Consider the following 115343-nt stretch of genomic DNA (forward strand, 5'->3'; position numbering starts at 1 on the left):
AGGTTCTGGCCCTTGAACACCTCGGCGTAGCTGGACTTGACCTTCTCGGGGATGTCGGCTGCGGTGACGAATTCCTTCGTGATGCCGGGCTTGCGCAGCGCGGAGATGGATCCGCTGGCCAACCGGGTCAGGCTCTGGTTGGCGTCCTCGACGCGGCCCTTGGACAGCAGGAAGCGTGGCGACTCGGGCAGATAGCGCCGGAAGAAGACCACCAGCACGGCGGGCACGGCGAGTAGTACGTAGGTCCACCGCCATGCGGTGTCGTTGCCGCCGAGGACTCCGTTGAGCGGTCCGAGCACCAGCCAGAAGAAGCCGAAGGAGGCGATGTTGCCGATGCCGCCGGAGGAGATGTTCAGCGTCGCGAGCAGTGAGCCGCGGTGCCGGGTGGCGACGATCTCGGCCAAGATGGCAAGACCCACGGTGAACTCGCCGCCGAGCCCGATGCCGACGATGAACCGGCTGGCCAGCAGCATCTCGTAGTTGACGGCGACGGCGCTGATCAGCCCGCCGAGGGTGTAGACGAGCAGGTTGAGGCTCAGCGCGGCACGCCGTCCCCAGCGGTCGGCGATGTAGCCACCGATGAGGCGTCCGGCTAGTCCGCCGAGCACCGTCGCCGTGTTGATCATGGTCAGTTCGCCGTTGCCGATGCCGAAGGACTCCTTGAGCAGCGGGCCCATCGCGCCCGTCGAGTTCTGCTCGAGCGAGTCGAAGAACAGACCGGCCATCAGCAGCAGGATCAGGGCAGCCTGGACCCGGCCGAAGCCGATGCGGTCCAAGGCGGCGGTCAGCCCGGGCGACGCGGCGGGGTCTTCGGTGGTGCCGGGGGGAAGTGAATCGGTCTTCGTGCGGGTGAGGGACATCTCTTGCTCCGGGTGGGTGAGTCGACACCGACAGCGGTTGCGTCGGTGAGCCGACCCCTAGTCGTCCCCGACTGAAATCGTGCTGAGCAAGTTGTATACGAAATCTGTTACACAACGGTTTCCCACCAGGCATATTACGTTACGAACACGAAAACTCAGCCTCGATTGTAATACAATTGGCGAACCACTGGCTCGGTGGCGACTTCTACTCGTGGTCGAACTTGTCGGCGAAGTAGCGCTCGTCTCGCTGCAGATGCTCATCCATCAGATACCCGGCCTGCATGACCGATCCGTTCACGATCGCGATGGCCAGCACACGGTGATCACTGGTCGACGCTTCCGGATTGTGGCCGAGCCCCCACTGCACTCGACGGTTGACTCCGGCCAGCATCTCCTCGAGCTGCCGGTTGCCCGACGCGGCGGCGACCAGTTCGTGGAACGACGGCCCGTCGTTCCCGTGCTCGTGGTGCTGGTCCTCGGCGAACGCGGCCAATTCGCCTGCGACCGCCCCGCCGCGATTCTCGGCCGCCAACTGGGCGGCGAGAATCTCCAGACCGCGGCGGATCTGCAGCAGTTCCCGACTGTCCTGGATCAGCGTCTCCGACACCGCGGCGCCGCGATAGCGGACAATCGTCACGAAGCCCTCGGACTGCAGCCGGGTCAGCGCCTCCCGCACCGGGACACGCGACACCCCGTAGCGCTTGGCGATCGCTTCCTCGACCAGGCGTTCGCCGGCCGCCAACCGGCCCGCGAGGATTTCCTCCCGCAGCGCATGGGCGATCGAGTCGCCAGTCGACTCGACTCGGGACAACGGCTCGGCCACGAAACGCAGCCTAAACCCGGGGGGACGGCTAGCTGGGTAGGCCGATTCGCCGGTAGCGGCGGAGCCTGGCCGCCAGCCGGTCGGCGTCGGGAACCGATCGCAGCTGGTGGAGTTCGTCGGCGATCGTCGCCGACAACCGTGCGGTGAAGTCCGCCGGGGTGTCCGCGGCGTCCGAGTGCTCGGGCACGATGACGTCGACGATCCCGTTGCGCATTAGATCAACCGAGCGAATGCCTTGTGCCGCAGCAAGTTCCGGGGCATGAGCGACGTCGCGGTAGACGATCGCACTGGCCCCCTCCGGCGGCAGCGGGGCCAGCCAGCCGTGCAACGCGGCCAGCACCCGGTCGGCGGGCACCATCGCCAGCGCGGGTCCGCCGCTGCCCTGCCCGAGCAGCACCGACACCGTCGGGGTGTCGAGCGTGACGAGTTCGGCCAGACAGCGCGCGATCTCGCCCGCCAGCCCGTCCTGCTCGGCCTCCACCGACAACGCGGGCCCCACGGTGTCGATGACCAGCACCAGCGGCAGCCGCAGCCCCGCGGCCAGCACCATCCCGCGGCGGGCTTCCCGCAGGGCCGCCGGACCGACCAACCCGCCGACGGTGCGCTGCTGGCCGACCACCACCGTGGGCTGGCCGCCAAAGCGAGCCAGCGCAAGCACCGTCGTCGCGGCCTCTCCGCGCTCGGTGCCCGACAGCAACACCCGCTCCGTCGTCCCATGCCGCAGCACGTACCCGATGCCCGGCCGGTCGGGCCTCCGCGACGCGACGACGGAGTCCCAGGCGGGCACGTCGGGCACGGGCTCGACGGCAGGCGGCTCGGGCGGCAATCCAGGTGCGTCCGAGACCACCTTCAAGGCGCGGTCCAGGGTGGCGCGCAGCAGCTCGAGCGGGACGACGCCGTCGATGACGCCGTGGCGGTGCAGGTTCTCCGCGGTCTGGATGCCCGGCGGGAACGGCTCGCCGTACAGATGCTCGTACACGCGCGGCCCGAGGAAGCCGATCAGTGCGCCGGGCTCGGCCGCCGTGACGTGTCCCAGCGAGCCCCACGACGCGAACACCCCGCCGGTCGTCGGATGGCGCAGATAGACGAGGTATGGCAGGTGGGCCTGCTTGTGCAGTTCGACGGCGGCCGCGATCTTGACCATCTGAAGGAAGGCGACGGTGCCCTCCTGCATGCGGGTGCCTCCTGAGCTCGGCGACGCCACCAGCGGCAAACCCTCGGCCGTCGCCCGCTCCACCGCTGCGGTGATGCGCTCGGCGGCGGCCACGCCGATCGATCCCGCCAGGAAGTCGAACTCACACGCCACCACGGCGACCCGGCGCCCGAACACCCGGCCCTCGCCCGTCAGCACCGATTCGTCGAAGCCCGTCGCCGCCCGGGCTTGCGCCAGTTCGCGGCGGTATTCGGCCTCGGGATGCACGTCGAGCGGCGCGGTGTCCCAGCTGACGAACGATCCTTCGTCCAGCACGGCATCACGCAGCGCAACGGCACCGATTCGGCTCACAGAGAGAGGCTATCGGGACGGTCGATAGGCTGGCCCAATGATTGGTGTCACCCGGGAGGGTCATGTCACGACCCTCGAACTGCAGCGGCCGGAGCGCCGCAACGCGCTCAACAGCGAACTCGTCGACGGGCTGCGCGTCGCCATCGAGGAGGCGGCCGCCGAGGACGTCCACGCGATCGTGTTGACCGGCCAGGGCACGGTGTTCTGCGCCGGCGCCGATCTGTCCGGTGACGTGCTGGCGGCCGACTACCCCGACCGGCTGATCGCGCTGAACCTCGCGATCGACAAAGCGCCGATGCCCGTCATCGGGGCGATCAACGGCCCTGCGATCGGCGCGGGCCTGCAGCTGGCCATGATCTGCGACCTGCGCGTCGTCGCCCCCACGGCGTTCTTTCAGTTCCCCATCGCGAAATACGGCCTGGCGCTGGACAACTGGAGTATTCGACGGCTGACGTCACTGGTCGGATACGGCCGGGCCCGCGCGATGCTCATCGCGGCCGAGAAGTTGCCGGCCGACGTCGCGCTGCAGACCGGCATGGCCAACCGAATCGGGACACTCGAAGACGCACAGGCCTGGGCCGCCGAGATCGCCGGGCTGGTGCCGATCTCGGTGCAGCACTCCAAGCGCGTGCTCAACGACGACGGTGCCTACGAAGACCAGTGGCCCGCGCACAAGGAACTGTTCGACGAGGCGTGGGCCGTCGTGCGCGGCGAGGGCTAGGCGATCGCATGCTGAAAGAGGCGGCGCGCCTGGTCGGGGGGACGGCGGCACTGGTCACCGGCGGTTGGGCGCTGCGCGCGCTGCAGGGGGCGCCCGCGGCACTGGGTGCCTCCCCAGTCGAGATCAACCCGGTGGCCAAGGGCTCGCCGAACTATCACGACGGCGTCTTCCGGAACCTCGAACCGGCCTCGGAGACCAGCATGACGCGCCAGGACCAGTGGCGCCTCGTCCACCAGGTTCTGTCGGGCGGCGCCGACCAACGTCCCGCCGGGCCGATCCCGCTGGTGACACCCGATGCGGGCCGGCCCACCGCCGACCTCGCCGTGACCTGGTACGGCCATTCGTCGGCGATAATCGAACTGGACGGCTACCGCGTGCTCGCCGACCCGGTATGGGGTGAGCGGTGTTCACCGTCGCGCGTCGTTGGCCCGCAGCGGCTTCATGAGCCGCCCTCGGCACTGGATGCGCTGCCCGCGATCGACGCCGTCATCATCAGCCACGACCACTACGACCACCTCGACGTCGACACGGTCAAGCAGCTCGCGCGCACCCAGCGGGCGAAGTTCTTCGTCCCGCTCGGCATCGGCGCGCACCTGCGCGCGTGGCACATCCCGGCCGACCGCATCGTCGAACTCGACTGGAACGAGGCCGCACAACTCGGCGACCTGACGCTGGTGTGCACGCCAGCGCGGCACTTCTCGGGCCGCTTCCTGTCGCGCAACGTCACGCTGTGGTCGTCGTGGGCGCTGATCGGACCGTCGCACCGGGCGTTCTTCGGCGGCGACACGGGATACACGAAGAGCTTCACCGACATCGGGGCGGATCACGGTCCGTTCGACGTCACGCTGATGCCCATCGGGGCCTACCACCCGGGTTGGCCCGACATCCACATGAACCCCGAGGACGCCGTGCGCGCCCACCGCGACGTCACCGACGCGGGCCTGCTGGTGCCCATCCACTGGGCGACGTTCCGGCTCGCCCCCCACCCGTGGTCCGAACCGGTCGAGCGTGTGCTCACCGCCGCGGATCGCGAGGGCGTGCGCGTCGCGACGCCCAAACCGGGCGAGCGCGTCGAACCGGGGGTCGCGGCATTGGCGACGTTAGGCGCGTGGTGGCGGCCCTGAACGGCTAGCGTGCTGGTGTGAAACCGTGGATGCGGATCCGGCCCGTGCTCGTCGTGGCCGCCGCCGCGTTGTTGTTGTCGTCCTGTGACGCTCCGCCCAAGCAGGAGCCGCCACCGTCGGCCGCCCCGGCGAGCTCGAACGTCCCGCCGCCTCTGGTTCCGGCAATGCCGTTGCCGGACAACGCCGTCGAGCACGCCGTGGGCAAGCTCGACGGACTGATCGACGACCTGATGAAGAAGTCGGGCCTGCCCGGCATGGCGGTTGCCGTGGTGCACGGGGGAAAGACCGTGTACGCAAAGGGCTTCGGCGTCAAGGACGTTCGCAACGGTGACGGTGCCGACAACAAGGTCGATCCCGACACCGTCTTCCAGTTGGCGTCGCTGTCCAAGCCATTGGGTTCCACCGTGGTCGCGCACCAGGTTGGGGTGAACGCCGTCAGCTGGGACACCCCGATCGTCGAGAAGCTGCCGTGGTTCGCGCTCGCCGACCCCGCCGTCACGAAGATGGTCACGGTCGGGGACATGTACTCGCACCGGTCTGGGCTGCCGGATCACGCGGGAGACCTGCTGGAGGACATCGGGTATGACCGCCGCCAGGTACTGGACAAGTTGCGCGACTATCCGCTCGATCCGTTCCGAATCTCCTACGCCTACACCAACTTCGGGTTGACAACCGCGGCTGAGGCGGTGGCGGTCGGCGCGGGTAAGTCGTGGGAAGACCTCAGCCAGGACGTGCTGTACAAGCCGCTCGGGATGACGTCGACCAGCTCGCGGTTCGACGAGTACGTGGCCCGGCCCAACCGCGCCGTCGGGCACATCCACCTCGGCGACCGCTACGAGCCGGACTACGTGCGCGACCCGCAGCCCCAGGCGCCCGCCGGTGGGGTCAGCAGTTCGCTCAACGACATGACGCACTGGATGACGATGATGCTCGCGAACGGAACCTACGAAGGCCAGAAGATCGTCGACCCCAACGCGCTGCTGCCCGCACTCACCCCGCAGAGCGTGTCGGACCGCGCGAGCGAGCCCGCCATGCGCTCCGGGTTCTACGGCTATGGGTTCAACGTGAGCACGACGTCGGCGGGCCGCCAGCAGCTGAGCCACTCGGGCGCGTTCGAGTTGGGGTCGGGGACCAACTTCCTGATGTTGCCGTCGGCCGACGTGGCCATCGTCGTGCTGACCAACGCCACGCCGTCGGGCGTACCGGAGACGCTGTCGGCCGAATTCGCCGACCTGGTTCAGTTCGGCGAGGTGCGCGAGGACTGGTGGACGCCGTACCACAACGCCTTCGAGCACATGGAGCAGCCGGTCGGATCGCTCGTCGGCCAGCAGCCGCCCGCCAACCCCGCACCGCCCGCGCCATTGGCGAGCTACGTCGGTGAGTACCAGAACCCCTTCTGGGGGCCGGCGCGCGTGACGGAGAAGGACGACGGGCTGGAATTGGCGATCGGGCCGAAACTGGTGGTGCCGCTGAAGCATTGGGACGGAAACGTCTTCAGGGTCAGCTTCGTCACCGAGAACTCGCCGCCCGGCAGCGCCTCGAAGGCGACGTTCGACGGGAACACGCTGAAGCTGGAGTACTGGGACGAGTTCGGCAAAGGAACGTTTACCCGATGACTAGTGCACTCGCCGTTGGCCTTTCCGATGCGGAGGTGGCGCAGCGCGTCACCGACGGCCATACCAACGACGTCCCGAGCCGGGCCGCGCGAAGCGTCTCCGAGATCGTCCGCGCCAACGTGTTCACCCGCATCAACGCGATCCTCGGCGTGCTGTTGATCATCGTGCTGTCCACGGGATCGGTGATCAACGGGCTGTTCGGGTTGCTCATCATCGCCAACAGTGGGATCGGCATCATCCAGGAGCTCCGGGCCAAGCAGACGCTCGACAAGCTGGCCATCGTCGGGCAGGCAAAGCCGTTGGTGCGCAGGGAGTCCGGAACCGTCGCACTGTCGCCAAACGAAGTGGTGCTCGACGACGTCATCGAGTTGGGGCCCGGCGACCAGATCGTCGTCGACGGCGTGGTGCTCGAGGAGACCAACCTGGAGGTCGACGAGTCCCTGCTGACGGGCGAGGCCGACCCGATCGACAAGGACGCGGGCGACCCCATCATGTCGGGCAGCTTCGTCGTCGCGGGCAGTGGCGCGTACCGGGCCACCAAGGTGGGGCGCGAGGCCTACGCGGCACAGCTGGCCGAGGAGGCCAGCAAGTTCACCCTGGTGAAGTCCGAATTGCGCAGTGGCATCAACACGATCCTGCGGGTCATCACCTACCTGCTGGTCCCCGCCGGCCTGCTCACCATCTACACGCAGCTGTTCACCACCGACGTGGGCTGGCGAGAGTCTGTGCTGCGCATGGTGGGTGCGCTGGTGCCGATGGTGCCCGAGGGCCTGGTGCTGATGACGTCGATCGCCTTCGCCGTCGGCGTGGTCCGGTTGGGCAGGCGCCAGTGTCTGGTGCAGGAACTGCCCGCCATCGAGGGGCTCGCCCGCGTCGACGTGGTGTGCGCCGACAAGACCGGCACGTTGACCGAGAACGGCATGCGGGTAAGCGATCTCAAGTCGCTTACAGCAGATGACGTGGGGAACGTGCTGGCGCAGCTCGCCGCGGACGATCCCCGCCCGAACGCCAGCATGGCCGCCATCGGCGAGGCCTACAAGATGCCGCCGGGCTGGGTGGCGACGGCGAGCGCACCGTTCAAGTCGGCGACCAAGTGGAGTGGCACTTCCTATGGCGAGCACGGCAACTGGGTCATCGGGGCGCCCGACGTGCTGCTCGATCCCGCCACGCCCGACGCCGAGGAGGCGGAGCGGATCGGCGCGAAGGGGCTGCGGGTGCTGTTGCTCGGATCCTCCGACCGGTCCGTCGACGCCGCCGACGCACCAGGGGTGGTCACCCCGGTGGCGCTGGTGGTGCTCGAGCAGCGAGTCCGACCCGACGCCCGCGACACGCTGGATTACTTTGCGTCGCAGAAGGTCACGGTCAAGGTGATCTCCGGCGACAACGCGGTGTCCGTCGGCGCGGTGGCGGGCTCGCTGGGGCTGGAGGGCGAGACGATGGACGCCCGCAACCTGCCCGAGCAACCAGACGCGCTCGCCGACGCGCTGCAGGAGTACACGACCTTCGGCCGGGTGCGGCCCGACCAGAAGCGCGCGATGGTGCACGCGCTGCAGTCCCGCGGCCACACCGTCGCGATGACCGGCGACGGCGTCAACGACGTGCTCGCGCTCAAGGACGCCGACATCGGCGTGGCCATGGGGTCGGGCAGCTCCGCGTCGCGTGCGGTGGCGCAGATCGTGTTGCTGGACAACAAGTTCGCCACGCTGCCCTACGTGGTGGGCGAGGGCAGGCGCGTCATCGGCAACATCGAACGCGTCTCCAACCTGTTCCTGACCAAGACCGTGTACTCGGTGCTGCTGGCGATGCTGGTGGGGTTGGCGGGGCTGGCGTCGAAGTTCTTCGGCACCGACCCGCTGCTGTTCCCGTTCCAGCCGATCCACGTCACGATCGCCGCCTGGTTCACCATCGGCATCCCGGCGTTCGTGCTGTCGCTGGCCCCGAACCACGAACGCGCCCACACGGGGTTCGTGCGCCGCGTGATGATGTCGGCGATGCCGTCGGGCCTCGTCGTCGGCGTCGCGACGTTCACCTCGTATCTGCTCGCCTACCAGGGCCGCGCGTCGACCCTGACCGAACAGACGCAGGCGTCCACGGCAGCGCTGATCACGCTTCTGGTCAGCGCGGTGTGGGTGCTCGCGGTGGTGGCGCGGCCGTACGAGTGGTGGCGGGTAGCGCTCGTTGCGGTCTCGGGGATGGCGTACGTCGTCATCTTCTCGATCCCCGTGGCGCGCCAAGCGTTCATGCTCGATCCGTCCAACGTCAAGGTCACCGCCACGGCGCTCGTCATAGGGTTGGTCGGAGCCGCGCTGATCGAGGTGATCTGGTGGGTTCAAGGACGCACTCTCGGGGAACGCAGACAGCTGTGGCGTTCGTCGTGAGCGCCCAATGACGAAGGAATAGGGTCGGACCATGGGATTTATCGACACGCTGAAGAACCTGGTGAGCAAGAACGCCGACAAGGTCGACACCGCGATCGACAAGGTCGGCGACGTCGTGGACTCGAAGACGGGCGGCAAGTACGCCCAGCACGTCGACAAGGTGCAGGACGCGGCGAAGAAGGCCGTTGACGGCACCGAAGAGAAGGCGCCGACGCCGCCGGAGGCCCAGCCTTCGCCCGAGCCCAAGCAGCCGCCGGCGGCACCGCCCACCTCGTAGGCGATGGCGAAGCTGTCCGTTTCGGTCGACGTACCGCTGTCGCCCGAGCAGGCCTGGGCGGCGGCGTCGGACCTGTCGCGGTACAAGGAGTGGCTGTCCATCCACCGGGTGTGGCGCAGCAAGCTGCCCGAGACGGTGGAGAAGGGCACCGAGCTCGTCTCCATCGTGGAGGTCAAGGGCATGCCCAACCGCATCAAGTGGACCATCGTCAACTACCAGCCGCCGGAGTCGATGACGCTGAACGGCGACGGCAAAGGCGGCGTCAAGGTCAAGCTGATTGGCAAGGTCAGGCCGTCCGAGCAGGGTTCGACGGTGCAGTTCGACGTGCACCTCGGTGGGCCTGCGCTGTTCGGGCCCATCGGGATGGTCGTCGCGGGCGCGCTGAAGGGCGACATCCGCGCTTCGCTCGACAAGTTCAAGTCAGTCTTCGCGTGACCGCTTCCGCCGTCGACCAGATCCTGGGCCGAAAGTCGTGACCTACGAATACGGCATCGACTTCGACGCCATCGAGGCCATCGACATCCACACACACGTCGAGGTCGACTGTCACGGGCACAACGCCTACGACGACGAGTTGGTCGACGCGACGCGGGCGTACTTCAAGATGGGTGACACCGCCGCCGCCACCGTCGACGAACTGGCCGCGCACTACCGCGAACGCAATGCCGCCGCAGTGGTATTCACCATCGACGCCGAGACGGCGACCGGCCACGCCCCGAACTCCGTTGAGGACCTGATCGCAGGCACCGCCCGCAACAATGACGTGCTGATCCCGTTTGGGACCGTCGATCCGCTTGCGGTCGAGCGCGCCGTCGCCCGAGTGGGTGAGCAGGTCGCGCTCGGGGTGAAGGGCTTCAAGTTCCATCCGAGCGTGCAGGCGTTCGAGCCCAACGACCGTCGCTTCTACCCGATCTACGAGGCGATTGCGGAGGCCGGTGTGCCCGCGCTGTTCCACACCGGACAGACCGGGCTCGGCTCGGGGTTGCCCGGCGGGCACGGCATCAAGATGCGCTACAGCGATCCGATGCTGCTCGACGACGTCGCGGCCGACTTCCCGAGCCTGACCATCGTGATGGCCCACCCGGCGGTGCCGTGGGTGGACGCGCAGATCGCGATCGTCGCGCACAAGGCCAACGTCTACCTGGATCTGTCCGGCTACTCGCCGAAGTACTTTCCGCCGCAATTGATCCGTGCGCTCGGCAGGCAGCTGCGCACCAAGGCGCTGTTCGGCACGGACTACCCGTATGTCCAGCTGGACCGGTGGAAGAAGGACTTCGCGGCGCTGGACCTCGACCCGGAGCTCGGGCCGCTGATCTTCAAGCAGAACGCGCTACGGGTGCTCGGCCTCTAGACGCAGGTTGCGATGAGTTTTCCGAGGGCCGCGGGTCGGTATGGATGACCGATTCACCCACCCATGGAGGCCACCGTGACCACCCGCAACAGCGCCCCGCTAGGCGCGCCCACCTGGATCGACCTCGCGACGTCTGACTTGACGCAGGCCAAGGACTTCTACGGCGAGATATTCGGCTGGACGTTCGAGTCGTCCGGCGAGGAGTACGGCGGCTACGTCACCGCGTCGTGCGACGGACGCACGGTCGCCGGATTGATGCCCGTCGACCCGCAGTGGAACGCACCGGACGGGTGGACCACCTACCTCCATACCGCTGACGTCGACGCCACGTTGCGGGCCGCGGTGGACGCGGGCGCCAACTCCTGCGGCGGCGCGATGGACATTCCCGCCAAGGGCCGGATGGCGATGCTCATCGACCCGGCGGGCGCGACGTTCGGGTTGGGCAGCCGACCGGCCACCTGGGCTTCCAGGTGGTCGGCGAGGCCGGCTCACCCGTCTGGCATCATTTGGCCACCCACGACTTCCGCGCCGCGGCAGACTTCTATGGCACGGTCTTCGGTTGGCAGCTGCAAGTCGAGTCAGATACCGACGAATTCCGCTACAGCAACGCCATTTTCGACGCTGAGCCATTGCTCGGCGTCATGGACGGGTCGGCCTTTCTCGGCGATGCGCCGTCGACGTGGTCGGTCTTCCTTGGCGCCGAGGACGTCGACAAGACCATCGCTCTGATCACCGACCACGGCGGCACTGTCGTCCGCGCCGCGGAGGACACCCCGTACGGCAGGTTGGCCGCAGTCGCCGACCCGACGGGCGCGGCGTTCAACCTGTCGTCGCTGCGGGACTGACGCTGGTCTGGACACGCTACTTCGGAAACCTTCGCCATGACGGGCGAAGCATGGCGGGCCAAGATGGACCCATGGCGACCACTCCGAAGATCTACGTCAAGGCCTGCATCAACGGTGCCCGCACGCCCGACCAGCATCCGAACCTGCCGGTCACGCCGGCGCAGCTGGCCGCGGCGGCGGTGCAGGCCCACCAGGCCGGAGCCCAGGCGGTGCACATGCACCCCAAGACCGCCGACGGCAAGGACTCCCTGGAACCCGACGCCGTCGCCGCGGCCGTCGACGCCGTCCGAGAGGCGCTGCCAGGACTTGCACTGGGGGTAACGACGGGCTTTTGGGCGCTACCCGACGTCGACGCCCGCCGACGCGCAGTCGAGCGTTGGACGGTGCTGCCCGACTTCGCGTCGCTGAACTGGCACGAGCCGGGCAGTCCAGAGCTTGCCGAGATCCTGCTCGGCAAGGGGCTGGGCGTCGAGGTCGGGCTGTTCCATGCCGAAGCGGCCGCTTCTTGGGCGGAGTCCGACATGGCCCGGCACTGCATGCGGGTGATGATCGAGCTCCAGGGCCACGACGACGTCGCCGTCGCCGACGACATGCTCGCCAGGGTGCGTGCGGCGGACTCGCCCGCGCCGGTGCTGTTGCACGGGTTCGACGAAAGCTGTTGGCCGCTGCTGGAACACGCGGGGGTGGCGGGCGTGCAGACCCGCATCGGCCTGGAGGACACGTTGCGGCTGCCCGACGGGTCGACCGCGCCCGACAACGCCGCGCTGGTGTCAGCCGCGCTGGCGCTGCTCAGTCGGTAGGGGCGGCCAGTGCGAAGTCGGCGAAGTCGAAGCCGGGCACCACGATGCAGCTCACCAGGGTGGGCTCGTCGTCGCGAGGGCGCGCCCGCTGCCAGTGTCCCGGCGGAACCAGCAGCTGCGGACGCTCGCCGGCGTCGACGTCGCTGCCGAGCAAAAGCGTTGTCGCGTTGGCCTGTTCGGGACCGACCTCGAGCAACAGCGGGCTGCCGCGGTGATACAGCCACAGTTCGGCGCTGCGCACGGTGTGCCACGCCGACCGCTGGCCCGGCATGAGTAGGAACAGGATTGCGGTGCCCGCACTGCGTGGGCCTTGATATTCCGGCGGGAGTGACGACGGCCCGATGGTGACGCCACTGCGCCAGGTTTCGCGGAACCAGCCGCCCTCGGGATGCGGGGCCAGGTCGAGCCGCTGCGCCCAGCCGGGTAGCTCCGTCATGGGTCAAGCCTACGTCTGTCCGGGCCGCTCACCCGATACTCTCATCGCATGGCTCGCCTGCGCCCCGGATGGCTCGTCGTGCTGTGCGCGACGGTGGTCCTGGTCAGCGCGTGGCTGCCGTGGCTCACCACCAGCGCCGACGGTGGAGGCCGGGCGTCTGCGATCGGCGGCAAGGCCGGACACATCGCCTATCCGCCCGCCGGCTTCGGGGTGGGGCAGCTGATCGTGTTATTGACGTCGACGCTCATCGTGGCTGCGGCGATGTCGGCGCGAAGCCTCTCGCCCCGGGTCACTTCGACTGTGGCACTAGCTATTTCGGTGCTAATGACGGTGATGGCCCTGTGGTACTACCGGCTGTACGTCGCGTCGCCGATCGCCGCGGGCTACGGGTTCTACATCGGCGCCGTCGCGTCCATCGTCGCCGTGGTGCTGTCGGTGCTCGCGATGGTGGTGGCGTGGGCCGAGGCAAGCCGGAGCAGTAGGCCGTGAGGGTCGAACCCGTCGGGCTCGAGGGCGTCCGCTGGGTGTCGCTCGAGCCGCTGACCCCCGCGCACGTACCCGAGGTCGCGGCGGCGTCGGCCGATGGCGACGTGGGCAGCCTATGGTTCACCAGCGCGCCGTCGCCGGACACCGCGGAGGAGTGGGTGGACGTGCGACTGTCGCTGCAGCGCCCCGACACCGGGCTGACGTTCGTTGCGCGGACCCGTGACGGCAAGGTCGTGGGTTCGTCGAGCTACCTGCACGTCGACGGGCCGAACCGGCGGCTCGAGATCGGCAACACCTGGTTCTCGGCGTCGGTGCGCAGGACGGGCGTCAACACCGAGAGCAAGCTGCTGATGCTCGGTCACGCCTTCGACGAGTTGGGCTGCGTCGCAGTCGAATTCCGGACACACTTCTTCAACTCCACCAGCCGAGCAGCCATCGAGCGAGTCGGCGCCAAGCTCGACGGGGTGCTGCGCAGCCATCAGATCCTGCCCGACGGATCCCGTCGCGACACGGTGGTGTACTCGATCCTCGACGTGGAATGGCCTGCGGTGCGCAACAATCTGAACTTCCGGCTGGCCCGCTAGCGCGTCGCCACCTCGGCACCGCGCAGCGGGCTCGCGCACTGGTCGCACGCCAGGGTGGCCTCGAACGCCGCGCCGCAGTCCGTGTGCACCAGTTCGACGGCGGGTCCCTCCGGCGCGCGGAAGCACCGCTGCGCCCACTGCAGTGCGGTGATGAGGATGGGGAACACCGCGCGGCCCTTCTCGGTCAACCGGTAGCGCCCGTCGCCCGCGGCGAGCACGCCGTTGGCCGTAAAGATCTGCAAGCGGTCGGCCAGGGAACCGGGTGGCGCACCGAGTTGGTCCTGGAAGTCGCCGAACCGGCTGGCGCCGACGAACGCCGCCACTAACAAGGCGAACGCCCATCGATTGCCGAGGATGCTCATGGTCTCCGGGAACAGGTCCGCCCGACCGTCGACACGGTCGGCGCTCGATCGGCGCCGAGTCGAGAGCACCGGCATCGACCGCGACCAGCCACCGCTAGGACCCCATTGCGCACCAATGTCCTTCTCCGTCACCGAGTCCGCGCACGCGGCGCACCGCAGCACGGGTGCGAAGTCTGCTCCGCAGACGGTGTGGTGCATCGCGGGCAGTCGTTGGGCGTGGTCGGGGACCCAGTGTCGTTCCCACTCCCAGATCGACACGAGTACCGGCCACAGCGCGCGTCCCCGCGGCGTGAGCACGTAGTCGGCCCGCGACGGGTTGGCCTGATAGGTGCGCTTGGCCAACAGTCCGTCGGCCGTCATGGCCGCCAACCGCCGGGTCAGCACCGCGTGCGAGATCGGCAGGCGCGCCGTGAATTGCCCGTATCGCGTCGCACCCAGCGTCGCCTGCTGCAGGATCAGCAGCGTCCACTCGTCGCCGAGCACCCCGAGCATCCGGCCGACGGCGTTGGTTCCGCCTGCAGGCAACTCGGTGGGCACTACAGCCCGATCGCCTCGGCCGCGTGGTCGGTCACCCGCCAGCGGCGCAACTCCGAGCCGTCGGCCCACGTCGCGTGGGTGCCACTCGAAACCCGTTCCGGCAGCGCGAGTTTGCACACCGGTCCGTCGGACATCCGGGCCGCGTCGAACACCAGACAGAACGACGCGTCGGCGTTCATGTCGGTGGTGATGGTGACCAGGTAGCCGTCGTCCTCGCTCTTGCTGCCGACTCGCGGTGCCATGGCCGTCTCGCTGCCGTAGACGCCGTCGTCGAAGCCGAACCGTTCCTCGGAGCCGGACTTCAGGTCGTGCTTGACCAGCCCGTCGAACATGAACCAGCCCGGCTTGCCCGTCGCCGCGTAGGTGTAGCGGTAGTCGCGGCCGGCATGGCCAGGATTGATCATCCCGAACTCGGTGATGCTGTCCGACAACCGTTCCTCGCGCACTGCGCCGGTGACGAGGTTGAACCGCCACCGGTGCAGGCGGGTCTGCATCCGGTCCATGGCAAGGAACCGGAACATGCGCTGCCACGTGTCGCCGACGTGATTGTCGAGGGGTTCCGGGTCGCCCTGGAAGAAGCCGTCGAGCACGATCTCGTCGCCGTCCTCGTAGGCGTTCGGGAAGTGCAGCACGTAGGTGGGGTCGGCTTCGAACCACCTGATCTGCGAGGTGTCCCCGCGCCGGGGAATGACGGCGAAGCGCGACGGTACGTCCCGGTGGAAGCGGGGCAGATGCACGTTGCGTTCCAGCAGTCTCGGCTTCCAGAACAACGGAAAGTCGTTGAGTATCACGTAGTTCTCGGTGAACGCCATGTCATGCGGCAGCCGAGGTCCTGGCAGCGGCACGTCGACGTAGTGGACGAGTTCGTTGTTGGCGTCGACGACGCCGTAGTGCATGTACGGCGCCTGCTTGCTGTAGTTGAAGAACAGCAGCTCGCCGGTGGCGTCGTCGACCTTGGGATGCGCCGACACGCCCCAGTCGAACGGGAACGCCCCGCGCCAGTCCTCCTTGCCCAGCGTGTCGCCGGAGAACGGGTCGATGCGGTACAGGTCGCCACATTGGTAGTGACTGCTCAGTGCGGTGCCGCGGTGCACGATGACGTCCGTGGACGAGGCGTCCTTCATCAACGTCCTTGCGCCCCAGCCGTAGTCACGCTTGGAAAGTTCGATCGGTTCGGCGATGCCAGGCCACAGCGGGCCGTTCGCGTCCAACTCCTCGGCGAAGCCGTCGGTGCGCACGAACCTGTTGCGGTAGAACGCCTTTCCGTCCCGGAAGCCGACGACGTGCATCATGCCGTCGCCGTCGAACGGGTGGTAGGCCTTCATTGCCGGATGCAGCGGGTTCTCGGTGTTGCGTAGGTACACACCGTCGAGGTCGTGCGGGAGCTCACCCTCGACGACGGTCAGGTCGTCGGCGTCCCACTCGGTGGTCTGGGGACGCCACGGCCCGGTGCGGTAGGGGTGGTCGTCGTCCTCCGGCAGCGTGGACAGATACTTGCCGACGACTTCTACGTGCATGTCCTACTCCCTTGCCGCTTCTGCTAAATTGCCGGCTCGCCGGCGGTGACGACGAAACTGACTGTGGTGGAGGTACTTCCACCGAAGTTGAGCGTGCCGAACGTCGTCGCACCCTCGACCTGGTAGTCGCCCGCGGTGCCGCTGACCTGCTTGGCCGCATCCAGCAGCATCCGTACACCCGAGGCGCCGACGGGATGGCCGCCGCCGATGAGCCCGCCGCTGGGGTTCATCGGTAGCCGCCCGCCGACTTCGAGCTCGCCGTTCTCTATCGCCTTCCACGACTCCCCGGGGTCGGTGAGCCCGATGTGGTCGATGGCCAGGTACTCGCTGGGGGTGAAGCAATCGTGCACCTCGATGCCGTCGAGGTCGTCGAGCGTGGCGTGGGCGCGGGTGAACGCGTCCTGCACGGCGCGGCGGACGTGGGGCATGACGTACGGGTCGTCGGCCGAGTGGTCGAACTTCTGCTGGATGCCGAGGCCGACGGTGCGATGCCCCCAGCCGTCGATGCGACCGATGGGTTCGGCGTCGGGATGGTCGCGCAGGTAGTCGTCGGTGACGAGCACGACCCCTGCGCCGCCGTCGGTCATCTGGCTGCAGTCGAACCGCCGGATGCGGCCCTCGACGACGGGGTTGGTCTCGTCGTCGTCGCGGGCGGCCACCAGGTCGGGCACGGTCCACTGGCGGGTCTGGGCGTTGGGGTTCTTTCGGGCGTTGGCGAAGTTGAGCTGCGCGATCGCCCGAAGGTGCATCACGTCGACGCCGTAGCGCTTGTCGTACTCGTCGATGACGGAGGAGAACATGTGCGGCCACATGAACGTCGCGGCCTGGCCTTCGTGCCCGATCCACGCGGCCGCGCCGAGGTGTTGGGCGGCGGTATCGCCCGGCACGGTCTTCTCGAGCTCGACGCCGACGACGAGCGCCGTCTCGTACGCCCCGGACCGGAGGTCGGCGATGGCCGCGAGCGTGGCGACGCTGCCCGACGCGCACGCCGCTTCGTGCCGCGTGGCTGGGGCGTTCCACAGCCCGTCGACGACGGTGGCGGGCATGGCGCCGAGGTGGCCCTGTGCGGCGAACAGTTCGCCGAACGCATTCGCGACGTGGACGACGCCGACGTCGGTGGCGTCGACCTTGGCCGCCTCGAGCGTCGCGGTGACCACCTCGGCGGTCAGACCAGCGAAATCGAGGCCCTCGCGGTGCAGGTTGCGGGCGAAGTCGCTCTGATATCCGCCGAGAATCCAGACGCCTGCTCCGGTCATGACCGCACGGTACTACAACTAACAGAGTGACTGGAGAAATTGGCCGAGAAAACCTGTCGCATTCTGCTGACCTGCGGGCTCTCACCTACATGAGGAAGAACACCACCTACGAGATCGTCGATCTCCTGCACGTCGGCCGCGCCGCTCGCGTCCACGGCGACCGAATCGCCGCCGTCGTCTCGTCGTGGCTCGCCGAACTCGGAGCCGACAGCACGATGACCGAGGACCTCGCCCGCGCCGTCTGCGCCCACGACTGGCCGAAGGCGCACGCGATCGGGGAATGCCTGTCCGTCGACGTGATGGTCGCGGCCTAAGGGGAGTGACCGGCCACTTCGAGAAAAGATGTTTGGCGACCCGCCGCGGCGGGCATTGGGTGTCGCGAGCCGTGAGACCGACGTCTCCGGCCCAGACACCAATTCCCCGATCCGGCCCGTCGTGACAACCCGACGGGCCGGATCTGACTTCATGTCCGGTGTACGACGACGATTTCGCTACGACGCGTAGCGGATAGGCGTAGCTTCGGGATACGGGGCTGAGCCCGCCCCGAACAATCTGCTGCCCCAGGACGAGGGGGACACCTCATGTTCGACTTGAAGATCACCGGCGGAACCGTCGTCGACGGAACCGGCGCGGATCGCTATCGCGCCGACGTCGGCATCAAGGACGGCCGCATCGTCGAGGTGCGCCGCCGCGACGGCGACGGTCCCGGACTCGAGGGCGAGGCGGCCACCACCGTCGATGCCACCGGTCGCGTGGTGACGCCCGGCTTCGTCGACGTGCACACCCACTACGACGGCCAGGTCAGCTGGGACGAGACGTTGGAGCCGTCGAGCCTGCACGGCGTGACGACCGTCGTCAGCGGCAACTGCGGCGTCGGGTTCGCCCCGGTGCGCCCCGGACGTGAGCAGTGGCTGATCGAATTGATGGAGGGCGTCGAGGACATTCCCGGCACCGCGCTGGCCGAGGGCATCACGTGGGAGTGGGAGAGCTTCCCCGAGTACCTCGACGCCATCGAGAAGCGCCACCTGGCAATCGATTTCGGTACCCAGATCGCCCACGGCGCGGTACGCGGATACGCGATGGGGGAACGCGGCGCGCGCAACGAGGACGCCACCGACGACGACATCGCCGCGATGGCGCGCATCGTGCAGGAGGCCGTGGAGGCGGGCGCGCTGGGCTTCTCGACGTCGCGCACCGAGGGCCATCGCGCCATCGACGGCGAACCCGTGCCCGGCACGTATGCCGCCGAACGGGAACTGTTCGGGCTGGGCCGGGCGATGGCCGCGGGCGGGCAGGCGGTGTTCGAACTGGCTCCTGCGGGCGCGGTCGGTGAGGACGACGTCGCGGCGATGCGCGAGCTCGACTGGATGACGCGGCTGGCCGCGGAGACGCAACGGCCGGTGTCGTTCACCATGATTCAGACGCAGTCGGCGCCCGACCTGTGGCGCAAGCAGCTCGACCTCGCCGGCGACGCGGTGGCCAAAGGCATCCCTGTGTACGCGCAGTTCGCCGCGCGGCCGTTCGGAATGTTGTTCGGATTCCCCGGCTATCACGGCTTCGATCACCGTCCGACCTTCCAGAAGCTGAAGGCCGAACTCGACCGCGATGAGCTCGCAGCCCGGCTCGCCGATCCCGACGTGCGTGCGACGATCCTGGGCGAGGCGGACCTGCCGCCGGATCCGGCCAAGCAGTTCGACGCGATGTTCGCGATGATCCAGCACGGGTTGGGCAATCTGTACGCCATCGGGAACCCGCCGGACTACGAGCCGACGCCCGACCGAACGGTGGCGGCCATCGCAGAGGCGCGCGGAGCGGATCCGCTTGCGACGCTGTACGACCTGATGTTGGAGGACAACGCCGGGGCGATGCTGATGATGCCGTTCTTCAACTACGCAGAGGGCAATCACGACGCGATCTACGACATGATCTCGCACCCGGCAGCGGTGTCGGGCCTGTCGGACGGCGGCGCGCACTGCGGGTTGATCTGTGACGCGTCGTATCCGACGTACCTGCTGACGCACTGGGCGCGGGACCGTCACCGCGGGCCGCGGTTCTCGCTGGAACATATGGTGCGCAAGCAAACACTAGAGACCGCAACGCTTTTCGGGCTCACCGACCGCGGCGTCATCCAGGTTGGCAAGAAGGCCGACTTCAACGTGATCGACATGGACGCGTTGGCGCTCGGCACCCCGCAGATGGTCTACGACCTGCCTGCCGGCGGGCGACGCCTGGTACAGGGCGCGAGCGGCTACGACGCCACCGTGGTCAATGGTGTGGTGACCAGGCGGCATGGCGTCGACACCGGCGCGCGGCCGGGCCGGCTGCTTCGAGGCGTGCGCTAGAGCGAAGACGGACACGCCGAAACTGCAGACAGATCACGATCTTTCGCGGATTCGCGATCTGCCCGCAGTCTCGGCGAGAGTAATTCAGCGGACGGGCTCGAGCACCGCGGTGGGAAGCTGGCCGACCGGAAGGCGGTACTTCGGAGGCTTCGGCGTGGTGGGCGTCTGCTCGAGGGCCGCGAGCGTGCCGTCGACGTAGATGCTGCACTTGCCGCCCGAGATCTCGCCGGGCTTGTCGGAGGGGCAGCACGTCGAGACGCGTACGCCATCGGCGCGCACGATGGTGCCGTAGGTTCCGCCGGCGGTCTTGCAGTTCGACTCGATCGTCGATTCGGACAGTGCATTGGCGGGGGCGGCGAGGCCGATGAGGCCAGCGACGGCGCTGGCGGTGAACAACGAGCCTACGAGGAGGCTGCGCAGACGGGTCGAACGGGTGGTGTTGGACATGGCGGTTCCTTTCCTGTGGTGGCCGGTTGGCCATTCGGCCCGGGGTGGGCTTCACAGGTAGGAGCGCGACCCAGGCGTGGGCCGGACACTTTTCTGTGGAGAGTGTCGGCGCAAGGTGATTAGGGTGGGTCGATGACCCGCAACGCACGGACCGGCGCACGGCGTCGGCGTGCGGTGGCCGCAGCCCTTGCCCTGGTGGCGGTCGGCGCGACCGGTGGGGTCGCGCACGCTTCGCCGAATTTCGACGACTTCGGCTACTCCACCTGTACCGCGACCACGGTTCCCGGTCCCGACCAGACCTTCGACGACGTTGCTACCGCATGCTGTGTCAACCACGCGGGAGTGCCCGCGGCCACCACCTACGGGATCGGATGCGTCGCGCAGGTGGACAACCCGCCGCCGGATTACCGGCCGACGATCTTCATGCCCACCCGGCCGGGGCCGCCGGGGGAGGGCGACGCCACGCTCGACGAGTTGGACAAGCTGCCCCCGCTCCCGCCGCTTCCGTAGTTGGTGAACCAGCGCGGCTCGAAGTCCATGGTCAACGGGGACGCCGCAATTCCTCCTTCGTGTGACATAGTTGACTCGGAGGCGATGGCTTCTGATACATGAATTGCGTGGGGAGGGCGAGCGCCATGCGACCACGCTCGATCGTCTTCGATCTGTATGGCGAATACTTCCGGTACCGCGGAGGGGCTGCCAAGCTCGGCGTCCTGACCGAGCTGCTCGGTGCCTTCGGCGTGGAACCGGCCACGGTCCGCGTCGTGATGACGCGGCTGCGCCGGGACGGCTGGTTCGAATCGGAACGGTCGGGCCGCGAGGTCACCTACGTACTTAATGACAAGAGCTGGCGCCTGCTCGATGACGGCCGCGCGCGCATCTTCGAGCGCCATCATGGCGACTGGGATCGCACCTGGACACAGGCGCTGGTCGACGAACAGACAAGCGAACGCGAACAGCGGCAACGCGTCGAGAAGGCGTTGACCTGGTGGGGTTTCGGCCACGGCGGCGGCAATAGCTGGTTCTCGCCCCACGATCATCGCAAGAACGTCTCGGAGTCCCTCGAAGGTGACGACGAGCTTCGGGTGATCTTCCTGCGCAGTACGTCGGCGGCCATCACCACCGATCGAATGCTCGCTCGACGCTGCTGGGACCTCCGTGGCCTCGACGTGGACTACCAGGCGTTCATCGAGGAGTATCAGCCCAGGCTGGCCGGCTACCGGCGCGGCCTGCCCGGCCCGGACGCGCTCGTCGAGCGGACGACGCTCATCCAGAAGTACCGGCACTACCCGTTCCGGGATCCCGACCTGCCCGAGGAGTTGCTCCCCGCGGGCTGGCGGGGCCAGGTAGCGCACCAAACGTTCCTCGAGTGTCACGAGATCCTGCGCACGTCAGCGGAGGAATTGATCGAAGCGGTCACCAACGGCTCGAGCACTCGCAACATCGTGTGACATTTATGTTGACTTATTGATGATTAGTGTTACATGATGTGGTGACGAGCCACTGAAGATTCGGTGGCACAGCCATTGGGGGCCGCCTTGACGACGATCCGAGCCGGGCAATCCCCGGCCTCAGCCCCGGCTCTGCGCGTCGCCTGCATCGGTGGCGGCCCCGGCGGATTGTTCACCGCGATCGCACTGTCCCGGACCTTGCCCGGGTGCCACGTCGATGTCTTCGAACGCAACTCCGAGTCCGACGTATTCGGGTTCGGCGTGGTGTTCTCCGACACGACCTTGGACAACGTCGACGCCGTAGATCCGGTGTTGCGCGAGACGTTGGCGGCCCACGGACGGCGTTGGGACACCATCGCGGTCCACAGCAATCACGTGACCGTGACGGCGGGCGGCAACGGGATGTCGGCGGTGCATCGCCGCGTTCTGCTCGAATCGCTGCGTCGCCGGGCAGCCGAGCTGGGCGCCCACTTGCACTACGACTGCCCCGTCACGGTCGACGAACTGGACCACGACGGCTATGACCTCATCGTGGCCGCCGACGGCACGAATTCCGCTGTGCGCCTACAGTTCATCGACGACCTCGGCCACACGGTGGACGAGGCTCGGGTGAAGTTCATCTGGTTCGGCACCACGCACCAGTTCGACGGGCTGACGTTCCTGCACGAGCGTACGGAGCATGGGAACTTCGCCGTGCACGGCTACCCGATCGGGTCGGGTTTGAGCACCTTCATCGTCGAGACCGACGAGCCCACCTGGCGTCGGGCGGGCCTCGACGGGTTCGACGTAGCGCAACCGCCAGGCCCGTCAGACCTCGCGAGTCAGCACTACCTCGAGAAGCTATTCGGTCATCCGTTGGTCGCCAACAACTCACGATGGGCAAACTTCAGGACCCGGCGCACGAGCCACTGGCACACCCGGTCCGCACAGGGCACCCCGGTGGTGCTGTTGGGCGACGCCGTGCACACCGCGCATTTCTCGGTCGGCTCGGGCACCAAGATGGCGATGGAAGACGCTGCCGCGCTGGCCCAGTCGATAGCAGATCAGCCAACCGACATTCCCGCCGCGTTGGACCGGTTCGAACACACTCGACGCCCGCAGGTTGCCAAGGTCCAGAACTCCGCGATGCCCAGCCTGTCCTGGTGGGACCACTTCGGCGAGTACCAGCGCGCGCTGGACCCTTGGCAGTTCGGATTCCACTTCTTCAGCCGCGCCATCTCCGCCGAGAAGATCCGCCAACGGGATCCCGGCTTCGTCGCAGACAGTGAGGAGGCTTGGCGGAGTCTGCACGGGACCGCGCCGCTGGATACCCCGCTACACGTCGGACCCCGCACCCTCGAGCGTCGCTTGCTGACGCTGGACGCCTCAGCGGACGAAGGCGTGTGCCTCGGCGACGGCCGCACGACGCTGCGGGCAGTTGCCGACGGCACGGGTGAAGCGGCGTTGGTCACCGCACCCGACACCGTCGGCACCGCGCTGGACGACCGAACGACGACGGCGCTCGACGCCGTATGCGCCCGCCAGCCCGCAGCGGTCGTGATACGGGGCGGTAGCGAGTTGTCGAGGGTGCTGTGCTCCGAACACGTCCGCTTGACCTTCGGGATCCCGACGATCATCGTCGACCAGCACGCCTCGGTGCGCACGCGACGGGCGGTCGACGAAATCGATAGCGCGGCAACGTTGATTCTGTCGGGCCGCGCCGATGCGGTCACCTACGAGCCCGAACCCGCCGTCGCGGAACACGAACTCACCTCCCACGTCGAGGCGGCCCGATGACTATCGCCAGGCTTTTCGACCCAAGCTCGATCGCGGTCGTTGGAGCGTCGACCACACCCGGCAAGCTCGGCGCGGTGATGTTCGATGCCGTCAGACGAGGCAGCGACAACGGCTTGACGGTGGTCGGAATCAACCCGAAGCCCAGTGCCCACAGCTCATTTCACGAATCGCTCACCGCGGCCACCCGCGCCCGCGGCGGCGCGTTCGACTTGGCCGTGCTGTGCGTACCGGCCGCGACGACGCCGGAGGCGCTGCAGGAGGCCGCACTTTGTGGTGTCGGCGCCGCCGTCATCTGCTCGGGCGGATTCGCGGAAGCCGGCGTCGACGGCATCGCACTGCAGCAGCGGCTCAGCGACATCGTCACGACCACCGGCATCCGCCTGCTCGGGCCGAACACCTCCGGGTTCTTCCGACCAGCAGGCGCCACGGTGTCCTTCGTCCCCACCGTGGACCAGATCGCCGCCGGATCGGTAGCCGTCGTCGCCGCCAGCGGCGGGATGAATCACGCCCTGTCGTTCCTACTCTCGGAAGCCGGGGTCGGTGTCGGGCTCGGCGTGGGCCTCGGCAACTGCGTCGACATCCGCAGTGCCGACGTGCTGGAGTACCTGCGCGGCGACCCCCAAATCAGCGCCATCGCACTGCATGTCGAATCGGTCGACGACGGCGCGGCCCTATTGACGTCGGTCCGCCGCGTCAGCACCGAAAAACCGATCGTCGCCATCGTGGTCGGACGCAGTGACGTGTCAGCCTTTTCGGCGTCGCACACCGGCGCGCTGGCCACGTCCTGGCGCACGACCCGCGCATTGCTGAAAGAGGCCGGCGCCGTCGTGGTCGACTCGGAGCAGCAGCTCGTCGACGCGCTTGCGGTGCTGAGCCGCACCCGCCTGCCCGCCTGCGCGGACCCGGGCATCGGCATCGTCACCGCCCAGGCCGGACCGGGGCTCATGGTGCTCGATCAACTGCAGGCTGGCCGCGTTCGGGTGCCCGCCCTCGCCGCGCAGACCCAAGCCGCGCTCGCAGAGTTGTTGCCGCCGATGACCTTTCAGGCCAACCCCGTCGACACCGGCCGCCCGGCGGAAACCTTCGCCGACGTGCTCACCACCACTGCTGGCGATCCGGAGATCGACGCACTGGCGGTGTACGCGCTGGCCGAGCCCGACGTCGTCGACCTGGCCGACACGATTACCCGGTCCGGGCTGCCCCGTCGGCTGCCCGTCGTCGTCGGTACCGGTGGGCCGGCCGATGTGGTCGCCAAGACCCGCAACGCGGCCGCCGACATGGGGGTGCCGGTGCTGAACTCGGCCACCGCGCTGGCCAACGGCATTCGCGCGCTAGCGGACGACGCCAGGGCCCGACACCTCAACGTCGCACGTACTGAGCGTCGCGCCGGGCCCAGCCCCGCTGTCGAGTTGCCTGCCGACGAAGCCCACGCCAAGGACATGTTGGACGCGCTGGGGATCGCGACGCCACCGCGGCGGGTATGCGGCGATCGCGAGGCCGCCCACCGCGCGCTCGACGAACTCCGCCACCCGGTCGCGGTCAAGATCCTCGACGCCACCGTGCTGCACAAGACGGAACTCGGCGGCGTACACCTCGGCGTCGGCTCCCACGGGCAGCTCGCCGACGCCCTTGACGCACTTGACGCCATCCCCGCTCCGGCCTACCTGATCGAAAGCATGGCCGACCCCGGGGTGGACATGTTCCTCGGTGCCCGCCGCGACCCGGTGTTCGGGCCGATCGTCGTCGCGGGTCTTGGCGGCACCGCCGCAGAGGCCATCGGTGACGTGACGATCCGTAGCCATCGTGTCACCAGTGCGGCCGCCGCCGCGATGCTCGACGACCTCCAGTGCGCTGCCCTGCTCGACGGGTGGCGCGGTGGTCCCCGGATCGACCGCGCAGAGTTCGCCCGCATCGTCGTCGCGCTCGCGATGTTCATCGACGACCACGCCGAAGTCAGCGATGTCGAGATCAACCCGCTGCGCCTCACTGCTACCGGGTTGATCGCGCTCGACGCAGTAATCGTGGAGGTGCCATGACAACTCGAACGCCCATTGCCATCGACGGTGTGGTGCCCTGGCCCGACGACGTCGCCGCGCACTACCGCAAGGCCGGCTACTGGCATGGCCGATCCGTGGCGTCCTACCTTGCCGAGCAAGTCGAGCGCCGGCCGCTCGACGAGGCGATCGTGGACGGCACCACGCGGCTGACCTATCGGGACCTATGGGACCGTTCCGCAGCGTGCGCGCAAGCCCTGCTCGACCTGGGCATTCGACCCGGTGACCGCATCGTGGTGCAGTTGCCAAACTGCTGGGAATTCGTCGCATTGGCGCTGGGCTGCTTTCGGAGTGGAATCGTCCCGGTCATGGCGCTGCCGGCCCATCGCCGACACGAGATCACCCACCTCGCGGCACAGTCGGAGGCCCGTGCGCTAGTCATCACCGACGTCACCTCCGACGAGGATCCACGTGAGACTGCGCAGCAGGTCGCCGCTGAAGTGCCCACTGTGCGTGCCATTTTGGTGCACGGTGCGCTGTCGCAAGGCATCACCGAGCAGGCACCGGAATACCGGCTCCGTGCGGCCGCGAACGGCACAGCACGATTCGCCGCCGCGGATTACGAGCCCGCCGGTGCCGACGTGGTTTGCATGCTGTTGTCCGGCGGCACCACGGGCGTTCCCAAACTGATCGTGCGCACCAATGATGACTACGTCTGCAACATCCTGATGTGCAACGAGGTCGCGGAGTTCGGTCCCGACACCGTGTATTTGGCTGCGCTGCCGGTCAGCCACAACTTCGCGTTGGCGTGCCCGGGCATCCTCGGCGCGTTGTTCGCCGGCGCTCGGGTGGTGATGCTACCGTCACCGTCCCCCGAGCGGGCACTGAAAACCATTGACGCGGAACGGGTCACGGCCACTGCGTTGGTGCCCGCGGTCGCTCAGCGGTGGATCGAACACCAGCGGGACAACGGGACGCTGCGAGGCCACACCTTGCGCGTGCTGCAGGTCGGCGGGGCACGCATGCCCGACGAACTCGCCGCCCGGGTCGAGCCGGTGTTGGGCGCACGCCTGCAGCAGGTCTTCGGCATGGCCGAGGGACTGATCAACATGACCCGCTTGGACGACGACCTGGAGGTCGTGCTGACCACCCAGGGTCGGCCGGTGTGCGACGCCGACGAGATCGCCATCGTCGGCGAAGACGGCACGCCGTTGCCCGACGGCACACCGGGCGCCTTGCTGACCCGCGGCCCGTACACACCGCGCGGCTACTTCCGCGCGGCCGCCCACAACGCCCGCGCGTTCACCGCCGACGGGTGGTACGCCAGCGGCGACGTGGTGCTGCGCCGCCCTGACGGAAACCTGGTGGTGGAGGGTCGCGACAAGGACATGATCAACCGTGGCGGGGAAAAGGTTTCGGCCGAAGAGGTGGAGAACTTCGCCTACCAGCTCGTCGGCGTCGACCTGGCAGCCGCGGTCGCCATGCCGGATGCCGTCCTTGGCGAGCGGGTGTGCCTGTACGTCACCCTCGCCCATGGCGATCCGATCACGCTGACCGACGTCACCGACCTGATGAATGCCGCTGGTGTCGCACGGTTCAAGCTTCCCGAGCGGTTGGTCGTCGTCGACCAGCTGCCCACCACCAAGGTCGGCAAGCTCGACAAGAAGGCGATTCGTGAGGACATCTGCAGTCGCCTCGCCGAGGAGGGCCACAAGTGATGACCACGCCACTGCACGATGACCAATTGGACCGGCTCTACACCGATTTCGACCGCGAACACCTCCTGCCGTTGTGGACTCAGCGCGGAGATCTGATGCCGTCCGCTCCGATGTCGAAAGCGGTGCCGTTCGTGTGGAAGTGGGCGACGCTGTACCCGCTGGCCCAACGGGCAGGCGAGCTCGTGCTTGTTGGCCGCGGCGGGGAGCGGCGCGCGATCGCACTGGCCAACCCGGGTCTGGGTGGCCTCCCATACGCGACCCCCACGCTGTGGGCGGCCATCCAATACCTCGGGCCGAAGGAGACAGCGCCCGAACATCGGCACTCCCAGAACGCCTTTCGGTTCATCGTCGAAGGGGACGGGGTCTGGACCGTCGTCAACGGCGACCCGGTCGCGATGCGTCGCGGCGACTTCCTGCTCACTCCTGGCTGGCACTTTCATGGCCACCACAACGAGACACAGCAGCCGATGGCCTGGATCGACGGGCTCGACATTCCGTTCGTGCACTACACCGACACTGGGTTCTTCGAGTTCGGCTCCGACGGAGTCACCGACGAGTCGACACCCGAGGTGTCCCGGTCCGAACGGCTCTGGGCACACCCGGGTCTTCGCCCGTTGGTCGGGTTGGGCGCCAAGGTCAGTTCGCCGATCGCCGCGTACCGGTGGCAACACACCGATGCCGCGTTGCGCGCGCAACTGGAGTTGGAGGACGAGGGCCATCCCGCGACCACTGAACCCGGACATGCCGCCGTTCGGTACACCAACCCCACCACCGGTGGTGACGTCATGCCGACCATCCGCGCCGAGTTTCATCGGTTGCGCGCCGGCGCGCACACGCGGACTCGTCGCGACGTCGGTTCGGCCGTCTACCAGATCTTCCAGGGCACCGGCAGATTCCACCTCGACACGGGCATCACCGAGGTCGGCAAAGGCGACCTCGTCGTCGTACCGTCCTGGACCGAATGGGCCATCGAGGCCGACACCGAGCTTGACCTCTTCACGTTCTCCGACGCCCCCATCGTCGAGCGCCTGCACTTCGATCGCACCTACATCCCCGAAGGACCCTGATGAGACTGGCCACCCTACGCATCGACGGCACCACCGCGGCCGCTCGCGTCGACGACGACACTGCCACCCTCGTTGGCGACTACGCAGACTTGTCGGCCCTGCTCGCCGAACCGGATTGGAGGCGCATCGCTGAAGACGCAACGGGCCAAGCCATCCCGCTGTCCGGCGCTGACTACGCCCCGGTGGTCCCGCGGCCCGGCAAGATCGTCTGCGTCGGCCTCAACTATGCCTCCCACATCACCGAGATGGGACGCGAACTGCCTCAGTACCCAACACTTTTCGGCAAGTGGGCCGAGGCGTTGACCGGGCCATACGACGATGTCGTCGTACCGGAATACGCTGCCTCGGAACTGGATTGGGAAGCCGAACTGGCCGTGGTCATCGGCCGGGCGGCCTATCAGGTGCCCGAAGCGGCCGCCGATGGTTACATCGCCGGCTATTCGGTGATCAACGACTATACGATGCGCGACTACCAGTACCGCACGCTGCAGTGGGACCAGGGCAAGACCTTCGAGAAGACAAGCGGTTTCGGCCCCTACCTCGACACCGACTACGCGCTGGGCACCCGGATCGAGACCCGCCTCGACGGTGAGGTGATGCAAAGCGCAAACACCGACGACTTGGTGTTCACCCCGGCCAAGCTCGTCGAATACATCTCTCATATCCTCACCCTGCAGCCCGGCGACGTCATCATCACCGGTACGACGGGCGGCGTGGGTCATGCGCGCAAACCACCGCGTTACATCCAGCACGGCGAGGTGGTGGAGGTCAGCATCGACGGCCTGGGAACCGTCCGCAACAAGACGATCATCAAGTAGCGGATCCCTCTGGTGTTCAACGACCTTGACCCCGCGGACCGGCTACTGAGCGCCAGGCGCGGCACGGCGTACTTCGCACAGCGGCTGGCGGAGCTCAGTGACCGCGACCTGGACGCCGACTCGCTGCTGCCCGGGTGGTCGCGCCGGCACCTGCTCGCTCACGTGGGCTACAACGCGGCAGCGTTGTGCCGGTTGATGGACTGGGCGAGCACGGGTACCGAGACTCCGATGTACGCCTCCGCCGACCAGCGTGCTCGCGAGATCGACGAGGGCTCGACGCTGAGTGCCGGTGCGCTGCGAAATCTGTTCGACCACACCGTGGCCCGGCTGGACGCGAAGTGGCGCGACCTGCCGTCCGCAGCGTGGTCGGCGCAGGTCCGCACCGCTCAGGGCCGCCTCGTCCCCGCATCTGAAGCGGTGTGGATGCGTACTCGCGAAGTGTGGATCCACGCCGTGGACCTCGGCAACGGCGGACGGTTCGGTGACTTCCCCCCGGTGGTGTTGCAGTCATTGCTGGCCGACATCGTGGATGCGTGGCGCCGCAACGAGCGCGGCGGCGGGCTGGTGCTCGCCGTCGAAGGTTGTACCCCGATTGCCATGGTTCCGGCAGAGCGCACGACGACGGTCGCGGGTCCGCTTGCGGCCGTGGTGCGGTGGGCGGCGGGGCGGGGCGCGGTCGGCGTCGACATCGACGGCGACTCCGACGGACCACCGCGCTGGCTATGAGAAAAGGCCCAGCCCAGCCCAGACAACCAAACCGTCCTCTTCTGAGCGGCCCGCCGCCTTCATCGCGCCGCCACCATCGGCGTGTCGACTCCGATCGCACCAGTGGTTTGTGACCCCCCGGGCGCTCCGATCGGCTCGTCGCGACCGGCTAGCACGTCGGTGAAGAATCGGCGGTTGTCCTCAACGAATTCCAGCTCGGCGTCACCGACCCGGCGGTCCTGGCTGATCGCCTCGACCGGACACACCGGTTCGCAAGCACCGCAGTCGATGCATTCCTTGGGGTTGATGTATAGCTTGCGGTCGCCCTCGTAGATGCAGTCCACCGGGCATTCCTCCATGCAGGACTTGTCCATCACATCGATACACGGCCCTGCGATCACATACGGCACGTCGTTTCTCCTTCCCGTCAGTGGCGCTCACGCGGGGGTGAGCGTCGGCGCTGGCTGCTCGTCGGTGGAGTGACCGGGGAACAGCTGCGCTTGGGGGTCGATGTGCACCGCGGCATTGTTGACTGCTGTCGCCACTTCACCGAAGCCGACGGAGATCAACCGCACCTTGCCGTCGTAGTCGACGACGTCTCCGGCGGCGAAAACACCCGTGCGTCCAGTACGCATCGCCGAATCCACGACGATGTGCCGGTTGTCGCGTAGTTCGACACCCCACTCGCGCAGCGGGCCAAGGTTGGCGACGAAACCCAGCGCCGCAACCACCCGCTGACACTCGACGCGACGCATGTCGTCCGTCCCCTTGATCGCGATATCGGCGTGTGCGACGGCGCCGTTGCCACCAAGGGCGCCGACCTCGGCGTCAGTGATCAATTCGACCGTGGACCGTTCGACTTGGGCAACGGTGGCGGCGTGCGCCCGGAACGCTTTTCGCCGATGTACGACCGTTACCGAAGCGGCGATCGGCTCCAACATGAGCGCCCAGTCCAAGGCCGAGTCACCACCACCGACGATCACCACGTCGGTCGCGGCATACGGCGTGGGGTTTGGAACGAAGTACTCCAGTCCCCGGCCAAGATAGTCTTCTCCGGCGGACAGCTTGCGAGGTGTGAATGTACCGATGCCAGCGGTGATAATGATTGCACCGCAGCGGAGTTCATCGCCTCTAGTGGTCGTGATGGTGTGTGTGCCCGACGAATCCGTAGAGAGCTGCTGCGCCTCCTGGCCAAGGATGTAGAACGGGCTCGCGGACGCTGCCTGCTCGGCCAGCGCGTCAACGAGGTCGCGACCCTTCACGGCTGGGTAGCCGGCAATGTCGAATATCTGCTTCTCCGGATACATCGCGGTGATTTGGCCGCCGAGCTGCGACAGCGAATCGATGACGGCGACGCGCAAGCCGCGCACGCCCGCGTAGTAGGCGCCGTAGAGGCCGACCGGCCCCGCTCCCACAATTAGCACATCGGCGGAGTAGACAGTCATTGCAGCACTTCCGTTTTCGTCTGCTCGAGCATCATTTCGCGGACGCGGAACCGCTGAAGCTTGCCGGTCGCCGTCTTTGGCAGCTCGGCGGTGAAATCCACCGACCGCGGTCGCTTGAAGGCCGCCAGGCCTTCCCGGCACCAGGCGATCAGGTCGTCGGCGCAGACATCGTCATGACCGGGCGACCGAACGACGAGGGCGGCGGGTTTATCGATACCATCGCCGTCCGGCAGGCCGACCACGGCGGCTTCGGCGACGCCCTCGTGTTCGAGCAGGCGCTCCTCAACCTCGGTGGGGGCCACCCAGATCCCGCCGGCCTTGAGGAGATCGTTGGACCGGCCCAGACAGTGGTAGTAGCCCTCGTCGTCGAGCACATACGTGTCGCCGGTACGCAGCCACTCTCCCTGGAAGACAGTGCGATTAGCCTCCGCGCGACGCCAGTATCCAAGCGCAATCGATTCACCGCTCACGTAAAGATCCCCAGCCGTCCCGGGTGTCACCACCACGTGACCATCGGTGTCGCGCAGTTCCACCTTGTAGCCGGGCACGGGTTTTCCGGTGGTGCCGGGCCGAATGTCGTCAGGGCCGTTGGACAAGAAGATGTGCAGCGCTTCAGTGGAACCGATGCCATCGAGGATGTCTACACCGAACCGGTCCTTGAACCTGTTCTGCACCACCTCGGGCAACGTCTCGCCGGCCGATACGCACAACCGCACTGAGGCGAAGACTTCGGCAGGCAGGTCGGAGGCCAGCAGGGCCGAGTAGAAGGTGGGCACCGCGAAGAAAAGGCTGGGTGACTCGGCCATCAACCTTTCACCGATGGACTCTGGCGTCGGGCGAAGCGACTGCAGGATCGCCGTCGCCCCCGCGCCGAGGGGAAAGAACAAGCTGTTCCCGATCCCGTAGGCGAAGAACAACTTCGCGACGGACAGGCACCGGTCGTCGTCACGAATTCCCAGGGTCTGTTGGCCGTAAGTCTCATACACGTGGCGAATGTTGGCGTGGCGATGCATCGCGGCCTTCGGCGTGCCGGTCGTTCCGGACGTATAGAGCCAGAGTGCCCACGAATCGGGGTCGGTGGCCGCCGGCGGCTCGCCTTGGCCCACCAGTTCCGTCCAACGCGTAACGGTCACGTCCTGGCGGATCGGCGTGGGCAAGGCTTGGTATTCGCCCGCGATCACGAGCTGGGCGACGTCGGGTGACGAGTCGACCGCCGCTGCAACGGAGCCGAGATACTCCGGTGTTGCGATCACGACGCACGCACCGGAGTCCTGGATGATCTTGGCCAGTTCATCGCCGTTGAGCATCGTCGACACCGGGACCGCGACGAATCCCCCGTGGAATGCCGCCAGAATGCTGGTGGCCATCTCCACGTCGTCGGCCATCACCAGCACGATGCGATCGTCACGGCGCAGCCCGAGGCTGCGTAAACCGCTCGCCAGGCTTGCCACATCCTGCGAGAGCTCGCCGTAAGTCCGCGCCCGCGAACCGATCAGGGCGATCTTGTCTTGCGCTTCGCTCCCCACATGGCGGTGCACGAGGAAGTCGGCGGCGTTGAACCCGTCCATCACTACACCCGCTTGGTGTCGAAGCTCGCACGCTGACCGGTACCGTACCGGCGCAGCGCGCCTTCGGGTCCGGCTGCGTTGGGCCGCACGAAGATCCAGTTCTGCCAGGCGGTCAGCCGCCCGAAGATCTTGGTTTCCACCGTTTCCGGCCCGACGAATCGGTGATTGGCTTCCATTCCGGTCAACGAATCCGGTGACAGGGACGCACGCTCTTCGAGTGTGATGCGAAGCTCGTCGGCGAAATCGATGTCGTCAAGGGCGGACGTGACCATCCCGAGTTCGTTAGCCTGCGCCGCCAGCAACGGGGTATCAATGCGGTCGGCCACGGCCGCGAGTTGCTCGGGATGACCGTAGAAGCGGGACTCGATCCGGGAGAGTCCATTACCCATCAAATAGTCGCCAAAGTTGGATTCGGTGACCTCGATCGTTGCCGGTGACGCGTCCGGGTCGACGTCCTCATATGCGCCGTCCAACATGTATTGGCGATCGCTGGCCAGCGCCAGCTCGAGCAGGAGGCCAACGAAGGCGCTGCCCGGTTCGATGACCGCGAACAGGCTGCGGCTCGTGACGTCGAGGCGCTTCAACGTCCGCTTGTAGTAAAGGCGGACCTCGTTGATGAACCAGTTGTCGGTGTTGGCTTGCAGCTGACCGTCGTAGGCACGTACGAGATCGGCATCGCCGACCACGCGGAAGACCCATGTTCCGAGCTCCGGCTCGTTGGTGCGCAGCCGCAGGATCAGGTCATCGAGCTCCCGGGTCATGGCCAGCGGCCAGTAATCGGCGCCTCGGGCCACGGCGCCGTCGGCATCCGCCGGCGGTGCGGAGCTGGGTCCGGCCACCACGATCTCGACGCGCCGTTCGGCGCGGTGCAGTGTCGCATGCACGTGGCGGTAATGGATCTCGTCGCCGTCACTTTGCCGAGACAGCGGCGGGAGAGCGACACCCGCTGCATCGGCCGGCCGTGACGACCGGGCGACGGCGTCCTCCGCGCGGGCGCGAACCCGTTCATCGAACCGGGCCCGTGATACGGCCTCGTCGACGAGCCCCCACTCGACGGCGGTCGCGCCACGCACGCCCTCGGCCCGTGTCGCGAAGACGTCGGCGCGGTCCTTGCGTACCTTGCGCTTGTCGACGACCCGGGTCAGGCCACCCGTTCCGGGCAGCACGCCGAGCAGGGGCACCTCCGGTAGCGACACCGCCGACGAGCCATCGTCGAGCAGCACGATCTGGTCACACGCCGCGGCCAGCTCGTAACCACCACCGGCCGACGTGCCGTTGAGCGCCGCGATGTATGTCTGGCCAGAGTTCTCCGTCGCGTCCTCCATGCCGTTGCGCGTTTCATTGGTGAACTTGCAGAAGTTGACCTTCCACGCGTGGGTCGACTGTGCGAGCATGCGAATGTTGGCGCCTGCACAGAACATCCGCTCCAGACCACCCGTCACGACGACGGCCTTGACCTCCGGATGTTCGAACCGCAGGCGCTGTACGGCGTCATAGAGTTCGATGTCGACGCCGAGGTCGTAGGAGTTCATCTTCAGCTCGTAGCCGGGCACCAACCCACCATGCGGATCGACAGCCAGCGTAAGCGTCGCCACGGCTCCGTCGAATTCCAGTTTCCAGTGCCGGTACGCCGACGGCTCGGTGTCGAATTCGACCACCGGAGCATCCGTCGCGGCCATCGGCTCGGAAGTTAGCGTTGCTGTCATCGGTCCACTCTTTCGTCTAATGCGGTGTCAGAGCTCGAGGCGATCAGGCCAGTGCTTCTTCGGCCAGGTGTACGTAGTCGAATTCGACCGGCTGATCGTTGATCCCGGTCTTCGGCGGTGCGATCCAACCCGCGAAATCACCGGGCTCGTATTGGGGCACCATCAGTTCGGCGACCCGTGCGCGGTCCTCGTCGCTGGGAAGCCATTGCCCCGCGTGGCGATTCCATTCGTCCTCGGTGAGCACCTCGCCGCTCGGTGAGACGAAGTGACCGGCGAAGTTGCCGACCTTGCGGTTGAAGCCTTCGTGCGGAAGGTACAAGCGCTGCTCGATACCGGCGTCCTCGAGTGCCTGGTTCCAGCGCCGAACACCGTTGCGGCAGTCGGCGACATACTCGTCGCGCAGGTCGAGATTGAGCGCCGTCAGGTAGGGCACCTCTTCTTCGACGATCTTGCCGTCGCGAACGGTCCGCACGACGTAGGTGCCGTCAGCAAGGTCGTGATCGTCCTTTCGGCGCAGCTCCTGCCAACGTCCCTTCAAGCCTCCGGTGTAGTAGGCGGCGGCATTGGTGGACTGTTCGGAGCCGAACAGGTCCATCGACACCGCGAACTGGAAGTTGAGGTAGCGCTGGATGACGTCGAGCGGTATCCCGCCGTATTGGAAGATGTCGGCCGTCTCGTGTCGGGCCATTAGCTCGGCGGTGCGCTCGACCGTGCGCTGCACGCCGGTGGTGCCGACGAACATGTGGTGGGCCTCTTCCTTGAGCATGAACTCACAGGTCCGCGCCAGCGGGTCGAAGGCCGATTCCTTCAACGTGCCGAGCTGATACTTGCCGTCCCGGTCAGTGAAGTACGTGAACATGAAGAACTGCAGCCAGTCGGTGGTCTCCTCGTTGAAGGCGCCGAGGATGCGTGGCGAGTCAAGGTCTCCGGAGTTTCGTTTGAGCAGCTGCTCGGCTTCCTCTCGCCCCTCGCGGCCGAAGTAGGCGTGCAACAGGTACACCATCGCCCAGAGGTGCCGTCCCTCTTCGACGTTGACCTGAAAGAGATTTCGCAGATCGTAGAGACTGGGCGCGGTGTTGCCGAGGATGCGCTGCTGCTCGACTGACGCCGGCTCGGTGTCGCCCTGCACCGTGATCAGGCGCATCAGCTCCGCGCGGTACTCACCTGGCACCTCCTGCCACGCCGGCTCGCCCTTGTGCTGTCCGAACGAGATCGTGCGTTCGGCGTCGCGTTCCGCCAGGAAGATGCCCCACCGGTACTCCTCCATGGGGACGTGGTCGAAGTGCGCCCAGCCGTCGCGTCCGACCGCTATCGCCGTGCGTAGGTAGACGTCCTTGGTCGGCAGCGCCGGTCCGAGGTTCTTCCACCAGTCCAGGAACTTGGGCTGCCAACCTTCGAGGGCGCGCTGCAGCCGCCGGTCTTCCGCGAGGTTGACGTTGTTGGGAATGCGTTCGGTGTAGTCGATCTTGCTCACCGGGCCGGTGGGCACCGGCGCGGCTCCAGTGCGTTCCTGTTCAACGGTCATGGCGCTCTCCTCCGACTGAATGACTGCGCTTCATTCTACACTTTGTACGCGTACCGTCTACTAGTTTGTAGAATGAATTTGGCACTCACCGGCGGCCGAGTTCGGCGAGGAAGTCAGGACTCCCCTGAACCGCGGTCCGCTGCATGAAATGCCGGAGACTGCGCAGTCCGGCCAGCTCCTCGCCGCCGCCCGCGCGACCGGGACCCCCGTGCACTGCGTGGGGAACGGCTGCCCCGTGTCCGGTGCTTTCGGCAGCGTTGTCGGAATTCAGTACCAGAAGCCGACCGTGCCAGGGTGCGGCCGCGGCCACCGCCGCATGCGCGATCGTGGCGTCGGAGGTGACGATGGACGCCACCAGGCTGCCCTCGCCACGCGTCACCAGATCCAGCGCATCGTCGAGACTGTCGTAGGGCAGGATCGAACTCACCGGGCCGAAGGCTTCTATCGTGTGCGGTTCCGGCTGCTGCGGATCATCGAACCGCAGCAGGACGGGGGATTGAAAGGCACCGTGTTCGAGGTCTGCCGATGGCGACAAGTTCTGCGGCGCACACTCGATGCCGCCGAAGACGATTCGGCCGGCCTTCGCGAGCCGCGCGGTCGCCGCCCGGACGTCGTCACGCTGCGCGAGGCCTACCAGCGGCCCCATCCTGACCGTCTCGTCGCGCGGGTCGCCGACGGTGATCTTCGATAAGCGTTCGCACACGGCAGATTCCACGTCGTCGACGAGCGCGCGAGGCACGAACGCCCGACGTATCGCCGTGCATTTCTGCCCTGCCTTCTGAGTCATCTCGGTGACCAGTCCACGGACGAAGATCTCGAATTCCGGACTACCGGCCGCCACGTCCTCGCCAAGGATGCTGCTGTTGAGCGAGTCCGCTTCCGCAGTAAACCGCACGGCGTTGCCCGCGATGGTGGGGTGCCGACGCAGAGCGGTGGCCGTCGCATGCGAGCCCGTCACCGACACCACGTCCTGTCCGGTCAGCGATTCGAGGAGCCCGTCCGGTCGCGCGCACACCAGCTGCAGGGCGCCATCCGGAAGGAGGCCGGAGGCGATGATCTCCCGAACGGCCAGTTCGGTGACGTAAGCCGTCTGGCTGGCAGGTTTGACGATGTTGGGCATCCCCGCCAGAAAGGCCGGTGCGAACTTCTCGAGCATGCCCCAGACGGGAAAGTTGAACGCGTTGATCTGCACGAAGGCGCCCAGCAAGGGGCTCAACACGTGCTGGACGCCGAAAGTGCCAGTCTTGCCCAGCGGTTCGAAGTCGCCGTCGCGCAGGATGTGTTGATCCGGCAGTTCTTTCGCGCCCTTGCTGGCGTACACGAACAGCACGCCGATACCGCCGTCGATGTCGATGGCCGAATCGCGTCGGGTGGCCCCAGTGCGCAGGGAGAGGTCCGTCAACTGCGGAATCCGCGCCGACAGGTGCTTGCCGAGTGCCTTCAGCGTGCTCGCCCGCTGCTGGAACGTCATGTCGCGCAACGCTGGGCCGCCGACGTTTCTGGAGTGGTCCAGGACCGCGAGGTAGTCGAGCGATTCGTGGGATATACGGACGATCGGCTCGCCGGTAGCCGCGTCGAGGAGGGCTTTCCCGTCGTCTGCCGGGTGCTGCCACTGTCCGCAGACGAAGCTGGGCAGGATATCGGTCATTGGGGCATCCTCTCGGTTGTCTTCCGCCCGTTGAGGAATTCGCTCATGCGGCGGTACTTTTCGTCGTCTTCGAACAACATGGCCTGGATCGCCAGCTCGAGCTGGGGATGCGCTTCCGGTGCGGCGTCGACCGCAAGCTTGGTCATTCGCAGGGCGATGCCGGAGCTCTGCAGCATCTGAGCGGCAAGGTCACGTGCGGCAGCGAGTAACCGTGCCGGCTCGACGATCGAGTGCACGAGGCCGAGTTCGAGGGCACGCGCCGCGGAGATCTGCACGCCCCCGAGAAGTACTTGCTTGGCGACGCTTTCCCCGACGAGCCGCACCAGGCGGTAGGTCGCGCCCGCGCCGGCGATGATGCCGAGCCTGGGCTCCGGCTGCCCGAAGGCCGTCCTGGGGGTGACGATGCGGAGATCGCAGGCATAGGCGAGTTCGGCGCCGCCGCCGAGCGCATATCCGTCGACGGCAGCGATCGTCGGCATCGGCAGCGCACGAACGCGGTCGAACAGTCTGAGGTTGATTCCCGCCAACGCGTCATCGCGGCCGCGTTCACGAAGTTGGGCGATGTCTGCACCGCCGGCGAACACACCGTCGGCGCCTCCGGTGATGATCGCTGGGCGGGGGTGATGTTCGAGTGCCTCGCACACGGCGTGTAACTCGGCGACCATCCTGGCGTCGATTGCGTTGCGCTGGGCCGGCCGGTCCAGGATGACTTCGACGACACCGTCAGATTCGGTGATGCGCAGGCATTCTGGTTTGGTCATCGAGCGTCCCAGGTATAGAACCCGCGGCCAGACTTCTTGCCCAGCTCGCCGGCGGCCACTTTGTCGATCAGCAGCTGCGGCGGCGTGAATCGTGGGCCGAGGCTGTCGGCGAGTTGCCGGGCGATGTGCAGCCGGACATCGAGGCCTACCAGGTCGGTCAGCCGCAGCGGACCCATCGGGTGGCGGTATCCCAGCACCATCGCTTGATCGATGTCTTCGGCGGCGGCGACGTCGTCTTCGAGCATGCGAATCGCTTCCAGGCCGAGTGCGACTCCCAGCCGGCTCGTGGCGAAGCCCGGGCAATCGCGTACGACGATGGTCTCCTTGCCGATGAGCCGTCCGATGTGGCGTGCGGTGTCGATGACCGCGTCCGGGCTCGCCGATCCACGCACGATCTCCAGAAGCGGCATCGCCCAGACCGGATTGAAGAAGTGCAGACCGACCAGACGCTCAGGATGGCGCAGCGACTTCGCGATCTGCGAGATGCTCAGCGCGCTGGTGTTGCTCGCGAGCATGGCCGGTGCTCGCCGTTCGGCTGCCGCGAGGATCGACTGCTTGAGGTCAAGATCCTCGGGCACGGCCTCGACGATCAGATCCAGCTCCATCGGTAGGTCGTCGACCGATTCGACGGTGGTGATGGACGCCCGGATGTGGTCGGCGATCTCGGCGGGCAGCCGGTTCTCGGTTTGCAGCCTATTCACTCGGACGACGATCGTCTGGTGCGCGGCCGCAGCACGTGTTCGATCGGGCTCGACCACCGTGACCGCGCAGTCGGCCTGAGCGAAGACGTACGCGATGCCCACCCCCATCGTGCCCGCTCCGATCACGCCGACCGCCGACACCGGGTTCACTGATCCGCCTCCGCACCGAACGGCAAGCGGGTGAACACGTTTCGCGCGTTTCTCGACAGCACTCCGGTGAGCGTGTCGTCGGGCAAGCCGAGTCCCATCAGCGCTTCGACATTGCATCGCACCCCGGGAACGCCGGGCCAGTCAGTACCGAAGATCATCTTCTGCGCGATCTTGGCCAGGTCGAACCGTTGGTAGTACTCGGGGAGCTTCTTGGGTGGCAATCCCGCCAGGTCGAGCCACACGTTGCGCTTCGACTGCGCCATGAACGCGGCGACGTCGTACCACCAGCCGCGCCCCCCGTGGGCGAACACGAACTGAAGGTTCGGAAAGTAGTCGATCGCGTCCAACAGCAGTTCCGGATTCCCGCAACTGGTCTGCGCTCCAGGAAAGCTCGACACGCCGGAGTGCAGAATTACTGGCACGCCCAGGTCACTGCAGCGCGCATAGACCGGGTACAGCTCCTTGCCACCGGGATCGAAGCGACCGTGAACCGGATGCAGCTTGAGTGCTACGGCGCCGAGGTCGAGTTGCCGCTGCAACTCGTCGAGCAACGGAAAGTGAAGGTGCGGGTTGACATTCGCGACCAGGCTGAACCGGTTGGGATTGAACTGGGCAATCGGCACGACGTCGTCGATCGCCTGAATCCCCGTGGCGCGCGGACTGTATTCGCAGAACAGCAGCGCGTGATCAACGCCTTCATCGGTCAGCAGACCGTCCAGTGCCGCCGGATCGGGGGTGTCCCCGTCGTAAGCGTCGCGCCACGGGTGGTCACGCGAGAACGTGTCCGCCCAGTCCAGCCACGCTGGATTCAGGGTGCTCAGCACGGGGACATGCACATGCGCGTCGATGACTACACGACCGTCAATCACAGTCGATAGTCTACATTGCAACGACGGATATACAAGATTCTGTAGTAGAATTACGGGGACTGCCAGGCGATGCGGTCACGGTTGTACGCTCCACGGCATGAGTTTCGCCCGATGAGTAAGGATGAGCGCATGAGCGCAAGTGCGCGCGCCGCAGAGGACGAGGCGCTGCCGGCCGACTCGCGACGACGGGAGCTCGGCTCGGCAAGCGCGCGCAGTGTCCTGCTGACCGTGCTTGGCGAATTCGTCCACCCACGCGGGACGCCCGTCTGGACCGCAACGCTCGTCGCGGGTCTGGCAGCGCTCGGCATCGAGGAGAAGTCCGCTCGCCAGGCGATCGCCCGATCCGCCGCCGACGGGATGTTGGAGTCGGAGAAGTCGGGCCGCCGCGTGAGCTGGCGCCTGACCCAGCCCGGTACCCGACTGCTCGTCGAAGGCACCAGGCGCATATACGGTTTCATGAGCGAGACCCGACCTTGGGATGGCAGCTGGCTTGTCGTGTCGGTGGCCATTCCCGAAACCCAGCGGCAACTTCGGCACAAGCTGCGGACGAGGCTTACATGGTTGGGGATGGGCTCTCCCAGTCCAGGGATATGGATCCTCCCGGACGTCAACAAGGTCGCCGACGTGGCTGCGGTGATCGACGAACTCGACCTCAACCCGCGGGCATTCGCCTGGACGGGAAAACTCGCGTCGATCGGTGAGCCCGATGCCCTCATCGAGGACGCCTGGTCACTCGACGACGTCGAGCAACAATATGAAGAATTTCTGGCCACCTTTGGCAAGGTTCGCGCCAACACCCCGCTGCAAGCATTTGATGCCCAGGTGCGGCTGGTCCAGGCGTGGCGGCGCTTCCCCTTTCTGGACCCCGCTCTGCCGCGCGAATTGCTGGATCACAATTGGCCGGGGCCACGCGCCGCGAAGCTCTTCCATCGCCGCCACGACGAATGGCATGGTGCCGCGCAGCAGTATTGGACTGACCTGCAGTCGCAGACATCGTAGGCGACACTGGATTAGCGGAGATAGATCGACTTGAACTGCTGGTAGGAGTGCAGTCCCTCAGGCCCGAGTTCACGGCCGAGACCGCTGGCCTTGACACCCCCGAACGGGGCCACCGGGTCGGGAAGGTAGGTGTTGACCCCTATCGTGCCGGTCTGGATTTGCGCCGCGACGGCAAGTCCGCGGTCGGGGTCGCCGGTCCACACGGTCCCACCGAGTCCGTAGTCGGAGTCGTTGGCGATCCGCACCGCGTCCCGGTCGTCGCCGTAGGGAATGATCGAGAGGACCGGCCCGAAGATCTCCTGCTGCGCAATCGCATGGTCGTTGTCGACATCTGCGAACACCGTCGGTTCGACGAACCAGCCCTTGTCCATTCCCGCGGGCCGACCGCCGCCGCAGGTGATCCGGGCACCGTCGCCACGGCCCTTGGCGATATAGCCTTCGACCCGATCCCGCTGAGCCGCGGTGGCAAGAGGGCCGATCTGCGTGGCTTCCTCCAGTGAACTGCCGACTGTCAGAGACTCCGCGAAAGCCGTGAAGAGATCGACGATCTCGGTGTAGCGCGTCCGAGGCGCGAGCACCCGCGTACCGAGAAAGCAGGTTTGGCCGTTGTTCAGCAGGGTGGCGGTGAAGAGCTCCTGACCCACGGTCTCCAAATCGAGGTCGGCGTCGTCAAGCACGATGGCCGCCGACTTGCCGCCCAGTTCGAGCGTGACGGGCTTCAGCAGCTTGCCACACACTTCGCCGATGTCCCTGCCGGCCGCCGTCGAACCAGTGAAGGAGATCTTGTCGACACCCGGGTGTGCGACGAGATACGCGCTGACGTCGCGCCCTGCGGGGACCACGTTGATCACGCCGGAGGGAAGTCCGGCTTCGGCCACCGCCTCCGCGAAAACGTAAGAGTCCAGGACTGTTTCGGGCGAGGGTTTGATGATCAGCGTGCACCCGGCCGCCAACGCGGGCGCGTACTTGAATGCCGCCAGGGTTTGCGGAAAGTTCCACGGCACGATCGCACCGACGACGCCGAGTGGCTCCCTGCGTACCAGGATGTTTCCGCCGAAGAGCCCCTGTCGCATCTCTTCGAAACTCGATTCCCACGCGAGCCCGGCGTAGTAGCGGAGCAACGCGACCGGGAAGCTGCCCTCGAGTTGTCGAGCGACCGCAACCGGCATGCCGTTCTGCGCGCTGACCCGCTGCACGATTTCCTCAGCCCGGCGTTCGAGGATGTCGGCCAGGCGCTCCATCGCCGTCGCCCGGTCGGCTGGTGACCAATGCGCCCACCCCGCGGGGTCGAGGAACGCGTGTCGTGCCGCAACGACGGCCGCGTCGACATCGGCCTCTTGCGCTTCCGGCGTCGAGCCGATCGCTTCTTCGGTGCTCGCTGCGATAGCCGTGATCCGGTGAGTCGAACTCGGCGCCACCCAGTTGCCGCCGATGAACAACGAGTCGTAATCCATCATGTAAAGCTCCTCTAGAAGGTGATCACGCCTCGGAGATTTCGGCCGTCCCGCATGTCTTGGTAGCCGGTGTTGATGTCGTCGAGTTTGTATGTGCGCGTGGCGAGTTCGTCGAGCTTGAGGTGTCCAGTGCGATAGAGGCTGAGCAGCTTCGGAATGTGCAACCGGGGATTGGCGCTGCCGAACAGTGACCCGACCAACCGCTTCTCCGTCAGCACCAGATCCAGGGCATTCAACGACACCGTCTCCTCGGTGGCTCGGTGCAGGTTGGTCACCACTACGGTGCCCCGTTTGGCGGCCATGGCCAGGCTCTTCCCGATCTGCACCCCTTCACCGACCCCCGTCGTGTTGACCACGACGTTCGCGCCGCGTCCCCAGGTGAGTTCGTCGACCAGCGCCTGCGCCTCGTCGCTGCTTTCCACCGCGTGCGTCGCGCCGAACTCGAGGGCCTTCTCGCGCTTGAACGCGACCGGGTCCACGGCCACGACATACTGCGAGCCGTTGAGGGCGGCGCCCTGCACCGCGTTGATCCCGATACCGCCAACGCCGATGACGACAGTGGTGTCACCGGGTTTCACACCGCCGGCGAATACGGCCGATCCCCAGCCGGTCACCACGCCGCAACCCAGCAGGCAGGCCTTGTCCAACGCAATGTCGTCATCGAGCTTGATGCAGTTGGCCTCGCTGACAACGGTGTGCTGAGCGAATGTTCCCAGCAGACACATGAGGCCGACATCTTGGCCGCGAGCGTGATGGCGCGCGGTGTGATCCGAGATTTGCGTGCCGTCGCCGAGATACTGGCCCAGTTCGCACAGGTTCTGCATCCCGGCCGAACATGCCGAGCATCGCCCGCACGCGGGAATGAAGCCGAAGATGACCCGGTCGCCGGGCGCCAGCCCTTCGACTCCAGGCCCCGTCTCGAGGATCGTGCCCGCGCCCTCATGTCCGCCGATCATCGGAATCGGCCACGGCAGGTCGCCGGTGAGCACGTGTTCGTCGGAGTGGCACAGGCCGCTACCGCCCATCTCCACGAGCACCTCGCCGTGCTTCGGCGGATCTAGCTCGATCTCTTCGACACTCCATGCTCCGCCGCGCTCCCAAAGGATGGCCGCCTGCGTCTTCATCTGAATTCCTCCCGTACGCCGAAGTAGCTGCAATATTGGAACTTTCGTCCAGCGTCACACGAACCGCACACGACGGGTGTCCAACTTCTGGACACGACTACGACGCCGCCGCGATCCCGTACGAGCGCAGTGCCTTGTAGAGCGTCGTGCGGCTGATGCCCAGTTGTTGCGCCGCTGCCTTCTTGTTTCCACGGGCGAGTCGAAGGGCGTTGGCGATCGCATCACGCTCGGCCTGCTCGATCGGGCTCAGATGCCTCCTGGGAGGGTTCCGATGGGTCTCAGGAAGGTCGACGACGGCGACGTCACCCACTCGGCGCCGTTCGCTTATCCCTTTGACGACGGAGTAGAGCTCCTGAAGGTTTCCGGGCCATTCGTGGCGAGCCAACGCCTCTAGCGCGGCCGGCGTGAAACGCAACTGCGGTGCCGCGCCCAACTCATTGAGGATGTGCTTGATCAGAAGCGGGATTTCTGCACGCCGCTGACGCAGCGCTGGCAGCTCCACTTTCTCGTCGCAGTCGGCGAGGAGCGCCGCGTGCGCTTGCCCCATCCAGTCGGCGGGAACACTGGTGAGGATCACCCGGGCCGACGCAGACTTAATGCAGTCGGTCATGCGATGAACCGACACCGCAGGGAGCATGTCGACTGATTCGATGACTACGCATTCGCCGCTCGGCAAGCAATCGTTGAGGCGACGGAACCAGGCGCGCTCACCCAACTCGAGGATCTCGCCGCAGTCCAGCCATCGAGCGGCCGTGCCGGCCATCTTGGCCGCAGTCGTCGTCCTGCCTGAGCCTGGCTCGCCGGATATCAGGCTCCTGGTCCGCGTGCCCACGCTCACCGCAACGGGGCAAGGCATGTCGTCGTCGGTCAACGTGAAGACAACGGCGGTGGTGCCGGGTACGGGACTTACCGAAGCGATCACCTCGCGGCCGGAGACCAATCGGATGGGAAGAATCGATTCGTGGTTCGTCGGAACGTCGACGGACGCGGCCCGCAGCACGGCTTGATCGTCCGGCTGGACGATCTGCATCGCGGCGGCGTTGGCGAGGAATATGTCGTCGCCGATCGCGATCACGGGATGAGAGCGTGCCCTTGCCGCAGCGTGCTGAAAGTTGTTGAAGACGCGTCTTTCTGACTCGCGTGCCTGCTCGAGCAGGCGCTCACCAACTTGCCGGGCCGAGCGGATCACGAACGGCGCAAGGAGGGGATGGTCGTCCTCCAGTAGACAGGTGATGTCCAGTACACCCGCGACTCGCTGGGTGACCGGATGAATGATCGTTTGGCCGTAGCAGCTGAACCTCTTCAACGCTTCGACGTAGTGCTCTTCGCCGCGCACCGCCACGCCTCGCCGCAGTTCGAAGGCGGTGGCGATCGAGTTGGTTCCCGTTGTCTCTTCGCGAAATCGGCGACCTTCCACGGTGCCGACTTCGTGAAGTTTGGGCCGCAGCCGTTCTTGCCCGAAGCGGAAGTCTGTCAACAACGCGTTCCGGTCCGCAAGGATTACGGCGAAGCGCGTGCCATCGAGTTCGGCGGCCATCTCGTCAAGAACGGGCGTTGCCGCAACCATGAGCCGGCTGCGTCGGTCGACCTCCTCGATCTCGGCATCGTCGACCGACGCCGATGGACAAAGGCCGCTCATCGCTACCCGCCGCCAGGAGGTCGCGATGAGCGGTCGCGCGGATCCGTCGACGCTAGCTGGTGTCACGACGTCCCTCAATGAGTCTGAACTTCGGCGGAACATGCTGGTTGCCGGCGATGTCTCGGACGGCGGCGACGAATTCTGCCGGCCTGTCGATGTGGACGAGGTGGCTGGCGCCGGGGATCACGACGGTGCGCATGTCGGGCCGGCGCCGAGCTACTCGCGCGTGCAGGCCGCCAATCCACGGCGCGCTCTCGGCACCGAGAATCCAGGTCAACGGCACGGGCAGGTCGACTACCGCTCGGAGGGGCACATGCTCGGCCATCACCCCGAAGTAATAGGGGTCCCATTCGGCCAGCACGGGCGCGGAGTTCGCCAGTAGGCCTTTCCGCGCGTCGTCGTCGAGCGTGTCGTAGACGTTGCCGCCCGATCGCAAGGCGGAGCCAAACCGAAGGAACGCTTCGGCGGCTTCAATCGGCCGCCCCCGCCATTGAGTTAGCTTGAGCCGCAACGCTGTAGCGAGCACGGCGCGATCGGCGTGCCGCAAACCGTGAAAGGGCGCTTCGACAACGCCCAGCGTGGAGAACAGCTTCGGATTCTCTACCGCGGCGGCAAGCGTGACGTTACCGCCCGAGCTCCACCCGATGACCGTGGCGGGCTCTGCCGCCACCTCCTGCAGAAGCAATGTCAGATCGCGGGCATGAACCCGGTGGTCGCGAACCGGCTCGTGTCGCGACTGTCCGTACCCTCGCCGGTCGTAGACGATGACGCGATATTCCTGCGCAAGTTCGCCAACCACCCGGTCCCAGGTGGTCATGTCCGTACAGGAACCGTGCACCAGGACGAGTGGCGCGCCATCCCCGGCCGTCCGGTAATGCAACGTCGCTCCAAGAGCGTCGAGTGTTGGCATGTGGCCCTTCCATGAGGCCTTGGCAAGTTGTGACTGACGTCACTATGTAACATATCGAGCAGTATTGTCAAGAAATATGACACACGATGGTCGGCGCGGAATCGGAGGTAGTCTGGCGTGCGGCCGCGGTCGCTGGCATTCGACCTGTTCGGTGAGCACTTCCGGTCGACGGCCATCATCTGGGGCTCTCTTCAGCAGATCGGTACGCGTGGTGTGGCCCCGCGGCCTGCTATGACATCGTGCGCCCGGAGGCGGAGTCCTTCGTCGCCGGCGTTCGAAGCGACCCCCTAGCGCGTCACTATGTGACACATTTCTTGACCACGCCCAAATGTCGTTACGTTCGTCCGCTGTTGGCTGTCAACCAAACGCCGTCGAGCCTCCGTGGGCGGCTTTGGGACCGCTAACTGCGTTGAGCCACCCGACGCTGGCGCCAGTTGTCACTGGCGTGCAATGCGGTGACGGCGACCGGTATGAACAGCGGGGACAACACGAACATAAAGATTGCAATCGGCATCAACATGGCTTCTCACATTTCTTCGCCGGTGACGAGTAGGGCCGAGGTCGGCGAACCACGTGGTAGCGAACTACCGAAATACCGCTATGGTTCGCGAGTTTCAGCGTCACACGGTTGACGGGGGCAACGATGTCCAACTTCTGGACACACGTGCGACCCTGGCCGGCAGCCAGCCTTGGCGGCGGGCGGACAACCACCGGGCCGAATCGGAATCTTCGCGTATTAGCGAACCGCTACTGCCAGAACCGAATCCAGTCGACGAGCATGGTGGCCGGGAACACCGTGCTCGCCGAGACGGGTCCCGGCCAGTCACCACCGACCGCGATGTTCAGGGTGAGATACATCGGTCCGTCGAAGACCCACTGTGCCCCGGCAGGCATGGTTGATTTGTTGTATTGGCCGACGACGTTGCCGTCGATGCCGATCAGCATCGAGCCGGGTTGGCGGTAGACCTGGTAGACGTGATAGTCGGAGGCCAAGTCCAGGCCAGCCGCGCCGTCGGCGGATTGCTTCCAAGGGATGGCACTGTTGGCGACGGTGGGGCCATGAATTGCGTTGTGGTACACCGTTCCCGTGTTGACCAGCTCCATCGTGTCGATCTCACCGCACGCTGGCCAACCGACGGAGGTGATGTTCGAGCCCAGCATCCACGCCGCTGGATGCAGACCCTGTCCCTCGGGAAACTTGATGCGGGCCTCCAGCAGCCCGTAGTAGAAGTCGACCTTGCCTCGGGTGACCACGCGGGCCGACGTGTACGAGGTGCCGCTCTTCCTTGCCTCGATGACCATCTGGCCCAGTCCGTTGAGCCGGACGTTCGCAGAGCTGTTCGTATACGTCTGTAGTTCGTTGTTTCCCCACCCGCCTCCGCCGAGGTCGTAGGTCCAGTAGAGCGGATTTGGGGCGCTATAGGCGGTGCCGTTGAAGTCTTCCGCGCCAACGAGCGTCATGTCGGTGGCGGTCAGCCTCACCGCGGTGGCGACGTTGCGGTCGGGTATCGCAACGGTGCCAGCTGCGGCCAGCGTCGCGATCGCCAGCGTCGCAGCAAGCACGGTGGACGATCGTCGGGCAAAGGGCAGTACGCGGTCGAATCGACGTGGCATTGGCGGCAAATCCCCCGGTGCAATAGAACTCGTAGTAACTGACAGGCTAAAGCCATTTGGAATTCCGAGACGGTCGTGAGCGGGGGACTTGCCGGACTGGCATCAAACATCCACCGAACCGATACATTCCTGGCGACGCAACCGAATCTATGCGTGTTCCCACTGAATTGGCGCGCCTGCGGCTAACACAAAGATATGTCCTCCGTGTTAATAGCCCAGTCTTGAATGACGTGCGAGCGCCGCTCAATCTTGTCGGGCTCGACGAGTGCGCTCAAGCTTGATTCGATCCTGCGACGGTAGCCATCTCGAATCAAGTTGTGGTTGTCTGTGTTTCGACCAAGCCGACGGATAAAGTGCGACATTGCAACGTATCCCGGTGTGACGTGGTCAGGATGCGGCCGCAGATGCCGGCATTGTCGGACAGCGCTACCTCGCCGATGCGACGCACGCCCGCGGGCGCGAACTCACGCCTCGGCGCCCAGGCGAATTGTCCGAACTCGGAGCCAGGTGACCGTCAACATCGCCTGAAGCGCCATTTGTTCACTCCAAATTTGCCAGCGGCATCTCGTCCTAGGCCTAGCCTCCGGTGCATTTGGCGAGATAAATCTCGCTGACCTGATACGACTCCAATCACCACAATTTTGACGCAATCGTGAATTTCGCTGCGAAAGAGTTCGCCGCGGCGCTTACTGTTCCTACATCACCCGCCACGAACGATCGGATACATCAATGACGACAGAGAACGTGGCGGACCCCCCGATCGCGGACGAAGAGTGTCGGGACTGTGGCTACGAACCAGAGCTGAAGCGAACTCTCGGCTCGTTTCAGGTGTTCGCGATTTCGTTCGCGTTCATCTCGGTGGCGGTCGGCGTCTTCAGTACTTACGACGAACTACTGCGCGGTTCCGGACCGGTGGGCATCTGGACCTGGATCATCGCGTTCATCGGCCAGATGTTGATCGCGCTGGTGATCGCGCAATTCGCGGCCCGCATCGCATTGTCGGGCTCGTCGTACCAGTGGGGCTCTCGATTGGCCAACCCCAGGATCGGCTGGTTCTTCGGCTGGCTCACCTTCTGCTATCTGATCACCGGCTTCATGGCCATCAACAGCGCGATGGCGAGTCAGTGCCTGATGCCGCTGTTCAACATGGAGCCCAGCGAAACCACCGCACGAATCATCACGGTGGCGATGATGGTGATCGAGGCGGTACTGGCGATCGCCTCCACGAGGATCGTGGCCATGATCAACTCGGCGGCGGTCGCCATCGAAGTTTCGATCGTCGCGGTGCTGGTGGTCGCGCTGTTGGTGGCCGTGGCGGTGACGGGAACCGGCTCGACCGGCAACCTCGTGTCGCGTGGAGTCGCCGAGGGAGAGTCGGGCTACTTCGCGCTGGGCGGCGGGTTGATGATCGCCATGATCGTCGGCCTCGGGACGCTGGTGGGCTTCGATACTGCGGCGAACATGGCTGAGGAGGCCAAGGACCCGTTTCGGACCGTCCCGCGCGCCATAGTCGGATCGGTTGCGGCGGCTGGTGTTCTGGGCTTGTTGTTCCTGATCGCGCTGACCGTCGCGATCAAGAACATCCCCGAAGTCACGGCGTCCGATTCGCCCGTCGCGGCGATCATGCGCGACCAACTTGGCCCTGTCGCCGAACGCCTGTTTCTCCTCGTCATCGCGATTGCCTTCTTCGGCGGTGGGTTGGTGACGTTGGCCAGCTGCTCACGCATGATCTTTGCGATGTCGCGCGACAGCCGCTTTCCCGCCCACCAACTGATGAGGCGGGTGGACAGCCGCACCCAGACCCCCATCCCGGCCACCATCCTGCCGGTCGTCATCGGGATCGCGGTGCTAGCTGCGTTACCGGGCGATGCGCTGATGGACCTGATCACGTCCGGCACGGTGTTCCCGGCGGTCACCTACGGCGCGATCGTCGTGCTCTACCTGGCGGTGCGAAAACGTCTTGACCACAAGGAAGGTGGCTTCAGTCTTGGTCGCTTCGAGACGCCTGTGGCCGTCGCGGCGCTGATCTGGTCGATCCTTGCGCTGGTCTTCATCCTGGCACCGGCCAGCTCGCTCGCCCCGATCGTGATGGTGGGCGGCCTCGCGCTCATCGGCGCCCTGTACTTCGCGTACATGATGATCTTCAAGCGCGAGGTGCTCGACGACGCACCGGCCGAGGTTTCCCCGGCCGTGGCCGACGTGACCGAATGACGTCCACCACGGCACGGCCAACCGAGCTGACCGGAAGAATCGTCCGACGGGGGGACGCCGATCACGCGACGGCAAGAATCTCCTATAACCGGCTGTTCGAACACGATCCAACGGTGTTCGTGTTCGCCCAGGAAACGCAGGACGTCGTCAACGCATTGGCCTGGGCGCGGCAGAACGACGTCGAGCTTCGGGTGCGAAGCGGTGGCCACTGCCTCGAGGGCTGGTCGTCTGTCGACGACGGCATCGTGATCGACGTGAGCGAGCTGAAGTCGGCCACGATCGACGTGGCGTCGAACACTGCGACCGTCGGCGCCGGACTCAATCAGCTGGAAGCCGTGACCGCGCTCGGCGAGGCCGGGTGTGCGGCGCCGACCGGTACCGAGGGGACAGTCGGTCTCGTCGGCGCAACCCTCGGCGGCGGCTTCGGACTGCTGACCCGCAACTTCGGCATGGCCTCCGACAACCTGTTGGCGGCAGAGGTCGTCGTCGCGTCGAACGACGGTGGGGCACAGGCGATCATCGCCGACGAGCAGAACAACGCCGACCTGCTCTGGGCGCTTCGCGGCGCTGGCAACGGGAATTTCGGGATCGTCACTTCACTGACGTACAAGATCCACCCATTGACGCAGACGACCTACGTGACCGCGAAATGGCCGGGTCCCGACGACCTACCCGAGGTGTTCGACGCCTGGCAGCGCACTGCCCCCCATGCCGACCACCGGCTCACCACCCAGCTCGAGATACTGCGCGACGGCATCACGCTGATCGGGGTGCTCGCTTCTGGGTCCGAGGAAGAGGCAACAGCGCTGCTCGCGCCGGTTCTGTCCGTCGGCAGTCCCGATGTCTCGACGGCGAGCGCGAGCTGGTCCGACACCTACACGGGATTTCAGATATCGCCCGCCGACGAGGCTGCGAACTGGAAGTTCTTCTCGCAGTTCATCTCCGACCCGTTCCCTGCGAGAGCGATCGGGCTGATCTGCGCGTACATGTCGAAGGCACCCACACCGGACTGCAACTACTTCACCAATGCCCTCGGCGGAATCGTCCCGGGCAGTGAACCTTTCGGTGGCTCGGCGTTCGCCCACCGCAACGCCATCTTCTACGCCGAACCAGGCGCAGGCTGGGGTGTTCGCGGCGGGACACCGGCAACGGCCGATCCGCTGACTGCGAAGTGCCAGGCGTGGGCTGCCGAATTCCATCAAGCGTTGGCGCCCTACGTGAATGGCGCCTACGTCAACGTGCCGAATACCGACACGGTCGACTGGGCGACCGCCTATTGGGGAGCAGGCGTCGACCGACTACGTGCGATCAAGGCGAAGTACGACCCCGACAACGTGTTCAGCTTCGAGCAGAGCATTTCACCGGCGACGTGACCGCCCGAGCCAGCGGCCGCGCTCATTTCACCTCCACATGTTCGGGGCGGACACCAAGACCGATGAATCGGCCGACAGCGTAGCGCAGCGCTGGCAGCCAACGGCATAGACGGACCACCGGTGGAACGTGGGTGGTGGTGTCGTCGGACAGGTTTCGGGGATACAGGTCGCGCAGGATAGCCGTCTGGAAGGCTTGGGTGATTCGCGTGGGCAGCTCACGTCGACGCTGGACCCGCCGCAAGTCCCGCTCCGACGGGGTCCCGACCGCGAGGATCGGCCCGATGAGATTCGCGGCCGCCACCGCGTCTTGGACGGCGAGGTTGATGCCGACCCCGCCCGCCGGCGACATCGCATGCGCGGCATCGCCGATGCACAACAACCCGGGCCGGTACCAGCGTGGCAACCGGTCCACCCGAACGGTCAAGTGGTGGACGGCGTCCCAGTCATCGAGCCGTCCGACCCGGTCCGACAAGGCCGGCGCCAGCGACGCGATGCGGGCCTGCAACCCGGGCAGACCGGCCTGACGCAACTCGCGGTATGCGTCGGTGGGGATGGCGTACGCGAGTTGCCAGTAATCGCCGCGGTCGATGGAAACCAACGCGCCACGGCCACCTTGAAGGAACGGCACGTCATCGTCGGGACGCCTCGGCAGCTGGAACCAAAGCACATCCAGGGGAGCGGATTTCGCGATCGGCCGCAGACCCGCTTCGGTCCGCACGGTGGAATTCCTGCCGTCGGCCGCGAGCACCAGGTCCGCCCGGATCTCGATGTCGCCGTCGGGCCCGGTGGCGAGAATGCCGGTCACCCGGTCGTTTTCGATGATCAGCTCCGACATCTCGGTGCTTCGCATGAGCCGGAATTCAGGCAGCGTCGCACCCTTGGCGGCGACGAAATCAAGGAAATCCCACTGCGGGACGTACGCGATGAACGGGTAGTGAACCTTCAGCTTGCGGAAGTCGGCGAACGTGACTGCATTTCCAGCCATGCTGAGCGTAACGTCGGACATCCGTGAATGCGGAAGGTTGAGAAACTCCTCCGCCCACCCGAGCTCGTGCATCAGCTCGAGGGTGGACGGGTGGATCGTGTCGCCGCGGAAATCGTGCAGGAAGTCTGGATGCTTTTCCACCACAATCACTTTGATACCCTGGCGGGCCAGCAGGACGCTGGCCATCATGCCCGCAGGCCCGCCACCGACCACGCAACATTGCACAGACTCCGTCACCATTTGACTCGATGCTCCTAATCGCGAATGAGGCCGTTCAGAATCAGTTGGACAAGTTGGTCGGGCTCTACGCGCTGGCCCGTCCTGTGACCGATTGACACCGCAGCGAACAACGTTCGAGCGGCAACCCCGACGAGCTCGGGATCGAGCTCCCCGGCCGCGGCTCGCGAGCTCAGGTACGACTCCAGAAGAGATTGGCCCGTCGCCAGGAACTCGCGCAGCGCCCCGCCCGCGCTGGCATTGGCGTGGCTCTCGGAAAAGAACACCGACACCAGATCGGCGTTGGCGGCTAGCATCCGGTCAAAGGCACCCACCAACTCCGGCAGCACCACGGACGCGGATTCGTCTGCTCGTTCGGTGAGCAGCGTGCGCAGCTGGGGGGTGAATCCGCGCTCGGTGAGAACGGCCGCGATCAATGCCTCTTTGCCAGTGAAGTAGTGGTAGAGCAGGCCAGGCGTTACCGACGCGGCCTCGGCGATGTCCTTGATGGATGTTCCGTCGACGCCCTTGGCCGCAAAGACCGCCAGGGCGGCGTCAATGAACTGCTCTCGCCGTTGCTGCGCCTGCTCCCGCCGGGTGGCCACTCCGCGATCGTAACGTTGATTAAACGATTAATCAACGAAATGCGGAACGTCGGCGCAGCGGCGAGGGCCATTCCCGCTACGTGCGGTGGCTATTGCGGGATGTCGACGAGGATGCGGCCGCGGGTGCCGGCGTCGACGTGGTCGTGAGCGTCGGCGATCCGGTGCAGTGGGTATGTCTGGCCAATCTCGATGTGCAGTGCTCCGGCGGCCGCTGCGCTGGTGAGGTCGCGCGCGGCCTGTCGCTTGGCTTCGACGGGGAAGTCGTCGCTGCCTAGGAGTCGTATCGTCACGTTGGCGAAAAGCATTGGCCAGAAGGGGATCTCTGTTCTGTCGGCGCGGGTGGCGTAGGCGGCGATGACGGCGTCGTTGGCGACGACCGCAGCATCGAGGTCGGCGTTGTCGGATAGCGCCACCTCGACGACGCGGTCCACGCCCTTGGGTGCGAACTCACGGATCGCGGCGGCCGGATCGGATTGATCGAGGGCGACGGCGTGCGCTACCACCGACGGATCGACGCGATCGAGGTCGCTGCTGCGGGTGACGGTGGCGATCACGGTCGCTCCGCCCCAGCGGGCGAGTTGGGCGGCCAACGAGCTGACGCCGCCAAGCGCCCCGTGCACGAGCAGTGTCTTACCGGCCACGGGACCGTCACTGAAGACGGCGCGGTGGGCGGTGACACCGGGAATGCCCAGGGCCGCCCCAACGTCGTCGCCGACGCCGTCGGGCAGGGCCACGGCGAGGTGTTCGGGGACGACGGTGAACTGGGCGGCGGTGCCGAAGGACCGGTAGGACTGCGCACCGTAGACCCATACCCGTTGTCCCACACGGCTGTTGTCGACACCGTCGCCCACGTCATCGACGACGCCTGCGGCATCGCTGTGGGGGATGACGCGCGGGAACGGCATGGCCGAGCCGAGCCATCCGCGCCGCTTCTTGGTGTCGCCGGGGTTGACCCCGGAGCGGTGGACGCGGACGCGGACCTCACCGGGACCGGGCCGAGGGTCGGGCAGGTCACCAACCTGCAGCACGTCGCTGGCGGGGCCCTGACTGTCGTACCACACGGCAAGCACGTCGAATGTTCCGTTCTTTCAGTGGGTGTGATCGTCGTCGGCTGGCGTATCGAGCATGTCGTGCAGCCAGGCGCGTTCGGCGTGGCTGGTGGCTCGGGCGATCAGCAACATGCCGCGTCGGTAGGGATCGGGCGTGTCCTCGGCGCGCAGTGCCCGCTCATCGTCGTAGAAGAAGCTTGCCGGTTCTTCGAGGAAATCCAGCCGCCGGCGTAGCACCGCGTTGCGGTCGTGAGCGTCGGGAAGCAACGATATGAACGCCAGGATCGTGAAGAACTTGCTGGCGTCGGTGATTTCGTGATCGGCGGGTTTGCGCAGACGTTCACGCAACTCCACCCATCCGCTGTCGGTCAGGCTCAAGACATGGCGCTGCGCTGCCGCGGCGCCCGCTTCGACCCGGCGCTCCAAGAACCCGCGGTTGAGCATGCGGTTGATTGCCGGGTAGAGGGTGCCGTCGCTGACCGGCCGGGTATGACCCGACAGCTGCACCACGCGGCGGCGCAATTCATACCCATGCAGCGGGCCCGCCGCCAGGAAACCAAGGATCGCGAGTTCCAGCACCTCTCGAGGATACCTCGAAACGAGGTATGCTCGCCGAGGTTGGGTCGACTCTCAGGTAGCCGCGGTCAGGTACGAAGCAGCGCAGAAGTACAACGCGAGTACGTCTAGCCGATCTGCCTGCCGGAGCCGTTCGTCGCTTGAGGATCGCCACGCTCACCCAACGCCACGGACCTAGAACCACCGTGGTGATGCGCCGGGACGACGCTGACAACACAGCCTTGTCGGATCGACGGGACCAACCAGTGATGCTCGGTCGTCTTCGACGGACTCGCCGAGGAGTTCGCGACGTAGTCGATCGATTGCAGGGTTCGGCGTGGGTGGGTTGGGGAGGTCGTCTGGCAGCACTCGTGGAGGCCAGTGGATCGAGTTGTTCAGGGGTGGCGAGCTACCACCACTGAAAGGTGCCCCGGCATGATTCGAGCACGCGACACCGGCATTCGAACTTGCGGCATTCCGGCGATTCTCGGCAATGCCCGAAAGCCCACTCTTACAGCTGGTTTGAGCATGATCCGTCGTCAACTGTTCCACCTCAATCTGCCCGATTGTCCGTCATAAACGGTGAATAAAAGATGGATTCTGTCGGTAGCTGGCGCTACCGTCGCCGGACAGACCGCGCAGCGAACGGAAGGTGGTGGAAGGAATGGTCACTCGCAACGAGCAGATCGAGCGAGTCGTTCGGGAACTGCTCGAGATCATGCCCGAGATCGCCTTTTCCGACATGGAGCTGTGCGAGCTCACGACCCTGCTCATGGTGTACCGGCAGGTCTACGACCGCATACAACGAACAGGGATACGACCCGCCGCCAGCGGGCCGTGGGATGACGACGACCCGGAAACCATCAGGCGCCAACGAGAGGATTCAAAGGGAGTGATGGGCAGCAACAGAGAGAGCCCGTTGTGAAAGTGGTCGTCCCGCTGATCGGCGCCGTGCTGCTGATCGCTGCGCTGGCGCTCAGTGCGTCGGTGGTGCTTGGCGGGGCCCGACGGGCGCACAAGACCAAGGTGGACGCGGTGCTGCGACGTGTGGTGGGCGAGGAGGCCGGGGTTCTGGAGCGCCTCAGGGACGCGTGATCGAGTACCTGGATCTCGATGACCTCCTGGAAGTCACGCGGCGCGCCGTCGGAGAGGACGTTGCGGTGCCCCCGGCATGATTCGAACATGCGACACCGGCTTTAGGAGAGCCGTGCTCTATCCCCTGAGCTACGGGGGCGGGGACGGCAGAAGTCTACCCAAGCGGTTCAGCGGAGTTCCGCAATGACCTTGGCGAACACCTCGGCGTGCTGCTGCTGCACGGTGATGTACGTGACGCCGTAGGAGTCGCGGAGCTCACGGACACGGTCGGCCATGTCGGTCACCGACCCGGACAGGACTGCCGGCGTGCGCAGCAACTCCTCGTCGGAGAACTCGGGCAGGAACCGACGCGTGAGCGACAGATCGGGCAGTCCCGAATCGTCGGTCGGCATCGACGTCACGGCGATGTTGAGTTCCAATGACTCGAATCGGTCGCCGGCCGCGGCCCGCACGAATGCGATGCGGTCGGCCAGCGGGTCGGAGTCCGCGGTGATCGGGGCGCCGCCGGTGAGCCCGATGATGTCGGCGCGTTGCGCGGCGATCGTCAACAGTTTGTCGCCGTTTCCGGCGACGAGGATCGGAACGTCGGGCACGTGCTCGTTCATGTGCTCGATGACGTGCCCCAGCCACGCGACGCGCTGACCGGCGGTGGGGTAGGGCAGTTCGGCCTGCTCGAACTCCTCCTTGACGTAGCCAGCGCCGAGTCCGAGATCGAGCCGTCCTCCAGACAGGTCGCGCAGCGAGGTGACGTCGCGGGCTAGCAGCGCCGGCCGGTAGAAGCCGGCGTTGAGCACGAACGTGCCGACCCTCAGCTTCTCCGTGCCAAGGGCGAGCGCCGTCATCATCGGGAACGGCGCCGTGGTGTAGAGGTGGTCGGCCATGTTGACGACGTCGTACCCCAGGCCCTCCATGCGTTGCGCCCAGTCTTGGACGGATTGTGCGCGCCGCGCAGCTTGCAGACCTACTCCGAAGCGGAATTCCTTGGCCACGCTCCGAGCCTAAGTCAGCGGCAGCTGCGCGAAGATCGGGGTGGTGGGTTGGCTCGATCCGCCGCCAGGTTCGACGGTGAACGCCAGCGTCTCGGAGTCCCCGAGGTCGGGGAGCATCGCCGTGGTCGACGGGGCGACGGCCGCGGCGTCCATGGTGCCCGCCGAACGCGCGCCCTTCGCGTCGACGAGCCACATCTGATAGACCGTGCCCGGCTGCGGCGGTGCGACGTTGTTCATCACCAACATGGCTGCGTTGCGATCCCGCGAGAACATGACGGTTGCGGTGCCGCCGCTCGGGATCGCACCCGACACCGTGCGTACGTCGGGCGCGGCGAAGATCTGTTCTGCCATAGTCGGATTCGCGGTCGGACGAATGGACCATCCGATGCCGACGACGACCAGTCCGACGACGAGCGCGGCCGCGGCCGCCATCACGATGTTGCGCCAGTCGCGCCGTTGGGGAGTGCGGCGCACCGGACCGTGGGCGTCGATGGCCGCAAGTAGCCGGTCGCGCAACTGATCCGGCGGTTCGACGGCCGTCGCGGTGGACACCACCGCCATGGTCTCGCGCACGGCACGCACCTCGTCGGTGAAGGCCCGCGCGACGAGCTCCGGCGCGTCGGCCAGCTGCCGTTCGATGTCGTCGTACTCCGCCTGCGACACCGCGTGCAACGCGTAGGGCGTCGCGAAGGTCATGAGGTCGGGGTTCGTTGGCTCGGTCACGAGACCCCCAGGCATTTGCGCAGTCCGCGGAGTGCATCGCGCATCCGGGACTTGATCGTCGCGAGGTTTGCCGACAATCGTTCCGACACTTGCGAGTAGGTCAGTCCTTCGTAATAGGCCAGCTGGATGGCTTCGCGCTGCGCGTCGGTGAGCGAGCCGAGACATTCGGTGACCTGACGCTGCTCGTCGAGTTGGATCACGGCTTCGGCGACGCGGTCGGCCGGTGGGTCGACGTTGGCGGCGCCGTAGCGTGATTCGCGCTCGCTGGCGGCCTGTTCCGAGCGCACCCGGTCAACGGCCCTGCGGTGCGCCAGTGTCATCAACCAGGCCATGGGCGACCCGGCTGCTGGATCGTAATTGCCTGCGTTGCGCCATACCTGCAGGTAGACGTCCTGCGTGGTCTCCTCGCTGTACCCGGGGTCGCGCAGCACGCGGGTGACTAGCCCGAACACTCTGGCACGGGTGTCGTCGTAGAAGGCAGCGAAGGCGTCGACGTCGCGCTGCGCCACCCGGCGCAGCAATGCGTCGAGGTCGGCCGTCACTCCCGGTAGCCTAGCGGCGGATGCGAGCGTCGTCACGGTATTCGCGATCTAGGCGGAAGCGGAACGAAAAATGATGTCCGCGAACAGTATTCGACAAATCCGGGGCGGTCGCGCATGATTCTCTCGGTGAGTCGGGCGCCCGTCGCGTACACCAGGAAGTACGTCATCAGCACCGGCGACAACACCGTCGACAGCGACACCCAACCGGCGATGGTGACCAGCCAGAGCCCCCACCACACGGCCGCGTCGCCGAAGTAGTTGGGGTGACGCGTCCATGCCCACAAACCGCGGTCCATGATGACGCCCTTGTTTGCGGGGTCGAACTTGAACGTGCGCAACTGGTGGTCGCCGACCGCTTCGAAGAGCACCCCCACCACCCACACCGCGACGCCAACGCCGAGCACCGGAAGCAGTCCGGTCGGCGTCGGCCCGAGCGTCGCCGACAACTGCAGCGGCAGCGAGATGAACCACGTGGCGACGGCCTGGATCAAGAAGATCTTGCGCAGCACGTTGACGGCCGAGAAGTCGCCCTTCAACAGCGCCTCGTACCGAGGGTCCTCACCCTTGCCCGCGGACTTGCCGATCATGTGCCAGGCCAGCCGAAGTCCCCACACCGCGACGAGCGCGAGTAGCAGCAGCCTGCGGAACACGTCGCCGGTGCCGAGCACGGCCGCGACCGCTGCGACGGCCACGAAGCTGACGCCCCACGCGGTGTCGACGACGTTGTAGCGGCCGATGCGCCGGCCGATCAGGAAGGTGGCGCCATACACGAGCACCAGGATCGCCAGCGCCCCAGCCGAAACGACGACGAAGTTCATAGGTCGCTACCCGTCGGCGCAAACGTCCACTGATAGACGTCGAGATAGCCGCACCGGAACCCGGCCTCCGAATACGCCAGGTAGAGCTCCCACATCCGGTGGAAGACGCCGTCGAAGCCCAACGCCGACACCGCATCCCGGCGGGCCAGGAAGCGTTCCCGCCACAACCGCAGCGTCTCGGCGTAGTGCGGGCGCAGCGAGACCATGCCAACCGTGCGCAGGCGGGTCTCGCGCTCGGTGATGCCGACGACGGCCTCCACCGACGGAATCAGCCCGCCGGGGAAGATGTACTTCTGGATCCAGGTATAGGTGTTGCGGGACACCAGCATGCGGTCGTGCGGCATGGTGATCGCCTGGATCGCGACGCGCCCGCCCGGCGACACCAGTCGGTCGAGCGTATGGAAGTACTTGGGCCAGAACCGGTATCCGACGGCTTCGATCATCTCGACCGACACCAGCGCGTCGTAGCGTCCATCGACCTCACGGTAGTCCTTGAGTTCGATCACCACGCGATCGGACAGCCCGGCGTCGGCGACGCGCTGCTGCGCCATGCGCTGCTGTTCGGCCGACAGCGTGATCGAGTGGACGTGCGCGCCGCGCGCCGCCGCCCGAATGCACAACTCGCCCCAGCCCGTTCCGATTTCGAGCACGCGACTGCCTGGGCCCACCCGGGCCGAGTCGAGCAGCCGGTCGATCTTGCGGTGCTGCCCCTCGGCCAGGTCGTCCCAGCTGGGTCGCGACGTCTCGAACAGCGCACTCGAGTAGGTCATGGTGTCGTCGAGGAACTCGGCGAACAAGTCGTTCGACAAGTCGTAGTGTTGGGCGACGTTGTCCCGCGCCTGCGTCAGGCTGTTGTACATCGTGCGGGGGTGGCGCACCACGGCGAGCGGCCGGAGCCGTTGCAGTGCACGCGGAATCAGGTCGGCGACGGAGGTGGCGAACGCCGTCATCACGCCGGCCAGGTCGGTGGACTCCCACTCACCCGCCATGTAGGACTCGCCGAAACCGATGAGCCCGTACCGGCCGACGCGCCGCGCCAGCGCAGTGGGCTGATGGATCACCATGGTCGGCAGCGTCGGATCGGCGGCCCCGATCACCAGACCGTCCGGGTACTCCAGCCGGATTGGCAGGCGGGCGACGGCGCGGCGGAGCAGTGCGTCGGCGATGCGGCCGGCGGCCACGCTGACGGGTCCACGTGGCACCCGCGCGACGGCCGTCCAGCGCCGCGGATCGGTTGCCGCAGAACTGCTTTTGGTGGTTTGGATGGTCACAGTTGATCGACCCTCTCCCGCTCGACGACGGATTGCCGCGGAACCAGCGGCACCCGACGTGCCCACAACGTGATGCCCTGCACGCGAATCCAGAAGGCGCCCATCAACGGTGCCACCGGGGCCACCAGCTGAAGACGTAGGAGTTGCCCCACCGAGGCGCGCCGCCGGGTGCCACGCAACGTCGCAACGAACGCCGGCTCGTCCTCCCGATGCAACGAGATCGTCACGTCGAGTTCCTCGGCGGGACGCGGCGCACACACCAGGTAGTACCCCTCGACCTCGTTGAAGGGCGAGACGTAGAGCTTCTTCTTGACCGCGGCGGGCTGATCGCCGGTGGGCGGCAACAGGTATGCGTGGCGGCCGCCGTACGTGTTGTGCACCTCGGCGACGACGTGACGCAGCACCCCGTCGGCGTCGTGGCACCAGAAGATGCTCAACGGGTTGAAGACGTAGCCAAGCACCCGGGCCTGCAGCAGGGCGGTGACGGTGCCGCCCGGCAGGCTGATGCCGCGCTCGGTCAGGAAGGCGTCGACGCGTTGGCGCAGCGACTGATCGGGTTCGGCAGGTACCGAGAAGTGGTCGCGGGCATCGAACCTCGCGAACGGGCGCAACCAGCGCGGCAGCCGCGGCAGGTTGTCGAGGTCGACGTACCAGCAGTAGCCGCGCTGCTCGAAGTAGTGGTGGACGGGTGCGCGCCGCAGATGCGTGATCCGTGTCCGGTAGATGGCGGGCGTCAGCATGGGACCGGCTCCCGCTCGGAAGCCGCAGGCCAGTACGCGCCGAGCCGCCGGGCGGCCTGCAGCCCCGATGCCGCGCCGTCCTCGTGGAAGCCCCAGCCGTGGTACGCGCCGGCGAACACCACTCGATCGTCGTCCAGCGTCGGCAATAGTCGTTGAGCGGCAACCGATTCCGGCGTGTATAGCGGATGGCTGTACGTCATCTCGGCGATGACGGACGCGGGGTCGACCCACTCTCGTCCGCCGAGCGTGACCAGGAATCTGCGCGGGCCGGACAGTCGCATCAACCGGGTGATGTCGTACGTCACCAGCACGTCGTCGGCGCTCGACGTCGCGAGGTAGTTCCACGACGCGCGGGCCCGTGACCGCCGCGGTAGCACCGAGGCGTCGGTGTGCAGCTGCGCATGGTTCGTCGAGTAGGGAATCGCGCCGAGCACTGCGAGCTCGGCGGCGGTGGGTGCGGCCAGCATCAGCAGGGCCTGATCGGGGTGGGTGGCGATGACGGCCGCGTCGAAGTGACGTGGCGCGGCGTCGCCGGTGGTGATCAGCACGCCGTCGGGTACCCGTGCAACCGCGCGAACCGGCACGCCGGCCACGATTTCGTGCACTCGGGTCGCGATGGCCTCGACGTAGGACGCCGACCCACCGACCACGGTGCGCCACGTCGGCGAACCGAACACCGACAGCATGCCGTGGTGTTGCAGGAAGACGAACAGGTACCGCGCGGGGTAGCGCATGGCCTCACCGGGTGCGCAGGACCACACCGCGGCCACCAGCGGCGTCAGGAAGCGTTGCACGAAGTAGTCGGAGAAGCCGTGCCGTGCGACGAACGCGCCGAGCGTTTCGAGGTCGTCGCGCTCGTCGTCGAGCAGCTGGGTCGCAACGCGGTGGAAACGCTTGACCTCGAGCAGCATTCGCAGGTAGCGCGGCCGGGCCAGGTTGGACGGGGCGGGGAACAGTCCACCAAGGCCGCGGGCCCCGGCGTACTCGAGCGCGATCGCGTCGTCGCGCACCGACATCGACATGTCCGTGTCCTGCGTCGCGATGCCGAGTTCGGAGAACAACCAGCAGAGCGTGGGGTAGGTGCGGTCGTTGTGGACCAGGAAGGCGGAGTCGACGCCGACGATGTTTCCGTCGCCGCGGTCGACGAAGTGCGTATGGGCGTGACCGCCGAGTCGGGTGTCGGCCTCGAACAGGGTCACTCTGTTGCGCGCCGACAGCACGTAGGCGGCGGTCAGTCCGGCGACGCCGCTGCCGATGACGGCGATCGAGCGGCCGGGCAGGTCTCTAAGCTCCACACCCTCTATTCGGAGCCACGTGGGCGGCGGATGGGTGGTCCCGCGCGTAATGTCCCTGACCGTGGCGATCACCCTGTTTCGCAACGGAACGGTGTGGGTCGCCGCTTCCGCACCCACCACCGACGCACTGCTTGTCGCCGACGGTGTGATCACCGCCGTCGGGCAGGACGCGACCACGCTGGCCGCCGACCTCGGAGCGGTCGAGGTCGACCTCGACGGCGGCTTCCTGATGCCGTCGTTCGGCGACGGCCACGCACACCCACTGCCCGGCGGGCTGGAGTACGTCGGGCCCGCGGTGCGGCCGTGCACGTCGGTCGACGAGATCGTCGAGGCGGTGCGGCGCTTCGCCAACGACAATCCCGACGAGGAGTGGATCGTCGGCGCGTCCTACGACGGCAGCCTGGCGCCCGATGGGCTGTTCGACGCGCGCTGGCTCGACGAGGCCGTATCCGATCGGCCGGTGATGTTGCGGGCCTGGGACTACCACACGGTGTGGTGCAACTCCGCCGCGCTGGAGCGTGCGGGCATCACGGCGGACACCCCCGATCCGCCGCTGGGGGAGATCCCGCGCCGCGCCGACGGCTCCGTGCTCGGCACGCTGCGCGAGTGGGGCGCGGTCGACCTCGTCACCGCCGTCGCGCCGCCGCGCGACGAAGGCGTCCGGATCGCCGCACTCGGCACCGCCGCCGACTACTACCTGGCCCGCGGCGTCACGTGGGTGCAGGACGCGTGGGTCGAGCCGGGCGACGTCGAGACCTACCTCGAGGCCGCGCGGCTCGACGCGCTGCGCGTCCGGTTCAACCTCGCGCTCTACGCCGACCCCCGCCACTTCGATACGCAGCTAACGCATTTCGCCGATGCGAAGCGCCGCGTCGAGGCGCTCGGCTCGCCGTTCCTGACCGCCCGGACCGTCAAGTTCTTCGCCGACGGCGTCGTGGAGAACGAGACTGGCGCGCTGCTCGCGCCGTACTGCTCCGGGCTTCACAGTCACGGCATGCAGGTATGGGAGGGCCAGAGTCTGGCCGAGGCCGCACGCCGCGTCGACGAACTGGGGCTGCAGATCCACATTCACGCCATCGGTGACGCCGCGGTGCGCCAGGCGCTCGACGCTATCGAGTACACAGTCGAGTGCAACGGCCCGCGCGACCGTCGTCCCGTGATCGCCCACGTGCAACTCGTCGACGACGCCGACCTGGCCCGCTTCGCCGCGCTGGGCGTCATCGCGTGCATGCAGCCGTTGTGGGCGCAGATGGATGCGTTGATGACGGTGTTGACGATTCCCCGGCTCGGCCGGGAGCGCGCCGACAAGCAGTACCGGATGCGGTCGCTCGACGACGCGGGCGCCCCGCTCGCGTTCGGCTCGGATTGGCCGGTGTCCTCGGGGGCGCCGCTGGACGGCATCGCCGTCGCGGTTTCGCGTCAGACCGAGGAAGGGGAGCCGGAAGGAGGTTGGACGCCCGAGGAGATCGTCACCATCGAACGCTCGCTGAGCGCCTACACCGAGGGTGTCGCGGAACAGGCGTTCGCCGAGGGGGTTTGGGGTCGGCTGGTCCCTGGCGCGAGTGCGGACCTCGTTTGGCTGGACCGCGACCCGCGGGCGGTGGCGCCGCTGGAACTACCAGCCATCCGGGTCAGGGGCACGTACCTGCGGGGCGAGCGCGGGTAGTCAGGCCCAGGACCGGGCGGCGGCGGCGAGCCCCGCGACCAGCGCGGACGTGGCCGGGGTCAGCCCGTTGTCGCCGACCATGCCGCTGCGCGGACTGATCCCCCGCACGCGCGGGGACAGTTCCAACTGGGCCCCACCGCCGGGCGGCTGGTTCACCGGGTTGGCGGGATGCAGCCCGCGCAGTTCGCGGGGAATCCGTTCGACGTCGGTGACGAGTTCGTACCCGGGGATGACGACGTGGCGGGCGAGGTGCGCGGCCAGCAGGCGATTGCGTCCACCGACCAGCAACTGGGTGCTCCGGTTCATGCGCCCGTATCCGTGTATCGACACCACGACCTCGACGTGGTCGAGGAACTCCGCAAGCGCATCCGACTCCTCGGCGCGAAAGGCGCTGGACGACAAGTGGTTCGGATAGTCGCGTGGGTGCCGGACGAGGTAGGTCGAGGCGTCGGCGGCGTCCGCGGCACGCTCGGCGATGACGTCGGTCATCTTCTCGAGTCCGCCGCCGTGGATGGCGAGGAAGCCGAACGTCGACCGCAAGACGCTCGCCTCCGTCACGTCCGGATCGGACAGCAGCTCCGAAAGCGATTGTGGCGCCGACGGATCCGGTTCGCCGAGCTGACGTGGCCAGTTGACCGGATCCCACCGGTTGAGGAACTCCACCCAGCGGGCCGGCAGTCCGTGGTGTCCCGCGGCGGCGATGATCCGCTCGAGGTAACCGGCGCGGGGGGCGCCGGGCTCGACGCGGTGGTCGACGTACACCCACGCCTCGGTGGGCCCGTCGTCGGTGTGCACCACGATCCTGTCGCGGCGGTAGCGCACGGGCACGCCCTCGGCGCGGTCCAGCGTCGCGAGGTCCGCATCGGTGATTTGCCACAGCACGCCGTGTACGAGGGCGCCGTCGAACGGTTCGACGGTCGCGACGCCGCGTTCATTGATGAGCCAGTCGTGGTCGGCCAGCGTGGCGGGGCGCGGGTCGAGCGCGTCGGGGCAGCGTTGTGCCATCTGCGTGACGCAGATGTTGGAGCCGTATGCGAAGTAGCCCTGCATTCAGCCAATCATCGCAAACCGGTCGTGCTGGGTGAGCGAGGTGGCGACAGAGGCATACACTGATAGCAGTGATATCAGGAGGTGGGGCGCATGACCGATGTGCTTATTCGGGGCTTGTCCGAAGCCGCCGTCGCACGCATCGACGCCGACGCGGCTGCGTGCGGGCTATCACGCAACGAGTATCTGCGCCGCAGGCTTGAAGCCGAACGGTCGACCAGCGCCGCCAGCGGCCAACTCACCATCGACGATCTTCGTCGAGCTGCCGGGGCGGCCAAGGACCTCGATGATCCGCAGGTGATGGAGCGTGCGTGGCGGTAACCACGTGGCTCATCGACAAATCGGCGTACACGCGGTTGCCCGACTCCCATGAGCCGCAGGTATGGGTGGAACGTATCGAGCGCGGCATGGTTCGCATCAGCACCGTTACCCGACTTGAAATCGGCTACTCGTTTCGGACCGGCGCGCAGGCACGAAGCGAGTCAATCGCACCGCCGCTTGCTCTCATGCCCGTGGAATACCTGACTCCAGCGGCGGAGGATCGAGCGGTCGAGGTTCAGCTCCTGCTGGCCGATCGCGGCCAACATCGCGCGCCCTCCATCCCCGACCTCCTCGTTGCGGCGACCGCCGAACTATCCGGGTTGACAATTCTGGCGCTGGACAAGGACTTTGAGTTGATAGCGCAGATTACGGGCCAACCGGTCGAGCGGCTCGACGTTTGAACGTGAGCTATCCCGTGACGGTCAGATAGATCAACACCACGTTCAACACACTAATGATCGCGGCAACCAGCCACCCGAGCGCCGTCGTCACCCGGTGATTCACGTCGTCGCCCATCAGCGTGCGGTTCGCGGTCAGCCGGATCAGCGGGATCAGCGCGAACGGGATGCCGAATGACAGCACCACCTGCGACAACACCAGGGCGCGGCTCGGGTCGATGCCGACTGCCAGAATGACCAGCGCGGGGATCAGGGTGACGAGCCGGCGCAGCAGCAGCGGATACGACCGGCGCAGCAGACCGCCCATGATCATCGCGCCCGCGTAGGCGCCGACCGACGACGACGCCAGCCCCGACGCCAGCAGGCCGATCGCGAAGAACAGCGCCACCGTCGGGCCGAGCGCGTTCTGCACTGCCGCGTACGCACCCTCGATCGAGTCGGTGTTCTCGATGCCCTGCAGGTTGGTGGCCGCCACCAACAACATCGCGAGGTTCACCGCGCCGGCCAGCAGCATCGCGATGCCGACGTCGTAGCGGGTGATCCGCAACAGCCTGCGGCGTGGGGCGCCGGCCTCGGGATGACCGTGGCGATCGCGGGCGAGCCCTGAGTGCAGGTACACCGCGTGCGGCATGACCGTGGCGCCGAGCATCGCGGTGGCCAGCAGGATGCTCTCGGCGCCGTCGAAGCGGGGCAGCAGGCCCGACGCGACGTCCGCAGGTGAGGGCGGCTCGACGAAAAGGCTGGTGAGGAATCCGACGGCGATGACGAGCAGCAGGCCCGTGATGACGCGCTCGAACACCTGTTGACCGCGGCGATTCTGGATCGCGAGCAACAGAAGCGATACCACGCCGGTGATCACGCCGCCGACCAGGAGCGGCAGGTCGAAGAGCAGGTACAGCGCGATAGCGCCGCCGACCACCTCGGCGAGATCTGTTGCCATCGCGACTAATTCGGCCTGCAGCCAGTACGCGATCCGGGTGGGAGTGCGGGTGTGGTCGGCCACCGACTCGGGTAGCGAGCGGCCCGTCACCAGGCCGAGCTTCGCCGACAGGTATTGCACCAGACCGGCCATCACGTTGGCGACGAGGATGACCCAGACGAGCAGGAACCCGAACTGTGCGCCCGCGCTGACGTTGGCCGCGACGTTGCCGGGGTCGACGTAGGCGATGGCTGCGACGAACGCCGGTCCGAGCAGCAACATGCCCGGCCGAAGCGGCACCTTGGTGTCCGTGTCCGTGGCCAAAGCAACCCGCCTTCTCTATCCGACTCCTCGAACAGAAAAGTTAGGTTAGCCGAAACCTCTGGGAACGAGCAACGAAGGCTGGGCTAACGTCAGGAGCTACCAGCCGATACCGATGCCGCCGAGGCTGATGCCGAAGCCGCCATACGGCCAGCCCCACGGGCCGTTGTTCATCGGCGGCGGGCTGGTGATGATCTGGGTGTGGCCCGCCGTCGAGCACTGAGTGGTGTTCGGGCCGGTGTTGACGCACTCCGGAGCGGCCGCCGCCACCGGGGCCAAGAGCACCGTCCCCGCCGTGCCAGCCGTCGCGAAAACTATTGCGATCCAACGTCTATGGCTAGACATCATTGGCCTCCTTTATGGGCCAGAGGGAACTACCGGTGGCCTCCGCCACCACCACCGCCGTGTGGGCCGTAACCGCCGCCGCCGATGATCATCGCGGACCCGTAGAACTCGTCGTCCCACGGATAGGGATAGACGGGCTCGGGTGCGGTCGCATTGATCTGGACGTTTCCGGGCGTCGCGCATTCGGTGGTCTGGGTGCCCGTGTACCCGCCGCTCTCGCCGGTCGTCGTACAGGTGGGCAAGTTGGACTCGGGGTCCGCCCCCGCGGTCGGGGCCAGGATCAGGGCCGCTGCGGCTCCCGCAATTGCGAACGCTCCGATGAAATACCGAGTCCGCATGGCAGCGCCCTTCGTCCCTATGTCAATTGACAGTCAACTCCCAGCGTACAGCCCTTTTCCCGTGACGAGTGGCAAGTCGAGCGTCGTACGGATTCCCGGTTGGGCGGCGACGACCTCGGGGATCGCGTTGACGACGCGCGCGGCCGTCGCGACGAGCCCCGCGTGGTTGTGATCGCCGTTGGGGCTGTTCAGGCACAGGTCGAGGGTGTACGACGGTTCTCCGGTGAGCTCGATGCGGTACGAACCGCCCTCCTGAGCAGGCTGAGGCCAGTCCGGACGAAGGTCGTCGCGCAGCCGGGTGACGTGCTCGAGCACGACGGCGACCTTGCCGTCCTTCATGCCGCGCACCTCGAACCGCAGCGCTGCGGCGGTGCCCTTCGCGATGTGACCGGACGCGATGTCGAAGTCCTCTGGCGCGGGCTCGCGGACGTAGGTCTCGGTGACCTCGTCGAGTTCGACCCCCATTCCGGCGGCGAGCTGCCGCACCACCGAGCCCCACGCCAAGCTCAGCACGCCGGGTTGCAGCAGCATCGGGAGCTCGTCGAGCGGCTTGCCGAAGCCCATCACGTCGAACATCACGGTGGCGCTGTCGTAGGTGTCGTAGTTGATGATCTCCATGCACCGGATCTGCTCGATGCTCTGGCACGTGCCGGCCAGGGCGAGCGGCAGGAGGTCGTTGGCGAAGCCGGGGTCGATGCCGTTGACGAACAGGCTGGCCCCACCGGACTCGGCGGCGTCCTCGATGGGGGCGACCATTTCCTTCGGAAGGGTGTCCCACGGGTACTGCAGGAACACGGCGCTGCTGCCGACGACGTTGACGCCGGCGGCCAGGATGCGCCGGTAGTCCTCCAGCGCCTCGACGAGGCGGTTGTCGGCCATTGCGGTGTAGACCGCGCATTGGGGCTTGGTGGCCAGCACGGCGTCGAGGTCGGTGGTGGCGGTGACGCCCGTCGAAACCTCAAGTCCGGCAAGCTCACCGGCGTCCTTGCCCGCCTTCGACTCCGACGACACCCACACGCCGGTCAGTTCGAACCGGGGGTCGGTGATCAGCTGGGTCAGCGCGTGCCGACCGACGTTTCCGGTGCCGATCGCGGCGACTTTGATTGGCATGCGTGGGCTGTCCTTTAAAGGTCGGGGATGGGGAGGTCGAGGTTCGGGAAGGTGATGCCACCGTCGACCTCGAGGGTCTTGCCGGTCAGGTAGCCGCCCGCGGGTGACGCGAGATAGACCGCGGCGGCAGCGATGTCGAGTGGGTCGCCGAGCCTGCGCATCGGGGTGGCCTTCTCCATGGGGTCGCGAAGTTCGTCGTTGCTCGCGACGATCTCCAGCGCCGACGTCAGGATCGACCCGGGGGCGATGGCGTTGACGCGGATCCGCGGCGCGAGGTCGAGCGCGGACAGTCGCGTGTAGTGCGCCAGCGCCGCCTTGGCCGTGCCATACGCCGCGAAGCCGCGGCCGGCCACCCGCCCCATGGTCGAGGTGATGTTGATGATGCTGCCGCCGCCGGAGTGCTCGAGCATCAGTGGAACGGCCGCCGTCGTCAGCGCGTGCGCCGTCGTCACGTTGAACGTGAAGGCGTCGCGGAGGTCCTTGGTCGACGTGTTCAGCAGCGCGTTCGGCATGGTGCCGCCGACGTTGTTGACGACGATGTCTAGTTTGCCGAACGCCTCCACGGCCTCGGCCGCCAGCTTGGCCGTGTCCTCCGGGTGGGCCAGGTCTGCGACGACGACGTGCGCCCGCCGTCCGGTGGCCCGGATCTGGTCGGCGACCTCGTCCAGCTGGGACTGTGTGCGGGCCGCGATCACCACGTCAGCACCAGCTTCCGCGAATGCCAACGCCATCGCCGCACCGAGCCCGCGCCCTGCGCCGGTGACTACCGCGACCCGATCGTCGAGTCGAAATCTGTCCAGAATCACGTGTGCCTCTCTTCTCTCGCCGGGCGACACGCTAGCAAGGTGTGCGCCGCGGTGTGAGGCATTTCTGAAACACGTTCTAATTCTCGCCGAGCGTGCGCTGGTGGCGAAGATTCGCCCCGATTCTCGCCGTGGCGGCACGTTCGGCGTGGAGTCGGCGGCCGCCGATCTACGCTTCGGTCATGAAGACCATGCTGCTGCGGGTGGCCGTGTTCCTCGGGTCGTCGGCCGTCGGACTCTTGATCGCGGCGTGGCTGATCAAGGGCGTGTCGGTGCGAGCCTTGGGGTTCGTCGTCGCCGTCGTCGTGTTCTCCGTCGCGCAGGCGATCCTGTCGCCGTTCATCGCCAAGCTCGCCAACCGCTACGCGTCGGCCTTCCTTGGCGGCATCGGGCTGATCTCGACGCTGCTGGCGCTCATCCTCGCGTCGGTGTTGACCAACGGGTTGACCATCCGCGGCATCGGCGCCTGGATCGGGGCCACCGTCGTGGTGTGGCTCGTCTCGGCGCTGGCCACGGTGCTGCTACCGAAGCTGTTTCTCAAGGAGAAGGCGGGCTGACGTAGACGACGCGACTGCCGAAGATCACGTCCTGCAACGACCGTCGTCGTTTGTCGACGGCCACCCAAAGCAGTCCGATAGGCACCGCGACACAGGCGACCGCGCGTAGTAGGGCCCGCACGATCGATAGGCGCTCCGACGTCCGGCCCGTCACCCGCAGCCCCATCAACACCGCGCCCGCGGTACACCCAGAAACCGCCCAGCAGCCGGCGAGATACAGCACCGAGATGCCGAACGTCACCGTCGTGGAGAACACCACGCCGACCGCCGGGAAGCGGAACGACGACGGATTCAGCGCGAGCACGGCGAGCACCAGTCCGGCGTACAGGATGCCGATGATGGCCAGTACCACTGCCAGGTCCACGACCGCGGCCACGCAGCGGCTGACGACGCCGGCGGCGCGCGGCGGTTCCGGCTCGGTCAACGGGTGTCCTTGTCGCGGCCGAGGATTCGGTCGACCAGACCGGACACGACGTCGTCGGCGCGCTCGCCCTGACTGCGCACGTCGTCCATGACGTCGGCGGTCACGCTTCCGGTGGAGTCCCGGATGATCGCAGGCAGGTCGATGCCCGCGACGACTTCGTCGGCCAACCCGATCAGGTCGATGCGTTCCCGGACGAGCTCGTTGAGGTCGAGCTCGTCGAGCACGCGATGGACGACCTCGACCGCGACGGCCGCGATGGTCGCCATGACGGGCTCGAGTCCGGTGGACAGGACGTCCTCACCCCGCCGCTCCAACGTCGAACGGACGTCGCGTAACCGAGCGCCCACGATCGGCAGTCGTTCGGCCGCCCGGTACGTCTCGGCGGCCAGGCCCAGCGCCGTCGCCGCTGCGCCGACCGCCACCGTCGTCACCGGGTGCTTCGCGAGCCCCGATAAGTCGGTCACTTCTTGGCCGCGGCCTTCTTGGCGGGCGCCTTCTTCGCAGCAGCCTTCTTCGCCGGTGCCTTCTTGGCCGCCGCCGTTTTCGCTGGGGCCTTCTTGGCAGGTGCCTCCTTCGCGCCGCCCTTGCGCGCCTGGACGCTGGCCTCGAGCTTGGCCAGCAGGTCGGAGACGTCCTCGGTGTCGTCGAGGTCCTCGGGTTCTGGCTCCTCGACGGTAAAGGCCTCTCCGCCTTCGATCTTCGCCTGGATCAGCTCGAGCATTTCTTCGCGGTAGGTGTCGCGGAACTGGTCGGGATCGAAGTCGTCGGTCATCGACTCGACCACCTGACCGGCCATCTTCAACTCGGCGGGCTTGATGTCGACTTCCTTGTCGAGCACGGGGAAGTCGGGGTCGCGGATCTCGTCGGGCCACAGCAGGGTGTGGATCATCATGACGTCGCGCTTGCTGAAGTCCTTGACCCGCAACGCCGCCAGCCGCGTCTTGTTGCGCAGGGTGAAGTGCACGACGGCGATCCGGTCGGTCTCCGCGAGCGTCTTGGCCAACAGCACGTAGGACTTCGACGACTTCGAGTCGGGCTCGAGGAAGTAACTCTTGTCGTACAGCATCGGGTCGATCTGCTCGGCTGGCACGAACTCGAGCACCTCGATCTCGCGGCTGCGCTCCTCGGGGAGCGTGGCGATGTCCTCGTCGGTGATGACGACGGTCTGCCCGTCGTCGGATTCGTAGGACCGTGCGATGTCGCGATACTCGACGACTTCGCCGCAGATCTCGCAGACGCGTTTGTAGCGGATACGCCCGTTGTCCTTGGCGTGCACCTGGTGGAACTTGATGTCGTTGTCTTCGGTGGCGCTGTAGACCTTGACCGGCACGTTTACCAGGCCGAAGGAGACGGAACCCTTCCAGATGGAACGCATAACCCAGTATGGACCACGGGCTGCTCAGCCTTGGAGCGCGGCGCGGTCGGGCAAGTCGGCGCCCGCCCGAGACACCGTCACGGCCGCGGCGCGCACGGCCTCCGCGACTACGCGCTCCAGGTCGGCGAGCGAGATGCGCGCAAGGGCGGCCCGCTTGGCGGCGCCGAGCAGGTCCAGGGACCACAGCGCGTCGATGAGTCCGGTCATGAACGAGTCTCCCGCGCCGACGGTGTCGACCACCTGCACCGGCGGCGCAGCCACCCGCACCGTTCCCGCCGCGCTGATGGCAAAGGCGCCGCGGCCACCCATCGTCACGGCGACGATCGCCGGCCCGAGGCTCAGCCACGTGGCCGCGATCTGCTCCGGCGAATGATTCGGGTCGATCCAGTGCAGGTCCTCGTCGCTGGCCTTCACGACGTCGGCCTTCTCGACCATGCGGTCGATGCGGGCGATCGCCTGGTCGCGGTCGGAGATGAGCGCGGTTCGCACGTTGGGGTCGTAGGTGATCGTGGCCGATGCGCGGTAGGCGTCCAGCAGGGCGGCGGTGGCCAGGCAGCCCGGATCGAGGAACGCGGCGATGGACCCCGTGTGCGCGACGAGTGGTGGCGCGCCCTCCGCAGTGCCCGACAGCTGCCACTCGATGTCGAACTCGTAGTCGGCAGCGCCTTCGGCGTTCAGGTGGGCCAGCGCCGTCGGCGTACGGGTGGCGTCGAGGCTGCCCGAAACGAGTTGCACCCCAGACGCTTCGACGTAGTCGACGATCCGCCGGCCCCTGGCGTCACGCCCGATGTGGGTGAGGAAGTCGACGGGGCGGCCCAGCCTGCCCAAGCCGACCGCCACGTTGAGCGGGCTGCCGCCGACGTGCTCGCCGAGGACTTCGCCGTCGCGCTCGACGATGTCGATGAGGGCCTCGCCGATGACCAGGGCCCGCGGGGTCATTTGCCTTCCCCGTCGCTTCGCTCGCCCCTGAAGCCGACCAACTGTTCGAGGGTGGCGCGTGCACCGTTGCGGTGCAGTGAGTCCAGCGCCCACAGGTATGCGTCGACGAAGCGTTCGTGTTGGGCGAGGTCGCCGAACACTGCCGTGTTCTCGATGAATGCGAGCGGGTGTTCGAGTTGCGACTTTGCCAGGGGGACAAGCGTTTCAGCCAGTTGGTCCTGGACTTCTATCGGGTCGCCCTGTTCGTCGACGCCCTCGGCGTAGCGCGCCCAGCTGGCCACCGTCGCCGCGGACAGCCGGATCGGTGCGCCGCTTTCCAGGTTCTCCCTGATCACCGGCAACAGCCACTTCGGGATCCGGTCGGACGAGCCGAAGCACAGTCGGGCCACGGTGTCCCGCACGCTGGGGTTCGCGAACCGTTCGATCAGCGTGCGCTTGTAGTCGGGCAAGTCGATGCCCGGCACGGGCAGCAGCGTGGGCGTCGCCTCGGAATCCATGTACTGGCCGAGGAACTCGGCGAAGAGCGGGTCGCCCGCGGCCTCGTGCACCAAGCGGTACCCGGCCAGGTACGCGAAGTAGCAGAGGCTTTGGTGGCTGGCGTTGAGTAGCCGCAGTTTCATCAGTTCGTACGGCGTGACGTCGTCGACCAGCAGTACGTCGACGTCCTCGAACGCGGGCCTGCCGTCGGAGAAGGAGTCCTCGAGCACCCAGGAGGTGAAGGGCTCCGCGGCGACGGGCCACTGGTCCTCGACGCCGAATTCCGTTGCCAGCGCCTCGATGACGTTGGGTGTGGTGACGGGGGTGATCCTGTCCACCATCGAGTTGGGGAAGCGCGTGTGGTCGGCCATCCAGCCGGCGAGGCCGGGATGGGTGCGTTCGGCGTACGCGGTGAAGGCCTCGCGCGCGACGTCGCCATTGCCCTCGATGTTGTCGCACGACACCACCGTCGGCGACGGCAGCCCGCGGTCGCGGCGGCGGGCCAGCGCGTCGGCCACCAAGCCGAAGACACTGTCGGGGCCCGCATTCTCGGTCTGGTAGCCACCCTCGGTGATGGTCAGCGAGACGATTCGCGTGCTCGGTGCGGCGAGCACTTCAACCACCGCCTCGCGATCGTCGGGAGCGAAGCGGTAGTCGACGATCGACCCGATGACCCGCGGTTCCCGGTGCCCGTCGGGGTACTCGGACACCAGCGTGTAGAGCCCGTCCTGAGCGTCCAGCACGTCGGCCATCCTGCGGTCCCCGGGCAGCACGCCGACTCCGCAGATGCCCCACTCGTTGGCGGTGCCGGTGTCGAGCAGGCGGTCGACGTACATCGCCTGATGTGCGCGGTGGAACCCACCGACGCCGAAATGCACCATGCCGACGCCGATCTCGCGTCGGTCGTAGCCCGGCTTGGCGATCGGGATTCGTCCCAGGTTTTCGCTGTTGAGCTTCATGAAACGGTCACCACTGTCTTGACGGTACCCGGCACCCGGTCGGAGTCGAGGGCTTCGGCGACCTGTTCCAACGGGAATCTCCCCGTCACCATCGCGTCGAGGTCGACGCGACCGGACTCGACCAGCGCGATGGCGGAGGGCCACGTGTCGGCGTAGCGAAACACGCCCGTGAGCACGAGTTCTCGGTTCTGGATCAGCTGCGTCGGCAGCATCATGGACTCCGCGCCCGACCCGACCAGAACGACGATGCCCGCCGGGCGTACGGCGCGGATCCCGGCCACCACCGCCGGAGGTGCCCCCGAGGCGTCGATGAAGGCGTCCACGGCCAGGTCGTCGAGGCTGTCGGACGCCGGATCGAGCAACGTGGTCGCCCCGAAGTCGGCCGCTCGCCTGCGCCGTGCTCCGTCCGGATCGCTGACGACGACCTCGGCGGCGCCGAACGCGCGGGCGACCTGGCTGATGACCATGCCGATGGGGCCGGCGCCTGCGATCAGCACGCGAGCGCCGGCCTCGATCCGGGCCTTGCGCACGGCAGCGATGCCTACCGAAAGGGGTTCGCACAGCGCGGCGGCGTCATCCGTCACGGAGTCGGGCACCGGGTGCGCGAACGACGCGCCGATGGTCACGTAGTCGCAGAAGGCGCCGTCGACCGGCGGGGTGCCGAAGAACGCCATGTGCGGACAGAGGTGGTAGTCGCCGCGCCGCGTCTCGGCACTCTCGGGATCGGGTCGCTGGGGCTCGATGGACACCCGCTCGCCGATGCGACGGGTGTCCACCGACGCCCCGACGTCGACGATCGTGCCCGCCGCTTCGTGGCCGAGCACCAAGGGGCCGTCGACGACGAAGCTGCCCACGCGCCCTTCGCGGTAGTAGTGGGTGTCCGACCCGCACACGCCCACCCTCGAGACGCGGACCAGCACGTCGCCGGGCGCCGGGACTGGCACCGGACGTTCCTCCACCTCGATCCGACCGGGTGCGACGAGGACGGCGGCGCGCATGTATTTGGAAATCGAGGGTGTTGTGTACGTCACACTTCGATGTTAGCGTGATGAGCATCTACTCGCACCCCTGAGCAAATGCTCACACGCGACGAAGGAAAGGCGGAGCGGGAATCGTGACGACACCGACGTCGAACGGCCAGGTGGCCCGGGCCGCCGCCGCGCACGATTCAGCTGCCGCCACGGCCGGTGTCGCCGCCGCGACGCCCGAGGATCTCCGGCTCGCCCTACGCGCCGCGACGCTCTACTACCTCGACGGACTCACTCAGGCCGAGATCGCCGCCCGGCTCGGGGTGTCGCGGCCCACCGCCGGGCGACTCATCGCGCGGGCCAAGGCAAAGGGACTGGTGCGCATCGAGGTCGTCGTGCCCCCCACGCTGCAGGACAGCCTGCACGCCGAGGAGGAACGCGAACTCGAGCTGCGCTTCGGGCTCACCGAGGCCGTCGTCACCGGACACGGCGTCGACGTGGGCACGCCCGGCCGCCCCGCCGTCTTCGCCAGCGTCGGCCGCGCCGCCGCCGCCCTGCTTATGCGCCGGCTCTCCGCCGACGACGTGCTCGGATTCACCTGGGGCCCAGAACAGGTCGCGGTCGTGACGGCGCTGGCCCCCGGGGTGGCGAGTTGTCGCACGGTGGTTCAGCTGGACGGTGCGATGTCCACGGCGACGTATCAGACCGGCATGGAGCTCATTCTGAGCCGCAGTGCGGACGTGTTGCGCGCCAACGCGATCCGGCTGCCTGCACCGCTCTACGCCGATCCAACGACGGTGGCGTCGATGCGAAGCGACTCGGTCATCTCCCGCACTCTGGAAGCGGGCCGGCGCGCCGACACGATGCTGTTCGGCGTTGGCGCGGCGTCCACGTCCACCACCTTGTTCGAAGGCAGCTTCCTCGACGGGCGGATGCTCGACGAACTCCTCTCGCTCGGGGCGGTGGGCGAGATCGGCGGGCGTTTCTTCGATTCCGACGGCAAGCCGATCGTCACCGAGCTGGCCCACCGCGCGGTGTCGGTCCCGCTCGAGGACATTCGCGCGTGCGTGAAGACCATCCTGATCTCCAGCGGTGCCGCCAAGCACCGCGCCACCCTGGCAGCGCTTCGTGGCAAGTTGGCGAAGCTCTTGGTATGCGACATCGATTGTGCCCGTTGGCTACTAGCTCAATGACTCGACGAGGAGTGAGGTAAAAGGTGAAGACCACACGAAGGGTGCTACACAAGCTATCGGCGTGCGTCGCCGCGGCTGGACTGGTGCTCACCGCCGGCTGCGCCGGCGCGGGCAGCCTGGGGGCATCGGAGAACGAGGTGACGATCGCCCTGGTGTCCAACTCGCAGATGACAGACGCCCAGAAGTTGTCGTCGGAGTTCGAGAAGGAGAATCCGGGCACGAAGCTGAAGTTCATCTCGCTGTCGGAGAACCAGGCGCGCGCCAAGATCACCATGTCGACCGCGATGGGTGGCAGTGAGTTCGACGTCGTGATGATCAGCAACTTCGAAACACCGCAGTGGGCGAAAGACGGTTGGCTGCTCAATCTTTCGGAGTACGCCAAGAACACGCCCGGGTACGACGAGGCCGACTTCATTCCGTCGCTTCGCGACTCGCTGTCCTACGAGGGCAATATGTACTCGGTCCCGTTCTACGGTGAGTCGTCGTTCCTGATGTACCGCAAGGACCTCTTCGAACAAGCCGGTATCAAGGTCAATCAGGACCCGAAGTATCAGCCGACCTGGCAAGAGGTCGCGGAGTGGGCCAAGACGTTGAAGACCGATGACCGGGCGGGAATCTGCTTGCGCGGCAAGCCCGGTTGGGGTGAGGTGCTGGCACCGCTGGACACCGTGATCAACACCTTCGGCGGGCGCTGGTTCGACGAGAACTGGAACGCACAGCTCAACAGCCCCGAAGTCAAGAAGGCCGTCAACTTCTACGTCGACCTGATCAACAGTGCCGGAGAGCTCGGCGCCTCGTCGACCGGATTCCAGGAGTGCGCCAACCTGTTTGGTCAGGGTCAGACGGCGATGTGGTACGACGCGACGTCGGCGGTCTCGGTGCTCGAGGATCCGAAGACGTACCCAGATCTGGTGGGCAAGATCGGCTACCTGCCCGCGCCGATCGTCGAGAAGCCCAACTCGGGTTGGCTCTACACGTGGGCATTGGGCATTCCGAAGGGCGCCAAGAACCCCGACGGTGCATGGAAGTTCATCTCGTGGATGACTAGCAAGGATTACATGAAGCTGGTCGGTGAGAAGCTGGGTTGGGCCCGTGTCCCACCGGGCAGCCGAACGTCCACCTACACAGAGCTGCCGGAGTATGAGGCGATCTCGAAGTCCTATGGCCCGTTGACGTTGCAGTCGATCACGGACTCGACTCCGAAGAAGCCTACGGTGCAACCGGTTCCGTACACCGGCGTGCAGTTCGTCGGGATTCCCGAGTTCCAGGATCTGGGGACACGGGTGAGCCAGCAGATCAGTGCGGCCATCGCCGGACAGAAGTCCGTCGAGGACGCGCTCGCCCAGGCACAGCAATACGCCGAGGTCGTCGGCAAGACATACCAGGAGAAGTGATGACTCTTACTGCTGATACCGAGTCAGACGCCAGTCAGGGGGCAGTGGCCGAACGGGTCCGCAAGATCCGGGAAGCCCAGGACACCGGCGTGAGCCGCGCCGAGGGGTGGCGCAGGCGAGGGCCACTGCTACCCGCGCTGATCTTCATGATCGCGGTCACGCAGGTCCCGTTCCTGTTCACCCTGTACTACTCGACGTTGTCGTGGAACCTGGTTCGTCCAGGGTCACGGCAATTCGTGGGGCTGAACAACTACATCTCGGTGGTCAAGGACAGTCAGTTCTGGTCGGTGGCCGGCAACACCGTCATCCTGATCGTCGGCGTGGTTTTGATCTCAGCTCTGCTCGGCTTGTTGATTGCCTTGCTGTTGGATCGCGCGTTCCTCGGACGCGGGGTTGTCCGGACGCTGTTGATCACGCCGTTCCTAATCACACCCGTTGCGGGGGCACTGATCTGGAAGACCACGATTCTGGATCCGAACAACGGCATCCTCAACTGGGTGCTCTCCTTGGTGGGCCTTGGTCCGGTGGACTGGATCGGCGACTTCCCCCTCGCGATGGTGATGGTCGAGTTGATCTGGCAGTGGACGCCGTTCATGATGCTGCTCATCCTGGCCGGCCTGACCTCGATGCCTCGTGACCAACTCGAGGCGGGCCGGGTCGACGGGGCCGGCGCGTTGCAGCTCTTCCGGGAGCTGACGCTGCCCCACCTTCGGCGCTTCATCGAACTAGGAGTGGTGCTGGGTGCGGTTTACCTGGTCAACACGTTCGACGCCATCTTCATGATGACGCAGGGTGGACCGGGCGTCGCCAGTGCGAACCTGCCGTTCTACATCTACCAGCGCGCGTTCCTGGGCTTCGACATGGGCCAGGCCGCCGCCATGGGCGTGGTCGTCGTCATCTTCACGATGATCATCGCCAGCTTCGCGCTTCGGTTGATCTTCAAATCATTCTCCGGCAAGGAAGAGGCGGCCTAGAAATGACCACCACAGTCGAACGAACCACGGCGACAAGCGATGCGGCGCCCGTCCGCAAGAAGAAGTCCAAGAAGTTCAGCCCGTGGGCAGTGGTGGCTTGGCTCGTCGGGCTCGGGTTCTTCTTCCCCGTGTTCTGGATGGTCCTGACGTCGTTCAAACAGGAAAGCGACGCCGCGACCAGTCCGCCGACGCTGTTCTTCACCCCGACCCTGGATCAGTACAGTGCAGTTTTCGATCAGGGCATCGGGCCTGCGATGCTGAACTCGGTATTCGCGACCGGCATGTCGACGATCCTGGTGCTGCTGCTCGGTGTCCCCGCGGCATTCGCGTTGTCGCTGCGGCCCGTCCGCAAGACATCGGATGCGTTGTTCTTCTTCATGAGCACCAAGATGCTGCCCGTCGTCGCGGCGATCCTGCCGCTGTACGTGATCGTGTCCAATATCGGTCTGCTGGACAATATCTGGGCCCTGGTCATCCTCTACACCTCGATGAACCTGCCGATCGCCATCTGGATGATGCGCTCGTTCTTCCTCGAAGTGCCAGGCGAACTCCTCGAGGCCGCCAGCCTGGACGGCGCGAGTCTGTGGCGGTCGGTGCGAGAGGTGATCCTTCCGTTGGTCTCACCCGGCATCGCGGCCACTGCGCTCATCTGTGTGATCTTCGCCTGGAACGAGTTCTTCCTCGCGGTGAACCTGACCGCGGTGAACGCTCAGACCATGCCGGTGTATCTCGTCGGATTCATCGCCGGTGAGGGTCAGTACTGGGCCGTGTTGTCGGCGGCCGCAACCATGGCCGCACTTCCCGTGATCCTCTGCGGGTGGTTCGCCCAAAACAAGCTGGTGCGCGGACTTTCGTTCGGCGCGATCAAGTAACTTCCCTGAATTCAAAAGGAGCACAGAGCCATGGCTGCAATCACCTACAAGAACGCCTCTTGCATCTACGAGGGTTCGGACAAACTCGCGGTTGACGCCCTCAACCTCGACATCCAGGATGGCGAGTTCATCGTCCTGGTCGGCCCGTCGGGTTCGGGCAAGAGCACGGCGCTGCGCATGCTCGCCGGCCTCGAGGACATCGACGAGGGAAGCATCGAAATCGGCGGCAAGAACATGACCGGGGTGCCGTCCAAGGACCGGGACATCGCGATGGTGTTCCAGAATTACGCGCTGTACCCGAACAAGACGGTCGCCGAGAACATGGGCTTCGCGCTGAAGCTGCGCGGGGTATCGGCTGCGGAACGGCGCAAGAAGGTCGAGGATGCGGCCAAGATCCTCGACCTCACCGAGCACCTAGATCGCAAGCCCGCCAAGCTGTCCGGCGGTCAGCGTCAACGCGTCGCGATGGGCCGCGCCATCGTCCGCGAACCGCAGGTGTTCTGCATGGACGAGCCGCTGTCCAACCTCGACGCCAAGCTGCGCGTGCAGACCCGCACGCAGATCGCCGCGCTCCAGCGCAGACTGGGCACCACCACCGTCTACGTCACCCACGACCAGGTCGAGGCCATGACGATGGGTGACCGGGTCGCGGTGCTGCGGTTCGGGAAGCTGCAACAGTTCGCCGCACCCAACGAGCTCTACGATCGGCCGGCCAACGCGTTCGTCGCCGGCTTCATCGGGTCGCCGGCGATGAACCTGGTGACGCTGCCGATCGTGAGCGACGGCGTCAAGGTCGGCGATTCGACGCTGGAACTCGAACGCGACCAGCTGACCAAGCTGAGCGACGCGGGCCTTTCGGAGGTCACTTTCGGAATCCGACCCGAACAACTCGACCTCACCGAATCCGGTGGCGTGGAGGTGGTCGTCGACCTGGTTGAGGACCTCGGCAGCGAGGCCTACGTGTACACGCATGCCGGTTCGGGCGTCGAGTTGGTGGCGCGGTGCAACCCGCGCACCGCACCCAAGCTGGCCGATACGGTACGGCTGCGCCGCCATCCCGACGGGGTGGTCCACCTGTTCCATCCCGAGACCGGCGAACGCCTCAACTGAGCATGCGCGCACCGGAGTTCCGGCTCCGGACACCCTCTGCGGGCTTGCTCGCACTGCCGTGGGACCGGCCGCTGTCGCAGTGGAACGTCCCCGACGTTCCACTGCGCGACATCGCTGTGGGGCCTAGCCGTCACCTGGTGAAGTTCGTCGAAGCCGACGATCTGCTGTGGGCGGTCAAGGACATGCCCGCTCGGATCGCCGCCAAGGAGTACGACGTCCTACGCAGGCTCGAGGAAATGGAGCTTCCCGCGGTGCGTCCGGCCGGCCTGGTGCTGCAACCCGAGTTCGACACCGCCATCCTGGTGACCCGCTACCTCGAGGGGTCCTGGCAGTACCGCAGGCTGTTCATGCGGTTGCCGCCCGATCAGCCGAAGCACCGTGCGCGGCTGCTCGACGGGATGGCCGGCCTGATGGTGGAACTGCACCGTCACGGCGTCTTCTGGGGTGACTGCTCGCTGGCGAACACGCTGTTCTCCCGCGACGGCCAGACCCTGCAAGCCTGGCTCGTCGACGCCGAGACGTCCGAGGTGCATCCCACGTTGAGCCGTGGTCAACGCGAGCACGACATCGACATCATGGTGGAGAACGTCGCCATGGGCATGGTCGATCTGGCCGAGCGGCTAGGCACGCCGGAAGCGTTGCAAGACAAGTTGATCGCCGAAGCCGAGCAGGTTCGCACCCGGTACGACTCGCTATGGGAATTGCTCCACGCGGAACCGGTCTTCGGCTTCACCGACCGCTACCGCGTCGAGGGCACCATCCGTGCCCTCAACGACCTCGGATTCGCCGTCGACGAAGTCTCGCTGCAACCGGTCAGCGCCGATCCGAGTCAACTCAAACTCCATGTCGCCGTTGGTGATCGGCGCTACCACGCGCAACGTCTTCGGGAGCTCACCGGGTTGGACGTCGGCGAGGGGCAGGCCCGCATTCTGCTCGGCGACCTGCACGCCTACCAGGTTCAGTTGGGTCGGGAGGCGGGTCACGACGTCGACGAGTCGACCGCCGCCAGACTGTGGGTGATCGAGGTGGTGACACCCACCGAGCATCTGGCGCACGCCGCGCTGAACCACTCCGGCACGGCGATTCAGGCGTACTGCGATCTACTGGAAGTGCGGTGGCTGCTCAGTGAACAGGCCGGGCGCGACGTCGGCACCAACGCCGCGTTGGTGGCACTGCGCGGCGACGTGATACCCAACGACGCCGCGGCGAAGCTGGCGATTGCCGAGGTGCCGACGGCGCCGTTCGCGGTCTTGGAGTTCGACGACGATTAGATGGCGGGCTCGTTGCCCGGATTGGTGCCGTAGGGCAGCTCGGGGGACAGCCCCGAACCCTCATGGGTGAAGACCTGGGACGGCGCCGGCCGGCAGGCGGTGTCCATCGGGGTCTGGTCGCCGGAGCAGTACGGCACGTGGTCGGCAGGGTCGGCGCTGGCCACCGCGGGCGCGCCAATGGCCAGCCCGGCGGCGATCGTCAGCGCGACCAGCAGCTTTCTCACCCCTTCGAGGATACGCGCGGGATACTGACCTGGTGGAGCGTTACGAACGGGTCCGACTGACGAACCCCGACAAGGTGCTCTACCCGGCCACCGGAACGACCAAGGCCGAGGTCTTCGAGTACTACGTCGCGATCGCCGACGTCATGGTGCCGCACCTCGCGGGCCGCCCCGTCACGCGAAAGCGCTGGCCCAATGGCGTCGACGCGGCCGACTTCTTCGAGAAGCAGCTGGCGTCGTCGGCCCCGGACTGGTTGGACCGCGGAACCATCAGTCACAAGTCCGGCACCACGACGTATCCGGTCATCGACACCCGCGAGGGGTTGGCGTGGATCGCGCAGCAGGCGGCGCTGGAAGTGCACGTGCCGCAGTGGCGCTTCATTGACGGCGAACCCGGGCCCGCGACACGCATCGTCTTCGACCTGGACCCCGGCGAGGGCGTGACGATGCCGCAACTGTGCGATGCCGCAAGCGCGGTCCGTGAGCTGATGACCGACATCGGGCTGGACACCTACCCGGTAACCAGCGGTAGCAAGGGCATTCACCTCTATGCGCCGCTGTCCGATCCGATCAGCTCGCGCGGCGCTTCCGTCCTGGCGAAGCGGATCGCCCAACAACTCGAGAAGTCGATGCCGAAGCTGGTGACGGCCACCATGACCAAGAGCGTGCGCACGGGAAAGGTGTTCCTGGACTGGAGTCAGAACAGTTCGGCGAAGACGACGATCGCCCCGTACTCGATGCGTGGCCGCGAGCATCCGACCGTTGCCGCGCCGCGCACATGGGCCGAGCTCGAAGACCCGGACCTCCGCCAGCTGCGGTTCGACGAGGTGCTGACGCGCGTGGAGCGCGATGGAGACCTCATCGCCCCGATCGACGAAAATGTGTCGCTGCCAGACAAACTCACCACATACCGGCGCATGCGGGATCCGGGCAAGACGCCGGAGCCGGTGCCTCAGACCGCACCCGCGACGGGCAATGACGACACGTTCGTCATTCAGGAACACCATGCGCGTCGGCTGCACTACGACTTTCGGCTCGAACGCAACGGCGTGCTGGTGTCGTGGGCGGTGCCGAAGAACCTGCCCGAGACCCCGTCGGTGAACCACCTTGCCGTGCACACCGAGGACCACCCGCTGGAGTACGCGACGTTCGAAGGCAAGATCCCGCGCGGCGAGTACGGCGGTGGCGACGTGATCGTTTGGGACTCAGGCACTTACGAGACGGAGAAGTTCCGCGACAACGCTCCGGACGGGCCTGCGAAGGGCGGCGAGGTCATCGTGACGCTTCACGGGTCGAAGATCGAGGGGCGCTACGCGCTGATCCAGACCGACGGCAAGAACTGGCTGGCGCACCGCATGAAGGAGCAGCCGACGTTGTCACCGACGGACATGGCGCCGATGCTCGCCACTCACGGTTCGGTGGAACGGTTGACGTCGACGGTGTGGGCGTTCGAGGGCAAGTGGGACGGGTACCGGTTGCTCGTAGACGCGGACCACGGTGCACTCGAACTGCGTTCCCGCAGTGGGCGTGACGTCACCGGCGAGTATCCGCAACTCGAGGCGCTGGCCGCGGATCTGGCTGATCACCACATCGTGCTCGACGGTGAGGTCGTCGCACTCGACGAGTCGGGGGTGCCGAGGTTCGAGGAGATGCAGAACCGTGCGCGCTCCACTCGCGTCGAGTTCTGGGCGTTCGACGTGCTGTCGTTGGATGGCCGATCGCTGGTGCGCGCCAAGTACTCCGACCGCCGCCGCATCCTCGAGGCGCTGGCCGACGGTGGCGGGCTGATCGTCCCCGATTTGCTGCCGGGAGATGGGCCGGAAGCGCTGGAGTACGCGCGGGAGCATCGGTGGGAAGGCGTGGTGGCCAAGCGGAAGGACTCGACCTACCAGCCGGGCCGACGTTCGCGGTCGTGGGTCAAGGACAAACTCTGGCTCACCCAAGAGGTGGTCATCGGCGGTTGGCGCGCCGGCGAGGGCGGTCGCACCAGCGGGATCGGCGCGCTTCTCGCCGGTGTGCCCACTGAAGGTGGCCTGCACTTCGCGGGGCGCGTTGGCACCGGATTCACCGAGAAGGACCTCGCCCACCTCAAGGAAATCCTTGCGCCCCTCCACACGGACGAATCCCCCTTCAATACAAAGCTTTCCGGATTGGATGCCAAGGGCGTGACGTTCGTCAAGCCGACGTTGGTGGGGGAGGTGCGCTACAGCGAGCGCACGTCGGACGGCCGACTGCGGCAGCCCAGTTGGCGTGGGCTGCGCCCGGACAAGACACCCGACGAGGTCAACTGGGAGTAGTGGAATCGCCAGAGATCATGCACGCGAGGTGATTGCGAATCATGGGTGCTGCCCGACGGTGTCCGGGCAGTCGGCATACCATCCTGGTGGCCGAGAAAGCGTTCGATGAAGGCGATGGCTTCTTCATGGCCGCCGGTTGATCCAACAGACTCTCCCAGCATCAAGGTTTGAGAGATGCCGGTGATCGCCTGTCACGGTGGCAAGCTGAATCTGCTGGTCGCTCGCCGTAGCGGAGGATTTCGGAACGGATCGATTCGTTGTGGTTGGCCAGTGCGGCGTCGGTGAACTTCGCGAAGGCAAAGGTCGACTTGGGCGCTCGGTAGCCGCCCACTCATATTTCCGCAGTTCAGAGGCCTAGTGAGGCGGGGCAGGCGGCAGCCTGCGCGCCGCCAATTCATCCGGTAGCAGCGTTACGTGCCGGATCGCGAGCGTGACTGACGACCGCGACCAGGACGGTGGGAGGCACCGGTGGCAGAGGAGCCGCGAACTCCCTCGGCGAAGATTCGAGCCCCAAGTTCTATCTGAGCGCGAATATCGGCCTCGGCGGTGCCGAACCAGCGCGGGCCGACAGTCGTCGTGAAGATCGTGAAATTGGCGAGTAGCTCGGCCACAGTAACCGGATCAACATGCGGAGTGACTTGACCGAGATCCTGGTAATGACCGACACCCTCAGCGATCACCGACACGCGGAGCTTGTGATTCGGCCGCATGACCCGTAGGGAGAAGGCGGGGTCAGATAAGGCGCGTCCCGCTATGTCCCAGCCCGGCACCGTGTCCTGGTGTTCGTGGGCCACTAGACGCGTCAGGAATAGCTGCTTGACGAAATCGACGAACCTGTCGGGCAGGGAGTTCATGATTTTGTCCTCTGCTTCGGTGACTCCCTCCGCGATCTGACGTGATACGACTTGTTCGAAGATGCCCTGCTTGTCACCGAAATAGTGAAAGAGCATTGACTCCGAGCAGCCGGCACGTCGGGCTATCTCCTTCGTCACTGCCGCCTCAAAGCCCTGTTCGGCGAATACTTCAGTGGCCGCCTCCAATAAGGCGCGCTGCTTTCCGTCCTTGTCCCGGACTCGCTTCGCGCCATTACTGCTCACTGGAACACAGTAACGCGACTGAGCACTCTGTGAGTCGGTTGCGATGGCGTTTCGTGTTCGGCCGACGCACTCCTTGACCTGCCTGCCTCCCGCCCAGCATCCCAAGGCGAAATGCAGACCGCGGTGCGGAGTTTCGATGATCATCCGTCGAACTCCGAACGCATGCAAAGAACGAAATAGCTCATGGTCGACACCAGCCTCGCCGATGCCCGCGTACTTATCAAGTGACACTTGACAATTTCGTCGCAACGCCGTTGAATGCGTCGACAATGAAGATGAAGGCAGCGGTGTTGTGGGACGTCCACCAGGAGTGGAGTGTCGAAGAGGTCGAGCTCGATGGCCCCAAAGAAGGCGAGGTGCTTGTCTCCTTCGAGGCCACCGGGTTGTGCCACTCCGATCACCACGTCCGCGAGGGTGACCTTCCCCTTGCTCTGCCTCTCGTAGGGGGGCACGAGGGTGCGGGCATCGTCCAGGAGGTCGGACCCGGTGTCCCAAACCTGAGCGTCGGTGATCATGTGGTGGGGTTGTTCCTGCCGGCATGCGGGCGATGCCGTTGGTGTTCGACCGGCCACCAAAACCTGTGTGACCTCGGTGCTCAGATGAGCACCGGCGAGCAACTCGACGGCAGCTTCCGCCGCCACGCCAAAGGCCGCGACATCGGTGCGCTGGCATGGCTCGGCGCATTTGCGCAATACGGCACAGTGCCGGAGAGTTCGGTGGTCAAGATCGACGACGACCTCCCCTTGAGCCGGGCCTGTCTCGTCGGCTGCGGCGTGACCACCGGCTGGGGCTCTGCGGTAAACACGGCGGGAGTCAAACCGGGCGACACCGTCGTGGTGATCGGATGCGGCGGCATCGGTAGTGGCGCGATCCAGGGTGCGCGACTGGCCGGGGCCGAAAAGATCGTCGCCGTCGACATCGCGGAGGGCAAGCGCAGCATGGTTTCTCAGTTCGGCGCCACCCATTTCGCAATCTCGATGCCCGAGGCGACGGCCTTGGTCGCGGATCTGACCCGCGGCGTGATGGCCGACTCCGCCATCGTGACGGTGGGACTGGTGGAAGCCCCGATGATCGTCGACGCGCTCAGCATTGTCAGCAAGAACGGCGCTGTCGTGGTGACCGCGCTGGGATCGATGCTCGACATGACGGCGACCCTTCCGATGCCGATGGTCGCGATGGTCACGCTGTTCCAAAAACGGCTGCTGGGAAGCCTTTACGGTCAAGCCAACCCGCGTGCCGACATCCCGCGGCTGCTGAGTCTCTATCGCGAGGGCAAGCTTCTACTCGACGAAACAGTTACCGCAGAGTACAAACTCGCCGACATCAACGACGCCTACGACGACATGCTGGCGGGGCGAAACATCCGCGGCGTGATCATCCACGAGCACTGACCGCCAACGAATTTGACGATTAGTCCAGCGCGACTCGCGATCCTGGTGTGAACACCACTGGAATCTCGCGGAACCCTCGCGTCACAGAGTTACCGTGGAAGACCGACTCAGCGTCTGAGGCCGTGTAATCGGGCATGCGGCCCAGCACCTGTTCCACGCCGATACGGAACTCTAGGCGCGCGAGGTTGGATCCTAGGCAGCGGTGCACGCCGGCGCCAAAGCCGAGATGACGATTGGCTTCGCGGTCGAGGATGCACCTGTCTGGATCCGGGAATTCGCGACTGTCACGATTGCCGGAAGCATAGTTGATCAAGACCGATTCGCCCGGACACAACTTTTGTCCGCCGAGCTCGACCTCCTTGGTCACCGTCCGCAGAATGCCGTGAACGGATCCGGCGAAGCGAATGAACTCCTCGACAGCAGTCGACATGATCTCGGGTTCGCGGATCAATCGGTCGCGTTCCGCGGGATGCGTTCCGAGATAGTGCAACGCGAACGACATTGCGCTGGCGGTGGTTTCCAGGCCTGCTTGGACCAGCAGCATGGCATTCGACACGACGCTTTCGAACCCGAGCTTGACGCCGTCGATCTCGGCCGAAAGCAGGACGTCGATTATGTCGTCCTTCGGATCCTGCTGCATCCGGGTCTTTACAGCCTCGGTGATGTGCTGGTAGAGCCCACCCCACGCCGTCATGCGGAGTTCCTCAGTGTGCCCGTTGAGAGCAGTGTCAGTCAGCTCGATGCACAACGGGACGTCGGATACCGGCATGCCGAGCACGTACTTGAAGAACACGATGCCGGGCTGCTGCCAGGCGACCACTGCCAGATCGCCCCGACCGTTCTCGATGAACTCATTGATCAGTGCATCGGTCTCGGCACGGATCTGCGGTTGCAGCTGCTTCATTCGGCCGGGGGAGAAGTAGGGGTTGAGCACCTTTCGTAACTGTTGCTGTCGCGGCGGGTCGAGATGGATCACGACATCCCCAGGAAGGTGCGGCGCATCAGCCGCAGTGGGATTGCTGGAGAAGGTTTCCCAATCCCGCAGCACCTCGTAACACTCGTCGTAGCGCAGTGCGACCCAGGCGCCGTCATCGCTTGCGCTGAGGAACGGAAAATCGGTGTGCGCGAATGCTGCGTTGTCGCGCATGTGCGAATACACCTCGTACAAGAACTCTGGATCGTTGAAATCCTCGTGGCGGAGATCGAAGTTCTCGGCGTGATCCGCGAGCGACTTGGGCACTGTGGCGTAGTCCTTCTCTTGATGCGACCACGACGTCATGTCGCGGTTCCGCGTGCGGTCTTTCTGACGCGGTCACCTCGGGGCTGAGTCGTGTGACTGAAACCCGTGTTTTCGCAGAGTAGATGGTGCGAATCCGCTCGTCAAGTGACGCTCGATAAGGGTGATCGGATTTATCAAGTGTTACTTGACAAGGAGGACGGTCGCTCATAGTGTCCGAAGACGGTGGGACTGTACGGGATCAAACGCACTGTGCCTGATAGCCCGACGCGTAGCCGGCGCACGATCACACAACGGCCTTCAGGGAGTATCCGTGGAACAAGATCTGCAGTGGCTGATTTCCGTTGACGATCACATCATCGAGCCGCCGAATGTCTGGGTTGACCGAGCCTCTGCCGCCGACCGCGACCGCGTCCCGCATGTCGAACGCATCGACGGTGTGGACACCTGGGTCTATGAGAAGCACCGCGCCACGGTCATGGGGATCCTGGTGGCGGCCCATCAGCAGCCCGATGAGTACTCTCCGCTGTCGGTCAACTACGACGAACTGCCGAAGGTCTACTACGACCCGAAGGCCCGAATCCCAGACATGGATGAGGACCACGTCATCGCGGGGTTGAACTTCCCGTTCTTTCCACGCTTTTCCGGACAGGTTTTTTCGCAGGTTCAGGACCGCGAACTAGGTCTGAAATGCCTGACTGCCTACAACGACTACATCATCGACGAGTGGTGTGGGGCGGCGCCGGGTCGCTACATTCCGATGATCATCGTGCCGCTGTGGGACACCGCACTGGCCGTCGCCGAAGTACACCGGTGCGCAGACAAGGGTGCCAAGGCCATCGCATTCTCGGAGAACGTTCATGCGCTTGGCTTTCCGTCGATCCACTCGGGGGAGTGGGACGGATTCTTCGCGGCGGCGAACGAAACCAAGATGCCGCTCTGCACGCATATCGGGTCGTCGTCAGTCAGCCCGAACACGTCACCGGATGCGCCATTTGGAGTGCAATCGGTCAACATCGGTCTCAACCTGGCTCACTCCACAACGGACTGGCTGTTCTCGGGCAAGTTGCAGAAGTTCCCCGACCTCAAGATCGTGCTTGCGGAGGGTGGCATCGGATGGATCCCGTATCTGCTCGAGCGTGCGGAACACGTCGCCGCTGAGTATCGCTATCTGCGCGCGAACAACTGGACCGTCGATCCAGCTACCATGCGAATGAGTGCAGTCGCCACCGACCCGGCGAACTTCCCGGAATCACCTCGGCAGTTGTTCCGCGATCACATCTTTGGCTGCTTCATCGAGGACGAATTCGGCGCTGCCAACCTCGACTACATCGGCGTAGAGAACGTGATGATTGAAACCGACTATCCGCACACTGACTGCTTGTGGCCGCGTTCACTGCAGGCCGCGCTCAAGAGCCTCGAGGGTAGATCGGACGCGGATAAGTACAAGGTGCTGCAGGGCAATGCCCGGCGCGTCTTCAACTTCGAGCCCGCTCCGTATCCGGTCGCAAAGTAGCGATAGCCGCGACCGCGACACGAAGGGAACTGCGTGGCAATCCGCGAGTACGAGAACTTCATCGACGGCCGATGGACCAGCGACAACGCCGGAGCCCAGATTGAGGTGATCGACCCGGCTACCGAAGAAGTGGTCGGTCGCGTTGTCGACGGCGGCGCCAAGCAAGCTGTCATGGCCATCGAAGCCGCGCGCCGCGCTTTCGACGAAGGTCCTTGGCCATGGATGTCCGTGCGCGACCGCGCGAGAATTCTGAAGCGCTTCAGCGAAATCATGGAGTCGCGGCACGCCGAGCTTCGCGAGCTCATCGTGTCCGAGATCGGCTCAGTGGGCTTCCTCACCGACTTTCTTCAGGTGGGCGGGGCGATCGAAGCATCGCACTATTACAGCGATTTCGTGGAACACGACGTCACCTGGGTGGAAACTCCGGGAGCGCCGACGGTGTCACCGACCGGGCTCGGCGGAACCGTCGTCGTGCGTGAACCCGTTGGAGTGGTCGGCGTGATCACACCGTTCAACTTCCCCTTCTCGATCAACCTGCAGAAGTGCCTGCCGGCGCTGGCAGTCGGTTGCACCGTCGTGCTGAAACCACATCCGTGGACGCCGATGAATGCCCTGGAACTCGCCCGCATCGGCGAAGAAGCCGGCATACCGCCGGGTGTCTTCAACGTCGTGGTGGGTGGTGGCGATGTTGGAGAGGAGCTGTCCACCAACCCCCTCGTCGACATGATCGCTTTCACCGGTTCGACGGAAACCGGCAAGCGCATCCGGGAGGTTTCGGCGCGGACGATGAAGCGGGCCCAGCTGGAACTGGGCGGCAAGAGTGCTCACATCGTGCTTGACGACGTGACGGAATCCGAGGTCGCCGGTATCGGTTTCGGACAAGTGCTCATGCATTCGGGACAGGCGTGTGTTGCGGCGTCGCGCTTGTTGTTGCCGGAGCACCTGCTCGATTCCTACATCGACGGCGTGAAGGCGATGGCGCCGAACCTCGTGATTGGTGACCCCCGCGACCCGGCCACGGTGGTGGGTCCGCTGATCCGTGAACAGCAGCGGCAGCGAGTCGAGAGTTATGTGCAATCAGCGCTCGACGAGGGAGCCACGCTGGTGGTCGGCGGAAAGCGCCCCTCGCATCTGAGCAAGGGTTTCTTCTACGAGCCGACGGCGTTCGTCAACTGTCGCAACGACATGCGGATCTGCCGGGAAGAAGTGTTCGGCCCGGTTCTGACAGTGCAGACCTACCAAAGTCAAGAAGAGGCGGTACGGATCGCCAACGACTCCGACTTCGGACTCGCAGGTCTGGTCATGACCCGCAACGCCGCCCGCGGCTTCAACGTAGCCCGCCAAATCCGAACCGGCACGATCATCGTCCAGTGCTGTGGCGGCGGCCCCGTAGATCCTGGTCCCAATCCGGGCGACGGTGCGGGCCCAGGCTGGTCGACGCCTGCGCGTGGAATGTTCAACGGCGGAGGCCCATTCGGTGGTTTCAAGCACAGCGGTCTTGGACGCGAGCAGGGCCGGTGGGGCTTCGAGGAGTTCACTGAGATCAAGTCGATCTCGTTGATGTAGGGCTTCGGTTCACGCGGGCATCGGAACTCCGAAAGGTTGACTGCAGTGCTTCACGATGTTCGAGTGCTTGAGCTGTCCCTCTTCTCGCCCGACGCGCTCGGCGGACACCTCGCCGACCTGGGCGCCGAGGTGATAAAGATCGAACAACCAGGGGGCGGCGGTTTCCGCGGCGAACTCTTTCCGCCCGACAACGTACAAAACCTTCAGTGGAACCGCGGAAAGAAGAGCGTCACGCTCAACTTGAAATCGGAGAAGGGGATTGAGATCTTTCGCCGCCTCGCCACCGAAGCCACAGTGGTGATCGACGGCTTGCGGGCGGGCGCCGCCGATCGACTCGGCCTCGGCTATGACGACGTCGTCGAACTCAACCCGACAGTCGTCTACTGCAGCCTCAACGGGATGGGGAGCTACGGCCCGTACGCCAAGCTTCCAACACATGGGCTGTCCTTCGACTGCTTCGCCGGCCTGAACCCACCGCTGATCCAGCCCGATGGCACACCGCGCCTGTCGGCCGGCGCCACCGGCACGACGGGTGTGTTGGCCGGTCCGCTCTACGCTGCGATGGCGGTTCTCGCCGCACTACACAGTGCGCGCCGCGACGGGCGAGCACAGTACGTCGAAGTCTCTCAAGTCGACGCCGCGATCGCATGGAACTTCCAGAAACTGACGGCGCTCGCGAACGGGCTGTTCGGCTACTCGGACGGTCCGCACGCGTCGCTGCGCTATCAGTACTACGAAACAAGCGACGGCAACTACGTGGTGTTCAACGCGTTGGAAGACAAGTTCTGGCACAGATTTTGCAAAGCCGTAGACCGAATGGAACTCTACGAGCTCGGCTGCGCGCGCCTGGGCGACGATCCACAAGCCGATGAACGACTGCGAAGCGAACTTACCGCTATCTTCAAGTGCCGCACTCGTCGTCAGTGGACCGAGTTCTTCATAGCCACCGATATCGCTGGTGCTCCGGCCTTCGAGAGCGGCGACCTACTCGACGACGAACACGTCAAAGCACGCGCCATGGTGTATGAAACATCCGCCGAGGACCGCCCGCCCTTGCGGCTGATCGCAATGCCGGTCAAGACCAAACCGGGCCGTCCGTTCGCCGCGACCCTTCCGCCGGCTGTCGGGGCACACACTGACGAGGTGCTCACACAGGCCGGCTGCGATGAGGCGGAACTCGCTGAGCTGCGCCGCGACGGAGTGATCTGAATGTCGTGGTTGAGGCGAGGGGAGTGAGCGGTGAACATCCTCCAAGGCATGCGGATCGTCGAGGTCGCCGACGAAATTGCCGGGCCTTATTGCGGCAAACTGTTCGCGGATGTCGGCGCCGAAGTGATCAAGGTCGAGTCGCCGGACGGCGATCGGCTTCGTCGCAGGGGGACGGGGCGGCGTGCGGGCGACGACGGGGCTCTCTTCACATATTTGAACGCTGGAAAGCGCTCGGCCGTAGGGCATTACGGCGACCCGCATGTCGATGACTTGATTTCCAGTGCCGACATCCTCATCGACTCTGGAGTCTCGGGCAGGATCGACCACGACGAATTGCACAGCCGGTCACCAGAGTTGGTGATCGTGGCGATGTCAAACTTCGGCCTGACTGGTCCGTATCGCGACAAGCCCGCGACAGAGTTCACGCTGCAGGCCGAAAGCGGCACCATGGGCCTGCGAGCCCGGCCGGACCAACCCCCCTTGCAAGCCGGTGGCCGTGTCTTCGAGTGGGTCCTCGGCAGCTATGCGGCTGTCGGTGCGCTGGCCGCCTTCCTTCGCGCTCGTCACGGAGGTGGAGGCGAGATCATCGACTGTTCGCTGATGGAGGCCTGCCATCTGAGCGCCAGCGGCTTCATTGATTTGTACTACGCGCTCGCCGGCAGTCCACCGATAACGGCTCCGCCGCGAATGACTGAACTGCCCTCGATCGAACCGACGGCCGACGGCTGGGTGGGCTTCAACACCAACACCCGCCAGCAGTTCGAGTCCTTCCTGCTGATGATCGAGCGTGACGACCTCCTCGAGCAGGATGCGACTTGGGCCCTTGCTCCGACTCGATACGAGCGGATGGAGGAGTGGAATAAAATCGTGCGGGACTGGACCACCCGGCACACCACCGCGGAGATCGTGGAAGTGGCTTCCGCGCTGAGGATTCCGGTTGCTCAAGTGAACAACGGACGCACCGTGCTCGATCACCCGCAGTTCGACGCGCGCGGCGTATGGGCCGCGAGTGCCAACGGAAGATTCACTCACCCGCTTCCGCCCTACCGGATTGATGGCACGCGGCCGGCCAGCGAACCAAACGCCGCACCGCGACTCGGTGAATTCGATGCGACTGAGCTTGACTTAAAGCCCGTCAAATCACCGACTTCCGTGTCGGCCGCTGATCTGCCGCTGGCGGGCACGCGCATCATCGACGCCACCGCGTGGTGGGCCGGGCCGTCTTCCAGCCACATCCTGGCAGCGTTGGGCGCGGAGGTCATTCACTTGGAGTCGATTCAGCACCCAGACGGCGCGCGGATGACGGCCGGAGCATTGATGGACCAGCCCAGCTGGTGGGAGCGCTCGGCAATGTTCTTGGCCACCAACACCAACAAGAAGGGGTTGACGCTTGACCTTTCATCTGCGAAGGGCCGGGAGTTGTTCTTTCGGCTCGTCGAACAAGTCGACGTCGTGGTGGAGAATTTTTCGCCGCGCGTATTCGAGAATTTCGGCATCACCTGGGAGGCGCTGAGTTCTGCTAATCCTCGGCTGATCATGACGCGTATGCCCGCTTTCGGTGTGGACGGGCCATGGCGGGACAACGTGGGGTTCGCGCAAACCATGGAGCAGATGACCGGCATGGCCTGGGTAACCGGTCACGAATATGACCAGCCCCGGATCCCGCGTGGTCCGTGTGATCCGTTGGCAGGCATGCATTCCGCTTTTGCCATGCTTGTCGGTTTGAGTCGGCGCGAGCAGACCGGTCGTGGGTCTTTCATCGAGGTATCGATGGTCGAGGCGGCGTTGAACGCCGCGGCTGAGCAGGTCATCGAATACACCGCTTACGGCACCGTCCTGTCGCGGCTGGGCAATCGCAGTAGGGACGCGGCGCCACAGGGCCTCTACCCGTGCCGCGGGGATGAACAGTGGTTGGCCGTCTCCATCGCATCCGACGACCAATGGTCAGCGTTGAAAACCGTGCTCGGTCAACCTGACTGGGCGGACGATCCCTCGCTCGACACGCACGAAGGGCGCTGGCGTGCACATGATTTGATCGACAAGCAGCTCGAACAGTGGGCCTCTGGCCGAGAGAGCGCCGAAGCGGCGGCCGTGTTGTCAGCTTCTGGAATTCCCGCATCACCGCTTCACGAGGCGAGGCTCAGTGCTCAGCACCCGCAGATGATCGCGCGTGGGTACTTCGAAGGTTTGGATCACTCGGTCGTCGGTCAGCACCAGGTCCCCACCATTCCATTTCGATTCCGCAGTGTCGATCGATGGTGTCGGTCCCCAGCGCCCACTGTCGGAGAGCACAACGAGACCATTTTAAAAGAGCTGCTCGGCTTGGACGAATCAACGATCGAGACGCTCACCGCCGAATCGGTGATCGGCACTCGGCTCAAGGGCATTGATTGAGCCGGTGCTGTCCGTGCTTGGATTTGAGATCGGCTGGAGGGGGAGAGGAAACGATGCATCTACGGATAGACGTCGACGCCTGCCAGGGCCACAGTCGATGCGCAATGACATACCCCGAGATGTTCGACGTTGATGACGACGCCAAGGCATTCGTCCATGTCGACAACGTCCCGCCGGAATGGGAAGACAAAGCGCTGATGGCGATCGCGAACTGCCCTGAGCGTGCCATCAGCACCGACGAGTGACCGCCCTCTGTTCCGGACTTCGTGCGCAGAGGAACTCTGCTCGTGAGTTCGGAAGGTCCCGCCACGTCTTGGTTCGTGTGGGGAGCGGTGTTCGACGACGGGCACCGGGAGACCGGCAACGCCATGCTCGGGGAGGCACAGCGCGCGAAGCCCCGCGACTGAGTCACGCTCACAGCATCATCGGGTCGCCGTTGACGGCCAGGAACACCAGGACCGGAGCCGTCACTGTCCGCTGATGGATCGGATCGGATTAGTGCCGTCCCACCCGTCCGCTTCCGAGCGAAGCCATTCTCCGAGCCCTGCAGTAGCTTCGTTGAGTTCAGTGATCTCGATGATCGGCACCGGCCCGTGCGGCGGTTCAAAGTAGGCGAATCGAACTCCCTCGGTCTCACCGCCGGACCAGACCATCGGCCATCCCGCGTCGATCGCCGACTTCACAGCGCCATCGAAGTCATCGGCCCAGTACGCGAATTGGTTGAATCCACCATGCCCGTGTGCGAGGAATTCCGTGTAGATACTGGGATCGCCGGCCTCCTGCACGATGACCTCGATCTGCATGTCACCCGAGTTGGCGAGGGCGATCGTGAGCGTCACCTCGGAGGGCTCGCCACGGTAGTTGGCCTGCAGTTTCTGTCCCCGCACCACCAAGAAGGGTCCAATCCCCAGTGCGACAAGCGATTTCAGGGTCGAGTCGAGGTCATCGACCACGAAGCCGACCTGGCGGACGGGTCCCGGGAGATCTGGAGTAGAAGGGGCGTTCGTCATGTATTGACTTCCAGTTCGATGTCGAAGGCTTCGAGGTATGCCGCGAATGTCGGCTTCAGCTGCTCCACGGTGAGGCCGTACTGGTCGAGGCTGTAGGTGTTGAGGCCGTACCGATCCTGCGGGTGCTCGGCGAGCCAGCGCTGCATGCGCTCTTCCGTATCCGAGGTCAGCGGATCACCGGCCCAGTCGTATACCCGGCGCATGACGTCGATGGGATCGCGCATCATGTCGGAGTAGTACACGTGGAAGAACCTGTCGTCACCGATGCGATCCCGGGCCCGCAGCGGCCGTTCGACGTGTTCCTTCATTTGCGCCTGCGCGGCTCGGCCCATGGCCTCCAAGTCGACGGCTTCGGGATGTTGTGTCATGCCCTTGGGCAGCTTCCACAAGTTGGCGAGTGACCCGGTTGCCCGGTAGGGGTCGCGGTGCGCCCAGATCAAGCGGGCGTCGGGGAACACTCTGAGCAGTGCCTCGATGTGTACGGAATGCGACGGCATCTTCAGGCTCCAGCTGCCCGGAGCCGTCGACTGCAACACCTGCAAGTATCGCTTCTGGTACTCGTACGTGGTCGTCATGTCGGTTTCGTGAAGAAGCCAGTCGGCATAGCGTGAGTCCGTTGACAAGAAGGAGTCCCACGACAGCCCCTTGAAGTCTTGGTTGTGAATGAACATGTCTTCGGTCGGCCCGTCCGCGTCCTCCCAGTGCGGAATCGACACCTTGGCAGCCGCAACCATGTCCAGGATCTTTTTCTGTTCCTCTAGTAACGCCAGGCAGCGTGGGTCGGTGCGAAGTTTGTCGGTGGTAGCGGGCGGCACGGGATACAGGCACTCCCAGTGCAATAGAGACCGTCGGTTCGGGTCCTGGTCGAGCAGATAGCTGATGACAGTGGTTCCCGTGCGTGGCATGCCGAGCACGATCAGCGGGCGTTCGACTGGGACGTCGATCACCTCGGGATGTCTGCGAACGTAGTCGTGGATCTGCAAGCGCCGGCCGAGCACGTCTGCGCTGTCGGTGAGAATGCGGTCCCGGCCGTACGGTGTGAAGGCCGGGGATGAGTTGACCTCATCGACGATGATTTCCAGCCCGTCGCGCCAGGAGTCGGACTCTGTCTCGGTCAGGCCAGTGCGCTGAGAGGCGATCTCCAAGACGTCGTCCGGAGTGGCAACATCGTCGAATTCACTCATGGCAGCTCCTAAACCGTCAGGTATCCGCCGTCGACGGCGATGGTCGTACCAGTCATGTAGCGGGCAGCGTCGGTACACAGGAACAGCACGGCAGGAGAGACCTCATCGGGTAAACCCATGCGGCCCATCGGCGTGTGTCGCATCTCAGGCTCGAACATGTCGGGGATGTCGAGTATCGGGTGAGTCATCCGGGTGTCGATCAAGCCGGGGGCTACGGCGTTGACGCGAATCCCGTCGTCGACCCAGCGGCGTGACAGGTTCCTGGTGAAGGCCAGCATGCCTGCCTTGGAGGAGCTGTACGCGGGTACTAGGACAGCCGAGACGAAAGCCGACATCGAGATGATGCTGACCACACTGCTCCCGCCGGCGAGGCTGCTGGCCTTGAGTCGTTCGTGACAGGCCATCGTCAGCCGCATGTGGGCGAACAGGTTGACTGCCACCGACCCGGCGTAGCCGTCTGGATCCCACTCGTCCTTTTGTGCTGCGTAGGGTGCGCCTGCGTTGTTGACGAGGATGTCGAGGTCGCCCAAGGACTCCGCAAGCGCATCGACCGACCCGATGTCTGCCGATTGACAATGTCGGAATGTAAAGGCGCTCAGATCCTTTTCGGGATAGTCCGCCGCCGATCCTCGGGTTCCGGTGACCGTGACCTCAGCACCCGATTTGGCGAAGTCAGTGGCGATCGCGTAGCCGATCCCGCTCGTTCCACCGGTGACGAGGGCATGAACGCCGTTGAAGTCATAAGCGACGTTGTTCACTCCGTGCCTCTCAGTTCGTTGATGGACTTCGTGAGCCATGCCTTCTCCCAGAAGTTTTCGGATTCGGCCAGCAGCGCGTCGTGGGCCTCGACCGCGACCACGCGTGCAGCCGGGTGGGATGGCTCAGCCGCCAGGATGAGGTCGATGAGGTGCAACGCCTTGACAGGTTGCCCACCGGCCACGTGGCTGCGCGCCGCATCGACCAACGCGTCGGCACCCGCAGCGGCGACGACGTCGGTGGCGATCGAGAGTGATCCAACTCCGTAAAGTTCCGTCGTCGAACGGTGTTGGAACCAACCCGCGTACATCTCCCAGATCGCGCGGACATTCCACGACGTCTTTCCGTAGCCCTCGCCGACGTCGAGCTCATCGGGCACTCGAACCTCGCGCATGGCGGTGTAGAGGTCGGCGCCAGCCGTCATGCGCTCGATCGTCTGGTCGTGTACGGACTGCATGGCGTCGCGCATCGCGGTGACCTCTTCGGCAATGCGATCCGCTCCCTCGATGGGGTCGAAGTGGCCGGTGATCAACCGCTGCGGACCGAATTCGAGAACCTTGTCGAGCGATTCGATGTAGAGGACGGGATCGCGGTAGCGGTCGCCCCGAATGGTCATGAGGTTGGGCACGTGTCCGAACAGCGGTCCGAAGAGGTTGCCCGTGAACAGTATTCGGTCCTCCGGCAACCAGACCACCAGCGAGTCAGTGGTCTCCCCACCCGGTGTCCAGGCCAGCTCCAGCCGGCGTCCACCGACGGTGAGTTCGTGTCGGTGATCGAACGTGGTCGTGGGCTCGGGGAACGAGAAGTCGATCGTGGAGACGTCCAGGTCCTTGAGCGACTCGAGGACAGCGTCGGTGAACTTCGCGAAGGCAAAGGTCGTCTTGGGCGCTCGGTAGCCGCCGAGCCTGATGTTGTCATCGCGCCAGGAGCGGTAATTGGCGTGCATGATCACGTCGGTGTCGGCCTCGCGGAGCGCGTACACCCCGCCCCAATGATCGCCGTGTCCCTGAGTCACGACGATCGCGCGCGTCGGGCCAGGAACGTCTTCGAATGCCTTGTGGTGCAGGGGTCCTTCGAAGAAGATCCCGCCATTGATGACGACTCTCCCGGCGTCAGTCGCCACCGCGTAGGCGTTCGATACGCCCGGTGACATCCATATGTCGTCGCCGAGCGCTACGGCGGCTTCTCCGGTGGCCGCTTGGAGATCGGCCGCACCTGGCCGTTCGCGAGGGATTCCTGCCATGTACATCCGCCGCTCTTCGCCTTGAGCTATAGCTCTAATTTGCGCTGAACGTGCGAGGGGTTTGATGCGGTCACGCGGACGACTTGTCATTGGATCCCATTGCGCGACGAGTCATCCGCACCATCAACCGGACAAGTACGCCGCGTGGAATTGGGTAGATGAGTCTGGCGCCCCATCGAACCTGCTTGCCGGCCATGCACGTGGGGTCCTTTCCGAGGCTCTTGAAGGCTGCGCCGACCACTTCTTCGGCAGTGGTAGCGCCGGGGACGGGCTCGTCGGGCCCGGCGAGCCCACGCTCTTCGCGTAGGCGGCGCAGCGAGGGCGTGTCGGTCGTGCCAAGCACGACGGCGACCGCGTCCACACCTTGATCCCGCAGCTCGCACCACAAGGACTCGGCGAAGATCATGTCGAACGCCTTCGTGGCGCCGTACGCGGTCATGTTCGGAGCCCCGACGAACGCTGCGCCGGAACTGAGGATGACGATGCCACCGCGTCCCCGCTCGACCATCGCACGGCCATAGTGGTGACTGAGTTGCATGGGAATCAGACAGTTGCGCTGGAGCATTCGTTCGGCGGCATCGATCGAGTTCTCGAGAAAGGGCGCGAAATCGGCATCGGCGCCGGCGCAGTAGACCAGCAATCCGATATCGAGATCGACGGTGGCGGTGACGATCGACTCGGTGGCGTCGGGCGCACTGAGATCGGTGACGAGGACGCGGGTCTCGACGCCGGTGCGGCTCTGGATGCCTTGCGCGAGTTGGTTCAGTAACTCAGCGCGGCGGGCGAGGAGCACGACGTTGATGCCGTTGCGGGCGATTGCCTCCGCGAAGGCGGCGCCCACGCCGTCGGACGCGCCCGCGATCAGTGCCCAGGGTCCGTACTTCGCCTTGTCGACGATCACGCTCGTCACTTCACGGTCTCCCGGAAAGAGGCGAGCACTCCACGCACGAGGACCCGTCGGGTCTGACCGTCGGCGATGTCGACGATGGAATCGGCGATCGGCCAAGTGAGCTTGCCGCTGGCGCGGACCACTTTTTCGATGGTCATTGTCACCCTCCTGTTTCTAGGTCTTGTAGACGATCTGGACGGTGTGCCCGTCGACGGCGACGAGTTGGCCGGTGATGAAGCCGGACTCTTTACCGGCGAGACGCGTGACGGCAGCAACCTCTTTAGCGCAGTGCAGCAAAGCGTTTCAGATACGGCCATGCCACATCCGGCGGTATGCCGCCGCAGAGCGGCGAGAGATTGAACAGCTCACCGGCAGCGGTGCGTTGTCTTGCTTCATCCACCGACAGGATCACGTGCGAGGACGACGTATGGCGGAGCTCGTCGACGGTCTTGGCGGTGGTGATGTTCGCCGACACCTCGTTGTCGGGGTTCCACTCGGAGTACGTCATTGCGTCGTGAAGGAGGTATTTTCCGATCTCGTCCCATGCCGCGTCGACGTCGTCGGCGACGAAACAGTTGGCTGTGGTGTCACGTTCGGGCAGCATGATGAATCCGGGTTCGTGGCCGTGTTCGCGGCTGGCCTTCTGATAGGCCTCTTCCATCCCTGGCACGTTGCCGTTGGCGAGCAGGCCGAGGCCGTTTCGCCCCGCACGCCGGGCTGCGGCGAGGCTGGCACCGCCCCAACTCATCATGGGACCTTCCGGTGTGCGCGGGCGCGGTGTCACCTTCATCCGTCGGTCGCCGTGTTCGACTTCTTCTCCCGCCAATAGCCTTCGCAGCAGGCCGAGCTTCTCATCGGCCAGGCGACCGCGATCGGAGAGCTTCAGCCCAAAGTGGGCGTATTCCTCAGCGCGATAACCAATCCCGAATATGTACGTGACCCGACCCGCACTGATGTGATCCAGCACGGCAATATCCTCAGCCAACCGGGCCACGTCGTAGAGCGGCAGAAGAATCACCAGGTTCAGCAACAGCTGCTTGGTGCGCGCGGCGATCGCCGCGCCCAGCAGCAGCGGCGACGGAAGATAACCGTCCTCGGCGCAGTGATGCTCACACAGCACCGCGGCGACACATCCCCGGGTCTCCGCCCACGCCGACATCTCGCTCGCCGCCGCGTACAGGTCGGAGGGGGGACCGCCGATCGACGGCGCCCGCATGTCAAAACGGAGAGTGAACATTACGTTTAATGACCGTCCGATGGTTGGGTCCCCATGACAGCCGCGGTGGCCCCGTCGGATGGGCCCAGAACGATGGCCCACGGACCGTACTTGCCGGCGAAGTCCTTCGTCATTGACCGGCCACCGCAACCAGTCGAACCGAGGTGTACTTTCGGAGTGATATCCGCCAGCCGTCATCGGTGCGCACGACGTGGTCGTCGTAGTACCCGGCGGGATTCACGCCGGATCCGTTCTCTGCGAGGATCAACGCATCGACGTACGTGCGGACTTGCGCAGTGTCGCCGTCGATGTCGATGACCTGGTTGGTCATCCGGTGCATGGTGTGCGCGGCGCCGGAATGCGCGGCCTCCATGAACTGCGCCACCTCCGCGCTTCCGGTCCACTGCCCGACCACGCCGTAGTCCAACTGGGCGTCATCGGTGAAAACCTCTGTCAGGAGCGAGTATTGGTGACTGTCGATCGCCGTCGCATAGCGCACCGTCAGATCGAAAATTTCATCGCGGTCGGTCATGCCACATCTCCATTCGGGTGAACGACAATTCTGGGTGGTCCCTCGGATCGGCGGGCATCCTCGAGTGCGTCGGGCACCTCATCGAGGCCGATGATGCGTCCGACGCTCGGCAGTGGGTCGAGCCGACCTTCGACGACGGCGTCGAGCACGCCGTACCAATCCTGCGGCAAGGGTCCGCCGCCGAACTGCAGAGTCAAACCTTGGCGGGTGGCCTCGGTGATGCTCAAAGTGTCCCCGGTGTACCAGCCGCCCGCGCAGTAGATGCGTGACGAGAACTCCGCCTCCTTGACGATCTTGTCGATGAGCCCTGGAGCGCCGACGCACTCGAACACCACTGCCGAACCACCGAGCTTGTGTTCGGCGCGGACCTCGCGGAACGCTTCGAAAACGGATTTCTTCGCGGGATCGACGAGCACATGTGCGCCGAACGCCGTTCGCGCTAGTTCGCGGCGGTCTGCCTTGTAGTCGGACACGATGATCGGCGCGATGCCACGACTGGATAACGCCGCGACTGCGGAAAGGCCAACGGCCCCCGCACCGATGACGATCGGCGTCTCACCCGGCGCGAGATTGGCGGCGCGCACGTAGAACTCGCCGACTGCGAAGCAGTCGACGACGGCGATGGCATCGCTGGATACGGTGCCGTCGACGATCTTGGCCGTGACCTCGGGTACGACGAGCAGTTCGCCGAAGCTTCCCTGAGCCTCGGGGTGTTGTCCGATGATCCGCACACCGCCGGCACCGCCGTCCACCAGGCGAATCGGCATCGAGGTGACGCGGCTTCCTATCGGGATCGCGTCAGTGCAGCCCGGGCCGTGGCCGATGACTTCACCAACGAACTCGTGGCCCATCACGATGTCGCGGTCGGCGTCGTACAGCGATCGCCCGGTCGGGTCATCGATCGCGAGCTCCGGATGATCCATGAAATGGACATCCGACGCGCAGATCGCCGTGCTCAGCGTCTTGAGAAGTAGGTCACCCTGCCCCGGAATGGGGTCAGCCGTTTCCCGGACGTCCAGCCGGCCACCTCGTAGTACCACTGCGCGCACGGCTCACATCTCTTTCGGGCGTGTGCTTGAATAGTCTCGACTATTCGAGAGTTAGTTCTCGGATTACCGAATGAACTTAAGTGGCCACTAGATGAGGAGTCAAGGGTGCGAGGAGCAACTTCGGCCCCGACGGGGCGTGTGCTCGACGTCCTCGAGTTGCTGAGTCGTCCGAGCAGTCGCCAGATGCGGTTCTCCGATGTAGTTCGCGAACTCGACCTGACTCAAGCCACCGCACACGCCATCCTCAAGACGCTGACCGACCGCGGCTGGGTCAGCAGGGACCCCGTCGCCAAGACGTTTGCGCTCGGCCCGTCGCTGTCGTTGATCGCCGCGGGATTGGATGCCGCCCGGCCCCTGGCGCATATCGCGCGCGCTTCCGCAGGGCGGCTCGCCGCGACAATCGACATGCCCGCCTCGGTCATCGAACGTGCCGGTGACGACCTCGTCATCACTGCCTTTGAACAACCCAAGGACAGCTTGATCGCCCCGCCAAACGAACGAATCTCTTATACGCCCCCGTTCGGGGTTGCGTTTGCGGCATGGGATACGGCTGCGGGACAAGAGGCCTGGGTACAGCGCGCGGCAGCGGACGACCCGGCCCTCGGCAAGCGACTGTACGGTGTTCTGACTGAAACCCGAGCCCGCGGCTTCGACGTCGACTGGATGACACCCGCCCTCGCACAGGCAGCGCAGGTGCTGGGGACGCTCTCCAACGACGGTTTGCCACACAGCATGCGCTCCATCATCGATCGGCTTCGTGTCGAAATGTCCTCTGCGGGCATGCCGGCCGACGATGCCACCGCTTCCGCGCGGTCCATCGCCACGATTTCGGCACCGGTACTCGACAGCGTCGGGCGCACCCAGCTAGTCCTGGCGATTCACCCTGTCCGACCCATGACGATTCGACGAATCCAAGTCGCCGCACGGCAACTGCTGCAGGAGGTTCAGCGAATCTCCGATGTAGTAAGGGGTGACGCTAGTTAGCGAGTTGGTTGACGGCTGCGGCGAAGACGCGCGGCAGGGCAGCGGCCGCAGGGACGATGCGCGACCGAACGGCGGGATGGGCGGCGGCTCGTACCAAGCCTGCCGTCAAGGCCCGGTAGCGCCGGGTTAGCCTGCGCCACTGTCGGTCGTAGTCGCCGGGGCGTTCTTGTACGACGCAGTTCACCAGGAGCTCAGCGGCACCGAACGCCAGGCCGAGGCCCTCGCCCGTGAGGGCGTCGATGTAGCCGGCCGCGTCGCCGACCAGCAGTACCCGGCCCGCCGCACGGTTACGGACGCCCTGCCACAGCGGCCCGGCAGCGCGATCCGGTCCATGCGGGCGGCCCGCCACGCGATCCCGAAGCTCGGCGAATTCGTCCAAGTGGCAGTCGAATCCGCCCCGACCCGCAGACAGGATCGCGATCCCCACGCAGTCGTCGGCGACCGGTGTCACGTACGCCTCGGCGCCCGGTGCCCAGTGCACCTCCACGGAGTCGGTCCAGGGAGCCAGCTCGAAGTGACGGCGGATACCCCACCGACGCGGACCATGAGCGGGCTCAGCGAGCCCCATCGCCTTGCGGATGGGGGAGTGCAGACCGTCGGCCGCAGCGAGATATCTGGCGCGAAACTGGTCTGCGCGTACCGATTCCGCGTCCTGGGTGACTTCGCCGACGTCACCCTGCACGAACTTCACGCCCGCGGTGCGCGCCGCATCCGACATCGCTGCGTGCAGTACCGTCCTGCGCACGCCTCGGCCGACGCCCGCCCGGAACGACGCGTCGACCCGCCGGTTGGCGTCGAGGTAGGTGATACCGCGCAGCGGCCGTCCGTGCGTGGTGACGCCGAGCCGGTCGAGATGCGCGATGGTGTGCGGCATCATGCCCTCGCCGCAAGCCTTGTCGAGCACACCCGGTCGGCGTTCGACGACGACCACCTCGAGCCCGGCCCGCGCGGCGTAGAGCGCCGTGGCCAAGCCCGCGGGTCCGCCTCCGCCGACGAGCAGGTCGATCACGTCAGGCTCGCCAGCGCATGGTTCTCGACCTTGATGCGCGTCCGCAGCAGCGCCGCGTTGAGCACGGTGAAGACCACCGCGGTGATCCACGCGGTGTGGACGAGCGGCAGCGCGATGCCCTCGACGACTACCACGACGTAGTTCGGGTGGGGCAACCACCGGTACGGGCCGCCGGTCACCCGCGGCGCGCCGGGCACCACGACCACGCGGGTGTTCCACTGCGAGCCGAGCGTCGCGATGCACCACCAGCGCAGCGCCTGCGCGGCCAACACCACGGCCAGCATGGGCCAGCCGAGCGCGGGGAGGAAGGGGCGGTGCAGGCCGATTGCCTCGATCAGGCAACCGGCGAGCAGGCCGGTATGCAGGACCACCATCGCGGGGTAGTGCCCGGCGCCGAACTCGGTGCCGCCCCGCGCCAGCGACCACGCCAGATTGCGTTTGGACACCACCAGTTCGGCGACCCGCTCGACGGCGACCGCGGCGATCAGCAGTACGTACCAGAGCATCTGGGCGGTCCCGTCAGCGCCAGCGCAGCAGGACGAGTTCGGAGCAGAACCCCGGGCCCATCGCCATCATCAATCCCGGACTGCCAGGGGGCGGACGCTTGGCGATGGTGTCGCGCAGCACGTGCAATACCGATGCCGACGAGAGATTGCCGACTTCGGCAAGCGAGCGCCACGTCAGCTCCAACGCGTCGTCGGGCAGCCCCAGCGTCGCGTTGATCGCCTCGATGACCTTCGGGCCACCGGGATGGCTCACCCAGCCGCCGATGTCGGCCACCTGAAGGCCGTGTGCCCCAAGGAAACCGGTCACGTCGTCGCCCAGGTACCGCTCGACCACCTTTGGCACGTCGGGGGACAGCACCAGCCGGAAGCCGCTGGCGTCGACGTCCCAGCCCATCGTCCGCAGCGAGTCTGGGTACAGATGGCTGCGCGAATCGATGACCTCAGGACCGGACGCGTCCATCCGCTTGGCACGACGATCGCCGACGGCGACCACTGCCGCCGCGCCGTCGCCGAACAGGCTGCTGCCGACCACCGTCGCCATCGTCGGATCGGACTTCGGGATCAGCGAGCACAGCTCGACCGCGAGCAGCACCGCGACGTCGTCGGGTGCCCCGCGCAGATAGTCATTGAGCCGTGCCACGCCCGCCGCGCCCGCGACGCACCCGAGGCCGAACATCGGGACCCGGCGGACGTCGGGGCGCAGGCCGACCAGGCCCGCGATGCGCGCGTCCAACGTCGGGACCGCCACGCCGGTCACGGTGGTCGTCATGATCAGGTCGACGTCGCCGGGTTCCAGACCGGCCTCCTCCAGCGCACCCAGTAGTGCGGCACACCCGAGTTCGACCGCATGCTCGATGAAGAGGTCGTTGGCCGTGCCGAAGTCGTTGAGCCCCGCGTAGTCCTCGAGCGGTAGCACCATGTGGCGGCTGTTCACCTTCGCGCTCTTGTGAAGGGCGCGGATACCGTCCTCGTACGGTCGATAGTCAGGAAGGGCGAGGAGTGCTTCGGTGATCTCGTCCTGGGTGTAGCGGCGGGGCGGGAGTTCTCCGTGGACAGCTGCAATAACGCTCATTGGCACGCTCCTTCTACTGTCAACCACGCCATCGGGCGTCGCGCGGTTCAACGGACACGGCGTCACTGTGGCTCGTCTCACAACCCGGCCACTATGTCAACAACTGGTGACTTAGCACGATAGGCGTCTCCGGGAACGATGTCAACAGTCGGTGACTTGTGCTCGGGCGACGAAACCGAACACGTTCTGGCGCAACGTCGATCGACGCGACCACGCCCGGGTGCCGACGGCAGCAGAACCCGTCGGACGTCTTACCTAGACTGGGGACGTGCTCATTGGTTCGCATGTCGATCGGGTCGACCCCTTGGCCGCAGCGCAGGCCGAAGGTGCCGACGTGGTGCAGTTCTTCCTTGGCGATCCGCAGAGTTGGAAGAAACCCGCGCCGCGTGAGGACGCCGACGTGCTGCGGTCGTCGGCGGTGCCGCTTTACGTACACGCGCCGTATCTGATCAATGTTGCGTCGGCCAACAATCGGGTGCGCATTCCGTCGCGCAAGATCTTGCAGGACACGTGTGACGCGGCCACGGAGATCGGCGCCACCGCCGTGATCGTGCACGGCGGGCACGCCGACGACAAGGACGTCGAGGCCGGCTTCGAGCGCTGGGTCAAGGCGCTCGACAGCCTGAAGACCGACGTGCCCGTCTATCTGGAGAACACCGCGGGTGGCGACCATGCCATGGCGCGCCACTTCGACACCATCGCCCGGTTGTGGGATCACATCGGCGACAAGGGCATCGGCTTCTGCCTGGATACCTGCCACGCGTGGGCGGCGGGTGAGGCGCTGATCGACGCCGTGGAGCGCATCAAGTCGATCACTGGGCGCATCGACCTGGTGCACTGCAACGACTCGCGCGACGCGGCGGGCTCCGGCGCCGACCGGCACGCGAACTTCGGCACCGGCCAGATCGATCCCCAACTACTCGTCGCGGTCGTGACGGCCGCCGACGCACCCGTCATCTGCGAGACTGCCGAAGAGGGCCGCAAGGACGACATCGCCTTCCTGCGCGAGCACGTCGACTGAAACGATTCGGTTACTGAACGGCGTATTAACGAGCGGTAGCGGCTGGGCGAACTAGCCTCAGCGGAATGTCCACGGTCGACGACGCGCCCGTTGCGTTGCCGCGCGCTGCACCGCTGCGCATGTCGCGTGACCGGTGGTTCGTCACCGCGCGGTGGATTGCCATCGCCGGTTGGGTCGGAGTGGTCGGCTACCGCACCGCCGCCGACGGCTTCGCCTTCAATCGCGAGCTGCTCCTGCTCTACATCTGCACCGGATTGCTTGCGGCGAGCATCGGTCGAGGCCGACGAATGCTCTACGTCATCCGCGACTGGTTGCCGTTCGCGCTGGTGCTGCTGGCCTACGACCTGAGTCGCGGAGCGGCCGACCTGATCGGCCGTCCAACCCTGTGGCAGTGGCAGGCCGACGCCGACCGGTGGCTGTTCTCCGGGACCATGCCGACGGTCTGGCTGCAGGAACGACTCAAACTGCCCCAGGCGCCGTGGTGGGAAGTCGCCATCAGTACCGTCTACATGTCGTTCTTCATCCTTCCCTACGTCGTCGCCGGCGTGCTGTGGCTACGCGACCGCGAGGAGTGGAAGCGATTCGTCCGGCTCTTCGTCGGGCTGTCCCTCGCGGCGCTCGTCGTCTACGCGCTGGTACCCGCTGCTCCTCCGTGGGCCGCCGCACGCTGCACCACGGGTGACGTCGTCGGCGGCCCGTCCGGGCCCCGGTGCATGTTTCGTCCGGCCCGCGGAGTGCCCGACGGCGGTCTGCTGGGCGCCATGCAGACCAATCAGGACGGCGCCAACGCGTGGGTCGAACGCATCGTCACGCGCGGCTGGGGCAAGCTGAATCTGCACTCCGCGGCAGCGCTCATCGATCAGGGACAGGCCAACGTCAACCTGGTCGCGGCGATCCCCTCCCTGCATTCGGCGTTGAGCGCCGCCGTCGCCGCGTTTCTGTGGACGCGCGTACAGCGCAGGTGGCGGCCGCTGCTGGTGGCCTACCCGCTGATCATGGCCTTCACGCTGGTGTACACCGCCGAGCACTACGTCGTCGACGTGCTGCTCGGCTGGGCGCTCGCCGCCGTCGTCATCGCGGCGCTCTGGCACCTGAAACCGCGGCGGCCAAACGCCGACCCAACGTGACCGCGCCTATCGTGGAGGCGTGAGTCGACTGGCCGTGCTGATCGCAGTGGTGCTCGCGATGGCCGGCTGCGCGGTCCCGAGTTTCGCTGGGCCGCAGGACTTCACGGTCGGCTCGACGGCACACTCGATCAACGTGGGCGGCCTCGACCGCGGCTATCGGCTCTACGTTCCCGCCGGGCTACCGCCGAACGCTTCACTCGTCGTGATGATGCACGGCGGCTTCGGCAGCGCCGATCAGGCCGAGCGATCCTACGGCTGGAATCAGTTGGCGGACCGCGAGAAGTTCGCCGTGGCGTATCCCGACGGAATGGGTCGCGCGTGGAACGTCGGCGGCGGCTGTTGCGGCCGACCGGGCAGGCAGGGGATCGACGACGTCGGCTTCATAAGCGCGATGGTCGACGACGTCGGCACGCACGTGCCGGTGGACCGCGACCGCGTCTACGCGACCGGGATCAGCAACGGCGGCATGATGGCGTACTCGCTGGCGTGTCACACCGACGTGTTCGCCGCCATCGGTCCCGACGCCGCAACCCAACTCGACGCGTGCGCGTCGCCGCACCCGACGTCGGTGCTTGCGATCCACGGCATGGCCGACCGAGCGATCCGTTACGACGGCGGGCCAGGCGAGGGCGTCGCGCGCATCGACGGCCCACCGGTACCCGACGTAAATGCCTTCTGGCGCAACGTCGATCAGTGTGTCCAGCCCGTCGTCACGACGGCCCCAGCGGTGACCACGTCATCCGCCGACTGCGCGGACGGTCGCGGCGTCACGCTCATCACCATCGACGGCGCCGGGCATCAGTGGCCGGGCAGCCAGCCGATCCGGGAGGGGGCCGACCCGCCGTCGGCTGCGCTGGACGCGTCGACGACGTTGTGGACGTTCTTCGCGGCTCACCCGCGCGTCAGGTAGACCTTGCGCAGTGTCTCGGTGACCGTCCAGACCGTCTCGGTGCCCGCGGCGAGTCGCACCACGTCGCCCGCCCCGAGCCGCAGCGGCGGGGTGGCGTCACCGAATTCGACTGTCGCCGAGCCGGATAGCACGACGAATACCTCGTCGGCCTCGACGTCGCTCATCGCGCCGGGCGTCATTTCCCACACACCCACCTCGAGGCCATCGAACTCGGTGAGGGTGTGGAAGCCGGTGCGCGGCGCACCGCTCACCGACTGCTCGGCGGGCACCGGTTCATTGGCGATGTCGATGGTTGCCGCTGTGACGGAGGAATTGGGATCCACCCGCCCAGTATGCGTCGATCCGCACCTCGCATGCGTCGCCAGGTGATCTGATCCGTGGGTGCCGGTAACTTCTCGCGGTTACACGATCAACTACACCGTCGAGGGCGACGGGCCTCCACTGATGCTCGTCGCGGGGACGCTGTGCTCCGCTGCACAGTGGCAGGACTTTGGATACACCGGGACGCTCGGCCGGAAGTGGCGCATCATCAACGTCGATCCGCTCGGGCACGGGTTGAGCGACGGCCCGCACGACGCCGATGCCTACGAAGCCGCAGGGGTGACCTCGGATCTGGTGGCGGTGCTCGATGCCGAGGGGATCGACCGCGCAACGGTGTGGGGTTACTCGCGTGGCGGCTGGCTGGCGTGCAACCTGGCCAGCCGGTATCCCGAGCGAGTGGCCGGGCTCGTTGTCGGCGCCTATGCGATGCATGCCCACGAGTTGGAGGCCGGCCGGATCCTGGCGCCGTTCGCGGCGTATCTGCGCAACGGTGACTGGCCGGGGCTGTGGCGCATGTTCGGCGTCACCGACCCGACGTTTCAGCAGATGATGGAGACCGGCAACGATCCGCAAGCCGTCGCCGCCGCCATCGAGGGATCGCTGCGACCCACCCGCTACGTCGGCCCGGCCACAATCGGTTGTCCCGCAACGTATTACGTGGGCTCCAAGGATTGGATCGTGCCGCACGTGCGTGCCGACGTCGATGCGCTGGGCGCGACGCTCGACGTGATCGAAGGCCAGGGACACCTCGGATCCTTCTTCGGTGCGGCCCCGCAGGTGCTCGCCGCGGTCACCGCACGGAGCTAACTCGGCGCGCCGTCGCAACCAAACCCATCCTGCGCACCCATGACCGCTACGGTCACCGCGTAGACGAGGTCGAATACGACCCGGCCTACCACGAACTCATGAAGGTCGCCGTCGGCCACGGTCTGCACGCGGCGGTAGCGGCTTTTCTGTGGACCCGCGGTGACCGGAGGTGGCGGCCTCTGCTGGTGACATACGTCCTAGTGATGGCGTTCACGCTGGTGTACACCGCGGAGCACTATGTCGTTGACATTCTCCTCGGGTGGGCGTTGGCTGCAGCGGTGCTGATCAGCATCAGGGGCCTCGAGGCCTGGAGAGGTCGCTGGCGGAATGCTGACATCGTTGCTACTCGCGAGTTGAACTCGGTCTGATAGGAAGCGTTCACGCGAACTTCATCCGTTTGACCCTGATTGATCCCGCACCCCTGCGCAGACTTTCCGGATTTGCTACCGCGCCAACGAATCGCTTCGATGAGTAGCTGTTGTGTAGTTTCCGACGGCTGGGCCGTCTCAATGTAGCGACATCTCGGTACTTGGAATCTGGCCGAAAGCGGCTCTCGTTACCTAATTTGACGTGCACGTAAGCAATTTTCCAACCAGGTCTTGATCAGCATCTTGACGCTGGATTGACGGAGCGAAGGAAATGATGCTGTCCATCTGATCTTGTTGTCCAGTAATATTTGCTCTCGCTTGCCGACGCAAGCTTGTCTCCGGGTGACTGAGAGGGTCCGACCATGGCCAAGCATCGCAAGATCACGTCTTCGAACCCGGCGAACTCGGTTCGCCAAGTTGTGGGAACCGGAGTTGCCGGAGCAGCGCTGGTTGGCGCGGGTCTGATCCTGGCCGTTCCCCAGGGGTCACCGGGACCGATCGCCGCCGCCATCGAGCTGGCTTCCGTCGGCTCGGCACTTACGCCGCCGCCGATGTCTCCAACGGCAGATGAACCGTGGTGGTTGTTGGGCGGACCCGGAACCGGCAGCCTGTTCGGGTCAGGTTTCCAGGCGCCCGCTCCCAATGCGCTGATATCCGCGCGCTCCAGTGTCCCAAGCCTTTTCGGTGGCACATGCGGGTTGGTTTGCAACGGCGCTGACGGAACCGCGGAAAATCCGGACGGCCAGAACGGTGGCCTTCTGTTCGGGAGCGGCGGCGATGGCTGGAACAGCACCATCGCCGGAGCGGCAGGTGGCAATGGCGGCACGGCTGGGCTGTTCGGAGGCAGTGGCGGCAACGGTGGCAATGGTGCCGACGGCGCTGGCGCGCTTGCCGGAGGTGCCGGCGGTAACGGGGGCGGCGCCGGGATCTTTTCGTTGTTCGGCAGCGGCGGTGCCGGCGGCCAAGGCGGCAACGGTGTGATCGGCAGTACCGGTGAGGTCGGGAAGGCCGGTGACGAGGGGACGGCCGGCGACGTTGGGACGGCCGGTGACGAGGGGAAGGCCGGCGAGGTTGGGAAGGCCGGCGACGAGGGGACGGCTGGCGAGGTCGGGAAGGCCGGCGACGAGGGGACGGCCGGTGACGTCGGGAAGGCCGGCGACGAGGGGAAGGCCGGCGACGTCGGCACGGCCGGCGACAAGGGGACGGCCGGCGACGTCGGCAAGGCCGGCGAAAACGGCGAGGTGGGAGGCCCCGCCCCGACTGCTCCGCCCGGCGAAGCAGGCAAGGCCGGCCTTCCCAGCACCGGCCTCACGCCTATACCCAACCCCAACATGCTCATCGGGTTCCCCGGTGGCACCGGCGGCATGGGCAATCCCGGAGGTGCCGGCGGGACCGGTGGCACGGGCAACGCGATCCTTCCCTCCGGAGGACAGATCAGCGTCGGGTCTGCCGCTGGAGGTGTCGGCGGTACTGGTGGCACAGGTGCTACCGGCGCCGCGGGCGGCACGGGTGGTGCGGGCGGCGTCGGTAACGGCGGTGCAGGCGGCACGGGCAGCGGCGGCACCGGCGGAAAAGGCGGTGATGGCGGCACGGGCACGACGGGTGGCACTGGCGGCAACGGCGGCATGGGCACGACGGGTGGCACTGGCGGCAACGGTGGGACGGGTGCCACAGGCGGCACGGGTGGCACCGGGCTGACGGGTGCCACGGGTGGCACGGGTGGCAACGGGCTGACGGGTGCCACGGGCGGCACGGGTGGCACCGGGCTGACGGGTGCCACGGGTGGCACGGGTGGCAATGGTGGGACGGGTGCCACGGGCGGCACGGGCGGAAACGGTCTGATCGGCGGCGCTGGCAGCCCAGGCACCGCGGGAGGCGCCGGCGGCAAGGGCGGGTCCGCAGGCCTCTTCGGATTCTTCGGACAGGGTGGCCAGGGTGGCGGCGGCGGCGTTGGTGGCGTCGGCGGTACGGGTGGTACTGGTGGCGCGGCGGGCAATGGTGGTACCGGAGGCACGGGTGGCGCGGCGGGTAGTGGTGGCACGGGTGGTACTGGTGGCGCGGCGGGCAATGGTGGTACCGGAGGCACGGGTGGCGCGGCGGGTAGTGGTGGCACGGGTGGCACGGGTGGCGCCGCAGGCAGTGGTGGCACGGGTGGCACGGGTGGCGCGGCCGGAGACGGCGGCCAGGGCGGTCAGGGCAACGCGAAAGTCCTAGTTGTCGGAACGACGCCGCTCGTGCTTGGCACTGCTGCTGGCGGTCAGGGTGGGCAGCCCGGTAATCCAGGCGCAGGTGGTCTGGGTGGTGCGCCGGGCACGCCGGGTGATGGTGGTCTGGGTGGTGCGCCGGGCACGCCGGGTGATGGTGGTCTGGGTGGTGCGCCGGGCACGCCGGGTGATGGTGGTCTGGGTGGTGCGCCGGGCACGCCCGGCGCGGGTGGTCAAGGAGGCGCCGCGGGCACTCCGGGTTCCGGTGGTGCCGGTGGTAGTGGCGGCAGCGGCGGTGCTGCAGGGGCCGGCGGAGGCGGCGGCCTGTTCGGCGGGTCTGGCAAGGCCGGTACTACGGGGGCATCGGGCGCCACTGGGGCGACCGGCAAGGCTGGCGCCACTGGTTCGAGTGGTACGACGGGGGCTACTGGCGCGACCGGATCGACTGGGGCGACCGGGAAGGCTGGCGCGACCGGGTCGAGTGGTGCGACCGGAGCGAGTGGTGCGACCGGATCATCTGGGGCGACCGGGAAGGCTGGCGCGACCGGGTCGAGTGGTGCGACCGGAGCGAGTGGTGCGACCGGATCGACTGGGGCGACTGGGAAGGCTGGCGCGATTGGATCGGTGGGTGAGACCGGGGCGAGTGGCGCGACTGGCAAGGCCGGCGCGCCCGGGGGCACCGGCGTGAACTGATGCGCGGGCGCTGTCTATCAGAGGAAGGATTGAAGTCGCCGTGCCCGACGCGGTGACTGCTCGCCCCGCGATCTGCCTCAACATGATCGTCCGCAATGAGGCACACATCGTGCGCGAGGTGCTCGACGCCGTGGCTCCTTACATCGCATCGTGGGTGATTGTCGATACGGGTTCCACTGACGGCACCCAGGACCTCATTCAGAACCACATGGCGAGTCTTGGCATCGTGGGTGAGCTTCACGAACGGCCCTGGCGTCATTTCGGTCACAACCGGTCCGAGGCGTTGACTCTCGCTCAAGGATACGGCGACTACATCTGGATCATCGATGCCGACGACATCGTTGTCGGCACGCCTGACTTCGGGCAGCTGAGCGCCGACGCATACAACTTGCGCTACTGCGAGGGTGCCGGCGCTACGTACTGGCGCCGACAGTTGTTTCGAGACCAATTGCCATGGCGCTATGAGGGTGTCGTCCATGAGTACGCGACATGTGATTGCGCGTTTGTCGAGGACCGCCTCGACGGCGAGTACTACATCGACTCACGTCGCCTCGGCGGCCGGAATCTGGATCCGCAGAAGTACGTGCGGGACCGTGATCTTTTGCTCGCCGAGATCGAACGTAATCCCGACGATGAGCGGTCGGTGTTCTACCTGGCGCAGAGCTACTTCGATCTCGGTGATTTCGTCAACGCCCAGAAGTGGTATGCGCGGCGCACCCAGATGGCCGGTTGGGACGAAGAGGTCTACTGCGCGATGTTCCGGCTCGCCGAGTCGATGTCACAACTCGCGCAGCCATGGCCGGCGGTCCAGGACGCTTACCTGCGGGCGTGGGAGTTTCGACCGACCCGCGCAGAGCCCTTGCATGCCATCGCATACCGCTACCGCAACGACCAGCGCTACGAACTAGGGCACATGTTCGCCGAGCGAGCCGCCGAAATCCCGTTGCCCCAAGAGGATTCATTGTTTGTCCGCGCAGACGTTCACGCCTGGCGCGCTGTCGATGAGCAGGCAGTGTGCGCGTCCTGGATCGGCAAGGAAGCAGAGTCGTTCACGTTATGCCGTCGTCTGCTTGCCCGAGATGACGTCCCCGCCGACGATCGACAAAGGATTGCGGGGAACCGCGACGTCACCGTCCCGGTGATGCTCGACGCTGCGTTCGCGTACCCCGGTGAACTGGCACAGAGTTTGGTAGTAGGGCCGCGTAACGCTGAGGTGACCATCAGCTTGATCGCGGGACTGGATCGCAACCTCGCAGAGCGGACGCTCAACTCGTTCCTGCGCTGCTGTGAGGGGGAGGCGGAAGGCATCCGCTTTCTCGTGCTGGCCGCCGGGCTGTCAGTGGACGATCGCGCCGCGC

The 115343-nt window shown here is 66.1% G+C and carries 109 protein-coding genes, 1 tRNA gene and 4 pseudogenes (2 of these 114 running past the window's edge); 52 read left to right on the forward strand and 62 right to left on the reverse strand.

What is annotated here, in order from left to right; all coding sequences use genetic code 11:
• The 3 genes from SLQ33_RS25485 to SLQ33_RS25495 form a co-directional block, all read right to left on the reverse strand.
• Positions 1-860, reverse strand: the 5' portion of a protein-coding gene (locus SLQ33_RS25485) for an MFS transporter (RefSeq protein ID WP_319456683.1). It extends 595 nt beyond the left edge of the window; only the first 860 of its 1455 coding nucleotides appear in the window; it begins with the start codon at positions 858-860; its stop codon lies off the left edge, out of view.
• Positions 861-1065: 205 nt separating this feature from the next.
• Positions 1066-1683 (reverse strand): GntR family transcriptional regulator, encoded by a 618-nt coding sequence (locus tag SLQ33_RS25490; protein ID WP_319456684.1) that lies wholly within the window; start codon positions 1681-1683, stop codon positions 1066-1068.
• Positions 1684-1711: 28 nt separating this feature from the next.
• On the reverse strand, positions 1712-3187 hold the full coding sequence (locus tag SLQ33_RS25495; protein WP_319456685.1) for a carboxyl transferase domain-containing protein: 1476 nt from the start codon (positions 3185-3187) through the stop codon (positions 1712-1714).
• Positions 3188-3224: 37 nt separating this feature from the next.
• Between SLQ33_RS25495 and SLQ33_RS25500 the strand changes: the two are divergent.
• The 9 genes and pseudogenes from SLQ33_RS25500 to SLQ33_RS25540 form a co-directional block, all read left to right on the forward strand.
• Positions 3225-3884, forward strand: a pseudogene (locus SLQ33_RS25500) (enoyl-CoA hydratase); the annotation flags it as partial.
• Between the two features lie 32 nt (positions 3885-3916).
• Positions 3917-5032 (forward strand): MBL fold metallo-hydrolase, encoded by a 1116-nt coding sequence (locus SLQ33_RS25505; RefSeq protein WP_319456686.1) that lies wholly within the window; start codon positions 3917-3919, stop codon positions 5030-5032.
• A gap of 29 nt (positions 5033-5061) precedes the next feature.
• Positions 5062-6648, forward strand: coding sequence for a serine hydrolase (locus tag SLQ33_RS25510; RefSeq protein WP_319456835.1), 1587 nt, complete (start codon positions 5062-5064; stop codon positions 6646-6648).
• Positions 6645-9026 (forward strand): HAD-IC family P-type ATPase, encoded by a 2382-nt coding sequence (locus SLQ33_RS25515; RefSeq protein WP_319456687.1) that lies wholly within the window; start codon positions 6645-6647, stop codon positions 9024-9026. Before SLQ33_RS25510 ends, SLQ33_RS25515 begins: the two co-directional genes overlap by 4 nt.
• 31 nt (positions 9027-9057) lie before the next feature.
• Entirely contained in the window at positions 9058-9303 is a 246-nt protein-coding gene (locus SLQ33_RS25520; protein ID WP_319456688.1) for an antitoxin, read from the forward strand.
• Positions 9304-9306: 3 nt separating this feature from the next.
• A complete protein-coding gene (locus tag SLQ33_RS25525) occupies positions 9307-9738 on the forward strand; it encodes an SRPBCC family protein (protein ID WP_319456689.1) in 432 nt (143 codons plus the stop codon).
• Positions 9739-9775: 37 nt separating this feature from the next.
• Positions 9776-10654, forward strand: coding sequence for an amidohydrolase family protein (locus SLQ33_RS25530; RefSeq protein WP_319456690.1), 879 nt, complete (start codon positions 9776-9778; stop codon positions 10652-10654).
• A 75-nt stretch (positions 10655-10729) separates the two neighbouring features.
• Positions 10730-11499, forward strand: a pseudogene (locus tag SLQ33_RS25535) (VOC family protein).
• Positions 11500-11570: 71 nt separating this feature from the next.
• Entirely contained in the window at positions 11571-12299 is a 729-nt protein-coding gene (locus SLQ33_RS25540; protein ID WP_319456691.1) for a 3-keto-5-aminohexanoate cleavage protein, read from the forward strand.
• On the opposite strand, the gene SLQ33_RS25545 is transcribed toward SLQ33_RS25540, so the two are convergent.
• Positions 12289-12735, reverse strand: a complete 447-nt coding sequence (locus SLQ33_RS25545; protein ID WP_319456692.1) for a cupin domain-containing protein — start codon at positions 12733-12735, stop codon at positions 12289-12291. The genes SLQ33_RS25540 and SLQ33_RS25545 overlap by 11 nt on opposite strands.
• A gap of 48 nt (positions 12736-12783) precedes the next feature.
• Here SLQ33_RS25545 and SLQ33_RS25550 point away from each other — a divergent pair, with 48 nt between their 5' ends.
• Both SLQ33_RS25550 and SLQ33_RS25555 read left to right on the forward strand, forming a co-directional pair.
• Positions 12784-13224: a hypothetical protein gene (locus tag SLQ33_RS25550; RefSeq protein WP_319456693.1), complete on the forward strand. Its 441-nt coding sequence runs from the start codon at positions 12784-12786 to the stop codon at positions 13222-13224.
• Complete coding sequence (locus tag SLQ33_RS25555) at positions 13221-13805, forward strand: GNAT family N-acetyltransferase (protein ID WP_319456694.1); 585 nt, start codon at positions 13221-13223, stop codon at positions 13803-13805. Before SLQ33_RS25550 ends, SLQ33_RS25555 begins: the two co-directional genes overlap by 4 nt.
• Here SLQ33_RS25555 and SLQ33_RS25560 read toward each other — a convergent pair.
• From SLQ33_RS25560 to SLQ33_RS25570, 3 genes are read right to left on the reverse strand one after another with little or no spacing between them, the layout of a single operon-like run.
• Positions 13802-14659 carry a winged helix-turn-helix transcriptional regulator gene (locus tag SLQ33_RS25560; protein ID WP_319456836.1) on the reverse strand — a complete coding sequence of 286 codons (858 nt, stop codon included), beginning with the start codon at positions 14657-14659 and terminating at the stop codon, positions 13802-13804. The genes SLQ33_RS25555 and SLQ33_RS25560 overlap by 4 nt on opposite strands.
• A gap of 44 nt (positions 14660-14703) precedes the next feature.
• Entirely contained in the window at positions 14704-16221 is a 1518-nt protein-coding gene (locus tag SLQ33_RS25565; protein ID WP_319456695.1) for a carotenoid oxygenase family protein, read from the reverse strand.
• Positions 16222-16244: 23 nt separating this feature from the next.
• Complete coding sequence (locus tag SLQ33_RS25570; RefSeq protein ID WP_319456696.1) at positions 16245-17477, reverse strand: acetyl-CoA acetyltransferase; 1233 nt, start codon at positions 17475-17477, stop codon at positions 16245-16247.
• A gap of 89 nt (positions 17478-17566) precedes the next feature.
• On the opposite strand from SLQ33_RS25570, the gene SLQ33_RS25575 reads away from it, so the two are divergent.
• Both SLQ33_RS25575 and SLQ33_RS25580 read left to right on the forward strand, forming a co-directional pair.
• The gene (locus SLQ33_RS25575; RefSeq protein WP_319456697.1) at positions 17567-17791 is read left to right on the forward strand and encodes a hypothetical protein; all 225 of its coding nucleotides are present in this window, start codon (positions 17567-17569) and stop codon (positions 17789-17791) included.
• A 267-nt stretch (positions 17792-18058) separates the two neighbouring features.
• Entirely contained in the window at positions 18059-19819 is a 1761-nt protein-coding gene (locus SLQ33_RS25580; RefSeq protein ID WP_319456698.1) for an N-acyl-D-amino-acid deacylase family protein, read from the forward strand.
• 84 nt (positions 19820-19903) lie between these two features.
• Here the strand turns inward: SLQ33_RS25580 and SLQ33_RS25585 are convergent, their stop codons facing one another.
• Entirely contained in the window at positions 19904-20266 is a 363-nt protein-coding gene (locus SLQ33_RS25585) for a hypothetical protein (RefSeq protein ID WP_319456699.1), read from the reverse strand.
• Positions 20267-20398: 132 nt separating this feature from the next.
• Between SLQ33_RS25585 and SLQ33_RS25590 the strand changes: the two genes are divergently transcribed.
• The 8 genes from SLQ33_RS25590 to SLQ33_RS25625 all read left to right on the forward strand — a co-directional run bounded on the left by SLQ33_RS25590 (position 20399) and on the right by SLQ33_RS25625 (position 29816).
• Positions 20399-20776: a hypothetical protein gene (locus SLQ33_RS25590; protein ID WP_319456700.1), complete on the forward strand. Its 378-nt coding sequence runs from the start codon at positions 20399-20401 to the stop codon at positions 20774-20776.
• A gap of 125 nt (positions 20777-20901) precedes the next feature.
• The gene (locus SLQ33_RS25595; RefSeq protein ID WP_319456701.1) at positions 20902-21717 is read left to right on the forward strand and encodes a PaaX family transcriptional regulator C-terminal domain-containing protein; all 816 of its coding nucleotides are present in this window, start codon (positions 20902-20904) and stop codon (positions 21715-21717) included.
• Between the two features lie 63 nt (positions 21718-21780).
• Positions 21781-23493 (forward strand): FAD-dependent monooxygenase, encoded by a 1713-nt coding sequence (locus SLQ33_RS25600; protein WP_319456702.1) that lies wholly within the window; start codon positions 21781-21783, stop codon positions 23491-23493.
• The gene (locus SLQ33_RS25605; protein ID WP_319456703.1) at positions 23490-25529 is read left to right on the forward strand and encodes an acetate--CoA ligase family protein; all 2040 of its coding nucleotides are present in this window, start codon (positions 23490-23492) and stop codon (positions 25527-25529) included. The genes SLQ33_RS25600 and SLQ33_RS25605 overlap by 4 nt, the downstream gene beginning before the upstream one ends.
• Positions 25526-27205 carry a (2,3-dihydroxybenzoyl)adenylate synthase gene (locus SLQ33_RS25610; protein ID WP_319456704.1) on the forward strand — a complete coding sequence of 560 codons (1680 nt, stop codon included), beginning with the start codon at positions 25526-25528 and terminating at the stop codon, positions 27203-27205. Before SLQ33_RS25605 ends, SLQ33_RS25610 begins: the two co-directional genes overlap by 4 nt.
• Positions 27205-28272: a cupin domain-containing protein gene (locus tag SLQ33_RS25615; RefSeq protein ID WP_319456705.1), complete on the forward strand. Its 1068-nt coding sequence runs from the start codon at positions 27205-27207 to the stop codon at positions 28270-28272. The genes SLQ33_RS25610 and SLQ33_RS25615 overlap by 1 nt, the downstream gene beginning before the upstream one ends.
• Complete coding sequence (locus SLQ33_RS25620; RefSeq protein WP_319456706.1) at positions 28272-29090, forward strand: fumarylacetoacetate hydrolase family protein; 819 nt, start codon at positions 28272-28274, stop codon at positions 29088-29090. Before SLQ33_RS25615 ends, SLQ33_RS25620 begins: the two co-directional genes overlap by 1 nt.
• A 9-nt stretch (positions 29091-29099) precedes the next feature.
• Positions 29100-29816: a maleylpyruvate isomerase family mycothiol-dependent enzyme gene (locus SLQ33_RS25625; protein ID WP_319456837.1), complete on the forward strand. Its 717-nt coding sequence runs from the start codon at positions 29100-29102 to the stop codon at positions 29814-29816.
• A gap of 59 nt (positions 29817-29875) precedes the next feature.
• On the opposite strand, the gene fdxA is transcribed toward SLQ33_RS25625, so the two are convergent.
• The 9 genes from fdxA to SLQ33_RS25670 form a co-directional block, all read right to left on the reverse strand.
• Positions 29876-30205: a ferredoxin gene (gene fdxA / locus SLQ33_RS25630; RefSeq protein ID WP_319456707.1), complete on the reverse strand. Its 330-nt coding sequence runs from the start codon at positions 30203-30205 to the stop codon at positions 29876-29878.
• A 27-nt stretch (positions 30206-30232) separates the two neighbouring features.
• Positions 30233-31240, reverse strand: a complete 1008-nt coding sequence (locus SLQ33_RS25635; RefSeq protein WP_319456708.1) for an NAD(P)/FAD-dependent oxidoreductase — start codon at positions 31238-31240, stop codon at positions 30233-30235.
• Positions 31237-32808: a benzoate-CoA ligase family protein gene (locus SLQ33_RS25640; protein WP_319456709.1), complete on the reverse strand. Its 1572-nt coding sequence runs from the start codon at positions 32806-32808 to the stop codon at positions 31237-31239. The genes SLQ33_RS25635 and SLQ33_RS25640 overlap by 4 nt, the downstream gene beginning before the upstream one ends.
• A gap of 2 nt (positions 32809-32810) precedes the next feature.
• Positions 32811-34514 carry a 2,3-epoxybenzoyl-CoA dihydrolase gene (gene boxC, locus SLQ33_RS25645; RefSeq protein ID WP_319456710.1) on the reverse strand — a complete coding sequence of 568 codons (1704 nt, stop codon included), beginning with the start codon at positions 34512-34514 and terminating at the stop codon, positions 32811-32813.
• 43 nt (positions 34515-34557) lie between these two features.
• On the reverse strand, positions 34558-36039 hold the full coding sequence (gene boxB, locus SLQ33_RS25650) for a benzoyl-CoA 2,3-epoxidase subunit BoxB (RefSeq protein ID WP_319456711.1): 1482 nt from the start codon (positions 36037-36039) through the stop codon (positions 34558-34560).
• A gap of 85 nt (positions 36040-36124) precedes the next feature.
• On the reverse strand, positions 36125-37687 hold the full coding sequence (gene paaZ / locus SLQ33_RS25655) for a phenylacetic acid degradation bifunctional protein PaaZ (RefSeq protein ID WP_319456712.1): 1563 nt from the start codon (positions 37685-37687) through the stop codon (positions 36125-36127).
• Positions 37684-38448 (reverse strand): enoyl-CoA hydratase/isomerase family protein, encoded by a 765-nt coding sequence (locus SLQ33_RS25660; protein WP_319456713.1) that lies wholly within the window; start codon positions 38446-38448, stop codon positions 37684-37686. The genes paaZ and SLQ33_RS25660 overlap by 4 nt, the downstream gene beginning before the upstream one ends.
• Positions 38445-39299 (reverse strand): 3-hydroxyacyl-CoA dehydrogenase family protein, encoded by an 855-nt coding sequence (locus SLQ33_RS25665; protein ID WP_319456714.1) that lies wholly within the window; start codon positions 39297-39299, stop codon positions 38445-38447. The genes SLQ33_RS25660 and SLQ33_RS25665 overlap by 4 nt, the downstream gene beginning before the upstream one ends.
• Entirely contained in the window at positions 39296-40168 is an 873-nt protein-coding gene (locus tag SLQ33_RS25670; protein WP_319456715.1) for an amidohydrolase family protein, read from the reverse strand. Before SLQ33_RS25670 ends, SLQ33_RS25665 begins: the two co-directional genes overlap by 4 nt.
• A gap of 129 nt (positions 40169-40297) precedes the next feature.
• Here SLQ33_RS25670 and SLQ33_RS25675 point away from each other — a divergent pair, with 129 nt between their 5' ends.
• Positions 40298-41167, forward strand: a complete 870-nt coding sequence (locus SLQ33_RS25675) for a PaaX family transcriptional regulator C-terminal domain-containing protein (RefSeq protein ID WP_319456716.1) — start codon at positions 40298-40300, stop codon at positions 41165-41167.
• Positions 41168-41178: 11 nt separating this feature from the next.
• On the opposite strand, the gene SLQ33_RS25680 is transcribed toward SLQ33_RS25675, so the two are convergent.
• The 5 genes from SLQ33_RS25680 to SLQ33_RS25700 all read right to left on the reverse strand — a co-directional run bounded on the left by SLQ33_RS25680 (position 41179) and on the right by SLQ33_RS25700 (position 47908).
• The gene (locus tag SLQ33_RS25680) at positions 41179-42624 is read right to left on the reverse strand and encodes an aldehyde dehydrogenase (RefSeq protein ID WP_319456717.1); all 1446 of its coding nucleotides are present in this window, start codon (positions 42622-42624) and stop codon (positions 41179-41181) included.
• Positions 42625-42635: 11 nt separating this feature from the next.
• Positions 42636-43745 carry an NDMA-dependent alcohol dehydrogenase gene (locus tag SLQ33_RS25685; RefSeq protein WP_319456718.1) on the reverse strand — a complete coding sequence of 370 codons (1110 nt, stop codon included), beginning with the start codon at positions 43743-43745 and terminating at the stop codon, positions 42636-42638.
• Between the two features lie 97 nt (positions 43746-43842).
• Positions 43843-45450: a sigma-54-dependent Fis family transcriptional regulator gene (locus tag SLQ33_RS25690; protein WP_319456719.1), complete on the reverse strand. Its 1608-nt coding sequence runs from the start codon at positions 45448-45450 to the stop codon at positions 43843-43845.
• Complete coding sequence (locus SLQ33_RS25695; protein ID WP_319456720.1) at positions 45437-46294, reverse strand: alpha/beta hydrolase; 858 nt, start codon at positions 46292-46294, stop codon at positions 45437-45439. Before SLQ33_RS25695 ends, SLQ33_RS25690 begins: the two co-directional genes overlap by 14 nt.
• A 747-nt stretch (positions 46295-47041) precedes the next feature.
• Positions 47042-47908 carry a glycoside hydrolase family 16 protein gene (locus tag SLQ33_RS25700; protein ID WP_319456721.1) on the reverse strand — a complete coding sequence of 289 codons (867 nt, stop codon included), beginning with the start codon at positions 47906-47908 and terminating at the stop codon, positions 47042-47044.
• Positions 47909-48637: 729 nt separating this feature from the next.
• Between SLQ33_RS25700 and SLQ33_RS25705 the strand changes: the two genes are divergently transcribed.
• Positions 48638-50119, forward strand: coding sequence for an APC family permease (locus SLQ33_RS25705; RefSeq protein ID WP_319456722.1), 1482 nt, complete (start codon positions 48638-48640; stop codon positions 50117-50119).
• Positions 50116-51492 (forward strand): FAD-binding oxidoreductase, encoded by a 1377-nt coding sequence (locus tag SLQ33_RS25710; RefSeq protein WP_319456723.1) that lies wholly within the window; start codon positions 50116-50118, stop codon positions 51490-51492. The genes SLQ33_RS25705 and SLQ33_RS25710 overlap by 4 nt, the downstream gene beginning before the upstream one ends.
• Before the next feature lie 22 nt (positions 51493-51514).
• Here the strand turns inward: SLQ33_RS25710 and SLQ33_RS25715 are convergent, their stop codons facing one another.
• The 4 genes from SLQ33_RS25715 to SLQ33_RS25730 all read right to left on the reverse strand — a co-directional run bounded on the left by SLQ33_RS25715 (position 51515) and on the right by SLQ33_RS25730 (position 54926).
• Positions 51515-52717, reverse strand: coding sequence for an FAD-dependent oxidoreductase (locus SLQ33_RS25715; RefSeq protein WP_319456724.1), 1203 nt, complete (start codon positions 52715-52717; stop codon positions 51515-51517).
• A 14-nt stretch (positions 52718-52731) separates the two neighbouring features.
• Complete coding sequence (locus SLQ33_RS25720; protein WP_319456725.1) at positions 52732-53298, reverse strand: TetR/AcrR family transcriptional regulator; 567 nt, start codon at positions 53296-53298, stop codon at positions 52732-52734.
• Between the two features lie 89 nt (positions 53299-53387).
• Entirely contained in the window at positions 53388-54368 is a 981-nt protein-coding gene (locus tag SLQ33_RS25725; protein ID WP_319456726.1) for an NADPH:quinone reductase, read from the reverse strand.
• 18 nt (positions 54369-54386) lie between these two features.
• Positions 54387-54926: a PadR family transcriptional regulator gene (locus SLQ33_RS25730; protein ID WP_319456727.1), complete on the reverse strand. Its 540-nt coding sequence runs from the start codon at positions 54924-54926 to the stop codon at positions 54387-54389.
• A gap of 640 nt (positions 54927-55566) precedes the next feature.
• On the opposite strand from SLQ33_RS25730, the gene SLQ33_RS25735 reads away from it, so the two are divergent.
• Together SLQ33_RS25735 and SLQ33_RS25740 are read left to right on the forward strand one after the other, a co-directional pair.
• The gene (locus SLQ33_RS25735) at positions 55567-55827 is read left to right on the forward strand and encodes a hypothetical protein (protein WP_319456728.1); all 261 of its coding nucleotides are present in this window, start codon (positions 55567-55569) and stop codon (positions 55825-55827) included.
• Positions 55824-55997 (forward strand): hypothetical protein, encoded by a 174-nt coding sequence (locus SLQ33_RS25740; protein ID WP_319456845.1) that lies wholly within the window; start codon positions 55824-55826, stop codon positions 55995-55997. Before SLQ33_RS25735 ends, SLQ33_RS25740 begins: the two co-directional genes overlap by 4 nt.
• A 66-nt stretch (positions 55998-56063) precedes the next feature.
• Here SLQ33_RS25740 and SLQ33_RS25745 read toward each other — a convergent pair.
• The 8 genes from SLQ33_RS25745 to SLQ33_RS25780 form a co-directional block, all read right to left on the reverse strand.
• A tRNA-Arg gene (locus SLQ33_RS25745) sits at positions 56064-56136 on the reverse strand.
• 28 nt (positions 56137-56164) lie between these two features.
• A complete protein-coding gene (locus tag SLQ33_RS25750) occupies positions 56165-56986 on the reverse strand; it encodes a TIGR03621 family F420-dependent LLM class oxidoreductase (RefSeq protein WP_319456729.1) in 822 nt (273 codons plus the stop codon).
• A 9-nt stretch (positions 56987-56995) separates the two neighbouring features.
• Entirely contained in the window at positions 56996-57709 is a 714-nt protein-coding gene (locus SLQ33_RS25755) for an anti-sigma factor (protein WP_319456730.1), read from the reverse strand.
• On the reverse strand, positions 57706-58287 hold the full coding sequence (locus tag SLQ33_RS25760) for a sigma-70 family RNA polymerase sigma factor (RefSeq protein WP_319456731.1): 582 nt from the start codon (positions 58285-58287) through the stop codon (positions 57706-57708). The genes SLQ33_RS25755 and SLQ33_RS25760 overlap by 4 nt, the downstream gene beginning before the upstream one ends.
• Positions 58284-59069 carry a DUF1295 domain-containing protein gene (locus SLQ33_RS25765; protein ID WP_319456732.1) on the reverse strand — a complete coding sequence of 262 codons (786 nt, stop codon included), beginning with the start codon at positions 59067-59069 and terminating at the stop codon, positions 58284-58286. Before SLQ33_RS25765 ends, SLQ33_RS25760 begins: the two co-directional genes overlap by 4 nt.
• Positions 59066-60340: a class I SAM-dependent methyltransferase gene (locus tag SLQ33_RS25770; RefSeq protein WP_319456733.1), complete on the reverse strand. Its 1275-nt coding sequence runs from the start codon at positions 60338-60340 to the stop codon at positions 59066-59068. The genes SLQ33_RS25765 and SLQ33_RS25770 overlap by 4 nt, the downstream gene beginning before the upstream one ends.
• On the reverse strand, positions 60337-61080 hold the full coding sequence (locus tag SLQ33_RS25775; RefSeq protein ID WP_319456734.1) for a DUF1365 domain-containing protein: 744 nt from the start codon (positions 61078-61080) through the stop codon (positions 60337-60339). Before SLQ33_RS25775 ends, SLQ33_RS25770 begins: the two co-directional genes overlap by 4 nt.
• Positions 61074-62375, reverse strand: a complete 1302-nt coding sequence (locus SLQ33_RS25780; RefSeq protein ID WP_319456735.1) for an NAD(P)/FAD-dependent oxidoreductase — start codon at positions 62373-62375, stop codon at positions 61074-61076. Before SLQ33_RS25780 ends, SLQ33_RS25775 begins: the two co-directional genes overlap by 7 nt.
• 49 nt (positions 62376-62424) lie before the next feature.
• Here SLQ33_RS25780 and SLQ33_RS25785 point away from each other — a divergent pair, with 49 nt between their 5' ends.
• Entirely contained in the window at positions 62425-64041 is a 1617-nt protein-coding gene (locus tag SLQ33_RS25785) for an amidohydrolase (protein WP_413467684.1), read from the forward strand.
• On the opposite strand, the gene SLQ33_RS25790 is transcribed toward SLQ33_RS25785, so the two are convergent.
• The gene (locus tag SLQ33_RS25790; RefSeq protein ID WP_319456737.1) at positions 64042-65091 is read right to left on the reverse strand and encodes a poly-gamma-glutamate hydrolase family protein; all 1050 of its coding nucleotides are present in this window, start codon (positions 65089-65091) and stop codon (positions 64042-64044) included.
• Between the two features lie 90 nt (positions 65092-65181).
• Here SLQ33_RS25790 and SLQ33_RS25795 point away from each other — a divergent pair, with 90 nt between their 5' ends.
• Positions 65182-65409 carry a hypothetical protein gene (locus SLQ33_RS25795; RefSeq protein WP_319456738.1) on the forward strand — a complete coding sequence of 76 codons (228 nt, stop codon included), beginning with the start codon at positions 65182-65184 and terminating at the stop codon, positions 65407-65409.
• Positions 65400-65810 carry a PIN domain nuclease gene (locus SLQ33_RS25800; RefSeq protein WP_319456739.1) on the forward strand — a complete coding sequence of 137 codons (411 nt, stop codon included), beginning with the start codon at positions 65400-65402 and terminating at the stop codon, positions 65808-65810. The genes SLQ33_RS25795 and SLQ33_RS25800 overlap by 10 nt, the downstream gene beginning before the upstream one ends.
• 7 nt (positions 65811-65817) lie before the next feature.
• On the opposite strand, the gene SLQ33_RS25805 is transcribed toward SLQ33_RS25800, so the two are convergent.
• The 5 genes from SLQ33_RS25805 to SLQ33_RS25825 form a co-directional block, all read right to left on the reverse strand.
• Positions 65818-67008, reverse strand: coding sequence for an Nramp family divalent metal transporter (locus tag SLQ33_RS25805; protein ID WP_319456838.1), 1191 nt, complete (start codon positions 67006-67008; stop codon positions 65818-65820).
• Between the two features lie 138 nt (positions 67009-67146).
• Positions 67147-67392, reverse strand: a complete 246-nt coding sequence (locus tag SLQ33_RS25810; RefSeq protein ID WP_319456740.1) for a hypothetical protein — start codon at positions 67390-67392, stop codon at positions 67147-67149.
• 29 nt (positions 67393-67421) lie between these two features.
• Positions 67422-67730: a hypothetical protein gene (locus tag SLQ33_RS25815; protein WP_319456741.1), complete on the reverse strand. Its 309-nt coding sequence runs from the start codon at positions 67728-67730 to the stop codon at positions 67422-67424.
• 33 nt (positions 67731-67763) lie between these two features.
• Entirely contained in the window at positions 67764-68840 is a 1077-nt protein-coding gene (locus tag SLQ33_RS25820; RefSeq protein ID WP_319456742.1) for a diacylglycerol kinase, read from the reverse strand.
• Between the two features lie 14 nt (positions 68841-68854).
• A complete protein-coding gene (locus SLQ33_RS25825; RefSeq protein ID WP_319456743.1) occupies positions 68855-69646 on the reverse strand; it encodes an SDR family oxidoreductase in 792 nt (263 codons plus the stop codon).
• Positions 69647-69825: 179 nt separating this feature from the next.
• On the opposite strand from SLQ33_RS25825, the gene SLQ33_RS25830 reads away from it, so the two are divergent.
• Positions 69826-70200, forward strand: coding sequence for a phage holin family protein (locus tag SLQ33_RS25830; protein ID WP_319456744.1), 375 nt, complete (start codon positions 69826-69828; stop codon positions 70198-70200).
• Here SLQ33_RS25830 and SLQ33_RS25835 read toward each other — a convergent pair.
• Genes SLQ33_RS25835 through SLQ33_RS25860 form a run of 6 tightly spaced genes read right to left on the reverse strand, consistent with a single transcriptional unit; the run spans position 70181 to position 75372 of the window.
• Complete coding sequence (locus SLQ33_RS25835; protein WP_319456745.1) at positions 70181-70624, reverse strand: RDD family protein; 444 nt, start codon at positions 70622-70624, stop codon at positions 70181-70183. The genes SLQ33_RS25830 and SLQ33_RS25835 overlap by 20 nt on opposite strands.
• Positions 70621-71088, reverse strand: a complete 468-nt coding sequence (locus tag SLQ33_RS25840) for a hypothetical protein (RefSeq protein WP_319456746.1) — start codon at positions 71086-71088, stop codon at positions 70621-70623. Before SLQ33_RS25840 ends, SLQ33_RS25835 begins: the two co-directional genes overlap by 4 nt.
• Positions 71085-71999 (reverse strand): Ku protein, encoded by a 915-nt coding sequence (locus SLQ33_RS25845; protein WP_319456747.1) that lies wholly within the window; start codon positions 71997-71999, stop codon positions 71085-71087. Before SLQ33_RS25845 ends, SLQ33_RS25840 begins: the two co-directional genes overlap by 4 nt.
• Before the next feature lie 24 nt (positions 72000-72023).
• Positions 72024-72938 carry a carbohydrate kinase gene (locus tag SLQ33_RS25850; RefSeq protein WP_319456748.1) on the reverse strand — a complete coding sequence of 305 codons (915 nt, stop codon included), beginning with the start codon at positions 72936-72938 and terminating at the stop codon, positions 72024-72026.
• Positions 72935-74374 carry a mannitol dehydrogenase family protein gene (locus SLQ33_RS25855; RefSeq protein ID WP_319456749.1) on the reverse strand — a complete coding sequence of 480 codons (1440 nt, stop codon included), beginning with the start codon at positions 74372-74374 and terminating at the stop codon, positions 72935-72937. The genes SLQ33_RS25850 and SLQ33_RS25855 overlap by 4 nt, the downstream gene beginning before the upstream one ends.
• On the reverse strand, positions 74371-75372 hold the full coding sequence (locus SLQ33_RS25860) for an NAD(P)-dependent alcohol dehydrogenase (protein WP_319456839.1): 1002 nt from the start codon (positions 75370-75372) through the stop codon (positions 74371-74373). Before SLQ33_RS25860 ends, SLQ33_RS25855 begins: the two co-directional genes overlap by 4 nt.
• 143 nt (positions 75373-75515) lie before the next feature.
• On the opposite strand from SLQ33_RS25860, the gene SLQ33_RS25865 reads away from it, so the two are divergent.
• From SLQ33_RS25865 to SLQ33_RS25890, 6 genes are read left to right on the forward strand one after another with little or no spacing between them, the layout of a single operon-like run.
• A complete protein-coding gene (locus SLQ33_RS25865; protein ID WP_319456840.1) occupies positions 75516-76535 on the forward strand; it encodes a sugar-binding transcriptional regulator in 1020 nt (339 codons plus the stop codon).
• A gap of 23 nt (positions 76536-76558) precedes the next feature.
• The gene (locus SLQ33_RS25870; protein ID WP_319456750.1) at positions 76559-77929 is read left to right on the forward strand and encodes a sugar ABC transporter substrate-binding protein; all 1371 of its coding nucleotides are present in this window, start codon (positions 76559-76561) and stop codon (positions 77927-77929) included.
• Entirely contained in the window at positions 77929-78903 is a 975-nt protein-coding gene (locus SLQ33_RS25875; RefSeq protein WP_319456751.1) for a sugar ABC transporter permease, read from the forward strand. Before SLQ33_RS25870 ends, SLQ33_RS25875 begins: the two co-directional genes overlap by 1 nt.
• Positions 78904-78905: 2 nt before the next feature.
• Complete coding sequence (locus SLQ33_RS25880; protein ID WP_319456752.1) at positions 78906-79775, forward strand: carbohydrate ABC transporter permease; 870 nt, start codon at positions 78906-78908, stop codon at positions 79773-79775.
• Between the two features lie 30 nt (positions 79776-79805).
• Entirely contained in the window at positions 79806-80885 is a 1080-nt protein-coding gene (locus SLQ33_RS25885; RefSeq protein WP_319456753.1) for a sn-glycerol-3-phosphate ABC transporter ATP-binding protein UgpC, read from the forward strand.
• A 2-nt stretch (positions 80886-80887) separates the two neighbouring features.
• On the forward strand, positions 80888-82156 hold the full coding sequence (locus tag SLQ33_RS25890; protein WP_319456754.1) for a DUF4032 domain-containing protein: 1269 nt from the start codon (positions 80888-80890) through the stop codon (positions 82154-82156).
• Here the strand turns inward: SLQ33_RS25890 and SLQ33_RS25895 are convergent.
• Positions 82153-82380, reverse strand: coding sequence for a hypothetical protein (locus SLQ33_RS25895; protein WP_319456755.1), 228 nt, complete (start codon positions 82378-82380; stop codon positions 82153-82155). The genes SLQ33_RS25890 and SLQ33_RS25895 overlap by 4 nt on opposite strands.
• A gap of 29 nt (positions 82381-82409) precedes the next feature.
• Between SLQ33_RS25895 and SLQ33_RS25900 the strand changes: the two genes are divergently transcribed.
• Entirely contained in the window at positions 82410-84674 is a 2265-nt protein-coding gene (locus SLQ33_RS25900) for an ATP-dependent DNA ligase (protein ID WP_319456841.1), read from the forward strand.
• A gap of 410 nt (positions 84675-85084) precedes the next feature.
• Here SLQ33_RS25900 and SLQ33_RS25905 read toward each other — a convergent pair whose 3' ends face one another.
• The gene (locus tag SLQ33_RS25905; RefSeq protein WP_319456756.1) at positions 85085-85771 is read right to left on the reverse strand and encodes a TetR/AcrR family transcriptional regulator; all 687 of its coding nucleotides are present in this window, start codon (positions 85769-85771) and stop codon (positions 85085-85087) included.
• A gap of 269 nt (positions 85772-86040) precedes the next feature.
• Here SLQ33_RS25905 and SLQ33_RS25910 point away from each other — a divergent pair, with 269 nt between their 5' ends.
• Positions 86041-87162, forward strand: a complete 1122-nt coding sequence (locus tag SLQ33_RS25910; protein ID WP_319456757.1) for an NDMA-dependent alcohol dehydrogenase — start codon at positions 86041-86043, stop codon at positions 87160-87162.
• Positions 87163-87181: 19 nt separating this feature from the next.
• On the opposite strand, the gene SLQ33_RS25915 is transcribed toward SLQ33_RS25910, so the two are convergent.
• Complete coding sequence (locus tag SLQ33_RS25915; protein WP_319456758.1) at positions 87182-88441, reverse strand: cytochrome P450; 1260 nt, start codon at positions 88439-88441, stop codon at positions 87182-87184.
• Positions 88442-88712: 271 nt separating this feature from the next.
• On the opposite strand from SLQ33_RS25915, the gene SLQ33_RS25920 reads away from it, so the two are divergent.
• The 5 genes from SLQ33_RS25920 to SLQ33_RS25940 are packed head-to-tail and all read left to right on the forward strand — an operon-like array spanning position 88713 to position 95329.
• Complete coding sequence (locus tag SLQ33_RS25920) at positions 88713-89915, forward strand: amidohydrolase family protein (protein WP_319456759.1); 1203 nt, start codon at positions 88713-88715, stop codon at positions 89913-89915.
• A 33-nt stretch (positions 89916-89948) separates the two neighbouring features.
• The gene (locus SLQ33_RS25925) at positions 89949-91481 is read left to right on the forward strand and encodes an aldehyde dehydrogenase family protein (RefSeq protein ID WP_319456760.1); all 1533 of its coding nucleotides are present in this window, start codon (positions 89949-89951) and stop codon (positions 91479-91481) included.
• A 45-nt stretch (positions 91482-91526) separates the two neighbouring features.
• Complete coding sequence (locus SLQ33_RS25930; protein ID WP_319456761.1) at positions 91527-92690, forward strand: CaiB/BaiF CoA-transferase family protein; 1164 nt, start codon at positions 91527-91529, stop codon at positions 92688-92690.
• A gap of 48 nt (positions 92691-92738) precedes the next feature.
• Entirely contained in the window at positions 92739-95084 is a 2346-nt protein-coding gene (locus tag SLQ33_RS25935; protein WP_319456762.1) for a CoA transferase, read from the forward strand.
• Positions 95085-95137: 53 nt separating this feature from the next.
• Positions 95138-95329 (forward strand): ferredoxin, encoded by a 192-nt coding sequence (locus SLQ33_RS25940; RefSeq protein WP_319456763.1) that lies wholly within the window; start codon positions 95138-95140, stop codon positions 95327-95329.
• 222 nt (positions 95330-95551) lie between these two features.
• On the opposite strand, the gene SLQ33_RS25945 is transcribed toward SLQ33_RS25940, so the two are convergent.
• From SLQ33_RS25945 to SLQ33_RS25985, 9 genes are all read right to left on the reverse strand, one after another.
• Positions 95552-96094, reverse strand: a complete 543-nt coding sequence (locus tag SLQ33_RS25945) for a VOC family protein (protein ID WP_319456764.1) — start codon at positions 96092-96094, stop codon at positions 95552-95554.
• Entirely contained in the window at positions 96091-97278 is a 1188-nt protein-coding gene (locus SLQ33_RS25950) for a sulfotransferase (RefSeq protein WP_319456765.1), read from the reverse strand. The genes SLQ33_RS25945 and SLQ33_RS25950 overlap by 4 nt, the downstream gene beginning before the upstream one ends.
• Before the next feature lie 8 nt (positions 97279-97286).
• Positions 97287-98036, reverse strand: a complete 750-nt coding sequence (locus SLQ33_RS25955) for an SDR family NAD(P)-dependent oxidoreductase (RefSeq protein ID WP_319456766.1) — start codon at positions 98034-98036, stop codon at positions 97287-97289.
• A complete protein-coding gene (locus SLQ33_RS25960; RefSeq protein ID WP_319456767.1) occupies positions 98033-99277 on the reverse strand; it encodes an alkyl sulfatase dimerization domain-containing protein in 1245 nt (414 codons plus the stop codon). The genes SLQ33_RS25955 and SLQ33_RS25960 overlap by 4 nt, the downstream gene beginning before the upstream one ends.
• Positions 99278-99347: 70 nt before the next feature.
• Entirely contained in the window at positions 99348-100187 is an 840-nt protein-coding gene (locus SLQ33_RS25965; protein ID WP_319456768.1) for an SDR family NAD(P)-dependent oxidoreductase, read from the reverse strand.
• Complete coding sequence (locus tag SLQ33_RS25970; protein ID WP_319456769.1) at positions 100184-100324, reverse strand: hypothetical protein; 141 nt, start codon at positions 100322-100324, stop codon at positions 100184-100186. Before SLQ33_RS25970 ends, SLQ33_RS25965 begins: the two co-directional genes overlap by 4 nt.
• 122 nt (positions 100325-100446) lie before the next feature.
• Entirely contained in the window at positions 100447-101403 is a 957-nt protein-coding gene (locus tag SLQ33_RS25975; protein WP_319456842.1) for an LLM class flavin-dependent oxidoreductase, read from the reverse strand.
• A 109-nt stretch (positions 101404-101512) separates the two neighbouring features.
• Complete coding sequence (locus tag SLQ33_RS25980) at positions 101513-101914, reverse strand: nuclear transport factor 2 family protein (protein ID WP_319456770.1); 402 nt, start codon at positions 101912-101914, stop codon at positions 101513-101515.
• Complete coding sequence (locus tag SLQ33_RS25985; protein WP_319456843.1) at positions 101911-102954, reverse strand: zinc-binding dehydrogenase; 1044 nt, start codon at positions 102952-102954, stop codon at positions 101911-101913. Before SLQ33_RS25985 ends, SLQ33_RS25980 begins: the two co-directional genes overlap by 4 nt.
• Positions 102955-103068: 114 nt before the next feature.
• Here SLQ33_RS25985 and SLQ33_RS25990 point away from each other — a divergent pair, with 114 nt between their 5' ends.
• Positions 103069-103947, forward strand: a complete 879-nt coding sequence (locus SLQ33_RS25990; RefSeq protein WP_319456771.1) for a helix-turn-helix domain-containing protein — start codon at positions 103069-103071, stop codon at positions 103945-103947.
• Here the strand turns inward: SLQ33_RS25990 and SLQ33_RS25995 are convergent.
• The 3 genes from SLQ33_RS25995 to SLQ33_RS26005 are packed head-to-tail and all read right to left on the reverse strand — an operon-like array spanning position 103940 to position 106534.
• Positions 103940-104956, reverse strand: coding sequence for an NAD(P)/FAD-dependent oxidoreductase (locus SLQ33_RS25995; RefSeq protein ID WP_319456772.1), 1017 nt, complete (start codon positions 104954-104956; stop codon positions 103940-103942). The two genes, SLQ33_RS25990 and SLQ33_RS25995, sit on opposite strands and share 8 nt — an antisense overlap.
• The gene (locus tag SLQ33_RS26000) at positions 104953-105462 is read right to left on the reverse strand and encodes an isoprenylcysteine carboxyl methyltransferase family protein (protein WP_319456773.1); all 510 of its coding nucleotides are present in this window, start codon (positions 105460-105462) and stop codon (positions 104953-104955) included. Before SLQ33_RS26000 ends, SLQ33_RS25995 begins: the two co-directional genes overlap by 4 nt.
• Positions 105463-105475: 13 nt before the next feature.
• On the reverse strand, positions 105476-106534 hold the full coding sequence (locus SLQ33_RS26005; protein ID WP_319456774.1) for a type III polyketide synthase: 1059 nt from the start codon (positions 106532-106534) through the stop codon (positions 105476-105478).
• A gap of 268 nt (positions 106535-106802) precedes the next feature.
• Here SLQ33_RS26005 and SLQ33_RS26010 point away from each other — a divergent pair, with 268 nt between their 5' ends.
• From SLQ33_RS26010 to SLQ33_RS26020, 3 genes are all read left to right on the forward strand, one after another.
• Positions 106803-107555, forward strand: a complete 753-nt coding sequence (locus SLQ33_RS26010; protein WP_319456775.1) for a deoxyribonuclease IV — start codon at positions 106803-106805, stop codon at positions 107553-107555.
• Between the two features lie 65 nt (positions 107556-107620).
• Positions 107621-108682: a phosphatase PAP2 family protein gene (locus tag SLQ33_RS26015; protein WP_319456776.1), complete on the forward strand. Its 1062-nt coding sequence runs from the start codon at positions 107621-107623 to the stop codon at positions 108680-108682.
• Between the two features lie 58 nt (positions 108683-108740).
• The gene (locus tag SLQ33_RS26020; RefSeq protein ID WP_319456844.1) at positions 108741-109592 is read left to right on the forward strand and encodes an alpha/beta hydrolase family esterase; all 852 of its coding nucleotides are present in this window, start codon (positions 108741-108743) and stop codon (positions 109590-109592) included.
• Here SLQ33_RS26020 and SLQ33_RS26025 read toward each other — a convergent pair.
• Entirely contained in the window at positions 109574-109915 is a 342-nt protein-coding gene (locus SLQ33_RS26025; protein ID WP_319456777.1) for a cupin domain-containing protein, read from the reverse strand. The genes SLQ33_RS26020 and SLQ33_RS26025 overlap by 19 nt on opposite strands.
• Positions 109916-109973: 58 nt before the next feature.
• Here SLQ33_RS26025 and SLQ33_RS26030 point away from each other — a divergent pair, with 58 nt between their 5' ends.
• The 5 genes and pseudogenes from SLQ33_RS26030 to SLQ33_RS26050 all read left to right on the forward strand — a co-directional run.
• Positions 109974-110720, forward strand: coding sequence for an alpha/beta hydrolase (locus SLQ33_RS26030; protein WP_319456778.1), 747 nt, complete (start codon positions 109974-109976; stop codon positions 110718-110720).
• A gap of 29 nt (positions 110721-110749) precedes the next feature.
• A pseudogene (locus tag SLQ33_RS26035) lies at positions 110750-110797 on the forward strand (hypothetical protein); the annotation flags it as partial.
• Between the two features lie 42 nt (positions 110798-110839).
• A pseudogene (locus SLQ33_RS26040) lies at positions 110840-111088 on the forward strand (phosphatase PAP2 family protein); the annotation flags it as partial.
• A 362-nt stretch (positions 111089-111450) separates the two neighbouring features.
• Entirely contained in the window at positions 111451-113985 is a 2535-nt protein-coding gene (locus tag SLQ33_RS26045) for a PGRS repeat-containing protein (RefSeq protein ID WP_319456779.1), read from the forward strand.
• 40 nt (positions 113986-114025) lie between these two features.
• Positions 114026-115343: the 5' portion of a glycosyltransferase gene (locus SLQ33_RS26050; RefSeq protein ID WP_319456780.1), read on the forward strand. The gene runs 494 nt beyond the window's last position; only the first 1318 of its 1812 coding nucleotides appear in the window; its start codon is at positions 114026-114028; its stop codon lies beyond the right edge, outside the window.

The organism is Mycobacterium sp. RTGN6 (genome assembly GCF_033804605.1).
Classification (GTDB): domain Bacteria; phylum Actinomycetota; class Actinomycetes; order Mycobacteriales; family Mycobacteriaceae; genus Mycobacterium.

Coding starts and splice junctions, on each gene's coding strand:
- SLQ33_RS25505 (WP_319456686.1), top strand. CDS start 3,917: ATGCTGAAAGAGGCGGCGCGCCTGGTCGGGGGGACGGCGGCACTGGTC.
- SLQ33_RS25510 (WP_319456835.1), top strand. CDS start 5,062: ATGCGGATCCGGCCCGTGCTCGTCGTGGCCGCCGCCGCGTTGTTGTTG.
- SLQ33_RS25515 (WP_319456687.1), top strand. CDS start 6,645: ATGACTAGTGCACTCGCCGTTGGCCTTTCCGATGCGGAGGTGGCGCAG.
- SLQ33_RS25520 (WP_319456688.1), top strand. CDS start 9,058: ATGGGATTTATCGACACGCTGAAGAACCTGGTGAGCAAGAACGCCGAC.
- SLQ33_RS25525 (WP_319456689.1), top strand. CDS start 9,307: ATGGCGAAGCTGTCCGTTTCGGTCGACGTACCGCTGTCGCCCGAGCAG.
- SLQ33_RS25540 (WP_319456691.1), top strand. CDS start 11,571: ATGGCGACCACTCCGAAGATCTACGTCAAGGCCTGCATCAACGGTGCC.
- SLQ33_RS25545 (WP_319456692.1), bottom strand. CDS start 12,735: ATGACGGAGCTACCCGGCTGGGCGCAGCGGCTCGACCTGGCCCCGCAT.
- SLQ33_RS25550 (WP_319456693.1), top strand. CDS start 12,784: ATGGCTCGCCTGCGCCCCGGATGGCTCGTCGTGCTGTGCGCGACGGTG.
- SLQ33_RS25560 (WP_319456836.1), bottom strand. CDS start 14,659: ATGCTCGGGGTGCTCGGCGACGAGTGGACGCTGCTGATCCTGCAGCAG.
- SLQ33_RS25565 (WP_319456695.1), bottom strand. CDS start 16,221: ATGCACGTAGAAGTCGTCGGCAAGTATCTGTCCACGCTGCCGGAGGAC.
- SLQ33_RS25570 (WP_319456696.1), bottom strand. CDS start 17,477: ATGACCGGAGCAGGCGTCTGGATTCTCGGCGGATATCAGAGCGACTTC.
- SLQ33_RS25575 (WP_319456697.1), top strand. CDS start 17,567: ATGAGGAAGAACACCACCTACGAGATCGTCGATCTCCTGCACGTCGGC.
- SLQ33_RS25580 (WP_319456698.1), top strand. CDS start 18,059: ATGTTCGACTTGAAGATCACCGGCGGAACCGTCGTCGACGGAACCGGC.
- SLQ33_RS25585 (WP_319456699.1), bottom strand. CDS start 20,266: ATGTCCAACACCACCCGTTCGACCCGTCTGCGCAGCCTCCTCGTAGGC.
- SLQ33_RS25590 (WP_319456700.1), top strand. CDS start 20,399: ATGACCCGCAACGCACGGACCGGCGCACGGCGTCGGCGTGCGGTGGCC.
- SLQ33_RS25595 (WP_319456701.1), top strand. CDS start 20,902: ATGCGACCACGCTCGATCGTCTTCGATCTGTATGGCGAATACTTCCGG.
- SLQ33_RS25605 (WP_319456703.1), top strand. CDS start 23,490: ATGACTATCGCCAGGCTTTTCGACCCAAGCTCGATCGCGGTCGTTGGA.
- SLQ33_RS25610 (WP_319456704.1), top strand. CDS start 25,526: ATGACAACTCGAACGCCCATTGCCATCGACGGTGTGGTGCCCTGGCCC.
- SLQ33_RS25615 (WP_319456705.1), top strand. CDS start 27,205: ATGACCACGCCACTGCACGATGACCAATTGGACCGGCTCTACACCGAT.
- SLQ33_RS25620 (WP_319456706.1), top strand. CDS start 28,272: ATGAGACTGGCCACCCTACGCATCGACGGCACCACCGCGGCCGCTCGC.
- SLQ33_RS25635 (WP_319456708.1), bottom strand. CDS start 31,240: ATGACTGTCTACTCCGCCGATGTGCTAATTGTGGGAGCGGGGCCGGTC.
- SLQ33_RS25640 (WP_319456709.1), bottom strand. CDS start 32,808: ATGGACGGGTTCAACGCCGCCGACTTCCTCGTGCACCGCCATGTGGGG.
- boxC (WP_319456710.1), bottom strand. CDS start 34,514: ATGACAGCAACGCTAACTTCCGAGCCGATGGCCGCGACGGATGCTCCG.
- boxB (WP_319456711.1), bottom strand. CDS start 36,039: ATGACCGTTGAACAGGAACGCACTGGAGCCGCGCCGGTGCCCACCGGC.
- paaZ (WP_319456712.1), bottom strand. CDS start 37,687: ATGACCGATATCCTGCCCAGCTTCGTCTGCGGACAGTGGCAGCACCCG.
- SLQ33_RS25660 (WP_319456713.1), bottom strand. CDS start 38,448: ATGACCAAACCAGAATGCCTGCGCATCACCGAATCTGACGGTGTCGTC.
- SLQ33_RS25675 (WP_319456716.1), top strand. CDS start 40,298: ATGAGCGCAAGTGCGCGCGCCGCAGAGGACGAGGCGCTGCCGGCCGAC.
- SLQ33_RS25680 (WP_319456717.1), bottom strand. CDS start 42,624: ATGATGGATTACGACTCGTTGTTCATCGGCGGCAACTGGGTGGCGCCG.
- SLQ33_RS25685 (WP_319456718.1), bottom strand. CDS start 43,745: ATGAAGACGCAGGCGGCCATCCTTTGGGAGCGCGGCGGAGCATGGAGT.
- SLQ33_RS25695 (WP_319456720.1), bottom strand. CDS start 46,294: ATGCCAACACTCGACGCTCTTGGAGCGACGTTGCATTACCGGACGGCC.
- SLQ33_RS25700 (WP_319456721.1), bottom strand. CDS start 47,908: ATGCCACGTCGATTCGACCGCGTACTGCCCTTTGCCCGACGATCGTCC.
- SLQ33_RS25705 (WP_319456722.1), top strand. CDS start 48,638: ATGACGACAGAGAACGTGGCGGACCCCCCGATCGCGGACGAAGAGTGT.
- SLQ33_RS25710 (WP_319456723.1), top strand. CDS start 50,116: ATGACGTCCACCACGGCACGGCCAACCGAGCTGACCGGAAGAATCGTC.
- SLQ33_RS25715 (WP_319456724.1), bottom strand. CDS start 52,717: ATGGTGACGGAGTCTGTGCAATGTTGCGTGGTCGGTGGCGGGCCTGCG.
- SLQ33_RS25735 (WP_319456728.1), top strand. CDS start 55,567: ATGGTCACTCGCAACGAGCAGATCGAGCGAGTCGTTCGGGAACTGCTC.
- SLQ33_RS25765 (WP_319456732.1), bottom strand. CDS start 59,069: ATGAACTTCGTCGTCGTTTCGGCTGGGGCGCTGGCGATCCTGGTGCTC.
- SLQ33_RS25775 (WP_319456734.1), bottom strand. CDS start 61,080: ATGCTGACGCCCGCCATCTACCGGACACGGATCACGCATCTGCGGCGC.
- SLQ33_RS25785 (WP_413467684.1), top strand. CDS start 62,425: ATGTCCCTGACCGTGGCGATCACCCTGTTTCGCAACGGAACGGTGTGG.
- SLQ33_RS25790 (WP_319456737.1), bottom strand. CDS start 65,091: ATGCAGGGCTACTTCGCATACGGCTCCAACATCTGCGTCACGCAGATG.
- SLQ33_RS25795 (WP_319456738.1), top strand. CDS start 65,182: ATGACCGATGTGCTTATTCGGGGCTTGTCCGAAGCCGCCGTCGCACGC.
- SLQ33_RS25805 (WP_319456838.1), bottom strand. CDS start 67,008: ATGTTGCTGCTCGGACCGGCGTTCGTCGCAGCCATCGCCTACGTCGAC.
- SLQ33_RS25810 (WP_319456740.1), bottom strand. CDS start 67,392: ATGTCTAGCCATAGACGTTGGATCGCAATAGTTTTCGCGACGGCTGGC.
- SLQ33_RS25815 (WP_319456741.1), bottom strand. CDS start 67,730: ATGCGGACTCGGTATTTCATCGGAGCGTTCGCAATTGCGGGAGCCGCA.
- SLQ33_RS25820 (WP_319456742.1), bottom strand. CDS start 68,840: ATGCCAATCAAAGTCGCCGCGATCGGCACCGGAAACGTCGGTCGGCAC.
- SLQ33_RS25830 (WP_319456744.1), top strand. CDS start 69,826: ATGAAGACCATGCTGCTGCGGGTGGCCGTGTTCCTCGGGTCGTCGGCC.
- SLQ33_RS25845 (WP_319456747.1), bottom strand. CDS start 71,999: ATGCGTTCCATCTGGAAGGGTTCCGTCTCCTTCGGCCTGGTAAACGTG.
- SLQ33_RS25850 (WP_319456748.1), bottom strand. CDS start 72,938: ATGACCCCGCGGGCCCTGGTCATCGGCGAGGCCCTCATCGACATCGTC.
- SLQ33_RS25855 (WP_319456749.1), bottom strand. CDS start 74,374: ATGAAGCTCAACAGCGAAAACCTGGGACGAATCCCGATCGCCAAGCCG.
- SLQ33_RS25860 (WP_319456839.1), bottom strand. CDS start 75,372: ATGCGCGCCGCCGTCCTCGTCGCACCCGGTCGGATCGAGGTGGAGGAA.
- SLQ33_RS25875 (WP_319456751.1), top strand. CDS start 77,929: ATGACTCTTACTGCTGATACCGAGTCAGACGCCAGTCAGGGGGCAGTG.
- SLQ33_RS25880 (WP_319456752.1), top strand. CDS start 78,906: ATGACCACCACAGTCGAACGAACCACGGCGACAAGCGATGCGGCGCCC.
- SLQ33_RS25885 (WP_319456753.1), top strand. CDS start 79,806: ATGGCTGCAATCACCTACAAGAACGCCTCTTGCATCTACGAGGGTTCG.
- SLQ33_RS25890 (WP_319456754.1), top strand. CDS start 80,888: ATGCGCGCACCGGAGTTCCGGCTCCGGACACCCTCTGCGGGCTTGCTC.
- SLQ33_RS25910 (WP_319456757.1), top strand. CDS start 86,041: ATGAAGATGAAGGCAGCGGTGTTGTGGGACGTCCACCAGGAGTGGAGT.
- SLQ33_RS25915 (WP_319456758.1), bottom strand. CDS start 88,441: ATGACGTCGTGGTCGCATCAAGAGAAGGACTACGCCACAGTGCCCAAG.
- SLQ33_RS25935 (WP_319456762.1), top strand. CDS start 92,739: ATGCGGATCGTCGAGGTCGCCGACGAAATTGCCGGGCCTTATTGCGGC.
- SLQ33_RS25940 (WP_319456763.1), top strand. CDS start 95,138: ATGCATCTACGGATAGACGTCGACGCCTGCCAGGGCCACAGTCGATGC.
- SLQ33_RS25945 (WP_319456764.1), bottom strand. CDS start 96,094: ATGACGAACGCCCCTTCTACTCCAGATCTCCCGGGACCCGTCCGCCAG.
- SLQ33_RS25950 (WP_319456765.1), bottom strand. CDS start 97,278: ATGAGTGAATTCGACGATGTTGCCACTCCGGACGACGTCTTGGAGATC.
- SLQ33_RS25960 (WP_319456767.1), bottom strand. CDS start 99,277: ATGGCAGGAATCCCTCGCGAACGGCCAGGTGCGGCCGATCTCCAAGCG.
- SLQ33_RS25970 (WP_319456769.1), bottom strand. CDS start 100,324: ATGACCATCGAAAAAGTGGTCCGCGCCAGCGGCAAGCTCACTTGGCCG.
- SLQ33_RS25975 (WP_319456842.1), bottom strand. CDS start 101,403: ATGTTCACTCTCCGTTTTGACATGCGGGCGCCGTCGATCGGCGGTCCC.
- SLQ33_RS25980 (WP_319456770.1), bottom strand. CDS start 101,914: ATGACCGACCGCGATGAAATTTTCGATCTGACGGTGCGCTATGCGACG.
- SLQ33_RS26000 (WP_319456773.1), bottom strand. CDS start 105,462: ATGCTCTGGTACGTACTGCTGATCGCCGCGGTCGCCGTCGAGCGGGTC.
- SLQ33_RS26005 (WP_319456774.1), bottom strand. CDS start 106,534: ATGAGCGTTATTGCAGCTGTCCACGGAGAACTCCCGCCCCGCCGCTAC.
- SLQ33_RS26015 (WP_319456776.1), top strand. CDS start 107,621: ATGTCCACGGTCGACGACGCGCCCGTTGCGTTGCCGCGCGCTGCACCG.
- SLQ33_RS26020 (WP_319456844.1), top strand. CDS start 108,741: ATGGCCGGCTGCGCGGTCCCGAGTTTCGCTGGGCCGCAGGACTTCACG.
- SLQ33_RS26045 (WP_319456779.1), top strand. CDS start 111,451: ATGGCCAAGCATCGCAAGATCACGTCTTCGAACCCGGCGAACTCGGTT.